This window comes from Blautia pseudococcoides (assembly GCF_001689125.2).
GTDB classification, from domain to species: Bacteria; Bacillota; Clostridia; order Lachnospirales; family Lachnospiraceae; genus Blautia; species Blautia pseudococcoides.
In genome coordinates this window covers 3,488,175-3,597,500 of record NZ_CP015405.2, presented here as the reverse complement: position 1 = coordinate 3,597,500, position 109,326 = coordinate 3,488,175, and the positions used below count along the sequence as shown (strand labels likewise).

Annotated in this window: 88 protein-coding genes, 10 tRNA genes, 1 rRNA gene and 2 pseudogenes (2 of these 101 running past the window's edge); 71 read left to right on the top strand and 30 right to left on the bottom strand. The window is 47.6% G+C overall.

Translation table 11 applies throughout. The features are described 5' to 3' along the window. From A4V09_RS17010 to A4V09_RS16900, 23 genes are all read left to right on the top strand, one after another. A 23S ribosomal RNA gene (locus A4V09_RS17010) occupies positions 1-2,313 on the top strand; it begins 571 nt to the left of the window's first position. 88 nt (positions 2,314-2,401) lie between these two features. After that, positions 2,402-2,474, top strand: a tRNA-Asn gene (locus tag A4V09_RS17005). Positions 2,475-2,480: 6 nt separating this feature from the next. After that, positions 2,481-2,552, top strand: a tRNA-Glu gene (locus tag A4V09_RS17000). A 36-nt stretch (positions 2,553-2,588) separates the two neighbouring features. Next, a tRNA-Thr gene (locus A4V09_RS16995) sits at positions 2,589-2,661 on the top strand. 4 nt (positions 2,662-2,665) lie between these two features. Further along, positions 2,666-2,739, top strand: a tRNA-Ile gene (locus A4V09_RS16990). Positions 2,740-2,773: 34 nt separating this feature from the next. After that, a tRNA-Asp gene (locus A4V09_RS16985) sits at positions 2,774-2,847 on the top strand. Between the two features lie 4 nt (positions 2,848-2,851). Next, positions 2,852-2,937 (top strand) — tRNA-Leu (locus A4V09_RS16980). 190 nt (positions 2,938-3,127) lie between these two features. Continuing rightward, a complete protein-coding gene (locus A4V09_RS16975) occupies positions 3,128-3,826 on the top strand; it encodes a response regulator transcription factor (RefSeq protein ID WP_065543388.1) in 699 nt (232 codons plus the stop codon). Further along, positions 3,801-6,071, top strand: a complete 2,271-nt coding sequence (locus A4V09_RS16970; protein ID WP_065543387.1) for a sensor histidine kinase — start codon at positions 3,801-3,803, stop codon at positions 6,069-6,071. The genes A4V09_RS16975 and A4V09_RS16970 overlap by 26 nt, the downstream gene beginning before the upstream one ends. Before the next feature lie 634 nt (positions 6,072-6,705). Then, positions 6,706-7,653, top strand: a complete 948-nt coding sequence (locus A4V09_RS16965; RefSeq protein ID WP_065543386.1) for an L-lactate dehydrogenase — start codon at positions 6,706-6,708, stop codon at positions 7,651-7,653. A gap of 87 nt (positions 7,654-7,740) precedes the next feature. Further along, positions 7,741-8,541 carry a CoB--CoM heterodisulfide reductase iron-sulfur subunit B family protein gene (locus A4V09_RS16960; protein ID WP_065543385.1) on the top strand — a complete coding sequence of 267 codons (801 nt, stop codon included), beginning with the start codon at positions 7,741-7,743 and terminating at the stop codon, positions 8,539-8,541. Continuing rightward, positions 8,538-8,927 (top strand): 4Fe-4S dicluster domain-containing protein, encoded by a 390-nt coding sequence (locus A4V09_RS16955; protein ID WP_065543384.1) that lies wholly within the window; start codon positions 8,538-8,540, stop codon positions 8,925-8,927. Before A4V09_RS16960 ends, A4V09_RS16955 begins: the two co-directional genes overlap by 4 nt. A 6-nt stretch (positions 8,928-8,933) precedes the next feature. Next, the gene (locus A4V09_RS16950; protein ID WP_065543383.1) at positions 8,934-10,922 is read left to right on the top strand and encodes a CoB--CoM heterodisulfide reductase iron-sulfur subunit A family protein; all 1,989 of its coding nucleotides are present in this window, start codon (positions 8,934-8,936) and stop codon (positions 10,920-10,922) included. Next, positions 10,913-11,356 carry a hydrogenase iron-sulfur subunit gene (locus A4V09_RS16945; RefSeq protein ID WP_065543382.1) on the top strand — a complete coding sequence of 148 codons (444 nt, stop codon included), beginning with the start codon at positions 10,913-10,915 and terminating at the stop codon, positions 11,354-11,356. Before A4V09_RS16950 ends, A4V09_RS16945 begins: the two co-directional genes overlap by 10 nt. Next, the gene (locus tag A4V09_RS16940) at positions 11,344-12,318 is read left to right on the top strand and encodes a 4Fe-4S dicluster domain-containing protein (protein WP_065543381.1); all 975 of its coding nucleotides are present in this window, start codon (positions 11,344-11,346) and stop codon (positions 12,316-12,318) included. Before A4V09_RS16945 ends, A4V09_RS16940 begins: the two co-directional genes overlap by 13 nt. Positions 12,319-12,321: 3 nt before the next feature. Then, positions 12,322-13,362 carry a 4Fe-4S dicluster domain-containing protein gene (locus A4V09_RS16935; protein WP_065543380.1) on the top strand — a complete coding sequence of 347 codons (1,041 nt, stop codon included), beginning with the start codon at positions 12,322-12,324 and terminating at the stop codon, positions 13,360-13,362. Next, positions 13,362-14,216, top strand: coding sequence for an FAD/NAD(P)-binding protein (locus A4V09_RS16930; RefSeq protein WP_065543379.1), 855 nt, complete (start codon positions 13,362-13,364; stop codon positions 14,214-14,216). Before A4V09_RS16935 ends, A4V09_RS16930 begins: the two co-directional genes overlap by 1 nt. Before the next feature lie 176 nt (positions 14,217-14,392). Further along, complete coding sequence (locus tag A4V09_RS16925; RefSeq protein ID WP_065544839.1) at positions 14,393-15,067, top strand: 4Fe-4S dicluster domain-containing protein; 675 nt, start codon at positions 14,393-14,395, stop codon at positions 15,065-15,067. An 11-nt stretch (positions 15,068-15,078) separates the two neighbouring features. Then, complete coding sequence (locus tag A4V09_RS16920) at positions 15,079-16,680, top strand: FAD-dependent oxidoreductase (protein ID WP_065543378.1); 1,602 nt, start codon at positions 15,079-15,081, stop codon at positions 16,678-16,680. 166 nt (positions 16,681-16,846) lie between these two features. Then, positions 16,847-17,689, top strand: a complete 843-nt coding sequence (locus A4V09_RS16915) for a fumarate hydratase (protein WP_065543377.1) — start codon at positions 16,847-16,849, stop codon at positions 17,687-17,689. Beyond that, positions 17,690-18,250 (top strand): Fe-S-containing hydro-lyase, encoded by a 561-nt coding sequence (locus A4V09_RS16910; RefSeq protein ID WP_065543376.1) that lies wholly within the window; start codon positions 17,690-17,692, stop codon positions 18,248-18,250. 168 nt (positions 18,251-18,418) lie between these two features. Next, positions 18,419-18,733 (top strand): hypothetical protein, encoded by a 315-nt coding sequence (locus tag A4V09_RS16905; RefSeq protein ID WP_065543375.1) that lies wholly within the window; start codon positions 18,419-18,421, stop codon positions 18,731-18,733. A 250-nt stretch (positions 18,734-18,983) separates the two neighbouring features. Next, entirely contained in the window at positions 18,984-20,273 is a 1,290-nt protein-coding gene (locus A4V09_RS16900; RefSeq protein ID WP_065543374.1) for a M23 family metallopeptidase, read from the top strand. A gap of 83 nt (positions 20,274-20,356) precedes the next feature. On the opposite strand, the gene A4V09_RS26865 is transcribed toward A4V09_RS16900, so the two are convergent. Continuing rightward, positions 20,357-20,650 (bottom strand): TraX family protein, encoded by a 294-nt coding sequence (locus A4V09_RS26865; protein WP_288868300.1) that lies wholly within the window; start codon positions 20,648-20,650, stop codon positions 20,357-20,359. 482 nt (positions 20,651-21,132) lie between these two features. Between A4V09_RS26865 and A4V09_RS16890 the strand changes: the two genes are divergently transcribed. The 4 genes and pseudogenes from A4V09_RS16890 to A4V09_RS26520 all read left to right on the top strand — a co-directional run. Next, entirely contained in the window at positions 21,133-22,074 is a 942-nt protein-coding gene (locus A4V09_RS16890; RefSeq protein ID WP_065543372.1) for a nucleoside hydrolase, read from the top strand. Beyond that, positions 22,055-22,918 carry an AraC family transcriptional regulator gene (locus tag A4V09_RS16885; RefSeq protein ID WP_065543371.1) on the top strand — a complete coding sequence of 288 codons (864 nt, stop codon included), beginning with the start codon at positions 22,055-22,057 and terminating at the stop codon, positions 22,916-22,918. The genes A4V09_RS16890 and A4V09_RS16885 overlap by 20 nt, the downstream gene beginning before the upstream one ends. Positions 22,919-23,078: 160 nt before the next feature. After that, positions 23,079-24,191 carry a uroporphyrinogen decarboxylase/cobalamine-independent methonine synthase family protein gene (locus tag A4V09_RS16880; RefSeq protein ID WP_065543370.1) on the top strand — a complete coding sequence of 371 codons (1,113 nt, stop codon included), beginning with the start codon at positions 23,079-23,081 and terminating at the stop codon, positions 24,189-24,191. Positions 24,192-24,375: 184 nt separating this feature from the next. After that, positions 24,376-25,272 (top strand): annotated as a pseudogene (locus A4V09_RS26520) (RpnC/YadD family protein); the annotation flags it as partial. A 100-nt stretch (positions 25,273-25,372) separates the two neighbouring features. Here the strand turns inward: A4V09_RS26520 and A4V09_RS16870 are convergent. Further along, complete coding sequence (locus A4V09_RS16870; RefSeq protein ID WP_065543367.1) at positions 25,373-26,887, bottom strand: response regulator; 1,515 nt, start codon at positions 26,885-26,887, stop codon at positions 25,373-25,375. A gap of 204 nt (positions 26,888-27,091) precedes the next feature. Here A4V09_RS16870 and A4V09_RS16865 point away from each other — a divergent pair, with 204 nt between their 5' ends. From A4V09_RS16865 to A4V09_RS16835, 7 genes are all read left to right on the top strand, one after another. Further along, on the top strand, positions 27,092-28,033 hold the full coding sequence (locus A4V09_RS16865) for an ABC transporter permease (protein ID WP_065543366.1): 942 nt from the start codon (positions 27,092-27,094) through the stop codon (positions 28,031-28,033). A gap of 27 nt (positions 28,034-28,060) precedes the next feature. Beyond that, on the top strand, positions 28,061-28,966 hold the full coding sequence (locus tag A4V09_RS16860) for a carbohydrate ABC transporter permease (protein WP_084043639.1): 906 nt from the start codon (positions 28,061-28,063) through the stop codon (positions 28,964-28,966). A 46-nt stretch (positions 28,967-29,012) separates the two neighbouring features. Next, on the top strand, positions 29,013-30,677 hold the full coding sequence (locus A4V09_RS16855) for a type 2 periplasmic-binding domain-containing protein (RefSeq protein WP_065543365.1): 1,665 nt from the start codon (positions 29,013-29,015) through the stop codon (positions 30,675-30,677). Positions 30,678-30,815: 138 nt separating this feature from the next. Further along, a complete protein-coding gene (locus A4V09_RS16850; RefSeq protein ID WP_065543364.1) occupies positions 30,816-33,533 on the top strand; it encodes a hypothetical protein in 2,718 nt (905 codons plus the stop codon). A gap of 25 nt (positions 33,534-33,558) precedes the next feature. Beyond that, the gene (locus A4V09_RS16845; protein ID WP_089280663.1) at positions 33,559-34,902 is read left to right on the top strand and encodes an alpha-L-fucosidase; all 1,344 of its coding nucleotides are present in this window, start codon (positions 33,559-33,561) and stop codon (positions 34,900-34,902) included. Between the two features lie 20 nt (positions 34,903-34,922). Further along, entirely contained in the window at positions 34,923-36,947 is a 2,025-nt protein-coding gene (locus tag A4V09_RS16840) for a beta-galactosidase (RefSeq protein WP_065543363.1), read from the top strand. Then, entirely contained in the window at positions 36,944-39,244 is a 2,301-nt protein-coding gene (locus tag A4V09_RS16835) for a glycoside hydrolase family 31 protein (RefSeq protein WP_065543362.1), read from the top strand. Before A4V09_RS16840 ends, A4V09_RS16835 begins: the two co-directional genes overlap by 4 nt. A 3-nt stretch (positions 39,245-39,247) precedes the next feature. Here A4V09_RS16835 and A4V09_RS16830 read toward each other — a convergent pair whose 3' ends face one another. Beyond that, positions 39,248-41,068, bottom strand: coding sequence for a sensor histidine kinase (locus A4V09_RS16830; RefSeq protein ID WP_065543361.1), 1,821 nt, complete (start codon positions 41,066-41,068; stop codon positions 39,248-39,250). Between the two features lie 259 nt (positions 41,069-41,327). Between A4V09_RS16830 and A4V09_RS16825 the strand changes: the two genes are divergently transcribed. The 10 genes and pseudogenes from A4V09_RS16825 to A4V09_RS16780 all read left to right on the top strand — a co-directional run bounded on the left by A4V09_RS16825 (position 41,328) and on the right by A4V09_RS16780 (position 54,989). After that, positions 41,328-43,079, top strand: coding sequence for an extracellular solute-binding protein (locus tag A4V09_RS16825; RefSeq protein ID WP_065543360.1), 1,752 nt, complete (start codon positions 41,328-41,330; stop codon positions 43,077-43,079). 11 nt (positions 43,080-43,090) lie between these two features. Further along, the gene (locus A4V09_RS16820; RefSeq protein WP_065543359.1) at positions 43,091-44,233 is read left to right on the top strand and encodes a uroporphyrinogen decarboxylase family protein; all 1,143 of its coding nucleotides are present in this window, start codon (positions 43,091-43,093) and stop codon (positions 44,231-44,233) included. Further along, the gene (locus A4V09_RS16815) at positions 44,230-45,276 is read left to right on the top strand and encodes a uroporphyrinogen decarboxylase family protein (protein ID WP_065543358.1); all 1,047 of its coding nucleotides are present in this window, start codon (positions 44,230-44,232) and stop codon (positions 45,274-45,276) included. Before A4V09_RS16820 ends, A4V09_RS16815 begins: the two co-directional genes overlap by 4 nt. 22 nt (positions 45,277-45,298) lie before the next feature. Next, positions 45,299-46,705, top strand: coding sequence for an L-fucose/L-arabinose isomerase family protein (locus A4V09_RS16810; RefSeq protein WP_065543357.1), 1,407 nt, complete (start codon positions 45,299-45,301; stop codon positions 46,703-46,705). 14 nt (positions 46,706-46,719) lie between these two features. Then, on the top strand, positions 46,720-47,550 hold the full coding sequence (locus A4V09_RS16805) for a transketolase (protein ID WP_065543356.1): 831 nt from the start codon (positions 46,720-46,722) through the stop codon (positions 47,548-47,550). Then, entirely contained in the window at positions 47,543-48,475 is a 933-nt protein-coding gene (locus A4V09_RS16800; protein WP_065543355.1) for a transketolase family protein, read from the top strand. The genes A4V09_RS16805 and A4V09_RS16800 overlap by 8 nt, the downstream gene beginning before the upstream one ends. After that, positions 48,472-49,972: pseudogene (locus A4V09_RS16795) on the top strand (FGGY-family carbohydrate kinase). Before A4V09_RS16800 ends, A4V09_RS16795 begins: the two are co-directional and overlap by 4 nt. Positions 49,973-50,079: 107 nt before the next feature. Continuing rightward, positions 50,080-52,749 carry a family 78 glycoside hydrolase catalytic domain gene (locus A4V09_RS16790; RefSeq protein ID WP_065543354.1) on the top strand — a complete coding sequence of 890 codons (2,670 nt, stop codon included), beginning with the start codon at positions 50,080-50,082 and terminating at the stop codon, positions 52,747-52,749. A 136-nt stretch (positions 52,750-52,885) separates the two neighbouring features. Next, positions 52,886-53,968 carry a zinc-dependent alcohol dehydrogenase family protein gene (locus tag A4V09_RS16785; protein ID WP_198168550.1) on the top strand — a complete coding sequence of 361 codons (1,083 nt, stop codon included), beginning with the start codon at positions 52,886-52,888 and terminating at the stop codon, positions 53,966-53,968. A 7-nt stretch (positions 53,969-53,975) separates the two neighbouring features. Further along, a complete protein-coding gene (locus A4V09_RS16780) occupies positions 53,976-54,989 on the top strand; it encodes an aldo/keto reductase (protein WP_065543353.1) in 1,014 nt (337 codons plus the stop codon). 135 nt (positions 54,990-55,124) lie between these two features. Here A4V09_RS16780 and A4V09_RS16775 read toward each other — a convergent pair whose 3' ends face one another. Next, positions 55,125-56,870, bottom strand: coding sequence for an ABC-ATPase domain-containing protein (locus tag A4V09_RS16775; RefSeq protein ID WP_065543352.1), 1,746 nt, complete (start codon positions 56,868-56,870; stop codon positions 55,125-55,127). Positions 56,871-57,056: 186 nt separating this feature from the next. Here A4V09_RS16775 and A4V09_RS16770 point away from each other — a divergent pair. Further along, positions 57,057-57,130: transfer RNA gene (locus A4V09_RS16770), tRNA-Arg, on the top strand. 85 nt (positions 57,131-57,215) lie between these two features. Here A4V09_RS16770 and A4V09_RS16765 read toward each other — a convergent pair. The 11 genes from A4V09_RS16765 to A4V09_RS16725 form a co-directional block, all read right to left on the bottom strand. Continuing rightward, positions 57,216-58,190 (bottom strand): tyrosine-type recombinase/integrase, encoded by a 975-nt coding sequence (locus tag A4V09_RS16765; RefSeq protein WP_065543351.1) that lies wholly within the window; start codon positions 58,188-58,190, stop codon positions 57,216-57,218. 79 nt (positions 58,191-58,269) lie between these two features. After that, the gene (locus tag A4V09_RS16760; RefSeq protein WP_065543350.1) at positions 58,270-58,497 is read right to left on the bottom strand and encodes a hypothetical protein; all 228 of its coding nucleotides are present in this window, start codon (positions 58,495-58,497) and stop codon (positions 58,270-58,272) included. Next, positions 58,498-60,105, bottom strand: a complete 1,608-nt coding sequence (locus A4V09_RS16755) for a hypothetical protein (RefSeq protein ID WP_065543349.1) — start codon at positions 60,103-60,105, stop codon at positions 58,498-58,500. Positions 60,106-60,269: 164 nt separating this feature from the next. After that, the gene (locus tag A4V09_RS16750) at positions 60,270-60,974 is read right to left on the bottom strand and encodes a zonular occludens toxin domain-containing protein (RefSeq protein ID WP_065543348.1); all 705 of its coding nucleotides are present in this window, start codon (positions 60,972-60,974) and stop codon (positions 60,270-60,272) included. 77 nt (positions 60,975-61,051) lie between these two features. Further along, a complete protein-coding gene (locus A4V09_RS16745) occupies positions 61,052-61,273 on the bottom strand; it encodes a hypothetical protein (protein WP_065543347.1) in 222 nt (73 codons plus the stop codon). Between the two features lie 4 nt (positions 61,274-61,277). Next, entirely contained in the window at positions 61,278-62,852 is a 1,575-nt protein-coding gene (locus A4V09_RS24585; RefSeq protein WP_065543346.1) for a hypothetical protein, read from the bottom strand. 153 nt (positions 62,853-63,005) lie between these two features. Beyond that, positions 63,006-63,170 (bottom strand): major coat protein, encoded by a 165-nt coding sequence (locus A4V09_RS24580; RefSeq protein ID WP_157123517.1) that lies wholly within the window; start codon positions 63,168-63,170, stop codon positions 63,006-63,008. Between the two features lie 17 nt (positions 63,171-63,187). Further along, positions 63,188-63,364, bottom strand: a complete 177-nt coding sequence (locus tag A4V09_RS24575; RefSeq protein WP_157123516.1) for a hypothetical protein — start codon at positions 63,362-63,364, stop codon at positions 63,188-63,190. Positions 63,365-63,377: 13 nt separating this feature from the next. Continuing rightward, the gene (locus tag A4V09_RS16735) at positions 63,378-63,923 is read right to left on the bottom strand and encodes a hypothetical protein (protein WP_065543345.1); all 546 of its coding nucleotides are present in this window, start codon (positions 63,921-63,923) and stop codon (positions 63,378-63,380) included. Positions 63,924-63,932: 9 nt separating this feature from the next. After that, entirely contained in the window at positions 63,933-64,268 is a 336-nt protein-coding gene (locus A4V09_RS16730) for a hypothetical protein (protein ID WP_065543344.1), read from the bottom strand. A 583-nt stretch (positions 64,269-64,851) separates the two neighbouring features. After that, positions 64,852-65,151: a hypothetical protein gene (locus A4V09_RS16725; RefSeq protein WP_157123515.1), complete on the bottom strand. Its 300-nt coding sequence runs from the start codon at positions 65,149-65,151 to the stop codon at positions 64,852-64,854. A gap of 183 nt (positions 65,152-65,334) precedes the next feature. Here A4V09_RS16725 and A4V09_RS16720 point away from each other — a divergent pair, with 183 nt between their 5' ends. Both A4V09_RS16720 and A4V09_RS16715 read left to right on the top strand, forming a co-directional pair. After that, positions 65,335-65,691, top strand: coding sequence for a helix-turn-helix domain-containing protein (locus A4V09_RS16720; protein ID WP_065543342.1), 357 nt, complete (start codon positions 65,335-65,337; stop codon positions 65,689-65,691). 49 nt (positions 65,692-65,740) lie between these two features. Beyond that, positions 65,741-66,028: a hypothetical protein gene (locus A4V09_RS16715; protein ID WP_065543341.1), complete on the top strand. Its 288-nt coding sequence runs from the start codon at positions 65,741-65,743 to the stop codon at positions 66,026-66,028. A 140-nt stretch (positions 66,029-66,168) separates the two neighbouring features. On the opposite strand, the gene A4V09_RS16710 is transcribed toward A4V09_RS16715, so the two are convergent. Beyond that, on the bottom strand, positions 66,169-67,659 hold the full coding sequence (locus A4V09_RS16710) for a GntR family transcriptional regulator (RefSeq protein WP_065543340.1): 1,491 nt from the start codon (positions 67,657-67,659) through the stop codon (positions 66,169-66,171). A gap of 148 nt (positions 67,660-67,807) precedes the next feature. Here A4V09_RS16710 and A4V09_RS16705 point away from each other — a divergent pair, with 148 nt between their 5' ends. The 5 genes from A4V09_RS16705 (at position 67,808) to A4V09_RS16685 (ending at position 76,254) form a co-directional block, all read left to right on the top strand. After that, on the top strand, positions 67,808-70,066 hold the full coding sequence (locus A4V09_RS16705) for a bifunctional diguanylate cyclase/phosphodiesterase (protein ID WP_065543339.1): 2,259 nt from the start codon (positions 67,808-67,810) through the stop codon (positions 70,064-70,066). 80 nt (positions 70,067-70,146) lie between these two features. Next, positions 70,147-70,341, top strand: coding sequence for a MerR family transcriptional regulator (locus A4V09_RS26860; protein WP_084043636.1), 195 nt, complete (start codon positions 70,147-70,149; stop codon positions 70,339-70,341). A 257-nt stretch (positions 70,342-70,598) separates the two neighbouring features. After that, the gene (locus A4V09_RS16695; RefSeq protein ID WP_065543338.1) at positions 70,599-75,086 is read left to right on the top strand and encodes a diguanylate cyclase domain-containing protein; all 4,488 of its coding nucleotides are present in this window, start codon (positions 70,599-70,601) and stop codon (positions 75,084-75,086) included. A gap of 359 nt (positions 75,087-75,445) precedes the next feature. Next, positions 75,446-75,874, top strand: coding sequence for a hypothetical protein (locus A4V09_RS16690; RefSeq protein WP_065544835.1), 429 nt, complete (start codon positions 75,446-75,448; stop codon positions 75,872-75,874). Between the two features lie 20 nt (positions 75,875-75,894). After that, positions 75,895-76,254 (top strand): YccF domain-containing protein, encoded by a 360-nt coding sequence (locus A4V09_RS16685; protein ID WP_065543337.1) that lies wholly within the window; start codon positions 75,895-75,897, stop codon positions 76,252-76,254. Between the two features lie 107 nt (positions 76,255-76,361). Here the strand turns inward: A4V09_RS16685 and A4V09_RS16680 are convergent, their stop codons facing one another. Both A4V09_RS16680 and uxuA read right to left on the bottom strand, forming a co-directional pair. Beyond that, positions 76,362-77,972 carry a mannitol dehydrogenase family protein gene (locus A4V09_RS16680; RefSeq protein WP_065543336.1) on the bottom strand — a complete coding sequence of 537 codons (1,611 nt, stop codon included), beginning with the start codon at positions 77,970-77,972 and terminating at the stop codon, positions 76,362-76,364. A 2-nt stretch (positions 77,973-77,974) separates the two neighbouring features. After that, positions 77,975-79,042, bottom strand: a complete 1,068-nt coding sequence (uxuA, locus tag A4V09_RS16675) for a mannonate dehydratase (protein WP_018595261.1) — start codon at positions 79,040-79,042, stop codon at positions 77,975-77,977. Between the two features lie 158 nt (positions 79,043-79,200). Here uxuA and A4V09_RS16670 point away from each other — a divergent pair, with 158 nt between their 5' ends. The 3 genes from A4V09_RS16670 to A4V09_RS16660 all read left to right on the top strand — a co-directional run bounded on the left by A4V09_RS16670 (position 79,201) and on the right by A4V09_RS16660 (position 81,742). Further along, positions 79,201-80,070: a helix-turn-helix domain-containing protein gene (locus A4V09_RS16670; protein WP_065543335.1), complete on the top strand. Its 870-nt coding sequence runs from the start codon at positions 79,201-79,203 to the stop codon at positions 80,068-80,070. Positions 80,071-80,191: 121 nt separating this feature from the next. Next, complete coding sequence (locus A4V09_RS16665; protein ID WP_065543334.1) at positions 80,192-80,638, top strand: MarR family winged helix-turn-helix transcriptional regulator; 447 nt, start codon at positions 80,192-80,194, stop codon at positions 80,636-80,638. Between the two features lie 30 nt (positions 80,639-80,668). Beyond that, a complete protein-coding gene (locus tag A4V09_RS16660) occupies positions 80,669-81,742 on the top strand; it encodes an FUSC family protein (protein ID WP_065543333.1) in 1,074 nt (357 codons plus the stop codon). Positions 81,743-81,765: 23 nt separating this feature from the next. Here the strand turns inward: A4V09_RS16660 and A4V09_RS16655 are convergent, their stop codons facing one another. Then, positions 81,766-82,641, bottom strand: a complete 876-nt coding sequence (locus A4V09_RS16655; RefSeq protein WP_065543332.1) for a LysR substrate-binding domain-containing protein — start codon at positions 82,639-82,641, stop codon at positions 81,766-81,768. Positions 82,642-82,772: 131 nt separating this feature from the next. Between A4V09_RS16655 and A4V09_RS16650 the strand changes: the two genes are divergently transcribed. Next, positions 82,773-83,801 carry a YeiH family protein gene (locus A4V09_RS16650; protein WP_065543331.1) on the top strand — a complete coding sequence of 343 codons (1,029 nt, stop codon included), beginning with the start codon at positions 82,773-82,775 and terminating at the stop codon, positions 83,799-83,801. Between the two features lie 71 nt (positions 83,802-83,872). Here the strand turns inward: A4V09_RS16650 and A4V09_RS16645 are convergent, their stop codons facing one another. Continuing rightward, entirely contained in the window at positions 83,873-84,061 is a 189-nt protein-coding gene (locus A4V09_RS16645; protein ID WP_065543330.1) for a (2Fe-2S)-binding protein, read from the bottom strand. A gap of 1 nt (position 84,062) precedes the next feature. Further along, positions 84,063-84,575, bottom strand: coding sequence for a ferritin (locus tag A4V09_RS16640; RefSeq protein WP_065543329.1), 513 nt, complete (start codon positions 84,573-84,575; stop codon positions 84,063-84,065). A gap of 371 nt (positions 84,576-84,946) precedes the next feature. Here A4V09_RS16640 and A4V09_RS16635 point away from each other — a divergent pair, with 371 nt between their 5' ends. The 4 genes from A4V09_RS16635 (at position 84,947) to A4V09_RS16620 (ending at position 88,070) form a co-directional block, all read left to right on the top strand. After that, entirely contained in the window at positions 84,947-86,023 is a 1,077-nt protein-coding gene (locus tag A4V09_RS16635; protein WP_065544834.1) for a helix-turn-helix domain-containing protein, read from the top strand. Positions 86,024-86,098: 75 nt separating this feature from the next. Next, positions 86,099-87,046 (top strand): carbohydrate kinase family protein, encoded by a 948-nt coding sequence (locus A4V09_RS16630; protein ID WP_065543328.1) that lies wholly within the window; start codon positions 86,099-86,101, stop codon positions 87,044-87,046. A 73-nt stretch (positions 87,047-87,119) separates the two neighbouring features. Beyond that, entirely contained in the window at positions 87,120-87,848 is a 729-nt protein-coding gene (locus A4V09_RS16625; protein ID WP_065543327.1) for a DUF975 family protein, read from the top strand. 3 nt (positions 87,849-87,851) lie between these two features. After that, positions 87,852-88,070 carry a hypothetical protein gene (locus tag A4V09_RS16620; RefSeq protein WP_065543326.1) on the top strand — a complete coding sequence of 73 codons (219 nt, stop codon included), beginning with the start codon at positions 87,852-87,854 and terminating at the stop codon, positions 88,068-88,070. On the opposite strand, the gene A4V09_RS16615 is transcribed toward A4V09_RS16620, so the two are convergent. After that, on the bottom strand, positions 88,055-88,633 hold the full coding sequence (locus tag A4V09_RS16615) for a TetR-like C-terminal domain-containing protein (protein ID WP_065543325.1): 579 nt from the start codon (positions 88,631-88,633) through the stop codon (positions 88,055-88,057). The genes A4V09_RS16620 and A4V09_RS16615 overlap by 16 nt on opposite strands. Before the next feature lie 1,090 nt (positions 88,634-89,723). Here A4V09_RS16615 and A4V09_RS16610 point away from each other — a divergent pair. Continuing rightward, positions 89,724-92,942, top strand: a complete 3,219-nt coding sequence (locus tag A4V09_RS16610) for a YhgE/Pip family protein (protein WP_065543324.1) — start codon at positions 89,724-89,726, stop codon at positions 92,940-92,942. A gap of 79 nt (positions 92,943-93,021) precedes the next feature. Here A4V09_RS16610 and A4V09_RS16605 read toward each other — a convergent pair whose 3' ends face one another. Beyond that, positions 93,022-93,405, bottom strand: coding sequence for a metal-dependent transcriptional regulator (locus A4V09_RS16605; protein WP_465220352.1), 384 nt, complete (start codon positions 93,403-93,405; stop codon positions 93,022-93,024). A 257-nt stretch (positions 93,406-93,662) separates the two neighbouring features. Here A4V09_RS16605 and A4V09_RS16600 point away from each other — a divergent pair. From A4V09_RS16600 to A4V09_RS16590, 3 genes are all read left to right on the top strand, one after another. Beyond that, a tRNA-Gly gene (locus tag A4V09_RS16600) sits at positions 93,663-93,733 on the top strand. Positions 93,734-93,738: 5 nt separating this feature from the next. After that, a tRNA-Gly gene (locus A4V09_RS16595) sits at positions 93,739-93,811 on the top strand. A 153-nt stretch (positions 93,812-93,964) separates the two neighbouring features. Beyond that, positions 93,965-94,453, top strand: a complete 489-nt coding sequence (locus A4V09_RS16590) for a DUF2798 domain-containing protein (RefSeq protein ID WP_065543323.1) — start codon at positions 93,965-93,967, stop codon at positions 94,451-94,453. Positions 94,454-94,521: 68 nt separating this feature from the next. On the opposite strand, the gene A4V09_RS16585 is transcribed toward A4V09_RS16590, so the two are convergent. Continuing rightward, positions 94,522-95,208, bottom strand: coding sequence for a site-2 protease family protein (locus tag A4V09_RS16585; protein ID WP_065543322.1), 687 nt, complete (start codon positions 95,206-95,208; stop codon positions 94,522-94,524). 65 nt (positions 95,209-95,273) lie between these two features. Further along, positions 95,274-96,209 carry an agmatinase gene (locus A4V09_RS16580; protein ID WP_065543321.1) on the bottom strand — a complete coding sequence of 312 codons (936 nt, stop codon included), beginning with the start codon at positions 96,207-96,209 and terminating at the stop codon, positions 95,274-95,276. Between the two features lie 271 nt (positions 96,210-96,480). On the opposite strand from A4V09_RS16580, the gene A4V09_RS16575 reads away from it, so the two are divergent. The 4 genes from A4V09_RS16575 (at position 96,481) to glyA (ending at position 99,516) form a co-directional block, all read left to right on the top strand. Next, entirely contained in the window at positions 96,481-96,912 is a 432-nt protein-coding gene (locus A4V09_RS16575; RefSeq protein WP_065543320.1) for an Lrp/AsnC family transcriptional regulator, read from the top strand. Between the two features lie 146 nt (positions 96,913-97,058). Beyond that, the gene (locus tag A4V09_RS16570) at positions 97,059-97,952 is read left to right on the top strand and encodes a fumarylacetoacetate hydrolase family protein (protein ID WP_065543319.1); all 894 of its coding nucleotides are present in this window, start codon (positions 97,059-97,061) and stop codon (positions 97,950-97,952) included. Between the two features lie 129 nt (positions 97,953-98,081). Then, positions 98,082-98,154 (top strand) — tRNA-Phe (locus tag A4V09_RS16565). Positions 98,155-98,277: 123 nt separating this feature from the next. Next, entirely contained in the window at positions 98,278-99,516 is a 1,239-nt protein-coding gene (gene glyA / locus A4V09_RS16560; RefSeq protein ID WP_065543318.1) for a serine hydroxymethyltransferase, read from the top strand. A 71-nt stretch (positions 99,517-99,587) separates the two neighbouring features. On the opposite strand, the gene A4V09_RS16555 is transcribed toward glyA, so the two are convergent. From A4V09_RS16555 to A4V09_RS16540, 4 genes are all read right to left on the bottom strand, one after another. Then, positions 99,588-100,577, bottom strand: coding sequence for a uroporphyrinogen decarboxylase family protein (locus tag A4V09_RS16555; RefSeq protein WP_065543317.1), 990 nt, complete (start codon positions 100,575-100,577; stop codon positions 99,588-99,590). A gap of 84 nt (positions 100,578-100,661) precedes the next feature. Further along, positions 100,662-102,083, bottom strand: a complete 1,422-nt coding sequence (locus A4V09_RS16550; protein ID WP_065543316.1) for an MFS transporter — start codon at positions 102,081-102,083, stop codon at positions 100,662-100,664. Between the two features lie 325 nt (positions 102,084-102,408). Continuing rightward, on the bottom strand, positions 102,409-103,785 hold the full coding sequence (locus A4V09_RS16545) for a YfcC family protein (protein WP_065543315.1): 1,377 nt from the start codon (positions 103,783-103,785) through the stop codon (positions 102,409-102,411). A 139-nt stretch (positions 103,786-103,924) separates the two neighbouring features. Then, the gene (locus A4V09_RS16540) at positions 103,925-105,628 is read right to left on the bottom strand and encodes a family 43 glycosylhydrolase (protein ID WP_065543314.1); all 1,704 of its coding nucleotides are present in this window, start codon (positions 105,626-105,628) and stop codon (positions 103,925-103,927) included. A gap of 275 nt (positions 105,629-105,903) precedes the next feature. Between A4V09_RS16540 and A4V09_RS16535 the strand changes: the two genes are divergently transcribed. Both A4V09_RS16535 and A4V09_RS16530 read left to right on the top strand, forming a co-directional pair. Next, positions 105,904-106,200 (top strand): lipocalin-like domain-containing protein, encoded by a 297-nt coding sequence (locus A4V09_RS16535; protein WP_157123514.1) that lies wholly within the window; start codon positions 105,904-105,906, stop codon positions 106,198-106,200. Then, positions 106,201-107,718: an alpha-N-arabinofuranosidase gene (locus tag A4V09_RS16530; protein WP_065543312.1), complete on the top strand. Its 1,518-nt coding sequence runs from the start codon at positions 106,201-106,203 to the stop codon at positions 107,716-107,718. Between the two features lie 103 nt (positions 107,719-107,821). Here A4V09_RS16530 and A4V09_RS16525 read toward each other — a convergent pair whose 3' ends face one another. Continuing rightward, positions 107,822-108,742, bottom strand: coding sequence for an ArsR/SmtB family transcription factor (locus A4V09_RS16525; RefSeq protein WP_065543311.1), 921 nt, complete (start codon positions 108,740-108,742; stop codon positions 107,822-107,824). Positions 108,743-109,205: 463 nt separating this feature from the next. Here A4V09_RS16525 and A4V09_RS16520 point away from each other — a divergent pair, with 463 nt between their 5' ends. Then, positions 109,206-109,326, top strand: the 5' portion of a protein-coding gene (locus tag A4V09_RS16520; RefSeq protein WP_065543310.1) for an ABC transporter substrate-binding protein. 1,292 nt of this gene lie beyond the right edge of the window; only the first 121 of its 1,413 coding nucleotides appear in the window; the start codon lies at positions 109,206-109,208; the stop codon falls past the right edge of the window.

Here is a 109,326-nt window from a genome sequence, read left to right as displayed (position 1 = left end):
CTCTTTATATGAGGGACCGCGTACTTTTTGTAGAACGGTCCGGCGAGTTGTGCATACTGGCAAGGTTAAGCGTCCAAGACGCGGAGCCGTAGGGAAACCAAGTCTGAACAGGGCCAGAGTCAGTATGTGCAGACCCGAAACCGGGTGATCTATCCATGTCCAGGTTGAAGCTGCCGTAAGAGGTAGTGGAGGACCGAACGCACATCCGTTGAAAAGGGTGGCGATGAGGTGTGGATAGGGGAGAAATTCCAATCGAACCCGGAGATAGCTGGTTCTCCTCGAAATAGCTTTAGGGCTAGCCTCGGTATAGATTCATGGAGGTAGAGCACTGAATTTCCTAGGGGGCGTCAAAGCCTACCGAAGAATATCAAACTCCGAATGCCATCGAACCGATTACCGGGAGTCAGACTATACGAGATAAGTTGGATAGTCAAAAGGGAAAGAGCCCAGACCTCCAGCTAAGGTCCCAAAGTACGTGTTAAGTGGAAAAGGATGTGGGATCTCAAAGACAACCAGGATGTTGGCTCAGAAGCAGCCACACATTCAAAGAGTGCGTAATAGCTCACTGGTCGAGAGGTCCTGCGCCGAAAATGTCCGGGGCTGAAACACGACACCGAAGCTGAGGAATCACATAGTGATTGGTAGAGGAGCATTGCATGCGGGATGAAGCAGTACCGTAAGGAGCTGTGGACTGCATGGAAGAGAGAATGCCGGAATGAGTAGCGAGAACAAGGTGGGAATCCTTGTGGCCGAATATCTAAGGTTTCCAGGGTAAAGCTGATCTGCCCTGGGTAAGTCGGGGCCTAAGGCGAGGGCGAGAGCCGTAGCCGATGGACAACAGGTTGAGATTCCTGTACTGCGATATAACAGAACTGTGGGGACACGTGTGGAGAGCACATCCCGGGAATGGAATCCCGGGGCAAGCGAGGTAGGAGTCACATAGGAAAATCCGTGTGGCGATCCGAAGACGTGACGCGGACCGAACTAAAGTAGGGAAGTGTGTGAGCCATGCGTCAAGAAAAGCCGCTATTGTTTATACCGTACCCGTACCGTAAACCGACACAGGTGGATGAGGAGAGAATCCTAAGGCCGACGGAAGAAGCATTGCCAAGGAACTCGGCAAAATGACCCCGTAACTTCGGGAGAAGGGGTGCCAGGGAGACCTGGCCGCAGAGAATAGGCTCAAGCAACTGTTTAGCAAAAACACAGGTCTATGCGAAACCGAAAGGTGAGGTATATGGGCTGACGCCTGCCCGGTGCTGGAAGGTTAAGAGGAGATGTCAGGAGACGAAGCATTGAATTTAAGCCCCAGTAAACGGCGGCCGTAACTATAACGGTCCTAAGGTAGCGAAATTCCTTGTCGGGTAAGTTCCGACCCGCACGAAAGGCGTAATGATTTGAGCGCTGTCTCGGCAATGCATCCGGTGAAATTGAAGTACCAGTGAAGATGCTGGTTACCTGCGCCAGGACGGAAAGACCCCATGGAGCTTTACTCCAGTTTGGTACTGGGGTCCGGTATTGCATGTACAGGATAGGTGGGAGGCTGAGAAGGCATGACGCCAGTTGTGCCGGAGCCAATGTTGGGATACCACCCTTGCAGTATTGGGCTTCTAACCAGCCGCCGTGACCCGGCGGTGGGACAATGCCAGGCGGGGAGTTTGACTGGGGCGGTCGCCTCCGAAAGAGTATCGGAGGCGCCCAAAGGTTCCCTCAGAATGGTTGGAAACCATTCGCAGAGTGCAAAGGCAGAAGGGAGCTTGACTGCGACACCGACGGGTGGAGCAGGTACGAAAGTAGGGCTTAGTGATCCGGTGGTATTAAGTGGGAATGCCATCGCTCAACGGATAAAAGCTACCCTGGGGATAACAGGCTTATCACTCCCAAGAGTTCACATCGACGGAGTGGTTTGGCACCTCGATGTCGGCTCATCGCATCCTGGGGCTGTAGTAGGTCCCAAGGGTTGGGCTGTTCGCCCATTAAAGCGGTACGCGAGCTGGGTTCAGAACGTCGTGAGACAGTTCGGTCCCTATCCGGCGTGGGCGTAGGATATTTGAGAGGAGCTGTCCTTAGTACGAGAGGACCGGGATGGACGGGCCGCTGGTGTATCTGTTGCACTGCCAAGTGCATAGCAGAGTAGCCAAGCCTGGAAGGGATAAACGCTGAAGGCATCTAAGCGTGAAGCCCCCCTCAAGATGAGATATCCCATTCATAAAGAAGTAAGACCCCTTGAAGACGACGAGGTGGATAGGGCAGAGGTGGAAGTGCAGCAATGTATGGAGCTGACTGCTACTAATCGGTCGAGGGCTTGACCTAAGCACGAAAGTGCGAACGGCGGGTAAGAGAAAAGGTTTTTGTGTTTTGTATATGCGGTTTTGAAGGTACGGTGTATCAGTGTATCTATTCCTCCTTAGCTCAGTCGGTAGAGCATGCGGCTGTTAACCGCAGTGTCGTTGGTTCGAGTCCAACAGGGGGAGTTTTTTGGCTCCATGGTCAAGCGGTTAAGACACCGCCCTTTCACGGCGGTAACAGGGGTTCAAATCCCCTTGGAGTCATTCAACAAAGAATGAAACAATAAGTTAAACAGGTACGCCGATGTGGCTCAATTGGCAGAGCAGCTGATTTGTAATCAGCAGGTTATCGGTTCGAGTCCGATCATCGGCTTTATGGACCTTTAGCTCAGTTGGTTAGAGCAACCGGCTCATAACCGGTCGGTCCTGGGTTCGAGTCCCCGAAGGTCCATTTATTAGTTAAAGGTTACAATTTTATAGGTTTTGGCCCAGTGGCTCAGTTGGTTAGAGCGCCGCCCTGTCACGGCGGAGGTCGAGAGTTCGAGTCTCTTCTGGGTCGTTTTGCCGCAGTGGCGGAACTGGCAGACGCCCGGGACTTAAAATCCCGTGGGTAGTGATACCCGTACCGGTTCGATTCCGGTCTGCGGCATCGTATTAAGAGCGTAATTTACGCTCTTTTTTTCGTTATTAGCATAATCGAAAATAGAAGTAGGAGGAGTACCCAAGGTGCTTCTCCTATTTTGGTAGATAAAGAATTGTAAGAAATCCGTAAGGAATCTGTCAATTGTTTTGTAAGACAGAGAGGGTATTATAAATACAAGCTTTAAGGAGGAGGAAACATGAGCGAATGTATTCTAGTGGCAGATGATGACAGAGAGATCGTAAAGGCCATAGCTATTTTATTAGAAAGGGAAGGCTTTAAAGTTCTGCCAGCCTATGATGGACTGGAGGCATTGGACCTTCTTGCCCAGAACCAGATCCAGTTAATATTGATGGATGTCATGATGCCCCGCATGGATGGCTTATCCGCCATTATGAAAATACGAGAGAGAAAAAATATACCAATTATTGTACTGAGTGCTAAAAGTGAGGACACTGATAAGGTATTGGGACTTTCCATGGGAGCGGATGATTATGTGACTAAGCCATATAATTCACAGGAACTGGTTGCCAGAGTAAAAAGCCATCTCAGGCGTTATACCAGATTGGGTGATATCAATGCTGCGAGTGTCTCAAAGGAATTTAAGAGCGGCCGTCTTAGTTATCATGCGGAGGAACGGGTTCTGTATGCTGACGGGGAATTTGTGAGGCTGACTGCCACGGAGACAAAGATTGTGGATTTGTTCATGCGCAACCTGGGACGTGTATTTTCAGCGGAGGAGATTTACCGACGAGTCTGGGAGGAGGATGCTTTTGCCCCAGAGAATACAGTTATGGTGCATATCAGACGCATTCGCGAGAAAATGGAACTGAATCCAAAGGAGCCAGAATATTTAAAGGTGGTGTGGGGAATTGGATATAAAATCGAAAAAATGTAAAGTGATAGCAGCCTGGGCAGCGTTTTTCCTAAGTATTTGCCTGCTTGTGGAGAGTGGTGTGGCCGCCCTGAATTTGCTGATCGGAGATGGTCCCCGTGGAGTGAGTCCTAAAGACGCGTTTGCATCGGATTATGAGGACACAAAGGAATTTCGCAGATTTGTGACAGATTACCTGGATGCCTTTCTTTCCATGGCAACAGGCGGCCCGGTGAATTGGTATGGAAGGTATGGGGCGTATTCTAATGACACTTCATGGAATATTGGAGATATTGAGAATACAGTCACTGCTGCAGCCGAGGAAATTGCTGAACAGAGCTGGGACTACAGCGGGGATTACAGCGAGGATGACTGGGAGTATGCCGTATCTCCGAAACAAGTGCATGCGTCTATAAAAAATGATAAAAATCTGCTCTATGATATCCGGTATGACGGTAAGTCGGTGTATACCAATGATGATGAAGGCGTTTTGAAGAACGGAGAGAAAAAACTGCCTTCTGATTATAACTTTTATCTGTCCTTTGCAGATGGAAAAGCATCTGTATTTAAAGACCAAAAAGCTGTGGATGTGTATGGGGATAATCTATACCGGGATGACAGCAAGTGGCAGATCCCTGGGTACAAGAACTATACGGTAGATGATAAAACGAAGAAGGCCGAAGTACGCATGGCAGTCAGAAAAACACCGGTAAACTATGTGCAGGGAAACTATTCCGGCGGCTCGGGCAGTTATTATGGAACAAGCAGCCTTTATGATACGGTCAGAAATCTGAAACATGCCAAAAACGCCTATATAGCCCAAATTGTAAAAGTTATCGTTGGTCTCATACTGCTGGGGATTTACCTGGTTTTGAGAAAGTATAAAAAAGATGGTGACAGGGCCATAGCGGTTTGTACAGGCAAGGTCTGGATGGAATGTAAAGCCGGGCTGGTCATTCTGGTGATTGCAGGGGGCATTGCAGGGCTTAATAACTATATAGATATTTATTATGGATGGGGCTATTATGAGTATGCGGCAGAAGTTTTATATCCGATGATGTGTTCCCTGTTTGCAAATCCTATTTTGGTGCTGGTGTTTTTCTGGACCTTGTATCTGTTTGTGAATGATTACAGATACAACAATAAGAAACCAAGGAAATCGCTGGTCAAAGATATACAAAAACTTCTTCAGACCAGAAATATGGAATATCCTTTTCAAAAAAAAATGGTCCGTAAATTTTCCCCGGTGATGATAACCGGAATTATCTTATCCGTCATTGCAGCTCTTGCTTGTTTTATGATAGGGTATTACCTGTATGATGATGGCGGGAGTTTTGGAGTTGTATTGCTGCTTGTGGCTTTGGTAGTCCTTGTCATTGTACTTCTGGTGGGGATGATGAAACAGTATGCGTCCCATAACCAGGTGTTTGCAAGTGAGATTGGCCGGTTGGTTGATCAGATAACAAAAGTTCACGATGGCAACATGACAGACAAACTGAAAGTGCCGGAAGATTCTGACCTGTATGACGCTGTGCAGCAGTTAAATGACATTCAGAGCGGTATGGATACGGCACTGTCGGAAAGAATGAAAAGTGAGCGCATGAAGGTTGAGCTGGTGTCCAATGTATCGCATGATATTAAGACGCCCCTGACCTCCATTATCAGCTACGTGGATCTTATGAAGCAGGAAGAAAATCTTCCGGAGGATGTTAAGGATTATATACGCATTCTGGACATTAAGTCCCAGCGGCTGAAATCTATGGTGCAGGATGTTTTTGAAATCAGTAAAGCGGCATCCAGGCAGCTTCCTGTAGATCTGGAGGACCTGGATCTGGGCAAACTGCTCCGTCAGACCCTGGCTGACATGGAAGAACAGATTGAAGAGAGCTCCGTGACAGTCAAGGCACAGATCCCTGCGGATGCGGTGATGATCCATGCGGATGGCAGCCGTCTGTACCGAGTGTTCCAGAACCTGCTGCAGAATGCCCTGAAGTATTCACTGACCGGTTCCCGTGTGTTCATTACACTGAAAACAGACAGCAAAACAGCTAAAACCACTGTTAAAAATATCTCCCAGGACGAGATTCCTTCTGAGATTGACTTTACAGAACGTTTTGTCCGCGGAGACGAGAGCCGTACCGACGGCGGAAGCGGGTTGGGACTTTCCATTGCCAGAAGTTTTACGGAGGCATGCGGAGGTGTTTTCGGAATAGAAGTGGATGCGGATCTGTTTGTGGTCACGGTGGAATTTCCTATTCTTCAGGATTAGTACAATGAAAATGGATCACGGTTTTATTGTGGGAATTATAGAAGGGTTATTTAACTAACACGTTTGATATAATATAAAGGGTTGCTCTGTGGGTTCATAAATGTATGAGCCAACTGGGGCAATCCTTATTTTTTATATGCGCTGTACTTGAAAGCACACCTTCAGAATGCGTGTAAAATAAAGAAAAAAAGTTTGTGTTTTTTGTATACATACATAAAATAAGACATAAAAGTCCCGAAAAAAAGCCATTAAATAATGGATAAAAAAGGTCTAAAAACAAATTGCACGCAGAAAAATACATAAAAATCAAGAAGTTTCCCTATTTGTATGGCACGCGGCAGGCCAGAAATTGTTTGAAAAATAATTTCACAAATTAACGTGGTAGACAAGACAAAAAAATACAAAAAATCGTTAAAAAGTTGTTGTTAATTTCTTATCAATATGATATTCTAAATCAGTAGCACGAAATCAAATTCAACACCAAACCCCTAGAATCTGGGGCAATTGAGTAAAGATTCTTTAACGGAATCCTATATTCAGTAAGACGGAATTTGTAATTTCATATTTTTTTGAACTTTATTTGTTAAAAAAAAGACAATAACAACAGCCCATATGGAAGGGGAAAGGAGCAAGCATGAGTAGTAAAATTACTGTCATCGGAGCCGGAAGCGTTGGCTCAACGATTGCTTACACATTATCAAACGGGGATATCGCATCAGAGATTGTATTGATTGATATCAACAAGGAAAAAGTTGCAGGGGAAGTAATGGATATTGCGCAGGGAACCTGTTTCCGCGATCCCATTAATATTGTTGCAGGCGAATACGGGGATGCTAAGGATTCCGATATCGTAATTATCACATCAGGAATTGCCCGCAAACCGGGTCAGACAAGAATTGAGCTGACACAGACCAATGTAAATATTTTAAAGAGCATCACACCGGAAATCGTAAAAGCTGCACCGAATGCTCTATACATCATCGTAAGCAATCCTGTTGACATTATGACTTATGTGTTTACAAAGATTTCAGGACTGCCGGAGAATCAGATTATCGGTTCCGGAACAATTCTGGATACTGCGCGTCTCCGCTGCGGACTCTCTGAACACTTTAAAGTTGCTCAGAAGAATATCCACGCTTATGTATTTGGTGAGCACGGTGACACTTCCTTCATTCCCTGGACAGGCGCATATATATCAGGTGTAAGCCTTGATGAGTATTACGAGCTGGCTAAGAACCTTGGCAAGGATGTAGAAGAGCTTGACAAGGAAGAAATGCTGACTTATGTTCAGAAGTCCGGCGGCAAGGTAATTGCAAACAAAGGAGCTACCTTCTACGCAGTATCTGCAGCAGTATGTAAGCTGTGCGGAATCCTGCTGGCATCTTCTGACTCCATCGCAACCGTTTCCTCTATGATGCACGGTGAATACGGCATTGAGGATGTCTGCGTGAGCACACTGACTTTGGTTGGGCCCAATGGTATCCAGGGTAAAGTGCCGATGCGCATGAATAAAGAAGAGATTGCAAAACTTCAGGCAAGTGCCAACGCACTGAAAGAAGTTATCAAACAGATAGAACTGTAGAAACAGGAAAACTGTTCAGTATCCTCTGGCCCGCCAAGCAGCAGCTATGAGGGTACTGTTCCGTTTCCGGGATTATTAGGAGGAACTATGAAGTACAGTTATTATCCGGGGTGTACCCTGAAGACAAAAGCAGTGGAACTGGATGCTTATGCCAGAGCTTCTGCAAGGGCACTGGGATTTGAACTGGAAGAAATTGAAAACTGGCAGTGCTGCGGCGGCGTTTATCCGCTGGGTACTGATGAGATCGCCACAAAACTTTCTTCCGTCCGTGCTCTCAACGAGGCCAAAGAAAAAGGCCAGGATCTGGTAACACTCTGTTCTGCCTGTCATCATGTGATCAAACGTGTCAACCATGATATGAAGAATGTAGATGACATCCGCACCAGAGCCAATAATTATATGCAGCTTGAGGAACCCTATGCAGGTGAGACGACAGTGATCCATTTTCTGGAGGTACTCCGTGACCGCATAGGTTTCGACACGTTAAAGGAGAAAGTAACCGCTCCGCTTACCGGGAAAAAGATAGGGGCTTATTACGGATGTCTGCTCCTTCGTCCTAGCAGGCTTCTGGAATTTGATGATCCGGAGAATCCTGCCATCATTGAGGATTTCATCCGGGCCATTGGAGCAGAACCGGTGATCTATCCATACAGAAATGAGTGCTGCGGCGGATACATATCCCTGAAAGAAAAAGAGATGTCAAAAACCATGTCTGACAAGATCATGGAAAGCGCATCCGGTTTTGGAGCAGATATGCTGATCACCGCCTGTCCATTATGCCGGTATAACTTGAATAAGAGCACAAACAGCAGCAAACTTCCTGTATTTTATTTTACAGAGCTCCTGGCAGAAGCTCTGGGTGTGAAAGAGGAGGTGGCAAAAGCATGAATACTCCAAAGAAACAGGCTGAAATGATAAAGGAGATCAGCGGCGTCAATCCGCTGAAATGTATGAAATGCGGCAAGTGTTCTGCGTCTTGTCCATCCTACAATGAAATGGATATCAAACCTCATCAGTTTGTATCTTACGTGCAGAATGAAGACATTGAGTCTCTGGTAAATGCAAAATCCCTCTGGAAATGCCTTTCCTGTTTTGCGTGTGTGGAGCGCTGCCCAAGGGACGTGAAGCCTGGTAAACTTATTGACGCGGCAAGACAGCTGGTTGTCCGTGAAAAGGGCGGGGATTATCTGACGGCTGACGAGATCCCTGAGCTTTTGGACCCGGAACTTCCCCAGCAGCTTTTAGTCAGTGCAAGCAGAAGATACAGGAGGTGAGGTTAAGTGCAGAGAATAGGTGTATTCGTCTGTCATTGCGGCAGCAACATTGCCGCCACGGTAGATGTTAAAAAAGTAGTGGAAATGGCTAAAATGGAGCCGGGAGTTGTCCATGCGGAAGACTATCAGTATATGTGTTCCGAGGCGGGACAGTCCAAGATCGCAGAGGCCATAAAAAATGAGAAGCTTACAGGACTTGTAGTATGTTCCTGTTCACCGCGTATGCATGAGACCACTTTCCGGAAAGCAGCGGAGAGAGCCGGCCTGAATCCATACATGGTGGAGGTTGCCAATATCCGTGAACATTGTTCCTGGATCCATAAAGACATGGGGGAGGCCACCAAGAAGGCGGTCATCCTTGCGAGAGCGGCAATCGCCAAAGTAAACTTAAATGCATCCCTGAAGCCGGGAGAGAGCCTTGTGACCAAACGTGCACTGGTGATCGGCGGGGGTATTGCAGGTATCCAGACGGCGCTGGATATTGCAGAGGCCGGATATGAAGTGGATATTGTGGAGAAGACCCCAAGTATCGGAGGAAGGATGTCACAGCTTGACAAGACATTCCCCACCCTTGACTGTTCCGCATGTATCCTGACACCAAAGATGGTGGAAGCATCTGCCCATGAGAAGATCAACATTTATACATACAGTGAAGTGGAAAAGGTTTCAGGTTTTGTGGGTGATTTTGCTGTGGTTATCCGCAAGAAAGCCAGAAGCGTAGATATGGATAAGTGTACAGGCTGCGGTGTCTGCCAGGAGAAATGTCCTTCCAAGAAAAATTCAAATGAATTTAACAGAGGGCTTAACACAAGAAGCGCCATCTACACACCATTTGCCCAGGCTATCCCCAATGTTCCGGTGATCGACCGGGAGAACTGTATCAAGTTCAAAACAGGAAAATGTGGTGTCTGTGCCAAGGTATGCCAGGCAGGTGCCATTGATTATGAGCAGAAGGATGAGATTGTTACAGAGAAGTACGGTGCCATTGTAGTTGCCACCGGTTTTGATACCATCAAACTGGACAATTACGATGAGTATGCATACAACCAGAGCAAGGACGTTATCACATCCCTGGAGCTGGAGCGTATCATGAACGCAGCAGGACCGACCAAAGGCCATCTGGAGCGTATGTCTGACGGAAAAGCCCCCAAGAATATGGTGTTCATCCAATGTGTGGGCAGCCGCTGCGCAGACAAGCGGGGAAAGAGCTACTGTTCTAAGATCTGCTGTATGTATACAGCAAAACATGCCATGCTGATCCGCGACAAGTATCCGGATGTGAACGTGTCTGTATTTTATATTGATGTCCGAACCCCGGGTAAAAACTTTGATGAGTTCTACAGAAGAGCCGTGGAGGAATACGGTGTGAACTACATCAAAGGCCAGGTGGGTAAAGTCGCTCCCCAGCCAAACGGACAGTTACTCGTACAGGGCGTTGACCTCATTGATAACAAGCAGATCCTCATGGAAGCAGATATGGTGGTCCTGGCTACAGCCATTGAGCCGGATCCGTCTGTAAGGAAAATTGCGACTATGCTCACAGCCAGCATTGACACCAATAACTTCCTGACAGAAGCTCATCCCAAGCTCCGTCCGGTGGAATCCCCCACGGCAGGTATTTTCCTGTCAGGCGTATGCCAGGGACCAAAGGATATTCCGGAGACCGTTTCACAGGCAGGTGCTGCAGCGGTGAAAGCTATTGGACTCCTTGCAAAAGATAAACTGATGACCAACCCATGTACAGCCAAATCCGATGAACTTCTCTGCAACGGATGTTCCACCTGTGCAAATGTGTGTCCTTACGGTGCCATCACCTATGAGGAGAAAGAGGTGAATGACCACGGTATCCGCGAGACACGCCGCATTGCAGTCGTGAACAATGCACTGTGTCAGGGATGCGGAGCCTGCACAGTTGCCTGCCCATCAGGAGCCATGGACTTACAGGGATTCTCCAACAGACAGATCATAGCGGAGGTGGATGCAATATGTCGATAGAAGCAAAAGAAGAATTCAGACCTAAAATTGTGGCATTCTGCTGTAACTGGTGCAGTTATGCAGGCGCGGACCTGGCCGGCAGCAGCCGTCTGGCCTACCCTGCAGATGTTAAGATCATCCGCGTGCCATGTTCCTGCCGTGTAAATCCCATGTTTATTCTGCGGGCATTTGAGAAAGGTGCAGACGGGGTGATCCTCTGCGGATGTCATCCGGGAGACTGTCACTACAGTACAGGAAACTACTATGCCAGAAGGCGTATGACACTTTTATTCTCCATGCTGGATTATATCGGTGTGGAAAACGGACGTACCCGTGTGGAATGGGTGTCCGCAGCGGAGGGTGTAAAATTCTCCACCACCATGAACGAGTTTGTGGAAAAAGTCCGCTCTCTGGGCAGGAATGTAAGATTGGAGGATTTGAGATGCAGGAGCTGATAAACCGTGCAAAAGAGCTGTTAGCGGACGGTACCGTGGCCCGTGTCCTCGGCTGGAAAGCGGGAGACCTGCCTTATGATCCGGAACCGGCTTATTTTGAAAAAGAAGAAGACCTGGAGAATTTCGTGTACAACGGATTCTGCGGAGCCAATTTAAGCAAATATATGATAGAGGCCTCCAAACTGGAGGGTAAAACTTTAGTCTGCCTGAAACCCTGTGACACGTACAGCTTTAACCAGCTTATCAAGGAGCATAGGGTAGACAGGGAAAAAGCCTATATTATGGGCGTTGGCTGCAAAGGCAAGCTGGATATTGAAAAGATCAGGAGCATGGGGATCAAGGGGATCGAAAGTATTTCCGGGGCCAAGATCACAGACGAAGCAGACATACTTACGATCCGGACCCTCTACGGAGAGAAAACATGTTCCTATGCAGATGCCATGCTGGAGAGATGCCATGTGTGCAAAGGCAAAGAGCATAAGATTTATGATGAATTGATCGGAGAATCCAAAGAGACAAAGGACGCAGAGCGTTTTGACGGTGTTGCCGCCATTGAGGCTATGAGCCCGGAGGAGAAATTCGCTTTTTTCCAGAAAGAGTTAAGCAAATGTATACGCTGCAATGCCTGCAGAAACGTATGTCCTGCATGCAGCTGCAGAAAATGTGTATTTGACAGCAACAAGTTTGACAGCTCCCAGAAGGCCAATGTGGATTCCTTTGAGGAGAAGATGTTCCATATCATCCGCGCGTTCCATGTGGCAGGACGCTGCACAGACTGCGGAGAATGCAGCCGTGTATGTCCTCAGGGAATTCCGCTCCATCTGTTTAACCGGAAATTTATCAAGGATATTGATGAATTCTACGGAGAATATCAGGCCGGCGAAGATACAGATTCTAAAGGGCCGCTGACAAACTTTACATTTGATGACGTAGAGCCAGACATTGTGGCAGAAAGGGGATAATGTATGTATAAGACAGCAAAAGAAAATCTGGCGGCATTATTCCAGTTGATTGCCGGTGCCCAGGAATTATATGTCCCGGTAAAGGTGAGCGGACAGGTGAACTTCAGGGCATGGAGTGAGGACGGGGAGGTGGATTTGGATACGCTGAAAACAGTGAAATCCCCCAAAGACGCATTTTTTCCTCAGAGTGAGGACCTGTATACCTGCAAAAAAGACGGAAAAAAACTGGCCATTGAACCGGAAGCACTGAAAGAGCAGGATTTCGTGGTATTTGGAATGAAAGCCTGTGACGTGAAGGGTGTGGAGGTTTTAGATAAGGTATTTTTAGCTGACCCGGTGGACTCATTTTATGCGGCAAGACGTGAGCATGGCACCATCGTAGCTATGGCGTGTCATGAGCCGGAGGAAACCTGCTTCTGCAAGGTGTTTGGTGTGGACTGCGCGGAGCCTGTGGCGGATGTGGCTGTATGGATGGCGGGAGATGCGCTTTACTGGAAACCTTTTACAGAGAAGGGGGAAGCCCTCACGAAATCTGTGGAGAACCTTCTGACAGAGGCCGATGCTGATGCGGAAAAGAAAGTGGAGGAAGAGAAAGCTTCCATCCGCGCCATTGTGGAAAAACTCCCCTATTCCAATCTTTCCCTGGAAGGATGGAACGGGGATGCATTAAATGAAAAATTCAATTCCGAACTCTGGGAAGAACTGTACAAGCCTTGTCTGGCGTGCGGTACCTGTACCTTTGTATGTCCAACCTGCCAGTGCTATGACATCAAGGATTATGATACAGGACATGGGATCAAGAGATACCGCTGCTGGGATTCCTGCATGTACTCGGATTTCACCATGATGGCTCACGGAAACAACCGAACAAGCCAGATGCAGCGTTTCCGCCAGAGATTTATGCATAAACTGGTATATTTCCCGGCAAACAATGACGGGATGTATTCCTGTGTAGGCTGCGGCAGATGTGTGGAAAAATGCCCGGCTTCCTTAAATATTGTGAAAGTTATCAAATCCTTTCAGAAACAGGGAGGTGACAAATAATGAGCGAATGTACCTGTCATAAAAATTATACGCTGGATACCCTGATCCCTCAGGTGGGAGTCATCACAGATATCCGCCAGGAGACACCGGATGTAAAGACCTTCCGGGTGAATGCGCCGGAGGGCGGAAAGCTTTTTGAGCATATGCCCGGACAGTGTGCCATGGTGTGTGCACCGGGCATCAGTGAAGGTATGTTTTCCATTACTTCCTCACCCACAAATAAAGAATTTCAGGAATTCAGCATCAAGAAATGCGGTATCCTCACAGATTATCTTCACAGCCTCCAGGTTGGCGACGAGATTACGGTGAGAGGTCCTTACGGTAACTATTTCCCGGTAGAGACCGGGTTAAAAGGCCAGAACCTGCTGTTTATCGCAGGCGGTATCGGTCTTGCACCTCTTCGCTCTGTTATCAACTATGTGCTGGATAACAGAGAGAACTACGGAACCGTGGATATTCTCTATGGTTCCCGTTCTGCGGACGATCTGGTCCAGTTAAAAGAGATCCGGGAGGTCTGGATGAAGACAGAGGGTGTGAACGTATATCTGACCATTGACCGGGAACAGGAAGGCTGGGACGGCCATGTGGGATTTGTACCCAACTACTTAAAAGAGGTGGGATTCACCACAGACAAGACAGCCCTTGTCTGCGGACCGCCCATCATGATCAAGTTCGTGCTGGCAGCCCTCCAGGAAATGGGATTCTCTAAAGAGCAGGTCTACACAACTCTGGAACTCCGTATGAAATGCGGTGTAGGCAAATGCGGCCGCTGCAACATCGGCTCCAAATACGTGTGCAAAGACGGTCCGGTATTCCGCTGCGACGAGATTGACGAATTACCTAACGAGTATTGACAGGCAATGGGCAGTGTACCAAGAAGAACAGACAATCTGTGTTGTGCTTGCACATAAGCGGACCGGTTTGGTCTTTTTGGCATAGGGCGAACGCCCTCAACTGAGATAAAGCAAAGCGGAATCGAAGTTGACACTGCGGGGTAAAGATGAAGTTGATGAAAGGATTGGTACCTATTATGGAAAAGATGGTTAATGTATTTTTCTTCGGTAAGAAATACAGTGTGCCTGCGGATCTGACGATCATGACAGCCATGGAATATGCCGGATATACCCTGAAAAGAGGGTGCGGCTGCCGTCATGGCTTCTGCGGAGCATGTGCTACAATATACAGGATCAAAGGAAAAAATGAGCTGAAGACATGTCTTGCCTGTCAGACACAGGTGGAGGAGGGCATGTATGTGGCAAGTATTCCTTTCTTCCCTACAGACAAGAGAACTTATGATATAGAGGAAATTAAGCCGACTCAGCAGATCATGATGGAGCTGTATCCGGAAATCTACAGCTGTATCGGATGTAATGCCTGTACAAAAGCCTGTACACAGGATTTGAACGTTATGCAGTATATCGCTTATGCGCAGAGAGGAGAATTTGAGAAGTGCGCAGAGGAATCCTTTGACTGTGTAAGCTGCGGCTGCTGTTCCGTCAGATGTCCTGCCGGGATTTCTCACCCTATGGTAGGCCTTCTTGCAAGACGTCTCACAGGAAAATATATTGCACCTGAGACAAAACATCTGGAAAACCGTGTGGAGGAGATCCACCAGGGTGCTTATGATGAGCTGATTGAGCAGGTTATGCAGAAGCCGATCACGGAAATGCAGGAACTTTACAATACCAGAGAGATTGAGAAATAAGGAGGATAGCCATGTTTACACCAGAAATGCTTGCGTCCATTAAAAAGGTGGAAGCTACCAGAGACGAGCGTATGGGCATGGAACCCAGACGTATGACTGCTGATGAAAAGGATGCCCTCTTAAAGGCTTATCATCCGGACTACAAAAAGGACGGTTTTACTGAGATCAAAATCGGTCCCAACAAGGGGCAGAAAGCGCCCACCGAGCTGGGACATTTACTCCACTCCAACAGCCGTCTGTTAAAGGTGGATATAGATTTGGACAAGGTGGATTATGACGTGGACGTGCTGGTGATCGGCGGCGGCGGAGCAGGTTCTTCTGCAGCCATCGAAGCCCATGAAGCAGGCGCTGATGTTATGATCGTCACAAAACTGCGCATCGGGGATGCCAACACCATGATGGCAGAAGGGGGGATCCAGGCAGCAGATAAGGAAAATGACTCCCCGGTCCAGCACTATCTGGACGCTTTCGGCGGCGGACATTTTGCAGCCAGGCCGGAACTGCTGAAAAGGCTGGTCATGGAGGCTCCGGACGCGATCCAGTGGCTGAACAAACTGGGCGTTATGTTTGACAAGGATGCAGAGGGAAATATGGTCACCACCCACGGCGGCGGAACTTCCAGAAAGAGAATGCATGCCTGCAAGGACTACTCCGGTGCGGAGATCATGCGTACTCTGCGGGATGAGGTTTTAAACCGTCAGATCCCTGTTGTAGAGTTTACTTCCGCAGTGGAACTGATCAAGGATGACAAGGGACAGGTTGCAGGTGCTGTTCTCCAGAATATGGAGACCGATGACTACCTGGTGGCAAAAGCAAAGACAGTCATCATTGCCACAGGGGGTGCAGGACGTCTTCATTACCAGGACTTCCCAACTTCCAACCACTACGGCGCAACCGCGGACGGACTGGTTCTAGGATACCGCGCAGGCGCTCCGCTCTTATACCAGGATACTATTCAGTATCACCCGACAGGTGTTGCCTACCCGGCACAGATTTTCGGTGCCCTGGTCACAGAGAAGGTTCGTTCTCTGGGAGCTATGCTGGTAAACATTGAAGGTGAAGCTTTCATGCATCCTCTGGAGACACGTGACGTGGCAGCGGCTTGCATTATCCGTGAGTGCAGCGACAGGGGAAAAGGTGTGGCAACGCCTCTCGGCAGCGGTGTATGGCTGGATACTCCCATGATCGAAAGGATCGGCGGAGAGGGGACCATTGAAAAACGTATCCCTGCCATGCTTCGTATGTACATGAACTATGACATTGATATGAGAAAACAGCCGATTCTTGTATATCCTACACTCCATTATCAGAACGGTGGTCTGGAAATCGGCGGGGACGGCTATACAAAAGCCATTGACAATCTCCTGGTAGCAGGTGAGGCTGTTGGTGGGATCCACGGAAGAAACCGTCTTATGGGCAACTCTCTTCTGGATATCATTGTATTTGGCCGCAATGCGGGCAAGGCTGCGGCAGCCAAAGCAAAAGAGACAGAAATGGGTTCCATGACACTGGAACATATTGAACAATATGCAGAGGAACTGAAAAAAGCAGGCATAGCTTCCGATGACGTATCTCCGTTACTGCTTCCCAAGTATGCCCGTCATGAGAGATAAACAGCAGCCGTTCAAATTCCATTATCCTGCTGGATATGGAGTGTATACTCCAGAGCGGGAAATGTGGATCTGCACAGCAGCTATGGTTGATAAAGATTTGGTGTTCTGTACAGCAGTATTGCCGTACAGGATGCCTGTCTGAAGAAAGACAGGAGAGTGAACGTATATGCGAGAGATAATGGCAAGCCAGATCACAGATGTCATTGAGAACCTTTGTATCCAGGCTAATGAGCATCTGCCTGAGGATGTAAAATGTGCGATCAAAAACTGCAGAGCTTGCGAAGACTGGGAGATCGCACAGGGTGTGCTGGATAATATTATAGAAAATTTTGAAATTGCGGATGAGCAGAATGTGCCCATCTGCCAGGACACAGGTATGGCCTGTGTATTCCTGGAAATCGGACAGGACGTGCATATTACCGGCGGCAATCTGAGTGAGGCTGTGAACGAGGGCGTGCGCCGCGGATATGACAAGGGATATCTGAGAAAATCCGTAGTCAAAGACCCGGTCCGCAGAGGTAATACCGGAGACAATACTCCGGCTATGATCTATACGGAAATTGTTCCCGGAGAGCAGATCAAGATCACAGTGGGACCCAAAGGCTTTGGAAGTGAAAATATGAGTGCGATCCGCATGTTTAAGCCTTCCGCAGGACTGCAGGGGATCAAGGCGTTTATCCTGGAGACCGTTGAGACCGCAGGACCCAACCCATGTCCGCCAATGGTAGTGGGTGTGGGAATTGGAGGTACCTTTGACAAGGCAGCCCTTCTTGCAAAAAAGGCACTGATGCGTCCCATTGACTCAAGCAATGAAGACCCGTACTATGCAGAACTGGAAGTGGAAATGCTGGATAAGATCAACAAGCTTGGCATAGGACCTCAGGGATTCGGCGGAAAGACCACAGCCATCGGGCTGAACATTGAAACCATGCCCACACATATTGCAGGTATGCCCTGTGCCATCAATATCAACTGCCACGTGACCCGCCACAAAACGGAGGTGATTTAAATGGAAAAACATATTACACTGCCCCTCACGGAGGAGCTGGCAAAAACACTCCATGCAGGAGATACCGTATATGTGACCGGAACCATTTATACCTCCCGTGATGCAGGGCACAAGCGCATGTGTGAAGCGCTGGCAAAAGGGGAAGAGCTTCCCTTTGATCCCACAGATGCCACGATTTATTATGTAGGACCCACACCTGCAAAACCGGGCCAGGTCATCGGTTCCGCCGGGCCAACTACCAGCGGACGAATGGATGCCTATGCCCCGGCCATGATGTCAGTGGGAGCCAGAGGCATGATCGGAAAAGGTGCCCGCCTTCCGGAAGTCATTGATGCCATGAAAAAATACAGCGGTGTTTATTTCGGAGCCATCGGCGGAGCAGGCGCACTGCTTGCCAAATGCATCAAGAAGGCAGAGCTGATCGCATATGAAGACTTGGGCGCAGAAGCTTTGAGAAAATTATATGTGGAGGATATGCCCCTGTTCGTCATCATCGACAGCGAGGGAAAAAACCTGTACGAAGAGGGAAGAGCCGCATATTTGGCACAGCATAAAGAGTAAAAGAATCACAGGCTCCGGATTTTGAGACGGAGCCGTTAAAATATGACAGCAATGGGGATCTGATCTATTGGAATAAACAGTATGGCCGGATTCCGATGACAGACCGCTTCAGGAATTACAGAAGCGGTCTTTGATCACATATTAAAAGAGGGAATGGAGAAAAATATAATGACAAACTTATTAGAAGCACTTATGATACTCTGCTTCGGCTTATCATGGCCGATCTCAATCCACAAATCCTGGATTTCCAGAACAGCGAAAGGAAAGAGCCTGTTCTTTGAATTCTTTATCTGGATCGGTTATGTATTCGGTATTGCACGTAAAGTGATTCTGTGGATGGAAGCTGGGGCAGCAGGTACCTCACTTGACTGGCTGTTTTATTTGGGATGGTTCTTCTACATACTGAATATTGTGGAGATTTCCATTGATATGGCACTTTACTTTAGAAATGTAAGACTGGATAAGGCAGGAGAAAAAGCCTGAGATCACTATAGAAAAAGCCTCCATCAAATCTTTGAGATCGAAATGTTTCATAGACATTACCTCCATTCCTATGTAGAATGAAGGCCAACGGCACCCTGCAACACGATTGTTATGATTGCCTGACATCTTTTCGGAGAAAGCAGTTTACAGAACGGCAGCCGGTGAGCAGTGACGGCATTGATTGGCAGCCTGAGTTCTAAGATTTTATCTGGTTACATAAACTGATACAGAATGTGACCGGGGGCCGGACATGAACAGACAGAGATGGAAAAAATATGGTTTTATGGCAGAGGTTATTGTGCTGACTCTGACTGCAGTGCTTTGTTGGAAAGATGTTTCGCAAGGCGCTTTTGCCGCAGGGAGGGGTACAGAGCCGGCAGAAAAAAAGTTTATGTCAGAAAGTGCAGCGGATTCTGTGGATGGCGGAGCAAACTCTAATACGGACAGCGGAGGAAGTTCGGGCACAGGAAATGCGGAGGATTCCGGAACGGGCAGCGGAGGGAGTGCAGGCAAAGGAAGTACAGAGGATTCCGGCACAGGCAGTGCGGAGAAGGACTACATAAAGTGGGTGGACTTCCATGTGACAAGTGAGGCCATGCGGCAGGCCTGTGCCTACGATGTGGATACATATGGGCAGGAAGGCCATCTTAACTGGGTTGATCTTCTGGCTTATCTGGGAGCCAGGTACGGCGGCGATTTCAAGCAGTATAAGGCAAAGGACATGGATGAGATTGCCGAAAGGCTTCAGAAAGGGGAGACTACAGTGGAAAAACTGTCCGCTGAGGTCAAATCCTTTGACTACTACCGGGAAGCCTACGGCGCAGTTTTAGATGGGCTGGTTGGAGAGTACCAGACAGAGGCAAAAGATGAGGGGCAGGGCGCACAGGATCAGGAGAGCCAGGGAGAAGTAAGCTGGACAAAAAAGTACGGCCTGAAGGGATTCAGCCCGATAGCAAAAAGTTTTCCCTATAACGATTATGATGATTTCGGAGTGGCGAGAAGCTATGGCTACAGGCGGGAACATCTGGGACACGATATGATGGGGCAGACGGGTACTCCTATTGTGGCGGTGGAATCCGGCTATGTGTCAGCCATGGGATGGAACCAGTATGGGGGATGGCGTCTGGGGATCAGCAGTTTTGACGGCAGACGGTACTATTATTATGCGCATCTGCGTCAGAATTTTCCCTACTGCAAATCCCTGGAAGTGGGCAGTATTGTGCAGGCCGGGGATGTGATCGGATACATGGGCCGCACCGGATACAGCGCCAAAGAAAATGTGAACAACATTGATACAACCCATCTTCATTTTGGGCTGCAGCTTATCTTTGATGAATCCCAGAGGGAGGGGAATCACGAAATCTGGGTAGATGTATATGAACTGGTAAAATTTTTGTATAAGAACCAATCAGAGGTGGTAAGAGATGATGCCACAAAAGAATGGTCAAGAGCATATCAGATAAAGGACCCTGAGGCTTCAGCGTATTTGGAGTCAGCCCAGGGAAAACAGACAGCGGGCATTGATCCCTCAAACAAGTAAGATGTATTTTTCAGTCATAAAAGAAATGATTTTAGAAAAAAAGGCCGTATCAAAAGGAACAGTGACAATTTGCTGCCCTTTTGCTACGGTCTTTTGATCATGCAAGGATTCTGGCCAGAACCACAAGCACATATACGTGCAGGGGAGTTTTTTTCCATATAAAGCCCTACAATAAACAAAGTGGCAAACATGCCATTAATTACCATGGCACCGTTAGGATGAGGCAGATAAGAGTTGATCAGGTCATTGCCTACTGACATGAGAACCGAGGCAATATACAGCCGTTTGAGATAAGCTTTCCGGTCATGGATATGGGAAAATCCCTCTGCCATTGCAAACAGAAACAGTGGTGCGGAAATCCGTCCAGGCAGAGTGATGCAATTACATTCATTTATTCCTCCGTATTTAATGTATTTCAGTTACAGATTATAAGCAATGAAAGGGGAGTTATCCATCGTTTAACCTTACATTTTTCCGCCAAATATTATAAGTTTGTAATATAGTTCAAATTTACCCAAATCACTGACAAGAGAAAGAACAGATACTTTGGTACAATAAAAGGAAAACAGAAGACAGACAGCATGGCTGTCTCGGGAATTTCATGCGAAGGCGCAAAAAGCTGCCTTACAGAGTATTAGCTGTGAATGGTAGTAACAGTTCAGACAACGCATCCAGCCATTAAAAATCGCTTGGCGATGGACTGGATGCCAGCCGGCACTATCTGTACATACGGTCAGCGCAGTAAATGCGCAGACCTGTCTGAACTGTTACAAATGGGAACAAAAGGATTGACATTTGTCTGAAAAAATAGTAGACATAAGGTAACCGGCTGTAAGTATATAAAGGATGAGGATAAAATATGAGGTATACAGATTATGTTTTTCAGGTGCCGGAGGAGAAAATTGTACGGTTGATCACAGATACAGATGCAAAAAATGAAGCGGATGATGGCTTTGCCGTGGTACAGGCACTTCTCAGCCCCAAAATTGAAAATGTTGGTTTAGTGGCTGCCCATTATGGCACAGACAGAGATAGGGACAGTATGGAGAAAAGCTACAGCGAATTGAAAATTTTGGTAAGGAAGATGGGATTTGACGGGCAGGTACCCCTGTATCACGGCGCCCCCTGCGGCCTGCCCGATGCGGGGACTTTTATAGAAAGTGAAGGAGCAAGGCTGCTTGTGGAGGAGGCCATGAAGGGGGATGACAGGCCTTTATTTGCCGTTTTTTTGGGGCCGCTAACAGATATAGCCAGCGCTTATCTGATGGAACCACGTATTGCCAAAAGGCTGACTGTTATCTGGATCGGAGGAGGGCTTTATCCCGGCGGTGGTGAGGAATTCAATCTGGGCAATGACATTCATGCGGCTAATGTGGTGTTTGGATCTGATATGGAGGTGTGGCAGGTGCCTAAGAACGTCTATGAGATGATGCCGGTAACCCTGGCAGAGCTTGAACTGCGGGTAAGGCCCTGCGGGGAGATCGGTGAATATCTCTGCGACCAGCTCATGGAACATGCTATGACAGAGCAGCCCAGGAAGAGTGCGTTCAGGACAGGGGAATCCTGGGTGCTGGGAGATTCACCGGCAATAGGACTGATCCTTTATGAAGACAGATTTTCTTTTGAGTGGAAACAGGCTCCCGCAGTGGGGGCGGACATGAACTATATACATACGGGCAGATTCCGTCCTATAAGAGTTTACAATAAAATAGATTCCCGGTTGATACTGGAGGATTTCTATGCCAAGCTGGCTTTATTTGCACAAAAGCGGAGGGAAGCAGATGGAGTATGTAAAAGATGAAATGGTATTTGAACGGGAATTTCCCTATCGGATGTTTTTATCAAATTCCCGGCAGATGTATCTGCATTCTCATGACCTTTTAGAGATCAATTATGTAAAAGAGGGAAGCGGCTATTATCTGATAGAAGAGAAAGAATATGAGATACACCCGGGGGATATTTTTATAATCAATGATCAGGAACGCCATATGGCAGTGCATGACGGCAGCCTGGTGCTGGAAGTCATAGTGTTTGGCCCATCTCTTTTGTGGGAGCAGAGGAGGGGATACCAGTTTCTGGAGCCTTTTTTCAACAGAAGCACATCCTTTACCAACTGTATCAGAAAAGATACTCAGGGGTATGAGTGTCTGATGGAGGCATTTTCCCATATCCGTCTGGAGTACAGGGATAAAAAAGCAGGTTGGGAACTGTTTGTAAAATCCTGGACGCAGCTTTTTATGGCGGAGTTATACCGAATTTATCTGGAAATACAGAGTGAGGAGGAGCAGACGGCAAGCCGGCATCAGATTTTTACACGGCTTCAGCCTGTGGTGGACTATATTCACGAACATTATCTGGAGCAAATTGAACTGGATGATCTGGTGAAAGTGGCGATGATGAACAAGAGTTATCTTTGTTCCTGTTTCAAGAATGTGCTCCACATTCGGATGTTTGAATACATTGACCAGCTGCGCATAGACAGGGCCTGTATGCTGCTGTCCACTACCAGCCATACCATCACGGAGATCGCCATGATGAGTGGTTTCAATAGTGTATCATATTTTAACAGGGTATTTAAAAGGGGACGGGATATGTCTCCCGGGGAATACCGCAGAGCAGTGACCAGCAGGGAGAGCGGAAAGTGACATTCTGATAAATCCCAATATAGTTCAAAGATTGCCGGATATCAGACAAGCGTGCAGGATATGCCCATGATATGATAAATTCATAGCAATGGAGCACCTGAAGACAGAACAGGATAATAAACGGCAATTTATTAAAAATGGATAATGGGAGGAAGTTGGAATGCGGTATAAAAAAGACTGGGAAGCTACAAAACAGAGATTTGAGGATTATTGGAAAGGAGAAAATACAGGAAGGCCGCTCATGCGCGTTACAGGCGTGAAGCCCGGTTATTATCCCTTCCAGATACCGGAAGAAATCAAGTCTAAAAGTCTGGAAGAAAAATATATGGAACCGGAAAGCGTGGTAAGGCGTTATCGTTATTATTGCGAAACCCATGAGTTTCTGGGAGAGAGTTTTCCAAATTTGAACGCGGATTTTGGTCCCGGTTCTCTTGCGGCATACCTTGGAAGTGAAATCGAGTTCCAGGACAGAACAGTATGGTTTCATCCCTGCGTGGAAGAGTGGGAGGATTATCCGGAATTGAAATTTGACCCGGAGAATAAATGGTTCAAAAAACATATTTGGCTTTTTGAAGAGTGTAAAAAGTTGATCGGAGATGATTTTCCTATTGCCATTCCGGATTTAATGGAAAATGTGGATGTGCTGGCATCCCTGAGAGGTTCCATGGATCTGCTTTATGATATGATCGAGGAAGATAATGATATTGTAAAGAGAGTGCAGCAGGTAACAGACTGCTATCAGCAGTATTATGATGCATTCTATAAATATGCACAATATGAGGGTGGAAGCGCGTACACGGTATTCCAGATTTTCGGAAGCGGAAAGACCCAGAAGCTGCAGTGTGATTTTTCAGCACTTCTGTCACCGGATTATTTCCGTACCTATGTGCTGGATTCTCTGAAACAGGCGACAAAGAGCCTGGATCATGTACTGTACCACTTAGATGGTCCGGAATCTATCAAACACATGGATGCCTTGATGGAAGTAGAGGGAATTGATGCCCTTCAATGGACCAGCGGTGACCATGGACCGGACGGAACTATGGAAGAATGGGATGTGATATATGACAAGGCCAGGGCAGCAGGAAAACAACTCTGGGTAAAAGTGTACACCGGGGACCTGAAAGACTGGATCCGCAATACAGACCGCATTGTTAAAAGATACGGCTCCAAAGGTCTGTATCTGTTCTTCAACGATATGCCGCTGGAATGGGCAGAGGAACTGATGGACTATGCGGAAAAGAACTGGTGTGATGTAAAAGGAAGTTTTTAACCCCAATATTCAAATTCAAAAACCATTGTTTCTTATGGAAACAGTGGTTTTTTGAACTCTTCTGTGGTATACTGAATACACTTATGATTTATCTGTTCATAAGTTCTGCATTTCAGCCGAAAGGCTGTCAAATGGGGAATTCCCCCGTTATTTCCATATTTAAAACAAAATAAGGGTCATTTTTCAGGAAAATGAGATTTCACTATACAATGCACTGCATGAGGCCCCCTTCCGGCGGGAACAAAGATCCGGAAGATCAGAGTGGATGATGTACTCTATATGAACTTTTGCAATGATATATCTTTTGGCATTGAGGATAAGGTGATGGTGTTTGGAGAGCACCAGTCAACGATCAATGAAAACATGCCGTTGAGGGAACTACTGTATATGGGCCGCGCATTAGAACAGATCGTCCCGGTGCGTGACCGTTACAGGAAAAGGATAGTAAGGATTCCGGCTCCTGAGTTCTATACCTTATAGTGCAGCACTTGCTGCTGCATAAGTTACGGGATGCCCTTTTGGGTATACCTTTTACAATGGGAAGGAACCCTGGGCAAAGGAGAAGACACTGCACCTGTCTGATGCATATGCAAAAAAGGATGAATCCCCCATGCTGGATCTCTGTGTGAAGGTTATCAATATAAACCCGGAAGAAGGTCATGAAATCCTTGACAGGTGCGGAATACTGAGAGAGTACAGTGAATTTGTGGAAATCCTAAGGAAACATCAGCAGACTGGCAGCTCTTATGCATACAAAAATGCCATAGAGGAATGTATGAAGACGGGAATACTGGCTGATTATCTGAAAAAGAAAGGCAGTGAGGTGGTAAATATGCTGATAGCAGAGTATGATTATGATCTGGATGTGGAAGTACAGCGTGAAGAAGCCTATGCAGCGGGAAGCCAGGAAGGAAGCCAGGAAGGAAGACAGGAGGGAAGGCAAGAAGGACAGCAGGAGAAATTGAAGGAATTGATAAAAAGGAAATTGAAAAAGGGAAAATCCATAGATGTCATTGCGGAAGAGCTGGAGGAAAGCCGGGAGGTGATCGCCGGAATCATTAAAACGTTACAGGATACCTGATTTCGGAAACAAAAAAGAATACATAATTTAAAAAGGGATAGTTAGCGGCTATCCTCTGTGGCCAGCACCATAGAGGGTAGCTTTTTATATACCCGGCGTTTTATAAATTTTTCAACTTCATCTCTCTGCGGTAAGCATTGGGGGCTGCGCCGTATTTTCTTTTGAACTGGCGGTTAAAATACGTCTGGCTGGAAAAACCGGCCCGGTCCACAATTTCCTTGAGTTTCATGTCTGTATGTTCTACCAGATCTGCCGCGTATTTCAGGCGTTCTTCATTTACATAATCATTGAAATAATATCCGGTCTGCTGGCGGAAGATATTTCCAAGGTAAGAGGGATGCATGTTCAGCCTGGCAGCCAGAGTTTTCAGGGAAATATCTTTGTCTGAGAACTCATGTACCGCAGCGATCACCGCGTCCACGCATGGGTATGTGGCTGACTGGTCCCTGTGCTTTCTATCCACAATTTCGTAACAGGTACAGATAAATGTTTGCAGATATTGAAAAACACAGGATTCATCAGAAAAGTCACATACAATATTTTTTAAAAGTTCAATGATCTCCGGTTCAGGCTGCATCTCAGCGGAGGTCTGAAATACACCCCAGTTTAAGGTTCCAAGTACAAATGCCGAACGCCGTGAAAAGGGAATCGTGGAAAACAGACTCTTCAACTGTTCCATGTAGATATCCTTTGGCACAGTGTCATAATCACGCTCAATAATGCTGACAGAAACCATAGACAGATCCATATCTTTAGAGATGATACGGTGCATGGGACTGTACTGGAGAAAAAGGTATTTGGCTGCATTCCGGTAACTGATACTGACTTCCTCATAATTATCAACGGTATTCCCGGTTGAGATAAAAAACGGAAAGTCCAGAATGATCCGCGCATTGTCTGTCTGGGACAAAAGACTGTCGATGGAGTGTGGTTGATTGGGGCTGCTGACAATACAGACCAGCCGTATGGGCGTCTCAAAATAAAAATGGCTGATATAACTGCCTACGAAAAGAGAGAGAAGGTAATCAAATAGCCCGGCCATTTTTTCTTTGCCTTGCGGATAGGAGGCGGAAACAGTAAAGATAATGACCGTATAATTATCAAGGTTGAGGTTAATGCCAAGCATCTGCGCACGGGTGATAAACTCATCTTCACTTAAAATGCCTTTTACCCAGTTCTCAATAAAAAGGCTTCTGAAGGTCAGCATGGTGGAGCCGTAGGTTCCTGACAACTCAGCCCGCTCCTGGATGTGTCCTACAATATTACTGATGGATTCCCGCAGTTCGTCGGGGTCCAGAGGCTTCAGCAGATAATTTTCCGCTCCGTGGCGCATGGCGGAACGCACATACTCAAAATTATCATAGGCGGAAAGTACCAGAATAGAAATGAGAGGATTGATTTTGCGAACCTGTTCGATCAGCTCGATCCCGGTCATCTGCGGCATGGATATGTCTGTGATCAGCAGATCCGCAGAGTGGTGTTCCAGATAGGTAAGGGCATCACAGGGATTGGTAGTACAGCAGCAGAGTTCAAAGTTAAAACCCGACCAGTCAATGGCGGTTCTCATACCGTCCAGCACAAAAGATTCATCGTCTACGATCACAGCCTGATACATAGGTAGGCCCTCCTTGATTCATTATAAGTCTAATGGTATCGGATAAATTTCACAAAGTCAAGAATGCCAAAAAGAATTATATGAAATTAGTTCAAAAATGTTGAATCTCTACTATATAAAACCCATGGGGTGGACGATATACTCTTATTAAAAGAAAAGGAAACCGGAAGGAACCGGAATAAAGGAAACAGGAGGGAATGGATTATGGTGGCAAAGCGGGGAAAAGGATACGCTGCCCGGAAAACTTTGAAAAAACAGCTTTGGGAATACAGGTGGATTTATGTGCTGGGAATCCCGGGGCTGATCGTTATGTTTTTAATGTTTTATATGCCCATGCGTGGGCTTTTGATGGCATTTCAGGATTACAATCCTCACGTTGGCATTCTTGGGAGCCAGTGGGTGGGGTTGAAGCATTTTAAGACATTGTTTGCAGATCCGAAATTTTACAATATGTTAAAGAATACGCTGGTCATCAGCGGACTGAGTCTGCTGACTTTCCCGGTCCCTATCTTTCTGGCAATGATCATGAATGAGGTCAGAAATAAGACCTTTAAGAAATTTGTGCAGACCTCTGTATATCTGCCTCACTTTCTTTCCTGGGCAATTGTAGCCAGCCTTACATTTTTCCTGTTATCCACAGAACAGGGATTTTTGAATAAACTGGCAGAGATGAGAGGTAATGAGGCCACCGCATATCTGTTCAGTACCAAATGGATTTATCTGATCATTGTTGTTCAGTCTCTGTGGAAAAGCATTGGATGGAATTCCATTGTATATCTGGCCGCGATCTCGGGGATTGACCAGAGCCTGTATGAAGCAGCCAAAATGGATGGAGCCAACAAATTCCAGTGTATGATGAAGATAACACTTCCAAGTATTATGCCCACCGTTATGGTTATGCTGATTCTTCGTATGGGAACCATCATCTCTGTAGATTTTGAGCAGGTATTCCTAATGAACAACCCAATGGTCAAATCTCATCTGGAAGTATTCGAGGTATACATATTTAACAACAGTATTGCAACAGGCAGCACCCAGTATTCCTATACAACTGCCATTGGTCTCTTCAAATCTGTTGTCAATACTGCACTGGTCATATTGACAAACTGGATCACCAACCGTAAGGGTTATGAAGGGGTTATGTAATGGAGGGAAGGAAAGGAGTTTACAGAGATGTCGGACGTGGTAAAAATTAAGAAAAAAAATGACCTGGGTATGAGGGCAAAAGAGAATGTATATCAGGCTATATTGTGGGTGTTCCTCCTGGCTATTGCTGCCAGCATGATACTTCCCTTTGTATATGTGGTGGTGCTTTCCTTTACAGACTCCTCCGTTTATGTAGCAGGTGAGTTCGCGCTCTGGCCGAAAAAATGGTCTATGGCAGCATATGAACTGATCGTTACAGGGACAGGATTTTTGAATTCGCTGAAATCCACACTGATTATCACAGCAGTGGGTACGCCTCTGAGTGTATTCTTAAATGCAGGTGTGGCATATATGCTCTCCAAACCCATTCCGGGGAAAAAATTTATCAATACCTATGTCATGTTCACAATGCTTTTTGCAGCGGGTATGGTACCAAACTTCATGAATATGAAGTCCCTGCATCTGATTGACAGCTATTGGGCCTGCATCCTTCCCGCGGCCTGCGGGGCGTGGTCCATTATGGTTATGCGTTCATTCTTCCAGTCATTGCCCATAGAACTGGAGGAGGCAGCTAAAATAGACGGCTGCGGACAGCTTAGGATTTTTGGTACGATTGTAATTCCCCTGTCCAAGCCCATGCTGGCAACCATGACATTGTTCGCTTTTGTGGGTTACTGGAATACCTATTTTAACTCCATCATGTATATAACATCCACAGCAAAATCCAGTCTGCAGGTGTATGTACAGAAAGTAGTTCTCTCATCCAATATTTCAGACGTGATTGACGTCCAGTCCAGTGTTGCCAATGCTGTGCCGCAGGAAGTTATGCGAATGGCGGCAGTAGTTGTTGTAGTTTTGCCCGTACTGGTCATATACCCGTTTCTGCAAAAATATTTTCAGTCAGGTATGATGGTGGGAGCAGTAAAAGGCTGAGTATAAAGAAAAAAATAATATTATATCATTACAGGAGGTTTTCAAAATGAAAAAGAAGTTTAAAAAACATGCAGCCCTCACAATGGCAGCAGCCATGGCAGTATCCTGCCTGGCAGGTTGCGGCGGCTCCGATGATGCGGATGCGGCGGCAAAAAAAGGAACGGAGATAAAGAAAGAGGAAAAGGGATCTTCCAAGGACAGCAACGGCAGAATGACTATCTCCGTAATGGGAATTGACTGGGGATATGGACCGGCCCAGGACAATGAGATGGAAAAATACTGGGAAGATCTCTTTGAGGTGAATCTGGATATCCAGTGGATCAACTGGGAGGATTACGATCAGAAGGTAAACACTATGATCGCTGCGGGAAGTATTCCGGATGTAGTGCAGATCAGCAAGGAGGGAAATGGTTCTTATTACTATCCGATCTTCACCCAGGCTATTGATGCAGGCGTTTTCCTTGATATGACACCCTATCTTTTTGACAATGGAAACGGGATCGCAGAGACCAACGCGGTTATGAAAAACTGGAGTGGGGATATGTGGGATCAGGCAAAATATAATGAAGGTATTTATATCATGCCCCGGTCCAATACGGAAAAAGGCCAGTATTCCGGCATTGAAGTCCGCAGGGATCTGATGAAAAAATATGGGTTTGAAGAAGAACCCACTACGATGGAAGAGCTGAAAACATGGCTCATCGACCTGTCCAATGCGGCTACAGAGGGAGAAGGCAAAAAAATCTATGCCCTGGAATACTTTGGGGACAACTTCATGGATACCCATCTGAAAGCTTTTGCAACTGCATTTACGGGACAGACAGACTGGGCTATAGATGAGAATGGAGAGTACCAGTACATGCAGTTCAATGAGAAATATATTGATTTTCTGAACTGGGTAAAAGACCTTTATGACGCGGGCGTCATTGACCCTGAATTTGCATTGAATAACAGCGATACTTCCAAGTGGAAAGCCGGAAATTCCATTGCCTATCTGGCAACCTGGTATAACTGGAACCAGTCCGCAGACCTGGTAAGCGATAAAAACTTTGATGAGAGCGCGCCGGAGGGATGTGAAGCATGGTGCCTGAAGCCGGTGAAAGGACCGGAGGCGTATGCGGTAAGTCCAAACTATACAGACATTGATTCCTGTATCGCCATAAGCGCAGACTGTTCTGAGGAAAAACTGGAAAAGATCATGGATATGTTCAATGCAACAGAAGAAAAATATCCGGGATATAATGATGTGATGAAATATGGTATCCAGGATGTACATTATACTCTTCTGGATGACGGAACAAAGGATACTACAGACGAAAAATATAAAAAGGCCAGACAAGATGGATATGTAGGTGCGTGGAACCAGATTTTCCTGAAAACAGACGTGGACCAGATAACAGACAAATTTATGAAGGACGGTGCAAAGAGGGCTTCTGATGAGAGTATTCAGAGAGCAAAAGAACTGAAGGAATTTGTCACCAATGACCTGCAGGCCACAGGAATGAAAAATGAGATCCAGAACCTGCAGTCAGAGACATACAACAATCAGTGGAATGTGCTGACAGATGATGTGAATACCATGTGTACACAGTATGTCATGGGGCAGATCGGTGAGACAGAGTGGGAAACTTTTGTGAAAGGTATCGTTGACTCTGCCGACTACAAGGCAATACAGAAAGAGTTCAAAGACTCCGCTAAGGGCAGAAAATAAGAAGATTCATGACAATAGAAAGTTCGCAAGGCGTGCTTTCTATTGTTTAACTGCGGCAGCAGAGAAAAGCCTCTTCAGTACAAAAATATATCAGGTATTTGGTACTGAGGGGGCTGTTTTTACAGAATGGGAGGAATAATGGAACAGATTACAATAATCAAAAATGAGACTTGCAGCGTCAGAATAGAACTGGGAATCCAGAGGATCACAGAAGCACTCCAACATGCAGGATATGCGGTGGCAGAGGAGAAAATGCCTGAAAATTTTGAGGATTACCGGAATATACCCGGTAAAAAGCTTTATGCAGGGGTCCAGAAGCAGGATAGATTTCTTCAATGGCTGGAGGAAAATGAGATTCTGGTCTTTCATACAAAGGAGCCGGAGGAGGAAGGATTTTACATAGAGTCCTGCCCTGCACGGCTTACGGTCATCAGCGGAGGAAGTGAGACGGGAGCCATGTACGGCTGTATGGAACTGAAGGAGAGAGTGGAACGGATGGGGGAGATGCCGGCAGAGATCACCTTTGGAGATGCGCCGGTATTCAAACTGCGCGGTCCGGCCGTTGGCCTTCAGAAGACAAAAGTGGAGGCTCCCCGCCTGACCTATGAATATCCCATCACACCGGGGCGTTTTCCCTGGTTTTATGACAGGGAAATGTGGACGAAATTCATGGATATGCTGCTGGATATGCGGTGTAATGTCCTCTATATCTGGAGCGGACATCCGTTTTCCTCTCTTGTAAAGGTGCCGGACTATCCGGAGGCATTGGAAGTGACAGAGGAGGAATTTCAGCAGAACAGAGAGCTTTTCGGCTGGCTCACAAAGGAATGTGACAGAAGAGGGATCTGGGTGGTACTGAAGTTTTACAATATCCACATTCCGCTTCCGTTTGCCCGTGCTCACGGGTTGGAACTGCTTCAGACCAACATCAGTCCCCTGGTGGCGGATTACACAAGACAATCCATCCGGGAGTTCATCAAATCCTTTCCTCATATCGGCCTTATGGTCTGCCTGGGAGAAGCGCTTAGGGGCACACAGAATAAGACGGACTGGTTTATCGACACCATTATCCCGGGCGTAAAAGACGGGGTAAGAGAAGCGGGGCTTGCGGAGGAACCGCCCATTATCCTGAGAGGTCATGATTGTGACCCTATTGGGGCCATGGAGGAGGCCAAGAAAAAATATACCAATCTGTACACCATGTGGAAATATAACGGGGAAAGCCTTACCACCTATTATCCGAAAGGGAACTGGCAGAAGATCCATCAGTCCCTTTCCGGTCTCGGAACCACCCATATTATGAATATTCATATTCTGGCGGATTTAGAGCCATTCCAGTTCAATGCACCTCTCTATATCCAGAAATGCGTACAGGCAGGGCAGAACCGCTATGGCTGCAACGGACTTCATCTTTACCCGCTGTTTTACTGGGACTGGCCGTACACACCGGATAAAGTTTCACCTCGCCTTTTGCAGATGGACCGTGATCATATCTGGTTTGCCGCATGGTTCAGGTATGCATGGAATCCGGACAGGGAGGAGAACACGGAGAGGGAACACTGGGAAAATGTTTTTGCACGGCATTACAAGATCTCACGGGAAATGGCAATAAAACTTCTGGCAGCACAGGAAAATGCCGCCCAGTGTGCGCCAAAGCTTCTGGGCCGTGTGGGCATTACGGAGGGAAACCGCCAGACACTCAGCCTGGGCATGAGCATGAGCCAGTTTACCAATGTGACAAGATTCCGGCCCAACCGGGAACTATGGGGATCTGTGGCAAGAAAAGGGGAGCAGCCGGATGACTATATGATAAAAGAGTTAAACAAAGAACCGCATCTTGGTGAAACGCCTTATGACTGTGTGGAAGAGGTCATGGCCCATGCAGAGAAAGCGCTTGATCTGTGCGAGGAGGTGGTAACGGCCCAAGGGGAGGACCGGGAGGATCTTAACCGCCTTTATACAGATGCCCGGGCTGTCTACAGCATGACCATTTCCTACTGCAAAAAGATCGAGGCGGCTATGGAAATCCTGCGTTATAAGTATACTATGGATGAAAAATGCAGGGGAGATATAAAGCTTCTTGAAAAAGCAGAACAGAAAATGGCAGAGTCCCTGGAGGAGTACAAAAAGCTGGCGGCACTGACGGAAGAGACCTATTTCTATGCCAACAGTATGCAGACGCCCCAGAGAAAAATCCCGTTTCCAAATGGAGAGACCTACGGACACTGGACAGCCTGCCTGCCGGAATACCGGAAGGAATTGGAACATTTCAGAGCACATCTGGCGGAGCTGCGGCAGGGGATCCTGCCCACAGACCATGCCAGGGAAGTCACTGCCGAACCTCTGAAACCAGCGCCTTATACGCTTTTGGGATCCGGAAGCTGTGAGAATTATGGGTTAAAAAAGGGAGAGAGCGTATTTTCTGACTGTTCCTGCAAGATCATCAATCTGGCGCCGGAGCTTGCCAATCTTACAGGTGTGCGCATGGGACTGGGAGCAGCCATTGAGGAGGGCGTTACGGTGAAGCTTGCACTGCCCCAGGATTCTTATGTGCTGGCAGGGTATATGAACGCAAAGGGCGTGGAGTGGCTGCAGCTTCCGGACCTGGAGACCAACACCCATGCAGATGACAGGGGAGGCCTGACTGTGGTCTATGCAAATGCCATAAAGGCGGAGGCGTGCCCACCGATCAATATACATGCCTACCGCTATGAGAAGGGAACCCATGACATTTATTTTGGTACAGGGGCTTTTTTGATAGCCGGCGTGGTAGCTGCAGATACAGTGATGAAGCCGAGAAATGCAAATTTGGCCGGAGAGGGACTGGAAACCCTGGACTGGCTATATGAGGAATAGAAAACGCAAAAGGAGAGAATTTTAAGTGGCAGATAAATTACCAAGAGAGATGACGGGAGCAGAACTGAAATCCATGCTGAAAAGCAGCATCAACCTGAAAAGCCTGGGAGGTGTCAAATGCCCGGAGCTGAAGCTTGCGCCGGAGGATCTGCAGTGGTGGAGAGATGCCAAGGTGGGCATGTTTGTGCATTGGGGTCTGTATTCCATTCTGGGAAGAGGAGAATGGGCGCGCTTTAATGAGCAGATACCAAAAGAAGAGTATGAGGCACTGGCGGATGCGTTCATTCCCAGGGATTTTTCCATGACCGAGTGGACAGATTTGGCAAAGGATTTCGGCGCGAAATATATGGTGATGGTTACCAGGCACCACGATGGGTTTGCCCTTTGGGACAGTCCTGCAAGTTATGAAGGGTTTACTTCCTATGAGAGAGGGGCAAAAAGAGACTTTGTAAAAGAGTATACAGAGGCGGCAAGGGCGGCAGGCCTGAAGGTGGGGCTTTATTATTCCCCTATGGACTGGAGGTTCCCCGGATATTTTGACCCGGAAGGACTGCCAGAGAATGCACAGCTTATGAAAGAACAGTGCTACGGGCAGGTGGAAGAACTGTGCAGCAAATATGGCCCTGTGGACATTATGTGGTACGACGGAGGCTGGCTGGCTCATAAGGGAAGTGACACTTCCAGCGCCTGGTTCTGGGAGCCGGTAAAACTCAACAAACTGGTGCGCAGATATAATCCCAAAACACTGTTAAATCCCCGTTCCGGTTATGAAGGTGATTTTTACTGCGATGAGGGGTCTCATGAGATCACCGGAAAGATCCTGCCCGTGCCCTGGGAAAAAAATATGTGCGTATGCAGCGGCTGTTCCTGGGGCTGGATGGCAGATGATCCGGTTTCCAGTTTTGAAAGGCTGATAAAAATGCTGGTGGATGTTATCTGCCGTGACGGCAACTGGCTTTTGAATGTAGGGCCTGACAGAAACGGAAAGCTTTCTGATGAAGTGAAAAACCGTATGCGGGAGATCGGCGCATGGCTTGCAAAGTTCGGGGAGGCCGTCTATGGAACCAGAGGCGGGCCTATTGAGCCGCTGGACGGGGTTTACGGCACTACATCAAAAGGGAATAAAATATATCTTCATGTACTGGATACCGCAGCGTGCAGCAAAAGCCGGATCATGTTCGAGGGGTATAAAATTGAGAAGGCGGCCCTGTTCCACGGGGAGAAGGTGCCTTTTGAGCAGAAGGAGAAGGCATTTTTTCTGGATTTAAGCAGCGTAAAAAATCCGGAGACAGACACCATTGTCGTGCTGACCCTGGATAGAGAAGTGGAGAGAAAAGAAAATTCGGAGATACATTTCACCGGAAAATAAAGAGAGCAGGAGGAAGAATCATGCAGTATGGAGTGGCATATTACCCGGAGCATAAGAGCGACGGGGAACTGGACCATGATATGGAGCTTTTGACAGCATCCGGCATCAATACAGTGCGCATGGGAGAGTTTGCCTGGTGCAGAATGGAGCCGGAGGAAGGCAAATATGATTTTGAGTGGCTGGAGGAGTCGGTGGAGCGTCTCGGAAAAGCAGGGATCCGCAGTATCATCTGCACGCCTACCGCCTGCCCTCCGGCATGGCTGGTTCACCGGCATCCGGAGATGCTGTATGTGGATAACAGAGGAAAAAAACGGCCTTTTGGCGGCCGCCGTTTCTACTGTTACAATAATCCGGTGTACCGGGAGTACTCTGCAAAGATCACAGAGGAGATAGCAAAGCGTTTTGGGAAAAGTCCGTACGTTTCAGGATTCCAGATTGACAATGAGCCGGCTCAGGAGGCTTCCGGCAGGTGCCATTGTCCGGTGTGCCGGAAAAAGTTCTCCAGGTGGATGGAAAATAAATTTAAGACGATCCGTGAATATAACAGGCGCAGCGGCAATATCTTCTGGGGACAGGATTATGAGGATTTTGACCAGATAAAGCCGCCGGTAAATACAATAGAGGTCAGCGCTTGGCAGGATATGCCGGTATACTTTGAAAATCCCACTTTAAGGCTTGAATTTGAGCGCTTCAGCAGCCGGTCCCAGATTGAATACCAGAATATCCAGGCAGATATCCTGCACAGATATACAGACTATCCGGTAACAACCAACGGAACCGGACTTGCCACCAACAGTATTGACTATTATGAGAGCACGAAAAATCTGGACTGCTACGGATTTGACTATTATCCGGGCCTAAGGGACGCGGCGGTAGATTCGTTCCCTTATGCATTTGCCAGGGGAGTAAAGGCGGGGAAGCCCTTCTGGGTTATGGAATTTATGTCGGGCGGCGGCCATCGGTTCGGAGGTTCCGGGCGTGTTCAGCCCAATCCGGGAGCACTGAAACAGGCGGTCATCCAGTCTTTTGCCCACGGAGCCGACATGATGCTGCATTTTCAGTTCAGAACATTTCCGTTTGGAGCGGAACAGCTCAATTACGCCATTGTGGATATGGATGGTGTTCCAAGACGCAGATATTATGAAATGCAGGACACAGCAAAATTACTTACACAGCTTGCCCCTGTGGAGAGAGCGGAATTTTCCAACCAGGCTGCGGTCTGTGTGGATTATGATTCCCACTGGGCACTGCGCATTAAGCCGGTCAATGATCCGGACTTTCAATATCTGGACTACGCGGGAAGGATGTACCGGATCTTGGCGGAGCGGGGATATAATTCGGATGTTATCAGCTATGACGCTGATTTTTCCAAGTATAAACTGTTGGTGCTCCCAGCAGCGTTTATCACGTCCGGGGCGTTTCAGATGAAGCTGCGCAGATATGTGGAAAATGGAGGCATTTTGCTTGCCACATTCCTGACATCTGTAAAAAACAAAGACAATGTGGGATATACGGAAACACTTCCGGCAGGCCTCACAGATGTGTTTGGTGTGTCTGTGGAGGAGGTGGAACCAATCTTTGCGGGCAACCAAAATCAGGTACATCTGACCTTAAAGGATACGGAGACGGACAGCGGGGACGGTATGTGGTGTGACCTGCTCGGGGGAACGGCGGAGGCTCTGGGAACCTATACCAGTGACTACAAAAAGGGCGCTATGATCGTCAGCAAAAATTCCTTTGGAAAAGGAAAAGCCTGTTATCTGGGGACCGATCTGGGTGAGAGGGCTATGGGTGAACTTTTGGCAGGCCTGTGCAGGGAAGCAGGAATGGCCCCCAGTCCGGTGAGGGCAGAAAAGAATGTGGAAGTGGTGCACAGGGTGCTGGACGGCCATGACTATTATTATATCTTTAATTTTACAGCCGGGGATACTGTGGTAAAGACAGAGGTTCCCGTATACGATTATCTGAAAGGGTGTGTGTATGAAAATGACATACCAATGGAGAGAAACGGATTTGTACTGGTAAAAAGGTGGAGGCAGAGATGATTAAAAAGACAGGATTTATTACCCGTGTGGTGTGTACTCCCGATGGGCTGGTGAGAGAACCGGGAATGACCATAACAGAACCTGGGACCTATGACACGGTTGTGTGCACCCCGGGAATGGAAAAAGAAGCTGTTATTTTTGAAAACCATAAGACACAGTTTCTTGTACAGACAGAATATGAATTTACTCCACGGGAGATCTGCAGGTTCATGATCGAGGGCGGAAAAGCCAGGATCGTCACAAAAAAGACCATTGACGGAGAGCGCTCCTTTGTGGAGAATGCAGCCACAGTGAAGACTGGGGATTCCTATTCCTGTACGCTTAAATTTAAGATAAGCGGGGAGGAAGCCATCTACGGACTGGGACAGCATGAGAAAGGGACTTACAACTACAGAAACACGAAAGAGTACCTCTATCAGAATAACATGCAGATCCCCATGCCGGTGTTTCTGTCCTCCGCCGGATATGCGGTTGTTTTTGACGCGGACTGTCTGATGACTTACGAGGAAGCCCAAAATGAGATCCGTCTGGACTTCGATGCTGCGGATCAGATTAATTATTATGTGATCGCCGGGGAAGGCTTTGACAGACTGGTTGAGGGGATCCGCTGCCTGACAGGGAAAGCTGTCATGCTCCCGCGCTGGGCATTTGGGTACATACAGTCAAAAGAGCGGTATGTATCCCAGGAAGATATTCTGGATACCTGGAAGGAATTTAAAGACAGGCAAATTCCCCTGTCCTGCCTGGTGCTTGACTGGAAATCCTGGGAGGATGGCAAATGGGGAAACAAGATCATGGATAAAAACCGTTTTCCGGATCTTTCATCCATGACGGAGCGGCTCCACGGAGATGACACGGCATTCATGGTATCTATATGGCCGAATATGAACCGGGGATGCGAAAATAACCGGGAAATGCTGGAGGCCGGAAAGCTTTTAGCAAACCTTTCCACCTATGATGCCTTTGACCCGGAAGCCAGGGATCTGTACTGGCGCCAGTGTGAACAGGAATTGTTTTCAGGGGGGACGGATGCCTGGTGGTGTGACTCCACAGAACCCTTCACACCGGATTGGAATGGGCTGGAGAAAAGAGAGGATGAGCAGCGGTATGAGCTGGCAAAAAGTGAGCTGACAAAATATTTCGATGCAAGGAGGGCAAATAACTTTGCACTGGCTCACGCCAAAGGTATTTATGAACATCAGACGGCAGCGTGCAGGGAGAAAAGAGTAGTAAACCTGACCCGTTCCGGTTCCCTTTCCATTCAAAAATACGGAACGGTTCTCTGGTCAGGGGATATTATGGCCACCTGGGATGTTTTCCGCAGGCAGATCGCCGAAGGGCTTTCCATGTGTATGTCAGGCATCCCTTACTGGACACTGGATATCGGCGCCTTTTTTGCTGGCTCCACCCAGGGATTCCGCCGCTTCAGCAATGTGCGTGAGGGGGAGGCTCCCTGGTTCTGGCAGGGGCTTTTTGAAAAAGGTGTACAGGATCTGGGATACAGGGAATTATATACCAGATGGCTGCAGATGGGAACCTTCCTTCCTGTCATGCGCTCCCACGGAACAGATACACCGAGGGAGCCATGGAATTTGGGGGAGCCCGGGGAGAAATATTATGACACCATAGTATCCTACATCCGTTTCCGGTATAAGATGCTTCCCTATTCCTATTCCCTGGCCCATATGGTTGAAGAAGATTCCTATACCATGTTCCGAAGCCTGATGTTTGACTTTGCCTGTGATCCGCAGGTAAAGAATATGGCGGGAGAGTTTATGTACGGCCCTGCCTATCTGGTCTGCCCCGTGACAAAAGCCATGGAATACGGTCCTGAAAATGAGAAGCTGAAGGGTCCGCAGAGCTGGGAAGTATATCTCCCGGCGGGTGCACAGTGGTATCACCAGAAGAAAAAGGAATTATATGCAGGAGGCAGGACTTATGAGGTGGAAGCCCCTGTGACCTGGCAGCCTGTTTTTATCCGGGCTGGCTCCATAATTCCCGTGGACAGCAAATGCGGCAAAAAAGGCATTGCCGACACCATTGAGGTTTACGAGGGTGCAGATGGCCGTTTCTTATATTATATGGATAACGGTATGGACTACCGGTACCGGGAAGGTCAGTATGCAGCCATTTCCATGCAGTACGATGATGAGACAAAGACCTTATTTCTGGACAAAGTGCAGGGCAGCTATAACTATCCAGGGACTTTTGGCATCCGCTTTTACAGGAAGGACGGCACGCTGAAAAAGGGAAGGTTGGATTACCGCGGAAAAACGGCCTCCTACATGTTTGGCTGAGACTTACGCCTGGGGGATTCCAAGGGTTTCAGGAAGCATGGGAGGGATCCGGAAAGTTACCCGGAATCCATGGTTTCCAAAACCTCTGGAGACATGCAGGCCGGAATCCTTGCCAAATACCAGCATCAGCCGTGTATTTACATTGGAAAGTGCAAAACCGTTATCCTCGTTACGGTTTAGGACAGGCTGGGAAAGTTTTTCCTCCAGTGCAGCCAGGTCTTCTGAGGATATGGAATAACCGTCATCGTCAATGTAGAATTCCAGCCAGTTTTCCCCATTCTGTTTCACCGGCTGCACAGAAACGGTAAGAAAATTGTCATCCCGGTCCGGGACAAGGCCGTGTACAAAATAATTCTCTATAAGGGGCTGCAGGGTGTTTTTGGGGATGCCGTAAATTTTCAGGGAACCTCCAATGATGAATTCGTAGTCAAAGTTACCATAGCGGTACATATACAGGTTGATCAGATTTTCACAGAGATTCAGTTCCTCGCCGATGGAGACATAGAGGTTGCGTCTTGTCTGGTTCCGGTACATTTTTGAGAGAAGCAGCAGCATCTGGGAGGCATCACTGTACTGACCCTTCATGATCTGAACCCGGATCTGTTCCAGGGTGTTATACAGGAAATGGGGGTTGATACTGGTCTGCATGGCATACAGCTCTGCCTTTTTCTGGGATATTTCATAGAGGTATGCTTTTTCCACGTTTCGCTGGAGCTCATCGCACATGCCGTTGAAGCTGCTGATGATCTGTGTGAATTCATCATTGCTTTTCGGTACGGGCAGCCGGTAATCCAGATTGTTTTGGCCTACAAGTCCCATACCGGCCTGGATGGTCTTGATCTTCCGGTCTGAAGTACGCAGGGTGACCACGTAGAGAAGAATGGATGAAAGGCAGATAAAAAGGGCCAGGGATGCCAGGATTATCTGGGAAAAGCTGTTTTCTACCGGGGAAGCAGGAACCTGATAGCCGGTATAATATTCATAACGGCTGCTGCCTGTCCAGGCATGGTAATAAGGCTCCCCATGCAGCATCCGGCGGACCGCAGAGGTCTGCTGGGTATTGCCCTCAACAGAGGTAACGTCAGGAAGGATCAGATCTTCCGGGGAGGTGTATTCACCTGCGGAGTTATAGATAATATGATCCTCCTTGTCCGTAATGGTGAAGACTCCGGCTTCGTTCATATGGGAGTCTGCTATGGCATTGGAAAACTCTGATACCCCATACAGAAGGATCATCTGTCCAAAGGGGATCAGCTCGTCTCCGGAGTAGTCAAAAACTGTTCCTGTAAGGCCGTACACATGATCCCCCGGTTTTTCATATTCTGAGCTGAGGGAATCAATCTGGGCGTCAGAAAGGACACGGAGCTGGTAAGGTTCCATCTTATAAGTGTTCTGACTGAGCTTCAAGGGAGTGATGGTGTCGTAAGCGGGGCTGTACTGGTAAAGCCGCCCTGTTCTGGTCAGCAGAAGAATGCCGCGCAGATTCTGGTCATACCGGCAGATTTCCCCCAGCATCTGCACAATGGAATAGTTTGTGGAGGAATCAGGGGAAAAGTCTTCCCTGTAAAGCCTGCAGAGTGTCTGGTATCTGGATGCGCTGGAAAATACAGGGGCCAGGGTGTTGGCCATGGAATTCTGCCGGGCAGTCAGGATAGCGGAGAGATTGCTGATCACAATATCATAATCTTTGAGAAAATCATTTTTTTCCTGCTCTTTAATAAGGCGGCTGCTTAAAAGAAAAAGGGAAACGGTAACCGTACATACAGTGATAATACAAATCAGCAGCATTTTAGAATAATATCCGGATGCCAGTTTCTTGATCATGGGAATCTCCTTGTATATGGGAATGCATAATGTTATCTGTTATAATGAAGACAGTAAAATGACGGTTTAAGATGCCTATATTATAGCAGTGGATATTGAAAAATGCAATTACAGCAACGATAGGTATCGACGATGCAGATACAAGGTTACAGTTCCGGCAGGTCTGCGCATTCACTGCGCTGACCGTACGGAGGCATGTAACGGTTAGCTGTCTGAATTGTTACGATACCAAAGGGTGCGGATATGGGAGGAAGAGGAAATGGCTGGATCAGATAAGGACAGAAGGAAACAGGCTGAAACAGGATGGAAAAGAAGGTTGTTTCTGGCTGGGACGGCAGTTCTGGCTCTGACAGGATGCGGAGCCGGAGGCAAAAGTGCTTTGGCTGAGGAAAACGGGGCAAATGATGTAGTGCTGACGGCTTTTGTCCAACAGGCAGTTACGGCAGAGGCAGGGATCTGGGAAGGATGGGCTGCCAGGAAGCTTTATGAGGATACGAATATCAAAATAGAATTTTATCCCACCGGGACCGGAGTGGAGCAGAAGCTGAAGCAGTATATGGCATCCGGTAATCTTCCGGATATTATTGGCTTTAAAGATTTGGACCAGGCACAGATAGCCATGGACGCCGGGCTGCTGCTGCCGCTTGATATGTATGAGAAGCTTCTTCCATCCATATTCCGGACAGAATACTATGAGAAGGCAGTGTCTTATTCCAGAGAGTACAACAGCGGCGGAACAGGACAATTATATATTATGCCCACTTCCATAGGCCCTGTTTCAGATAATGCTTACAACTGGATGCCCATGCTGCAGTGGGACACTTACAAGAAAGCAGGAATGCCTGAGGTGGAAACACTGGAGGATTATCTGGATGTTGTGGAGAAAATGGTGGAGATCAAACCATACACCCAAAACGGGGAGAAGGTACACGGTTTTTCTCTTTTTACCGACTGGGATAAATATTCGGTTTTGGAGATTGCAGCTCTTTCTTATTTTTATGGGATTGATACAGAGTATATTTCACCGCTTATGGAGACGAATGTTCTGACAAAGACCACCAGCTCCATCCTGGATAAGGACAGCTTTTATAAACGGGCACTTCATTTTTATTATGAAGCCAACCAGAGAGGCCTTCTTGACCCGGACTCCATGACCCAGAGCTACAGTAATCTGGAGAAAAAGTTCAGTCAGGGACGGATCATGTTTTCTTGGTTTTCCTGGCTGACAGGAACCTACAACGACGTCCCTTCCGGGCATGTGAATAACAAATACATTCCGGATGGCTATGTGAATATACCGGCAGACGATATGAAGATTTATGAAGCCCCGGATCAGAGTATCGGAAGAAACTGGTACTTTGCGGTCAGTAATAAATGCAGGAATCCAGAGAAGGCATGTGAATTTCTGAACTGGTTCTATGATCCTCAGGTGGAAAAATATCTGTATAACGGGCCGGAGGGATGCCTGTGGAATTACGATAAGGAAAAAACTCCAAAAGTGACAGAGGAGGGCTGGAAGATCATCAATAATAAGTCGGAGGATAGGATGCCGTTTGAGAACGGCGGCTCCTTTGCAGACGGGATTGAACCCTTCAATGCCCTTGGCCTGCAGGCATCCACAGTTATGGAGGACGGATACACCATCAGTTACCGATACTGGCCGGACAGCAGGAAAAATAATGAGACACTGGTTCAGAGAGAAGTCAATGAATTTTTAGGTACCGATACCATCAGTGCGTATCTGGAGAAGAATGATATGATAGCAAAATCCACCATGGCAGTTAATATGATCCCCACTGCATCGGATGAGATGAAGACAAAAGTTTCAGCGATCGGTGAGATCGTCCGGGATCTTTCATGGAAAATGGTCTATGCACAGGATGAACAGGAGTTTGCAGAACTTTGGGAGTCCATGAGGGCACAGGCAGGACAGCTCGGTATGGAGCAGGTTGAAACATATTACAGGGATGCCTGGGAAGCTGCGGTTAAAAAGGTGGAGGATTATGAATAGGGAGAAATATTTTGAAACAAATAAAATTTGACACAACGCTGAGAGATTCCCAGGGGACGCAGACAGTGCCCATAGACCCGGCAGACTTTGACCTGGAAGCATATGGGGAATATGAAGCCGCTATGCTTGAAAAAAACAAGGATTTTTGGAAAAAACAGCAGGGTCTGCTGGTGTACAGGAGAGTACGGGCAGACGGCGTTTTTTATGATAAATGCAGGGATCACAGAGAATCTCTGGCATTGCAGCTTGGGGCGCTGAAAAAAAGCATGGACTATAAAGCGGATATCGCTAATTTCCTGGAACCATGGTATGGAATTGGTTATATTGCCTCGTGTTTTGGGAGCAGTTACCAATGGCTGCCCCAGCAGGCGCCCAGTGTAAAGGCAAAATTCTCTTCTTCCCGGGAAATCCTGGATGCGGACTTTGTCCCCATAGCGCAGACGCCGGAAGGGCGCAGGAACCTGGAGATGATTGAGTATTTCATGGACAAGACAAAGGGAAAGGTTCCAGTGTCCTTTAGTGATATCCAGTCCCCCCTTAATATGCTCACGTATCTGCTTCCGGTGACGGAATTGTTCATGGAAGTCTTTGAGGACCCGGATGGACTTAAAAATGCTGCGGCACTGTGTACGGATCTTCTGATCGATTTTCTGCGGGAACAGAAAACAATCATCGGCAGTGCCCTTGCAAGCCCGGGACATGGATTTGCCAGCAGCAGGGCTTTTGCGGGTGTGGGACTCAGCGATGATACCTCTATCATGATAAGCGGGGAGGATTACCGGGAACTTTTTCAGGGATCAGATGAGAGGATCGGGAATATCCTGGGCGGCATGGCATATCATTCCTGCGGCGTGTGGGAGAAAAAAATCCCCATGGTGAAGGAGTTTGGGAATATCCTCTGCGCAGACGGGGCATTTACCATTGAGACAGATCCCAGTCCAAATGATCCGAGGGTGTTTGGTGAGGCGTTTGCGCACAGCGGAATCATTCTCAATGCCAGGGCAGTGGGAGATGAGGAAAACAGCTTCCGGGCTTTTGAACAGCTTTGGAGGCCGGGGCAGCGGTTGATCTGTGTGACATACTGCAAAACACCAGAGGAACAGGAAAGGCTGTACAGGCGTCTGCATGAGTTGGAGGAAAAGACAGGACTATGAGATATGATATAACCTTTCATCCAAGCTGGTGGCATAAGAATGCCGGCGTGGATTTTACACAGGAATTTTTCGATGACCCCAGGTACCGGATGGAATGTGATGTGCGCATGAGAAAAACATTGTACGAACATTTCGGAGATCACGGGATTGGAGAAAAGGAGCCAAAGAGACGTCCGCTTCTGGGCACAGACCTGCTGGCAGCAGGGTATCTGCATTCTGAGATACTGGGCTGCCGGATACGCTTCCAGGCAGATGATTCTCCGCAGGTGGAATGTCTGAATCTGGATGAGGATACCATAGGGGAGGTGAAAGTGCCCAATCTGGATGAAAGCCCGGTATGGGCCGGAATACAGAAACAGACCGATTACCTGAAAGAAAGATTCGGCTATGTGGAGACATATGTGAACCTCATGGGAATCCAGAACATAGCCATGGACCTTATGGGGCAGGAGGTGCTTCTCTCCTATTATACAGCCCCGGAGGAGGTGGAAGCTCTTTTGGAAAAGATAACGGAGCTCTCATTGGAAGTGGGAAAACGTTTTTACAGTCTTTCCGGTGATATTTCAGGCGGAGTTACCGCCATTGTCCGCAGGACGGTGCCGGATGTATATCTGACTTCAAACTGTTCCGTTGAGATGGTGTCCAATGATATATATGAAAAATTTCTCCTGAAGCACGACAGGAGGCTGGCAGATGCCTTCGGACATTTTGGCATCCATCACTGTGGGAAAAGTATGGAACATGTGGTGGATGGGTATTCAAAAATAAAGGGCCTTGTGTTTGCCGAGGTGGGGGCCTTCTCTGATATAAAGGCGGTGCGGGGAAAGCTGCCGGGTGTGTTTTTGAATGCCAGATACAGCCCGGTCCGTCTGATGAGCGCCTCAGAAACCCAGATCACGGAGGAGGTGCAGGCCCTTGCAGGGGATGGGCAGGAAAACGGCAGAAAGGTGTCCGTGTCCTGTGTGGGCATTGACAGCCAGGTCTCCGATACACAGATACGGTATTTTCTCCGGGCGTGCAAGGAGATAAAAGGAATAGAGTAAAGAGATAAGTGAGGATATAAAAATGAAACGGATAAAACTGGGCTTTGCCCCAACCAGAAGAAGTATTTTCAGCGCCCCGGATGCCCTGAAGTATGCCGCTCTTACAAAAGCCCGCCTTTTGGAACTGGGCATAGAGGTGGTAGATATTGAGGATATAAATGAGGAAGGTCTCCTCTACGATGACGGGGATGTTTGGGAGATAGCAGAAAAGTTTCTAAAAGCAGGGGTGGACGGCCTCTTCCTTCCGCACTGTAATTTCGGCACAGAGTATGTGTGCGCAAGGCTTGCAAAGACACTCCGGATACCTGTTCTTCTGTGGGGGCCGAGAGATGAGCGGCCGGATGAGAACGGAATCCGATTAAGAGACAGCCAGTGCGGGCTTTTTGCAACGGGAAAGGTATTCAGAAGATTTGGGATTCCTTTTACATACCTGACAAACTGCAGGCTGTCAGACCCGGAATTTGCCAATGGCATTTCCAATTTCCTGGCTGTGTGTAACGTGGTGAAGGCATTTAGAAGCATCAGGATCTTACAGATCGGGCCGCGTCCCTTTGATTTCTGGTCAACCATGTGCAACGAGGGTGAGCTGCTGGAAAAATTCAACATCCAGCTTTCCCCAGTGCCCATTCCCGAGCTGACCGCAGAGATGAAGAGGGTAAAAGAGGAAGGTACTGAAGCGGCAGAGGTGGCTGCCTGGTGCAAAGAAAATATGTATATAAAGATCAGGGAAAATGAGCTGGAAAATGTGGCGGCCCTGAAAGTGGCCATGAAAAACCTTGCAAAAAAATACGGATGCAGTGCCATTGCCATTCAGTGCTGGAACGCTTTGCAGGGTGAGATCGGCATTATGCCCTGCGCCGCCAATTCCCTGCTTAATGAGGAAGGGATCCCTGTTGTATGTGAGACGGATATTCATGGTGCCATTACGGCGGTTATGGCGGAGGCTGCCGGCATGGATGAGGCACGTACCTTTTTCGCGGACTGGACTGTACGCCATCCTGACAATGAGAATGGAGAGCTGCTTCAGCACTGCGGCCCATGGCCTGTTTCCGTGGCAAAAGAGAAACCGGTTATCGGATATCCTCTTGCTTTTGAACATCCGGGGGCAGTGGAGGCGGAGGCAAAGCATGGTGAGATGACCCTGTGCCGTTTCGACGGTGATAACGGGGAATATGCTCTGCTTCTTGGCAGCGCCAGGGGTGTGGAAGGGCCTTACACGAAGGGGACCTATGTGTGGGTGGAAGTGGAGAACTTAAAACGGCTGGAAAATAAACTGGTCTGCGGCCCTTACATCCATCACTGTGTGGGTATCCATAAGAACGTGGTCCCTATTTTGTATGAAGCATGTAAATATATAGGCGTGACACCGGATTTATATGACCCAGTGGAGGATGAAGTCAGGGAAGCGGTTTATAACCCGGTAAAATAAAGGAGCAAAGGCAGATGGATGATTTAAAAGCAAAGGCATATGCCATGCGAAGGGATGTCCTGGACATGGTTTACCGCGCCAAAACAGGCCATATCGGCGGTGATTTCAGTGTGATGGAGATACTGACAGCGCTGTATTTCAAAGAGATGAATATAAGCCCGCAGAATCAGGATGACCCGGACAGGGATTATTTTGTTATGAGTAAGGGTCATTCGGTGGAGGCTTATTATGCAGTTCTGGCTGCAAAGGGTTTTTTTCCGGCAGAGGAAGTGAAAGAACAGTTTTCTGTATTTGGCTCAAAATATATTGGGCATCCCAACAATAAGCTGCCCGGCATTGAGATGAATTCCGGTTCCCTGGGGCATGGGCTTCCGGTCTGTGTGGGCATTGCAAAGGCATGCAAAATGGATAAGCGGCCAAGCCGTGTTTATACGGTAATGGGGGACGGTGAACTGGCGGAGGGATCTGTATGGGAGGGGATTATGGCGGCCTCCCAGTATGGCCTTGACAACCTTCTGGCAGTTGTGGACAGAAACCGCCTGCAGATATCCGGATGCACGGAGGACATCATGCATCATGACGATTTAGCCGCCCGGTTTGCAGCCTTTGGCTGGGAGGTGCTGACCGCGGATGGGAATGATGCGGATGCACTCTTAAAGGCATTTGGGAAAGCAAGGAAGGTGAAGGGAAGGCCTGCAGTTGTCATGGCGGATACTATAAAGGGCTGCGGGGTCTCCTTTATGGAAAATGCGGCAGGATGGCATCACAAAGTGCCCACAGCCCAGCAGTATGACCAGGCTGTGAGAGAATTAAAAGAAAAAGAGGAGGCAGCCCGCAATGAATAAAATACCAAACAGGCAGGCTATCTGCCAAGTACTGAATGAGCACGCGGATACCGATAAAGATATTGTGGTGCTCTGTAGTGATTCCAGAGGCAGCGCTTCCCTGGCTCCTTTTGCGGAGGCCCATCCGGAACAGTTTGTGGAGGTGGGGATAGCGGAACAGAATCTGGTGAGTATTTCCGCGGGAATGGCCAAGGCAGGCAAGAAGCCTTTTGCAGCATCCCCGGCCTGTTTTTTAAGCACCAGAAGTTACGAGCAGGCAAAAGTGGATGTGGCCTACTCCAATACAAATGTAAAATTGATCGGTATCAGCGGAGGCATCAGCTATGGGGCACTGGGCATGAGCCATCATTCCGCCCAGGATTTTGCAGCTATGTGCGCAATTCCCAATATGCGTGTTTATGTGCCCAGTGACCGGCACCAGACCAAAAAGCTCATAGAGAACCTTTTAAAGGATGAGAAACCGGCTTACATCCGTGTGGGGAGAAATCCGGTGGAGGATATCTATACAGAGGAAAATGTACCGTTTGTTATGGACAGGGCAACTATTCTTCGGGACGGTACAGACGTGGCAGTCATCGCCTGCGGAGAGATGGTGCGCCCTGCCATGGAGGCGGCAGAGATACTGCAAGAGAAGGGGATCTTTGCCTCAGTCCTTGATATGTACTGTCTGAAACCGCTGGATGAGGAAGCGGTGATCCGGGCGGCATCCCATGCAAAAGCAGTGATCACCGTGGAGGAACATGCGCCATACGGCGGTCTTGGCTCCATGGTCAGCATGATAATAGGTGCAGACTGTCCGAAGAGAACAGCCTGTATGGCGCTTCCGGATGCCCCTGTGATCACGGGAACATCAAAGGAAGTATTTGATCATTATGGTCTGAACAAAGAAGGGATCGCCAAAAAGGCAGTGGAGTTATTGGGATGAAGCAAACATATTGTATCGGAATAGACCAGAGTACCCAGGGCACCAAGGCCATGCTGTTTGACAGCCGGGGAGATCTGCTTCTGCGCACGGATAAATGCCACGCGCAGCTTATAGATGAAAAAGGGTGGGTGGAACATGATCCGGAGGAAATCTACCAAAATACCCTGAAGGCTGTAAAGGATCTGTTGGAACAAAGCAGGATAGACAGGGGGAAGATTGCCTGTGTGGGCATCAGCAGCCAGAGGGAGACAGCGCTTGCCTGGAACCGTCACACAGGAAAACCTGTATATAACGCAATTGTTTGGCAGTGCGCCAGAGGAGAAGGCATCTGCAGGAGACTGGAAAAAAGCGGCGTCTCAGAAGAGGTCAGGAAACGGACCGGGCTGCTTTTGTCCCCTTATTTTTCCGCAGCCAAGCTGGCCTGGATCCTGGAACAAGTTCCCGGTACCAGGCCGGAGGCCCAACAGGGAAATATCTGCTGCGGCACAGTGGATTCCTGGCTTGTATACCGCCTGACCAAAGGAAAAGAATTCAGGACAGATTACTCCAACGCATCCAGAACACAGCTTTTTAATATTACCACCCTTGCGTGGGATGAAGAACTTCTGGCTTATTTCGGGATACCAAAGGCATGTATGGCGCAGGTCACAGATTCCGACGGTTTCTTCGGAGAGACAGACTTTGAAGGACTTTTACCCTATGCAGTGCCTATACACGGTGTTCTTGGAGATTCCCACGGAGCATTGTTCGGACAGGGGTGTCTGCGGCGGGGGATGATGAAAACCACCTACGGCACCGGATCTTCTATTATGATGAATATCGGGGAAAAGCCCGTATTTTCGGATTTGGGAGTTGTGACCTCCCTTGCCTGGAAGACAGAGGGGGGAGGTCCGGTATGTACTGGAAGGAAATATCAATTATACCGGTGCCGTAGTCACCTGGATGAAGGACAGGCTTGGCCTGCTGACCGCCCCGGGGGAGTCGGAAACCCTGGCCCGTGAGGCCAATCCGGCAGATAAGACATATCTTGTGCCTGCATTTACCGGACTTGGGGCGCCCTACTTTAGAAGCGGCGTGTCGGCTGCCTTCTGCGGCATGAGCCGTACAACAGGAAAGGCCGAGCTGGTCAAGGCAGGGCTTGAAAGTATTGCATATCAGATCGCAGATGTGGTGTCTCTTATGAAAAAGGCGGGGGAGGTTCCCCGTATAGAACTGCGTGTTGACGGCGGGCCCACCAACAATAAATGGCTGATGCAGTTTCAAAGTGATATTCTGGGAAGCACCGTTTATGTGCCGGATGCCGAGGAACTGTCCGGAATCGGGGCGGCTTATGCTGCGGGACTGGGGTGCGGGATCTACAAAAAAGAGATGCTTTTTGAAGGGAAACACGGCACGTTTTATACACCTGTGATGTCAGGGGCAGAGCGGGAAAGAAAATACAGAGGATGGCAGGATGCCCTGTCTATGCTTCTGAAAAGTAATACAGAGGATGGATGACACTTGGAGGGCAGCCGGGCACGTCGCTGTGGTCCTGCATGGGTTTTTGTCCGAGACTGTGAATGGACGGGACATTACTGTATATTCAGGATAGAAAAGGAGTCAGAATGCTGAAAGTAAAAAAGATACATATGGATTATCAGGTCAATCCGGTGGGCGTGGAGGCTATGCCGCAGTTTGGATGGGAGCTGGAAAGTGACAGGAGAAATGTGGTGCAGACAAGCTACAGACTGCAGATCGCAGCGGACCGGGCATTTTCGGAACTTATATATGACAGCGGGCAAATACAGGACCGTGAATCAGCGCATATTTTTGTTAAGGATACAGAGATCATGCCAGCATCTAAATATTTTGTCCGTGTCCGGGTATGGACAGCAGAAGAGGAGACAGGATGGAGTGAAACGGCCTGGTTTGTCACCTCCCTTTTGGAGGAGGGCCTTAAGGCTCCGTTTGTCTCCGGGGAGACGGATGATTCCTATAAAGAGGAGTCAAAAGGCACATATGTAAGGGGAACTTTCCGGGTAAAGGGAAAAGTAAGGGAAGCCTACGCATTTACCACTGCCCTTGGTCTTTATAACTTTTATCTGAACGGGGAGAAGGTGGGGGAAGACGAGATGACACCGGGCTGGACCTCCTACCGCAGACATCTGCTGTATCAGACCTATGATGTGGCTTCTGCTCTGAAAGAAGGCATAAATGTGGCAGGGGCCATGCTGGGCGCCGGATGGTATAAGGGAATTATGGGTCTTACACGTGCCAGAAACAACTATGGCAGTAAAACCGGATTTGCCATGCAGATATATATCCGGTATGAGGACGGAAGTACAGAGACAGTGTGCACCGGCCCATCCTGGAAGGGTTGTGATGCTCCGGTTGTGTTTGCGGATATTTACAACGGCGAAATTTATGATGCGGCGAAAGAAATCCCGGGCTGGGCCGTGGATGCAGCCCCACAGGGAGAATGGAGAGATGTGGTACTGGTACCCTTTGATACAGGGGTTCTCCGGGCACAGAGCGGTTCCAGGGTCCGGGTAATGGATGAACTGCCTGCAAAGCGGATCTTCAGAACGCCGAAAGGGGAACTGGTCATTGATTTCGGCCAGAACCTGGCAGGACGCATCCGGGTGACTGCATACGGAAAACCGGGAGATGTGATCGAGCTGCACTGTTTTGAGGTGCTGGATCATGAAGGGAACGTATATCTGGATAATCTGCGGCATGCAAAGGCTTCCATGAAATATACATTTGCCAGAGAGGGAACCGTCACTTATCATCCTCATTTTACTTATATGGGCTTTCAGTATGCAAAGATCGTCTCCTGGCCCGGAGAGGCAGAGAAAGAAAATTTTACGGCCTGTACCCTGCATTCAGAGATGGAGAGGACAGGAAACATAACCTGTTCCCATCCGCTTTTAAATCAGCTTCACCACAATTACCTGTGGGGGCTGAAGGGGAATTTTCTGGATGTGCCCACAGACTGTCCCCAGAGAGACGAGCGCCTGGGATGGACAGGGGATGCACAGATTTTCTGCCGTACCGCCTGCTATCTTATGAATACATACACCTTTTATAAAAAGTGGCTCAGAGATGTGGAGGCGGACCAGACACCGGAAGGGGGCGTGCCCCATGTAGTGCCAAACATAGAAGAGGGCCGTACGGACGGAAACTGGCTTCTGAGGCAGGGCCCTCATTCCGCGGCAGCCTGGGCGGACGTGGCAGTGATCAATCCCTGGACTTTGTATCTCATGTATGGGGATAAGGCCATTTTAGAGAGGCAGTACAGCAGCATGAAAGCATGGATCGATTTCATGAGGTGTCATTCGGAAGATCATATCTGGAATTATAAACTGCAGTTTGGGGATTGGGTTGCCCTGGACGCGGAGGAGGGGAGCTATTTCGGCGCCACGCCCAATGACCTGACTTGTACGGCATATTATGCGTATTCCACCGGACTTTTTGCAAAGATGGCAAGAGCCCTTGGGAAAGAGGAGACAGCCCGGGAATATGAAAAGCTGTACAGCCATATTGTGGAAAAATTCCAGAGAACATTTTTTAAGGATGACGGAACCATGACTGCCCAGACACAGACAGCCCATATTGTTGCCTTGTATTTCAAACTGGTACCGCAGGCATATGTGAAGAAGACTGTGGCGGGACTGAAACGGCTCCTGGATAAGGAAAACGGGCATCTGGTCACCGGTTTTGTGGGTACACCGTATTTCTGTCATGCCCTCAGTCAGAACGGGTGTGTAAAAGAGGCTTATGATCTGCTTCTGAAGGAGGATTTCCCCTCCTGGCTGTATCAGGTGAAAATGGGTGCCACTACGGTCTGGGAACACTGGGACGGCATTAAGCCCGATGGTTCCATGTGGAGCCCCGGCATGAATTCCTTTAACCATTATGCTTACGGCGCCATCGGAGAATGGATGTACCGGGTCATGGCCGGTATTGAGGCTGATGAAGCCTGCACAGGGTTCAAACATGCTGTTTTTTATCCGCGCATAGGCGGCGGCCTGCAGTTCGTGGACGGTACTTATCATTCCATCTATGGGGAGGAGGGTGTGCGCTGGGAAAGGGAGGATGACAAGGTCATACTTACAGTCAGGATCCCTGCCAATACCACCGCCAGCGTGCGCTTGGACGAGGCAGAAGAGGTTCTTGAGGCGGACAGCCTTTCCTTTGTACAGAAAAGTGGCTATATGGAGGCAGAAGCCGGGTCAGGCACTTACCGTATCCTTTTCCGGAGAGGAGAACATCACGGATTTGGTAATCTGTAAAATATACGAAAACACGACATGATAGATTTCAAGGTGTCGCAGATATCTCTAATAACCTGCAGGCAGAATGGTATAATAAGGACAAATAAAAAACAGCAGAAAACGCTGGAATTGAAGGATTGGGAGGATAACGATTATGGCAGTGAAAATGCTTCCGAAAAAAATGGCAGGTGCGATACTTCCGGGGAACAGCTCAGTGGAAATGAAAGAGTTTGATGTGCCGAAACCGGGCCATGGACAGGTGCTGATCCAGACAAAGGCAACTACAATCTGCGGCAGTGACATCCGCTGCATTTACAGGGAACACGTGGGAAAAGGACCTGAGGGATATATTCCCGGCATGGTGGCAGGCCATGAGCCCTGCGGTGTGATCGTGGAGGAAGGCGAAGGCCTCCGCAGATTCAAAAAAGGCGACAGAGTGATCGTGTATCACATTTCAGGGTGCGGAGTGTGCAATGACTGCCGCAGAGGATATTATATCTCCTGTAAAAGCAGATTCCGCCAGGCATACGGCTGGCAGAGAAACGGCGGCATGGCTCCGTACATACTGGCAGAGGAGAAAGACCTGATCGCACTTCCGGATGAACTTACATACAAGGACGGTGCACAGGTAGCCTGCGGATTCGGTACGGTTTATGAGGCCATTGAAAAGATCGGTATCAGCGGAAATGATGCGGTTTTGGTCACAGGACTGGGACCTGTAGGACTGGCTGCCCTTATGCTTGCCAAAGCGCTGGGGGCAAATAAATTGATCGGTGTGGAAATGAATGAGTACCGCATTGGCCTGGCTGAAAAACTGGGACTTGTGGACCATGTATTTAAACCGGGTGATAATACTCTGGATGAAATTCTGGAAGTGACCGGAGGCCGCGGCGTGGAGCGGGCCATTGATGCCAGCGCCAATGATGCAGGCCGTCAGCTTGCAATCCGTGCCACAAGAGAGTGGGGCAAAATTGCATTTGTGGGAGAGGGCGGAACCTGTACCTTCAATCCCAGCCCGGATATTATTCACGGACAGAAGACCATTTACGGTTCCTGGGTGACAAGTCTGTGGAGGATGGAAGAACTGGTGGAGCGTCTGGTGCGCTGGAACATCCATCCGGAGGACCTGATCACAGATGAATTTTCCATTGAGAGAGCCGGGGAGGCTTATAAGCTGATGGCAGGCGGACAGTGCGGCAAGGTTGCGGTTATTTTCGGCGACCAGGATGAAAGGTAGGTTTATTATGGCAAAAGGAGTAGACCCGGCAAAAGTACCCTACAAAACTTTATATACAGGGGCCAGAATGCCTGCTATGGGTATCGGCACCTTTGGTTCTGATAAGTATTCCCCGGAGCAGGTGTCAAGCGCCGTATATGGTGCCGTGGAAAACGGATACCGTCTCATAGACTGCGCTTCCGTCTACCAGAATGAGAAGGAGATCGGTGCTGTCCTGGGGCACCTCTTTGAGGATCAGGTTGTAAAGAGAGAAGAGTTGTTTATCACCGGAAAGGTGTGGAATGATATGCACGGGGATGGAGAGGTCATAGCGTCCTGTAAGCAGAGCCTTACGGATCTGGGCCTTTCCTATCTGGATCTGTACTTTGTACACTGGCCGTTTCCGAATTACCATGCACCGGGCTGTGACGGCAATTCCAGGAACCCGGATTCCAGACCTTTTTCCACGGAGGAGTTCATGGGTGTGTGGAGACAGTGCGAGCAGCTTTTGGAGGAGGGGCTTGTGCGCCACATCGGCATGTCTAATATGACCATACCGAAGCTGGAAGCAGTGCTTACCCTCTGTAAGATCCAGCCTGCTGCCATTGAGATGGAGCTTCATCCGGGCTTTCAGCAGCCGGAATTGTTTGATTACGTGCAAAAACACAATATTGTGCCCATCGGCTATTGTCCCATTGGCTCCCCTTCACGCCCGGAGCGTGACAGGACCTCTGAGGACGTTGCAGATACCCAGATGCCCGAGATCCTGGAGATCGCAGAAGCACACCGGATACATCCGGCGGTGGTGTGCCTGAAATGGGCTGTGCAGCGGGGACAGGTGCCAATCCCCTTCTCTGTGAAGGAACCCCAGTACATCAGCAATCTGAAATGCATCACTGAGGACCCGCTCACAGATGAGGAGATGGAGAAGATCCGTCTTGCCGACAAGAACTGCCGCCTGGTAAAAGGCCAGGTATTTCTCTGGGCCGGTGCAAAAGGCTGGGAAGATCTGTGGGATGTGGATGGGATAATTGCAAAATAGAAGTATAGAAACGAGCACAGAGAAATGCGGAGGAGATTCTCTGTGCTCGTTCTTTTCATGACAACAGGTGCTTTGCAAAGAGACTTACTGCTGCCTGTTTTGCTGCCTATGCCGCACAAGGCTTATTTCGTAGTTTTACTGTCTTCTGAAACGATTAAAGCAGGCGTATATCTCCTGAGGCCTGGGCATAGCCAGTCCGCACGGGGTGTAGGAAGTCCCGCAGACAGAGGAGAGGCCTTTGGTCTCAAGCTGGTGCAGGAGCAGCCTGACGATCTGGTCCAGGGTTTTTCTTCCGTCGATCAGGTTTTCACACGCGTAGCGAAGGATGGCCGCAAGGGCAGCCGTCTGTTCAAAGTCGGTGAGCTGTTCCACATACCGCAGGTCCACGGATTCTTTGCCGATGGAGAAGGTATAGCGGTCATGGGTCTTGGTTTTTAAACTCCGTTCCTCCCTGCCGCCGTGTCCGTTGTCTTTGGGTCCGCGTCCCCGATGGCGGGGGGAGGAGTCACGAAAATCCGGTGTGGTCATGATCCTGCGGCTTTCAGGCAGGACAAAGGCAGGCGTGTCTGCAGGGGGCAGCGGAAAGTCTTTACAGAGCTTCTTCACGGATTGTGTTATGTCCACGGGACGGTAGCAGTCCATCTGGATAATGGTGTCCGCAATGTGGAAGAAGGCGCCGCTGCTTCCTGCCACTAAGATGGTGGAGATACCCGCTTTGGAATACAAATCCCCTGCGCGCTCCAAAAACGGAGTGATAGGCTCTTTGTGCCGGCTGATCACATGCTGCATGAAGGTATCACGCACCATGAAGTTGGTGGCAGAGGTATCTTCATCGATGAAAAACAGATGGGAGCCTGCCTCCATGCTCTCCACAATAGCGGCTGCCTGGGATGTGCTTCCGCTGGCGTCCGGAGTGGAGAAACAGTGGGTATCCTTCTTGTTGGGGAGGTCATTGATGAACATGGAGATGTCCACGTCTTTTACAAAACGTCCGTCCTCAGAGCGCAGTTTCACTGCTGTGTCATCTGCAATGACATATTCCCTTCCGTCCCCGGCAATGTGGTTGTACACACCGGATTCCAGTGCGTTCAGCAGAGTGGATTTCCCGTGATAGCCGCCTCCCACGATCAGGGTAATACCCACGGGGATGCCCATTCCGGTGATCTTCCCTTTGTGGGGAAGAGCAAGCTCTGTGCGCATGGATCCGGGGGAGGAGAAGGGGACGCAGCTCTTTAGCGGCTTGTCCGATACGCCGCTCTGTCTTGGAAGGATGGCACCATCCGCCACGAAGGCGGCCAGATCCCGCTTTTTCAGTTCTTCTCTTATAAATTGCTGGTCTTCTGCCAAAAAGAACACATTCTCCATGGCTTTTGCATTCAGGTTTTTATACAGGAAGGATTTCCGTACGCATACCGGGAGAAATTCAAACAGGATTTTTTCCAGCTCCGGTGCATTGATGGTCCTGCCGTTTGCAGGGAAACCGACGGTGAAGCGGGCGGTCAAATCCGTATCCGTAATTTCGCAGGCAGTGCGGTCCAGGATTTCCTGCCCGCAGCGGCTGACAGAGATCAGTCCGCTTTTGCCGGAACCCTTGGCCTTGAAGCTGAATTGATACACCTGCTGTTCAAACTGTCTGTTCAGATGGTCCTGAAGGGCGATCCGGGTATGCTTTTCCTTATAATAATGGGCAGGAAAACCGGCTGTGCTGAGTGGAATCCTGATACTTAGGCTGGAGGGTGCCGCAAAGGGGTCGCCCTGTACATGGTCAATGGATAATGTATAGTCACCGAAAGCGTAGACGCCCCGTAAATCTTTATAGGCGGGATAACTCCTCCGGTGGATGGAGGCCAGCATGGTCTTCAGATCTGATGATGATTTCATAGTATTGTAACTCCTTTATAAATAGGTAAATTTCGCTTACCTTTTACTATAAACAATTCATGGAAAAATGGCAAGCGTGGAGGATAAAAAAAAAATTAAAAACCTATTGACATTTTTCGCACCATAAGATATAATAAATTTCGTTGCTAAGGCAATAACAAATAAATATCTATCCAATGATTGGATGTGCGCGTAGCTCAGCTGGATAGAGCGTCTGGCTACGGACCAGAAGGTCGGGAGTTCGAATCTTCTCGCGCACGTCAAAAGCCCTGTTTGCAAGGATGCAGACAGGGCTTTGTTTTGTTTTCCGGAAAATGACACTCTGGTCATATCCTGGTATTTTAGCTATGATACACTATAATAAGTCTTGAAAAATATTTTGTCCAGGCGATAAACGTCAGACCCCATACGATTATATGTATTCGCCAGATGCAAATAATTCTGTGTTGTATCATAACTGGTATGTCCAAGATATATCCTCAAAGATTCCAAATCCCCGCCGCCAAGGATGAACGATGTTGCAAAGGTATGCCTTAATAAATGCGGTTTTAACCTTGTAATCTCTGTCTTTTTGCGGATGCGGGCAAACAAACACTTGATCGTATTTTCCGTCACTGGAACATGAGCACCGTCGACAGAGCAAAACATATAATCATGATCCGTATACGGACGATAGATTGTAGCATATTGATGTAAATGCTTTTTTAAACCAGTAGCCAGAGGGACTATTCGATCTTTGTTACCTTTACCATCGAAGATTAGAATGTGATTTTGCTGAAAATTGATGTTATGAACACGAAGATTACATACGTCTCCAGAGCGTAAACCCTCATCCAGCATCAAATGTACCATACAGTAGTTTCTTAATCCGGTACAGGTTTTTAAGTTAAACAAAGTGTCAATTTCCTTTACTTCATCCGCAAAAAGAGGGAGTACCAATTTCGTTTCTCTCTTTATGAGTTTGAATTTTTTCATCAGATTATTTTCCATATAATCGTTGTCATAGAGAAAATTGAAAAAAGTCCTCAGGTCAATGGAATACGTTCGGATTGAGGTATTTGTTATGGGCTTATGCTCCGTAGGTTTATAAGGATGACTTGACAGTTTATCCCTCTTGCGGAGCATGATTACATAGCCCTTTAAATCCATCAAAGTGACATCTGATAATTTGATATCACATATTTCGCAATGATAAGTTTCTTTCATATAATCAAAAAAGTAAGAGAGAGTATTTTTATAATTTTTGACGGTCTTTGCGTTGCAATACGTCTCCCGGTCAAATATAAATAGATCAAAAGCTTGTTGTAAATTTATATCCATAATATCACCTCATTTGTATCTCAATCATTCTTCCGGCCGGAGCCGATCGGGTTCTGCAGCACACACGATTTGAGTTACATTATTCATCTTCATATAACCCAGCCATATAGGTAAGATAGTCATCATAATCACTATGTTCAAAGATATAATCCCCAGCTTCCAGATAATGCTGGTTCTGTAACCATTCCATTGCCCGATCAATTAATCGCTGAAAGTTGACGTCGGCATATACCTTTTTAATATTTTCATCCTGTTTTTTAAGGGTTGCCATTCGACAGCATTCTTTCAAATATTTTTCAATATCCATCTAATCGCCCCCTTGTAAAAGCAGGTCATCCATGCTATCATAACCATAGACAGCACCAGTTGCATTATCAACAATTGTTACATCAAGACTAGAGTAGTCATTTCTAAGTCCAGACAGTTCCTGACCAGATAGCTGTCTGGATTTTTTTTGTTTATATCTCATAGCCTGTTTTACATCATTATCATTTAAGGTTAATACAGCTTCCATGGCATCTCTTGCCGGACTATCCTCGTTGATTCCCTTGTTGTAAAAAGATAACATGACCGCTTTGTTGATTAACTGCCGCTTCATGACATCAGCAGAGAGATTACGATTATATTGCCTTATAAATGGTAATTGCACCTTCGGGACCAGGGCATCCACCATCTTGGTGTTACGGAGCGCACGCCAAAAACCACAATCAGGCCGCCTGGACTTGTTACTATCACCCGTAGTCTCTACCAACCGGAGGATATTACTGGTAAGGTAATTTGCAATCATATAATGGTTGTCCAAGTAATCATAGATACGCTGGCAGCACCCCTTATCACTATTATCCTTAAATGGTATTAAGGGATAATTTTTAGACGCTTTTCGCATAGTCTGGAACTCAACGTTGACAATCAGATTGATTTTTGGGGTAAGCATATTAGCAAACCGCCTAATATCATCCGTCACATGTAACTGACTCTCATTGTCCAGGACAATTTGCTTTGCCCTACGGCACAAAGATTCATCTTGTCCATATTCCGCATAATATTTTATTCGAGCTATATCCAAATGGCCCCAGGAGCCACGCTTAAAGCACTCCTCATAGCAATAAAAATCGTAACGGTTAATAAGTCCGTGAAATAGCCAGACTTTGAAGAAAAACGGCTTATATCCCATTTCTACAACTTCCTTACTCTTTAAGTAGATCCTGACAAAGCATTTCTGCCCGCGCTTACCAAGGGCCACATAATCAATCAGGTAATCTTCAGAACCGACTTTTTCCGTATTGAAATGAGCACCCTTATACCGATCAACGCGCATCTTGTAAAAATTCTCAATACTAAAGAACTTTTCTGGATTTGCCAAGTAATTCGAGTGCCAACAATAATCAGCACGATTTTCCTGGACAAAATCTATATCCAAATGAAAAAAATCTGCAATACCTTTTACATAGGCAAGTGATCGCTCAAATGCATTATGAACTCCATACATCCAGAGCATATACGATCGTATCTGTACAATAATCTCACTGGTAACGGATGCCCCCTCTTGACTACGGGGGACCCGGGGAGCAATAAAAATATTAAATTCTTCCGGCTTTTCCAGACAGATGTTATAAAATCCGCTGAATGTTATCGGAACCAGATTTAAATTGCCCAAATCCTTTATGTATATCGGCACCACGTTTCCGTATACTTCAAACAATTCTTTTCGCTTTAATTCAAAATAATGCCGAAGCCGGATAACTTGATCATCACGGGTTTCTTCCGTAAAATCATTATTAAATTTCACGGAATAGTAAAAAGTATCAATCTGATGCAGGAACTTACTTTTTTTATAATCGAACCAGTAATTTGAATCTTGTTCAGACATTTCAGCCATTATCTGGCAAGTTTTAAAGTCTCTCTTATCAACCAAATTTTCACCTCATTTTCCATTTTGTATCTCAAAACAGTCCTTTTTCAGTTTTTGGCCGAAAGGCCATTTGGCCAAACGGGTTTTCCCCCTGTTTTCCTGTCAACCACGCGGGTTTCATTGTGTAATTCATATGTATTTTCAGACCACGTAGTACAAGCTCGTGGTCAGGCTTTCTCCGGCACTTCTGGGCTGGTTGCGCCAAGATGCCCGTCCGCCTTCGGCGGGGCCCCCGTGCCCCCTTCCTCAGTCGGGCGGGCGTCCTGGCGGTCGAACAGCACATAGGTGTCGTACAACCTGTAATAGAGCTTTTTTGCGCGGAAAAATTCACTGCCGACTTTTTCCTTCATTGGGTACCAGACTTTAACAGAAACGAAGAGATTGCCAAAGGCAAGCATGGAGATGATCTTTCCCTTTAGGCCAAAATTACTAACTTTACGATGTATGTACTCGTACTCGATCAGACTCCGGACCTGTCTGTCTATCATCCGGTCAAACTGGGCAATGAGTATTATCCGGTATCCAAGATGACGATGCAGCGTAAAAAATTGTAACCAGTCGTTCCGTCCACGCTGGCACCAGTCCCGGGCATTAAACATAAGCTGGCATTCGTCCAGGACAAGCAAAATACTGTCTTCCCGGATCTTGCCCGTTTCTTTTACATAATCTTGAGCAAAACGCATGAGATAATCAGGTGTGATCTCATTATTGCGTAAAAAAGTATAGCGCTTATTGTTACGTGTCTTGATCCGGTCAAGGTTTATATCAAAATTCCCGATTGCAGGTCTGCCCGCCCTGATCCACCAATATAAATTACTGGCAACATGCAAAGATTTTCCAGAACCGGGAGTTCCCGAGTAGAAGATTATCATATGATTACCCCTTTCTGTATCTCATTTTTTCTGCAGATACCCTGGCTGCAGCGTAAATTTTGTATCACATTATGGTGTTAGGATATAGCCCTTATCCACCGGAGCAGGATGCTATAAAGATAGAACACTCCTACAGACACCAGCCAGGCTTCACCAATACTGATAAAAGTCGAAATAGGAATAAAATAATTTAGTGCAGTCAAAAAAGGCAGGTTTTCCATAGCATCGATAAACGCTACAAACGGACTTCTGGGTAACAAAGATAAAACAGCATCCAAAAATTTTGTGACAATCTCCATAAGATCACCCCTTAATTAAATTTCTTGTGACAAGGATAAGAGAAACAATAAAACCTAATGTTTCAATAATCCTTAAAATTTGTACCACAGATTCAAAATCTGACATATCAAGTTCCCATTTTTCGTCAATATGTACCGGGCCATAATCAAGCTTAAATGGAAATTTGAAGACCGGAGCTTCGGCCTTAGCGGACAAAACCTTAAAAGCCTTGATTAGATCAAAAGGGATACAAAAAGGAAATATTTCTGTTAAATCTGCTGTATAATCACCGATTTCACCATCGCCGCCAGGATCAGGATTCGGGTCAGGATCAGGATTCGGGTCAGGATCAGGATTCGGGTCAGGATCAGGATTCGGGTCAGGATCAGGATTCGGGTCAGGATTCGGGTCAGGATTCGGATTAGGATCAGGATTCGGATCAGGATTCGGGTCAGGATCAGGATCCGGGTCAGGGTCAGGATTCGGATCAGGATTTGGATTCAAGTCAGGGTTAGTCAACGTATTAATAAAAGTGTCAAATAATGTCCTGATTTCCTCTTCTTTATTCGTATCTTCCCCCGCATCCCCGCCAGTATCTTTTTCACTGATTTCTTGCACTTTCTTAAGCAATTCGTCCATTTCATCCTGATTCGGCAACCGAATTTCGCCATAAAACGGATCATCCGGTTTTTCTTTTTCAGGATTGTCCCCTATCCAGTCCATTATATCAGTAGATAATGGCATGGAATTTGGATTTACCTTACCGGGATATTTAATAGATGAAGCACCACTATCAATATAATTCATAGCATCTTCTACACTAGAAAAAGATATAGCACCAGTAAAAACTACCCAATCAGGATTTAAACTAATTCCCTGTCCTGCAACAACATATGCTTTACCAAACGCAATTTCTACAAAAGTATCAGAAACAGGACAACCAATAATATCTTGAGAAGTTTGGGAAACCATAGGATACCTTACAGTTGGAGTTTTAGTCAAAATAGGAGCATAGTTACCAGGAATTCCATTTTGATTATATACAGTTACACAAGGATATTCATTTATCTTACTTTTTATAAGTTCCATAGTCTGCGCTGATAATTCAATATTTTCAGGTTTAATAGTGCCTTCTTCCCTTTTTTTAATAAAATCCCCCACCATACCCGTGATGATACTCCCAACTACAGTGCCAGTGATCTTTAAGACTTTACCGTGCTGTTTAACCCATTCCTTAAACTGCTTCCAGTTAGAGGGCTTTTCATTCGGATCATCTTGATTCGGGTCAAAGTCATCGGGACTTTGATTCGGAAACTGTATGATTTGTGCATTATTCCAGCTATCTTCCATAGCATCCTCAAGCCCTGAAATGTCAAAGGCAGAACTTCCATCTGTCATAGTCTTATAAGTTGTCCATCCCACCCCGCAGGCCGCCGCTATCATAAGTATGACAGCAAGATCATCCACAATAGCTATAGCCTGCACTTCCTCCGCATGTTTATATGCATAGTAGATGGATGACAGGAGAGTAATACAGCAAAGCAGGATGCATATTATCCTTTTCCTGTACTTCCAGATTCTTGATTTTCTTTTCTTCACATCACACCTTCCTTTCTTGTATCTCAACAGCATTCCCGATCGGGACGCATCCAGCTCCGCAGCACAACTGATTTGAGATACATTTTCATAAAAAAAGTTAAAAAATTAGAGGGGGAAGCTTCCCCCTCCACCGGGATTTTGCATCCCAATCTGTCAAGCTTTGTTTGTGACTTTCTTAAATACACTAATACCTTTTGTAATCAGGAAAACACCACCAATAAGAGGTAAGGCAATCGGCAGGGTGCTTGTCACAAGACTGGTAAGGGATGTGCCGATCTCTGTCATTTGGGTCGTTAATGCGGTTGTAATAGCTTCCATAATTTCTCCTTTCCGGGTTATACCCTTTTAAATATTTTCATTATCCCGGAAATGCAAAGCCCCAATAACAGGCAGATGAAGCCTAAGACAAAGCCAACAGGGATAAATGAAATCATAAGTTTTGCGATCTCCCCTAACGGGAGGACTTCTGCGGCAGAGGATAAAACCTCTGCTGTATGTACTACTTTTTCCATAGGTCTTACCTCCTTAATGCTTAATATAGTTACTGCATATAAGAGCCAGGATTCCGCCGAATATAAGAGCTACACAGCCCATAATAGGAATCTGGATATTCTGCATATTCTGCTGATAGATCTCTACCTTCTCGAGATGCTTATTCACATCCTTAACAGCCAAAAGCAGAGCTTGTATATCCTCTGTATAGTCGGCTGTAACCGCTGGTTCAACGGCAGGGTTATTTTCAACAGCTTTTTCTGGATTATCTGTAACAGGAGTTTCTTTTTCCGGGTCTTCCTGTTGTACACTTTCATCAATAGCACCACTTTCTTCTGACTGCAATTGCTGATAGACAGGGACACATAACATATCTTCTACTAAGACAGGTTCAACCAGTTTCCCGTCGATCAATTCCAGCTTTTCATGTATCAGCGTAAAAACATCTGTATATGGCGTTTCCGCCAGGGCAGATTGTATATCAGTGAGCGATCCCTGAATACTAATCAAATCCTGATGAAGGGAATCAAATTGCGGTAAATAGTCAGTAGTCTCAATCGTTTCTACCTGTTCCTGCATATATACCACCTATTTCTTTTCAAGCATACCAAAGGTTGCATCACAAAGATAATGCAACGTATCAACAACCAGGACGGGTTTGCCATCACTACCAACCTTCATGATAAACTCTGCATCATAAATTGCCGGAGCAGATACAACCTGACTTCTTTTGTCAAAATCAACAGTACATTTGGCGGGCTGATAACCAACTCCTCCTACCTGATCATAATGAGATTTTAACAGTTCACCTTTTTCACCAAAAAAAAGATACTTAAATGTACAGCCCTTTACGATCTCTCCGGTATCCTTAGCCTTCATATCGTATTCCCCAGCGTACAGTAACAAAATTCTTTGTGTGTTCATTTTTTCTCCTCTCTGCTGTCCTACATATAAGCAAGACAGTCAAAACATAATAATTTGTTATCTATATAAACCGCCAGCCTATAAACAGGCGGATTACATGTTATACCAGACATAATAAAAAAACAAAGCAACAGCCGTAAATAAAAGAGCAAAAAAGCGGACGTTTGATAAAGCAGACAGCTTGTCAAACAGGATGTACATGTTATAAACACTGATATACATAAAATCCCCCTTTTAATTGTTTGCCTCAACCACTACTACGTCACCCAGTGCACTGCATGATGGCCCCGACCGCTCACCCGGCGCCCCACCGCCCCATGGGACCCGGCGCCCGGGTGCCCAAGGGACGCTGGTTTAAGCGCGCTGCGCGCAGACGCCCAAGGAAAAAGGGGGGAGCGCCGTAAGGTTACGGCGGATAAGGGTTGCTTTTTGCAGGGTTAAGGCTTTTAGGGACTGCCAGGGCGGTGTTGGTGCCCCGGCCACACAATGGTTACTAAATCTATGTAAAGCACGGGTGCACGTGCGTTACACCTTTGTATCTCGCCCGAAGAGCTGCAGGCAGATATCCGGATGTCAAAATGAGTTACATTTCATCACTATCTATCAGACCGGATACCTGGTCTGCCAGACCTGCCAACGAACGACGTACCCATACAAGACGGTTATCTATCGCCTGAAGGCTTTGCAGAATATCACGCTTGCGGGCTATCTCGTCATCCAAAATGGCTATATGACGTTCACGGTCTTTTTCGGTTTTCATGGCATACAAGACCATATTCTCAAATTTTTCATTAAAACCTTTTCCATCCATAGATTGAATATAAGCTAAAACTTCATCTGTCATGCGGACGGATTTGGCATTACTTTTGGGAGATTTCAACATTTCCTCCTTTTACACTGGGAAAATGATTGGTATAGAAGCCAAAAATTTTCCTACCCATTTACCTATTAAAATGCTATAATGAAACTTATATTAACCGTGAGAAAGTGTCACTTTCTACACTTTTATTATATCACATACGTGAGAAAAGTCAACAATAATTTCACGTTTATGAGAGGTGATTTTATGTCCATTGGAATGAGGTTATTGGCATGGAGAAAAGAACAAGGCTTAAAAACAACTGATTTAAGGGATTCAACAGGCATTTCTCTAGGTGCTTTATCAAATTATGAAAATGATAGAAGAGAAATAAGCAGTAATTTCCTCCTCAAATTACAGGAAATTTACAATGCTGATATTTACTATATTCTCACGGGAGTGAGAATGGAAAGGGGGATACTTACTCAAAACGAACAGGAAATGCTTGAAAATTTTAAAGTTCTACCAGAGCGTGAACAGATAAAGCTTATAGGGATTGTAGAAGAGAAGGCCCAGGCTTACAAAGTAAAATCGGAAAAGTCATCAGCTTCACGAACTGGATAAAAAAAATAGAAAATAATGGTAAATATTGTAAATTATGGAGTGCTGTGTCATGAACAAAAGGAAAAGTGATTTTGATAAGATACTGGACAGAAGAGTTGAACAAGCAAGACTTGAAAGAGCCAGAAAAGAAGCACGAGATATACATAATTATAATCAATGGAAACAAAGGCATGACAGATTATTGGATAAGGAACTGAAAAAATTAGAGAGAAAAAGAAGATTTCCACCAATATTAAAAATTGGATTTGTAATAGTAATACTGCTAGTTATATATAATGAAATTATAAAATGGTATCCGGAAGCCCAAATATGGGTACAAAATCTCATACATATATAAAGGTGTCATTCACAAGAGAAAGTGTCAGATTAACGGTGTTCAATCAAAGCTGCCTACGGACCAGAAGGTCGGGAGTTCGAATCTTCTCGCGCACGTCAAAACCCTTGTAGAATGAAAATTTTACAAGGGTTTCTTTTTGTTCAGACATATAAATGGATAAAAGACATATCCGGTGCCGCAATCTTATCTGCCTGCGGAAGGCCGCAGCCTGCCATAAAGTCACGGACAAATACCAGGATGTGGCAGTAGCACGCACTGAGCTGTCCGGCAAAGGCTGCCCGGTCCTTTCTGCACAGATATCTATAAGCCTTAAGACCCATCTGATTAATGATATTGGACATTGGGCTGCCTTCGGGATAGAAAGAAAAATAGTATCCCCAGTGCAGCGTTTTCCGCACCTCCTTCAGAATGGTCTGAAAGGGATACAGAGGCATCCGTTCCGTGATACAGTCCATAATGATGTCAAGGGGAATGGCTTTTGGCTCATGGAACTTTTTCTCCATTGACTTCAATGTCTCTTCTGTTATCAGATCAAAGGTGAGTCTGACGGCAGGGGGAACAGCCAGGGCCATGAATTGAAGACCGCTTAAATACAGAAGCGTGTCATTTTTGTATGTCTTGTCCTTCATACAGGTAAAGGTGGCCTGGTCATTAAAAAGGGTGACCTGTGTTCCCTTAACATTGTAGGTCTTGCAAAAGCCCAGCCTGTTCAGATTGGAGAGTGCTTTGCGCACGGTTGCTATAGAGACCTGATACTGTCCGGCCAAAGACTCCTCTGAGGGAAGAAACTCCCTGTCTCTATAAATCCCCAGTCCTATTTTGTCAATGATATCCCGGGTGATCTGCATATGATAATGGTCTCTGCCAAGGTCAGCATTCCAGGCGTATATATTTTTATGGGATTTGGGGATCCACGGATATTCCAGTGCAAGCCTGTCCAGATACTTTTCGATCATACCTTTGGTGAAACGGTAAAGGGCAGTAAAATAACGCAGGGCATCCCCGGCATTTTCCGGTTTCAGAAGTCCGGTGTGCCAGAACGTGTTTTGCATGATGGTATTATCTGCAGGCTCGGTCAGGGAATCTCTGTGTTCCCAGAAGAAGGGGATCTGGGCATAGAGTTCAAGACTGATATATAAGTCCCGGAACAACAGGCTGCCGGAAGAGGAAAGAATTTCATGCAGAAAGGTGGAGTAAGTCTGCCATTTGTTTCTGTGGGCTTTTTTCTCCTGCGCCAGGACCCAGAGGCAGTGCTGCATTTTTTCCTCACCGCAGACCATAGCCGAGAAGGAGAAAAGAGGTGGCATCAGCAGTGCCATGGTTTCGTAAACAGACAGAATGGAGGATCTGTGCGTCAGGATAGTCCGTATGGAAGGCTCCGGGGATGGACCTGCCTGGGGTATTGGGGACTGCTGGTATATTACAAGGGTGGGTCTGCGCTGGGCTGTCCGGATGTAACCCTCACGTGCCAGTGTTTTCAGAACATCCCTGGCTGTGCGCATTCCCACATGATATATTTCACAGAGCTGACTCATGGAAGGCAGGGTGCTTCCGTATGGGAGAAGCCCTGTTTCAATCTGTTTTTTCAGGCTTTGATATAAAAAGTCAAATAATTTGTTTTTCTGTTCCATAGTACCGTCTCCTTTGCGCTGGTAGTATGTGTTTTATTATAATACTATATGTAAATGTACACAAATATAAGATTGCACAGAGAAAGAACCCCATTGTAGAATATTTTAAAAAGAGAAAAGAAACCGTATTACAGCAGGAGTGTGGAACATGAGACGAAGAGCAGGAAGGGGCTCTGCATATCAGGGGCCTTTTTTAATAAGCGGGGCCCAGGTGGGCATCATCTCTATAGTTATCCTGGTTACACTGATGATATCTGCCTGGAATGTCATTGACCTTCAAAAGGTATTGGCCCGCAGTACAGAAGAATATCTGAATGATGTGACCATGTATATGGCGGAGGAGATAGGCAATACCATGAAACATAAATCCCGGGACCTGAAAATGGCGGCGGATTTTATTGCAGATGAAGATAAGGCCGGACTTGAAACCATACTGGAACAGAAAGCCAAAATAATGGAATTTGATTTTCTGGGGGTTATTGACAGACAGGGAGGTATGGTGCATACACCACTGCCAAAGACCATTGACGCGGCGGAGCCGGAGGAAATAGGAAAACTGGATTGTGTCAGGGATTCTTTTGAGGGAAGGGAGGGGACCAGTTATCTTGGCGGCCAGGAGATCATATATTCCGTGCCGGTTTATAGGGACAGTACGGTGGAGTATGTCATGGTGGGCACTCGGAGCAGGGAAAAAATGCAGGCTATGATCGCGTCCAAGAGCTTTGACGGTGAAAGTCTGAGCTGCATCATTGACAGCAGCGGGAAGGTGATTCTATCCCCCACAGATTTAAAGCCGTTTCTTCAGCTGGAAGATATCTTCAAGAAAAGTGAAGACCGGGAAGTCGTGTCTGAGCTGGAAGAGATGCTGAAGGATATGCAGAAAGGTGCGGGTGGAATACTGAAATTCACTTCTGTGCATCAGGAGGAGCTGTTTCTGTCTTATGATGCCTTGGGAGTAAACGACTGGGTTCTTTTGACCATCATACCTGCGGATTTGATCTCAGGCAGTCTGGCAGGGAATATATGGAGATTCTTTTTGATCCTGGGATTTGTAATGGCAGTGTTTTTTGTCCTCCTTGTGAAAGTATACCGCTTTTTCAACACAGGGAGAAGGGAGCTGGAGCGTTTCGCCTTTCAGGACAATGTCACCGGAGGAATGAACCAGGCTGCCTTTTGCCTGAAATATAAGGAGTCAGCGCTGAGAATGGAGCCTTCTGCCTTTTGTATTGTCATGATGAATGTAAAAGGTTTTAAAATGATCAACGAGAGGTTCGGTATTGAGGGCGGCAATGAAATGCTGTGTTATATCCATCAGGTACTGCAGCGCCATATCAAGCCATCTAAAAATGAATTTGCGGCCAGAGCAGAATCAGACAGTTTTTTTCTGTGTCTTCGGGAGGCGGAACCGGAACGTATACAGACAAGGCTGAAGGCTATGATTGCGGAAATCAATTCTTTTTCCGGCACCGGGGCACCCCATTACCCGGTATCTTTCCGGCAGGGAGCCTGTATCATTGAAAATCCGGGTGAGGAGATCACGATTTTACAGGACCACGCGCGCCTTGCAGAACAGAGCAGTGAGAAAAAAGCAGGGGAGGATTGTGGGTTTTACGATGAGGGATCTGCGGAGCGGCTGAAATGGGAGGAGGAGATGAACGAAATGTTTGAGGATTCTCTTTCCGGCCATGACTTCCAGGTGTTTCTGCAGCCGAAGGTCAGTCCAAAGTCAGGGGAAACAAAAGGGGCGGAGGCACTGGTGCGGTGGCATCATCCCCAGAAAGGTGTGATTTATCCATCAGATTTTATTCCCCTGTTTGAGCGGAATGGAAACATATGCAGGCTGGATGTATATGTATTTGAAAAAGTATGTGCTCTTTTGGAAAAATGGGAGGATATGGGCAAAAAGCTGATCCCTATATCTGTCAATCTGTCGAGACAGCATTTCAGCCAGCCGGAATTTCTGGAGGAATTATCCGTGATCGCAGGCCGTTATGGCGTCAGAACAGACATGCTGGAATTTGAGCTGACAGAATCCATATTTTTAGAGGAGAATCAAATAGACATAGTAAAAGAAAGCATCCGTCAGATGCATAAGCTGGGATTTCGGTGTTCCCTGGATGATTTTGGCTCCGGGTTCTCCTCCCTGGGTCTTTTAAAAGAGTTTGATGTGGATGCGCTGAAGCTTGACCGGATTTTTTTTCAGGATATGCACAGTGAGAAGGCGAGAGATGTGATCGCCTGTCTGATGGAGCTGGCGAAAAAGCTGGATGTGAAAACCGTGGCGGAAGGGATCGAGGAGCAGGAACAGGTAGAGTACCTGCGTATGGCGGACTGTGATATGATACAAGGGTATATATATTCCAGACCGGTTCCGGCTGATGTGTTTGAGGAAAGGTTTTTGCGTTGATCAGGCTTTATGGGGGTGGGAGAATATGGTATAGTCATTTCATGGAGTACAGCGGATCAAGGGGCAAGGGAGGATAACATATCGGACTTTTTTCACCTGCATACAAGGGAAAGAACGGGTACCGCTATTACACATACCAGCAGAGTGCCGAACTGGAAAGCATACGGGCACTCCGGGAACTGAATATGTCCATTGGGGAGATCAAAGAGTATCTGAACCGCCCCACAGCCCCCAGATTCATATTCCTCTCGGAGAAAAAAAATAGGGGAGATTGAGGATACCATCCAGAATCTGGAGAGCCTGAAGAAGGTTCTGAAGAAAAAACAGGAGACGATCCTGACCCTTCCAAAGCCTTAGCCTGCCAGTTTGGCAGGCTTTTTTTCATGCAAGTTCCCTGCAGTCCATGCCGGATAATGGAAAAATATTACAAAATCGGATAGAAAAGTTTAAAATCCGCCTCGGTTGTAATACAATGATAGTAAAGAATGGAGAACTTTAAATAAGCAAGAAGAACGAAGGAGGCCGATTGAGCATGACGGAAAAAGAAAACAGCTCTACCGGGAAGGGAAAAATCGGCGGAGGCGTATTTAACTGTCGGTATGATGAACATTTTACTTTGATTGATGCGGATGATTATCTGTTCGCATTTTTAGGGTATACACGGGAAGAATTTGCAGAACGGTTTCACAACCATGTTCTGGATGCCGTCCATGAGGGCGACCGGGAAATGATCCTGGTGGAGATCAGCAGACAATTGAAAAACGGCAATGTCTTTATGTATGAAAACCGGCTGGTCAAGAAAGGCGGAACGATCTGCTGGGTATGGATCAGCGCGGAGTTTAAGGAGGATAAGAAAGACGGAAACTGGTTCCACTGCATTTTTCATGATACCAGCTCTGAGAAGGAGGCGCAGCGGCAGCTTGCCATCAGCGAGCAGAGATATGAGATCGTGCTGTCCCAGATGCAGGATATTATTTTCGAGCTGGACTGTGTTACTTATGAGATATATTATTCTCCTAATTTTGAGAAGAAATTTGGTTATCGGATTCCCGCGGAGGGGTTCCCGGATTCTATGTTCGCCACAGACATTGTATATGAGGCGGATAAAGCCAGGCTGAGAGGGGGATTCCAGGCCATTTTGAGGGGAAATGACAAAATGGAATGCGAGTATCGTCTGAAGGGAAAGGACAGTTCCTACCTCTGGGTGGATGTCCACGCCACAGCGCTCCGGGATATGGACGGAAAACTTTTGAAGATCCTGGGTATTATCTCAGACATTGACCAGAGGAAAAAGGAAATTATAAGGGCCCAGAAGGCGGCCACTTTAGACCCCCTTACCGGTCTGCTGAACCGCAGGGAGTGTGTGGCAAGAGTAGAGCAATACATCCGGCAGGGACAAAATCCTGCTGCAATGCTGCTGATCGACGTGGATAATTTTAAGAGTATCAATGATACTTATGGACACCTGTTTGGAGACCGGGTATTATCTGAAACAGCAGGAAGCCTCCGCGCCATTTTCAGGCGGGAGGATATTGTTGCCCGAATCGGCGGCGATGAATTTGTGGTGTTCATGACAAATCTTCAAAAGAGTGATTTCATTGCCGGGAAGGTGGAGGCGATCCGGAAAATCTTTGACCATTATACCACAGGGGAGACCACCTGCAGTATTGGCTGCAGCATTGGAGTGAGCCTGTTTCCGGGACACGGCACGGACTTTATGTCCCTGTTCGCAAAGGCGGATGCTGCCATGTACCAGGCAAAGAAAAATGGCAAAGGGCGGTACTGCATCTATGGGCAGAGAGGGGGAAAACGCCAGGGACAGGCAGAGGATGAGAGAGTGCAGGCTGTCCGCCAGGAGATTGGCCGGGATGGGGAGAACTCTCTGGAAAGAGAGCTGGCTCATAAGGAGATGGTCTACCGGACAGCCCTGAAAAAATCCCATATCAATGTGTGGGAGTATGATATAAGATCCCGCACACTGACCCTGACTGAGGGGGCGCAGGAAAACCATGGATTCGGGCAGATGGATAACGCGCCGGAAACACTGCTGGAACAGGGCTATATACACCCCAGAAGCTGCCAGGACCTGCTTGATCTGTACGGCAGGCTGGAACAGGGGCAGAGTCATGTGCAGGCAGACATCCTCACCCGTTCCGCAGATGGGAGCTACTGGTGGTGGGAACAGGTAAGCTACACTATGCTCTATGATGAGAAAGGGGCACCCTACTGCGCAGTTGCCGTCGGTGAGGATATCACAAAACAAAAAAAGGCGGAGATGATCTACCAGCAGGAGCTGCAGCTCAGGCTCACCTATGACGGAGGTGTGATGGCCAGTTTCCGCTGTAATCTTGACCGGAACTGCGTAGAGTATGTGGAGGGAAAGGTTCAGAAGGAATACCCGCCGGGAATGACATATGAGGAGCTGATGGAGCTTCACAATGAGAGTATGGCCAATGAGGAGGATATGCTGCGGCTGCAGAAGCTGATGAACCGGGAAGCCCTGTGTAAAGCGTATAAGGAAGGAAATACGGCCATCAACTTTGAGTACCGCAGGAAAAACAGAAGCGGCAGTCTGTTATGGGTCAATGCCGTGGCACGTCTGGTACGTGATGTCCAGAATGGAGATTTGTATGTCTACGGAACCCTGGAAAATATCAACGAAAAAAAGAACCTGGAACTGGCGCTGAAAGTCCGCGCACAGTATGATATGCAGACGGGAGTTTACAATAAGGATACTGCGATCCAGATGATAGGGGACGCGCTGCTGAAAAACCACAGCAAAGGACAGTCCTATGCGCTGCTGGTGTTCAATGTGGACTATTTTACAAGACTGGTTCAGGAGATCGGTTATGTTGCCGCGGATGACGTGCTGAAAGAAATTGGCAACCAGATTAAGATGAGGTTTATAGAGGATGCCATTATCGGCAGGTTTTATGGGGATGAATTTGTAGTTTTTGTGTACAACGATCCGAAATCGGAATTTGTGCGCCAATGCGCAGAAGAGGTGATCAGGACGATTGCCCTGCCTTATCTGTTTCCCAATCTCAGTCAGTCGGTCAATGTATCCTGCGGGATCATTTTTGAGAGCCGGCCGGATACTATTTTCCAGGGGTTATTCCAGAAGGCAAAAGCAGCACTGGAGACCGGCATCTCCATGGGAAGAAGCGGTGTCTTTGTCTACAGCAGACAATTGAAAAAATACAAGCTGGAAGCCCCAAAGGAACAGGTGGAAGCGGAGCGGTTGTCCTGCACCGGGGTTGACAGTGAGGGGGAAAAGGTTCTGCTGCAGAGTATGATCGCTCTCACCGGGGCAGCCGATTTCAGACAGTCATTGGAGATGGTGCTGGAAACCCTGGCTGCATACTATGGCGGGGACAGGACATATGTATTTTCATGTGACCCGGAAAACGGCTGCATACAGGAAGTTTATGAGTGGAAAAAAGAGGGGATGCCATCTCTTTTTAAGGAGAGCAGCCTATACCTCCAGCCCGGGAATCCAAATGTGCGGGAATGGGCGGAATTAAGGCAGCTTCAATGTGTAAGCGATGTGGAAGCGTGGAAAGAGAAACGCCGTACACTTTATAAGACTTTAAAGGACCTGGATATTCCATCCTGTTTTGTGACAGAGCTGGAGGAGGGAAAAAGGCTTGTGGGCTGTATGGGCGTTGATAATCCCACAAAAAATACAGAGCACAAGGCCATTCTCACCATCATGCGCTACTTTATGGCCAATGAACTGACAAAGCGCGGCCTCCAGGATAAACAGGAATTCCTGCTTCATCATGACGAACTGACAGGTGTGCTGAACCGGAACAGTTATAAGGAGTATTGTTCCAGCCTGCAGGAGGAGGGGCTCATCTCTCTGGGTGTGATTTCCATAGATATCAACGGTCTGAAGGATATTAACAGAGTTTACGGAAATGCCTACGGGGATAATGTAGTACAGTTTACCGCAGGTATCATGCAGGATGAATTTCCGGCCGCAAGGATTTACCGCTTTACAGGGGATGAATTTCTGCTGATCAGTGAGAATATTTCCCGGGATTCATTTACAAAACGTCTGAAAAGAATGCGTGAGAGGATGCGGGATGTGACCAGTGCTTCGGTGGGCAGCGCCTGGACGGATACGGATATCAGTCTGGATTTTCTGATAGCCAGCGCAGAAGAACGGAGAATGATAGCCAAGCAGGAGTACTATAATGAACATCCCTTTCTGGAAGTACATAAAAGTGCAGGAGTGCTGAAGAATCTGCTGAAAGATTTGGCGGCCGGAAGATTTACCGTATATCTCCAGCCTAAGATTGATACTTGTAATAATACCCTGTTCGGCGCTGAGGCGCTGGTGCGGTATCAGGACCCGGACAAGGGGATCGTGCCCCCGGGAAAGTTTATTCCGTTCTTGGAAGCAACGGGGCTGATCCATTATATAGATTTTTTTGTGTTTGAGGAAGTATGTAAAATCTTAAAAGAGTGGGAGCGCAGAGGGGTGGAGCTGATTCCGGTCTCCCTTAATTTTTCCAGGGCTACGCTCCTGGAAGAACAGCTTATTGATAAGATGGAGGAAATTATCTTCCGCTATGGCGTGGATAAGCGGTATGTGGAGATAGAGATCACAGAGAGTATGGGAGAGGTGGAACGCAGCACCGTGGCCCAGATCGGAAAACAGATCTGTCAGGCAGGCTATCATATCGCACTCGACGATTTCGGCGCGAAATACAGCAATCTCTCTTTCCTGTCAGCGATCCGGTTCAACCATCTGAAGCTGGACAAGGGATTGGTGAATAATCTGCTCACAAATGAGAACGCGCGGATCATTGTGAAAAACATTCTGGTCCTCTGCCAGGAACTGCAGATGGATGTGGTTGCCGAGGGAGTGGAAAACAGAGAGCAGCTTGAGATACTGAAGGATTTGGAGTGCTTTTATATTCAGGGGTATTATTTCAACAAGCCGCTTCCGAGGACGGAGTTTGACAAGCAGTATCAGAAGTCAGGAAGTCCGGATGGGGAGAAGCAGTGCTGATGATATAAGGAGAGGTTTCAGAAGCTTTTAAGGGGGACAGCCACCGCAAACAGGACAAATAAAGCGCTGTTTTGGGTGAACTGTCCCGCAGCTTTCATATTTTGTATCAATATATTGACAACTTTCCCACTCTGTGCTATATTCTATACAAGCAATCGAAAGGGAGTAGCTGAACGTTCAGAGATGAACGGGTTTGAAATCGTCAACCGATACCGAGAGGTGTCCGTATCAAATGAGATAGCAAGACTTTTATTGTGGCGGATGTCATAATAGAGGTCTTTTTTAGTTCCATCTATTGCCAGACACCTTCCAGATATCCGCCGCAGAAAAGCCGGCTGAAAAAATGGAGGAAAAGAAAGATGAGAGACATAGTGAGAAGAAGAGAAATTGAGGAAGCAGCAGCGGCAGGTGAGAAAGCCCTGTATTGTCTGGAGAGTGCCAGAGAGAGGCTTCAGGGAGCAAAGAACTGGGGGATTTTCGATATGCTGGGCGGCGGTCTTTTTACAGACTGGGTAAAACACTCAAAAATGTCAGATGCCACAGGTTATATGGAGGAAGCAAAGAGACAGCTTCTTGTGTTCCAGAGAGAGTTAAGAGATGTTCAGGTTCCCTTAGATCTGCGAATGGATATCAGCTCATTCCTCACGTTTGCCGACTTCTTTTTTGACGGACTTGTGTCAGACTATCTGGTGCAGAGAAAGATCAATGATGCCAGGGAGCAGGTGGATGACGCGATCATGCGGGTGCAGGTGATCCTTGAAGAATTAAGAGACTTGTTAAATGAATAGGATAGATAGGAGGTAAAGATATGGGATGTCTAGGTAATGTGCTTTGGTTTGTATTCGGCGGCTGTATCAGCGGATTGAGCTGGTGCCTGGCAGGGCTTTTATGGTGTATCACAATTGTTGGGATCCCTGTAGGGATGCAGTGTTTTAAATTCGCGGCTCTTGCCTTCTTTCCTTTTGGAAAAGAAGTGCAGTACGGCGGTGGGGCAGGATCTCTGCTTCTGAATGTCATTTGGATGATCGTTACGGGGATCCCCCTGGCTCTGGAGTCCCTGGTCATTGGTTTTTTGCTCTGTATTACCATTGTGGGAATTCCCTTTGGCATGCAGCATTTCAAAATAGCGAAACTGGCCCTGATGCCCTTTGGAGCAGATGTATACTAAAGGATAAAAATACAGGCGGCGCCATATGGTTTGAACCATATGGCGCCGCCTTTTGAGGGGCCGCAGGAGCGGAGGAGCCGTGCGGCCCCAGAGGGTATGACGGGAGATCAAACATATTTTTCCAGTGTGCTGCGGACAGCGCCAGTACCGGCTGTCATATGTGTGAAATAGCCGCATACAGTGTCAGCCATGCCGGCCTCATAGAGGTTCACGCCGAAGATTTTTTCGTTTTCCAGAACCGGTTTCAGCAGTTTTTCTGCGTCAACAGGCTCGCCCAGTTTTACGTCTGCAACGTATGGGAGGACAGTGTCAAGAAGCGGGTCCGGGCTTAATTCAAAGGGATTGCCGTTGTCATCCACACCCATCAGGTAGCGGAGCCATCCTGCGAATACAAGAGGGATCAGCTTTAAGTCGGATACGTTAAGCTTCGGGGATGCCTGATAAGCCTTGATGGTTTCACCGAAGCGGATCGCCAGCTTCTGAGAAGTATCGGTAGCGATACGCTGAGGGGTATCCGGCATGAAGGGATTGGGGATACGAACGCTTAATACTGTGTCAATGAACTCTTTGGGGTCCAGAATACCGGGGTTGATAACAACCGGCAGACCTTCCACATAGCCAATGCCTTCCACCAGCTTTTTCAGGGTCTCGTCCTTCATCTCTTTGGAGATCAGGTCATAGCCCAGGATGCAGCCGAATACGGCAAGTGCGGTGTGGAGGGGATTTAAACAGGTGCAGACCTTCATTTTTTCCACTTTATCCACAGTTTCACGGGTGGTGAAGATCAGACCGCCTTTTTCCAGTTCAGGTCTTCCGTTGGGGAAGGCGTCCTCGATGACCAGGTACTGGCATTCCTCAGCATTTACGAAGGGAGCCACGTATGTGTTTTTGGAGGTTACAACCGGCTCTAATTCTTCCACGCCGTCCCTTTTCAGGATTTCTTCCACAGACGGGTCCGGTCTTGGGGTGATTTTGTCGATCATGGACCAGGGGAAGGAAACCTTTGCCGGGTTTTCGATATAATCCACAAAAGATTTATCTGTCAGGCCTGTCTCAGACCATTTTTTTGCAAATGCATAAACTGCGTCGTGGAGCTTGCTGCCGTTGTGGGAGCAGTTGTCCATGCTCACCATGGCGATCGGTTTTTCACCTGCCTGGAATCTGGTGAACAGAAGGCTTACCACTTTGCCGATGTAGCTTTCCGGTTTTTCCGGGCCTTTTTCCATATCTGCCACAACAGAGGGGAGCATTTCACCCTTGCCGTTTACAAGGCTGTAGCCTTTTTCTGTGATGGTGAAGCTGGCCATCTGCAGAGAATCTTTTTTGAAGATTTCACGCAGGCGGTTAAAGTCCGCATCATTTTCAGAGTCAACGGTGAGGGACTCCACTACACTGCCCACAACCGTTTTTTCCACAGAACCGTTTGCTTTCAAGGTGACCAGGATGCTGTAGCCGTCATGGGGACGGTTCATTTTTTCCACGATTTCATAGTCAAATCCCTCTGCAACGACCAGACCCCGGTCCAGAACACCTTTGTTTAAAAGGTCCTGCACTACGTTTGCCTGGAAGGCACGGAAGATGTTGCCTGCGCCGAAGTGGACCCAGAACGGATTTTCTCTGGTTTTCTCAGTCACGGCTGCTCTGTCAAATCCCGGAAGGGAGTAGCCTTTGCTTTCCCACTGTTCTTTATTTTTTAAACCCTGCTCATTTACCTGCATGACTATCTTGCTCCTTTCACGATTGCTTCCCAAAGACCATTTAAGTATGTTGCGCCAAGTGCCCTGTCGTAGAGGCCATATCCCGGCATTGCCACTTCATCCCAGATCATGCGGCCGTGGTCAGGGCGGACAGGTCCTTCAAACCCGATATCATAGAGAGCCTTCATGATTTCGTACATATCAAAGGTTCCGTCTGTGGAGAGGTGGGCGGCTTCCTCAAAATCGGTAGGTGAGTTGAATTTCAGGTTGCGCACATGAGCAAAATGGATTCTGCCTTTTAAGGAACGGATCATATCCGGCAGGTCATTTTCCAGGTTGGTGCCATAGGAACCGGAGCAGAAGGTAACGCCGTTGTGCGGGTCATCCACCATTGCCATCATGCGGAGGATGTTGGCCTTATTGATGATGATACGCGGAAGGCCGAATACGCTCCATGCAGGATCATCCGGATGGATCGCCATGTTGATGTCGTATTTGTTGCAGACAGGCATGATGCGTTCCAGGAAGTATTTCAGGTTTTCAAATAATTTTTCGTCGTCAATGTCTTTGTACATGTCGAACAGCTCTTTGATCTTAGCCATACGTTCCGGCTCCCAGCCCGGCATGATCGTGCCGTTGGTATCGCCTGCGATGGATTCAAACATGTTTTCCGGGTCAAGGGCGTCAACCGCTTCCTGTGTGTATGCAAGAACTGTGGAGCCGTCCGGTCTCACACGTGCCAGCTCTGTTCTGGTCCAGTCAAATACAGGCATGAAGTTGTAGCATACCAGATGAATGTCTTCTTTTCCCAGGTTTTCCAGAGTCTCGATATAGTTGTCAATGTACATGTCTCTTTCCGGGGAGCCGGTCTTGATGGCGTCATGGATGTTTACGCTCTCGATACCGGAAATGTGAAGTCCTGATGCAGCAACCTCTTCTTTCAGGGCAGCGATGCGCTCTCTGCTCCAGACCTCACCTGGCTGTGTATCGTAAAGGGTAGTGATAACCCCTGTTACACCGGGAATCTGGCGAATCTGTTTCAGAGTGACTGTGTCAAATTTAGAACCATACCATCTTAATGTCATTTCCATAGTTTTTCGTATCCTTTCTCTTTTCCGCTTGGGATTCATTTACTTGTTATCTATTATTATAGCCACTCCGGGAAAAAATCCAATTGACTGATTTGTTGTTTACATTGCAAAAGTTGCGGTTTCGTGGTAGTCTGTAAAAAAGGACGGAGGTGAAAGCTTTGAAAAAAAATCTACAGACCGCGTTCAGTACCAGACAGTATATGCTTTCCCAGGATTTTGAAATTTATTATTACAGTGACTTTTATTTATCTCAGGTAAAAAACCATGCGCACAGCTATTATGAGTTCTATTTTTTCCTGGAGGGCAATGTGACCATGATAATAGAAGAGAAAGAATATCCCATGAGGCCCGGGGACGTTGTGCTGATACCGCCCAGGGCGCAGCACCATGCGGTTATCAGGAACCAGGAGAATCCATACAGGCGGTTTGTGTTCTGGATCACAGAGGAATACTGTAACAGCCTGATGGAGATCTCTTCGGATTATGCCTATCTCATGCAGCATGTGAAGGTGACAAAGAATTATATCTTCCACACAGATGTGGTGATCTTTAATACCATTCAGTCTAAGGTTTTTGGACTTATTGATGAAATGCGTTCCAAACGGTTCGGAAGGGAGGCTAAGATTTCCCTGTGCGTCAATGACCTGATCCTCCACCTGAACAGAATCGTGCACGAACAGAATTATCCGAAAAGTGTGAGAGAGGAACTGAACCTGTATCAGGGGCTGGCTGATTATATAGAAGAAAACCTGGACGGTGATCTGTCACTGGAAAATCTGGCAAAACAGTTTTTTGTGAGTAAATATCATATTGCGCATATTTTTAAAGACAGTACGGGCTTGTCCATTCACCAGTATATCACAAAAAAACGTCTGGCAGCCTGCAGGGACGCCATACTGGGGGATGTGGGGATCAGTCAGGTATATCCCATGTTTGGGTTTGGTGATTATTCCAGTTTTTACCGCGCTTTCAAGAAAGAGTATGGAATATCACCGAAAGAGTTTAAGGATATGCAGGTGACGTTGTAAAAAGCATGTGAAAGTAGTTGACAAAATGAACTAATTGGCGTAGTATGTCTTAATGGTTGATAAAGTAAACTAAACAGGGCCGTACCGGGCAAATTGTGAACGCATATATGGGAGAAAAGCAATGGAATATGATTGGATAGAAATGATGGAGAGTATGCAGGATATCAGGCTTTTCTGCAGTCTGCATGTTAGAAGGGCAAAAAAGGGCGGTATTTCCTCTGCCCAGGAACTGGATCTGCTCTCCCGCGTGGCACTTTCACAGGAGAGGCTCACGTCCCACATGCTATGCGCGGGTATGGGGATCAGCAAGCCCGTGGTCAGCCGTCTGGTGGAGAGTCTGTGCAGAAAAGAATTTTTGGGGAAAGAGGCCTGCGCGGAAGACCATCGCAGTTATTTTCTGTATATTACGGACAAAGGGCAGGAGGAGCTGGAGCGCACGTACCGGTATTATCTGGAACCTCTGTATTCCATGAGGCGCAAAGCCGGGGAGGAGACGTTTGGCCGGCTTATGGAGCTGATACGTGTGGCAAATCATCATGCAGGGGAAACACAACAGATACAGCAGTAATAAAAAATAGTTATTCAGGGAGTGGATCATTTGAGTATTTATCAGGAATTGCAGTTAAATCAGGCCGGTTCCAAGGCGCTGATCAAGAACAGTAAGGACAACAGTGAGAGGGGAAGGCATCTTCTCATCTATATTTTTAAAGTGTTTCTGACACTTGCTTTTTGTATGGTATTTGTCACGGCTTATACAGGGATCTTCGGGGAGAGCAACAGCGTGGCCGGTGTGGTGGTGCTGCTTACCGTGATGGTTTTCAGGTCAGCGGATCTGGGGATCAAGGCATCCCATGGAAATGGGGTTATCGTTGTTTTATTTACCATTCTGGCAGTGGGGCCTAAGCTGACTAACATGGTGTCACCGGGGTGGGGATTTTTTCTGGATTTTGTCTTTTTACTTCTGATCCTTACACTGGGGTGCCATAACATCATCATGTCCAATCACGCCACCTGGGTTCTGGGCTATCTTCTCCTTCAGGGAAACCATGTGTCAGGCAGGGAATACTTTATGCGCGTCCTTGCGCTGGCTCTGGGAGCGCTGCTGACTGTCCTGGTTTTTTACAGAAACCACAGGGGTATCCGGTATAAGAGGGGACTGGGGGATTTACTGCGGGAGTTTGCATTTTCATCGGCCAGGACCAAGTGGCAGCTGCGCATGGCCCTCGGCATATCGTCAGGCATGTTTTTGGCACAGCTTCTTCATCTGCCCAGGGTCATGTGGGCAGGATTTGCCATGATGTCCATTATCCAGCCGTTTCGCAGGGATTTGCTCAACCGGTTTAAATACCGTTTCCCGGGAAATTTGATTGGCTGTGTTCTGTTTTTCGGTCTCTGTGCTGTGATCCCGGAGAGCTTTTACGGTTGTATCGGAATGCTGGGCGGCATTGGCGTGGGATTTTCCGCTACCTATCTGTGGCAGACCGTGTTTAACTCCTTCGGAGCCCTTACCATGGCTATGGGAATGTTCGGCATGGCAGGTTCCATGGCGCTGAGGCTTGTAAACAACCTGTTCGGCGTTGTATATGGCCTGGTGTTTGACTTTTTGTTTGAGAAGGTCTGCTTCGGCATAGAGCGGATCACCGGGGGAATGGAATCAGCAGATGCGGCGTAGGCATGTTTTGGATCCAGGCAGCGTCATTTCAGGAGGGAATAGAGTTCAGCGTATTCTTCCCTGAAAATGGTATCTTTGCGGAAGACAAAATTAAGTCCATGGAGCAGGTGAAATTCCTGTAATTTGATCTCTTTTAATTTCCGGCTGCGGAGCTCGTGTTCCGCGGCCTTTTTGTATAGAAAGGTAATGCCGCATCCGGCGGCGGTCAGCCGTTTGATGGCGCCGATGCTGCCGTATTCCACTACGCGGGAAAAGTCGGCAAGCTTCAGATTCTGCTGGGCAAGGATGGACTCCAGGATATCTCTGGTGCCTGAGCCTTTTTCACGGGTGATCAGCGTATAGGAAAGCAGGTCTTCCAGGACACAGGGGCATTGGGGCAGGGGAAAGCCGGGGGAACATACAGCAATATACGGTTCTCTGCTGTAGGGGAGAAAATCATATTCCTCCTTGGGGAAGGAGCCTTCCACAACGGCAAAGTCAATTTCGCCCGTGTCAATCTGGCGCAGCAGTTCCCTTGTATTTTGGACGGTGATCTTCATACGGCAGTCCGGGTCCTCCTTCAGGATATTTTTTATTTTACCCGGGAGTATGTATTCAGCTACTGTGAGGGTTGCGCCAAAGTGGTATTCCCTTTTGGGCTGCTGTACATCGAAAAGCCTGCGGCGGAGATGGGCCTCATCATTTTTCATGGTCTGGGCAGAAGCGTGGAGAAGCTTACCGGCTTCTGTCAAATATAATTTCCGGCCCTGCACAGTAAACAGGCGTGTATTGTAGAACTGCTCCAGAAAATGTATTTGCTGTGAGACAGCCGGCTGTGTCAGCCCCAGCTTCTGGGCAGCGCGTGTATAATTCAATTCTTCACATACGGTTAAAAAAGTTTCCATGCGGAAATCCTGCATATTCTTATCCTCCTGTATAGGATATATTATAAAATATATTTATGGAAAAATAAATATAAATAATTTTTCTTTATTGTAAATCCATGGTAAGATATACCAGGAAAAGCAAATAAGAAAAGGGGAAAAGCACTATGGATTTTTTGAAAAAGAACTGGAAAGGTCTTTTGCTCTGTCTTGCCATCGCACTGCCCAGCTGGTTTTTGGGAAAAGCGCTGCCGGTGATCGGCGGACCGGTTTTTGCCATTCTTCTGGGTATGGCGGTCACACTTCTTCTAAAGGATAGATCTGGCGTACAGCAGGGCATCACATTTACTTCTAAAAAGGTTCTGCAGTATGCAGTGATCCTTCTGGGATTCGGTCTGAACCTATCCGTTATCCTGCAGACAGGAAAGCAGTCCCTTCCCATTATTGTAGCAACGATCACTACATCACTGGTGATGGCTTATGTACTGCACCGGATTATGCGGATCCCGGGTAAAATATCTACTTTGGTGGGGGTCGGTTCCTCCATCTGCGGCGGCTCTGCCATTGCGGCTACGGCACCGGTCATTGATGCAGATGACGAGGAGGTGGCTCAGGCTATCTCTGTTATCTTTCTGTTCAACATTCTGGCCGCAATTTTGTTTCCGGCTTTTGGAGCTTTGATCGGATTTGATACTCACAGCGGGGAGGCTTTCGGAATTTTTGCGGGGACGGCTGTCAATGATACGTCCTCTGTAACCGCTGCTGCCTCCACTTGGGATTCACTTTATCATCTGGGGTCAGCCACTCTTGACAAGGCCGTGACCGTGAAACTGACCAGGACACTGGCGATCATTCCCATTACCCTGGTACTGGCATTTGTTAGGGCAAAGAATGCCAAGGAGGAGGGGAATAAGGTTGAGTTCAAGAAGATTTTCCCCTTCTTTATCCTGTACTTTGTGGGGGCTTCTATTATTACAACCGCTGGGGTGAGCCTTGGAGTCCCGGCGGGGATTTTTAGTCCTCTGAAGACCCTGAGCAAGTTTTTCATTGTCATGGCAATGGGGGCGATCGGGCTGAATACCAATGTGGTGAAGCTTATAAAGACAGGCGGGAAGCCAATTTTTATGGGGGCCTGCTGCTGGGCCGGGATTACGGGCATGAGCCTGGTCATGCAGAAAATGCTTGGAATCTGGTAGGAATAAAAAATGCCTGCGGGGTGATCACGACACAGTGTATTGTGACCCCGCAGGCATTTTTGCGTCAAAATTCATGACGCGTGTTTTTTTAACTGCTTTTTAGCGTATTTTTTCACTTTGCATTCACAGTGGCCGCAGCCTTTTCCGGCTTTGGTCCTTTTCCGCACTTCTTTAAAAGAGGAGGCCCCGTCTTTTATGGCTTCCTTGATATCCTTCTTTGTGACCTTGAAACAGGGACACAGATATTTTTCCCCGCTCATATCAGAGTACCAGGGAAGGGGCAGCGTATACTCTGGCCGCCAGTTCGGAATCCAGCATATAGAGGCTTTTGGAGTCGTGTCCGAAGAGCTCAAATTTGCGGATCAAATCCTCTGCGTTCTTCTCCTCTTCCCCCTGTTCTTTTACAAACCAGTCCAAAAACTGCATGGTACGGAAATCCTTTACAGTGTACGCAGCGTCGTAGATGTTATGGATCAGGCTGGTCACATAGCGCTCGTGTTCCAGGCTTGCATGGAGGGGCTGGTCAAAGGCGTCAAAGACCTTGTCCGGCTTGTCTATGGATTCCAGCGATATTTGTTCACTGTTATTCTGCAGATACTGGATGAAGAGCATGGCATGGTCACGTTCCTCCTGGGCCTGTACGTTGTACCAGTTGGCAAAACCGTCAAGTCCCTGGTCTTTATAATAATTGGCAAAATCCAGATATAGATAGGCGGAGTAGAATTCTTTGTTGATCTGCGTGTTCAGCAGTTCAGATACTTTTTTGTCTAACATAGTAAAAACCTCCTTAAATTGGACTATTTTATGCAGGTATCCTGCAATTTAGATTATAGCACGCCCGGCCGGTTTCAACAATGGTAAAATTATGACCGGCATTTTAACACCGGCAGTTTGGGAGTTTTGCCGGGTACGGGACGGCAGGCTGTGGCTCGTAGGGCGGGCATAAGAAGGAAAGGGATGCCGGGAAGAGGGCGGTTTGTAATTTGACTTATGGTTAAAGTTATTGACCGAAAATTAAAAAGGATTCAATAGTGCAGGGAATGTACATCTGTTATAATGAACATAGCAAAAAACTTTGCCTTGGAAATAAAAAGCAGAGCGGGGGCTGGCTCCGGCTGTCCGTCTTGAATATGGAGGACAATATTATGAAGATCAATGAGATTATCAGAACGAGAAGAAAAGAATTGAAGCTGACCCAGGAACAGGCAGCAGAGTATCTGGGGATATCAGCACCGGCTGTCAACAAATGGGAAAAGGGAGTGAGCTATCCTGATATTACGCTGCTTCCGCCCCTTGCAAGGCTTTTGAAGGTGGATTTAAATACACTGCTGTCTTTTAAGGAGGAGCTGACCGACGAGGAGATCAATCATTTTTGCAGCCGTATTTTTGCAGTGCTGAAAGAGAGCGGGTATAAGCCGGGACATGAATTGGCGGTGCAGAAGATCAAGGAGTATCCCAACAGTTATAAGCTGATTTACAATCTCGCCGGGTTTCTGAAAGGTGCCCTTCTTATGTTTCCTACGGCGGAAGAGGATAAGGCGGGGTATGAGGAGGAGATAAGGGGATTATTTGAGAGAGTTGCCAGGGACAAAAAAGCCGATTGGGGAATCAGAGGCAGCGCCCTGAATATGCTGGTAGGTGATTACATTCAGATGGAGGAATACCACAGGGCAGCGGAACTGCTGGAGGAGATCCCTGACCTGGGCGTGGATAAAAGGCCCATGCTTATCCTCCTTTACAGAAAACAGGGCAAAACAGAGGAGGCAGTGAAGCTGACCCAGAAGAAGCTTCTCCAGGCAGCAGGAGATGTACAGAATTGCCTGATCGTCCTTATGGAAATCTGTAAGGAGCAGGGATGCGATGAGGGCGTGGAATATTATAGGAGAAAATGCAGAGATGCGGTGGAACTGCTGGATCTGTGGGAATACGGAAAGTATGTGGCGGATTATTCGGCTGCGGTGGCTGAAAAGGATGCGGTCAGAACCTTGGAACTGCTGGAGAGAATGCTGGAATCTATGGGGAAACCATGGAATCCGGGGGAAAGCAGATTGTATGATAAGCTGGCGGAACAGAGCGCAGATAACGGACAGCAGAAGGAAATATTTGAGCGAATGCGTAACGGGTTATTAATGGAGATAGAAAAAGGGGAAGCGTTTGACTTTTTAAGGGACCGGCAGGAGTTTAAGGATTTATTTGCAAAGTTCCGGGAGGGCGGCAGATAGACCTTGACAGAGCCGGGGCCGCCCGTGGCTGACAGAGTAGTCAAGGGGATAAAGGGGAAGCAAAGGAGTGAGAAGATGGATGGAAAAATTTTAATTGTGGGTGCAGCCATATTGGATGTGCTGGCAGAGCCGGCAGATGAGGGCGTTTTTCAGACCGGCTCAAGTCCGGCGGAAGCCATCACCATGAGGACAGGCGGGGACGCTCTGAATGAAGCCTCTGTTCTGGCAAAGCTGGGAGAGGAGGTCCGGCTTCTTACTGTGCTTGGTGAGGACCCGGCTGCGGAGATTATCAGAGGCCATTGCCGGAAATGGGGGATAGGACTTGATTTTGCCAGGACGGAACCCGGTGTGGATACAGGCATCAATGTGGTGCTGGTGAAGGAAAACGGGGAGCGGTGTTTTCTGACGAATCCACATGGAACTCTGCGCATACTTTCCGGGGAACATCTGGAGGGGGATTTTCTTCGGAATGTGAAAATACTTAGTTTTGCCAGTATCTTTGTCTTTCCCAGGCTTGGCAGCAAAGATATGGCCCGGTTGTTTTCCAGGGCCAAAGCACAGGGGATACTGGTCTGCGCGGATATGACCAAGAGAAAAAACGGGGAGACAGCCGAAGAGATACGGGAGGCACTGTCCTTTGTGGATTTTCTTTTCCCTAATTATGAGGAGGCAGTGCTGGTTACCGGGAAGAGAGAGCTGCATGAAATTGCGGATGTATTTTTGGACTGTGGTGTGGGCAATGTGGTGATTAAATGCGGGGATAAGGGGTGCTTTGTGAAGAACAGGGAATTGTTTTTTGAAAGCCCGGCGGTTCCCGGAGTCCGGTGTGTGGATACAACAGGGGCGGGTGACTGTTTTGCAGCAGGGTTTGTGTATGCACTGGCGAGGGAAATGGATTTGCATACGGCAGCAGCATATGCAAATGCCTGCGGCGCGCTGGCAGTGGAGAAAATGGGGGCAACGGAAGGGGTAAGGAGTATTACCCAGGTAGAAAATACAGTAAAGAAGTATCATTTTCCATGAAAGTATGGTAATATGGAACAGTGAAAAAAGTATCCGGTATTTTCACTGATTCCGGAGAATGGGGGATGATAATATGTGGAACAGAATGGAACTTAAAATGAACGGAAAAGCCAATTTCCTGAGAAATTACGGGCCTGCAGTATTGGTGTCCTTGATAGCTTCTTTGGTGGCGGCTAAGTACGGGCGTAATTATGACAGTGATGGAGCATCTGGTTCGTTTTTGGAATTTTCAGGGCTTCATTTAAGTTTTGACTGGGACCATTTATTTTTTAACTGGGGAGGAAATGCGTTCAGCTCAGGTGCTGTTTCACTGGCTGTGATTCTTCTCGATGTTTTTATATTCCAGATGCTGTTGGTGGGAGCCTGTAGATTTTATGTGGAAAACAGGGATTATAAGGCGCCTGTTTCTAAACTGCTGTTTGGTTTTCAAAGCGGTTTTTATGGAAATTCCGTGCTGGTCATGTTCATGAAGAATCTGTTTGTTGCTCTGTGGACACTGCTTTTGGTGATTCCGGGGATCGTGATGAGTTATGCCTACCGTATGGTTCCGTATATACTGGCGGAGCAGCCGGATATTGATTACAGGGAAGCACTGCGAATCAGTAAAGAGATGATGTATGGACAGAAGTGGGAAGCTTTTTTCCTGGATCTTTCTTTTATTGGATGGTTGTTCGTGGGTGCGGTTACATGCGGGATCGCTGGGATTTTCTATGTGAAGCCTTATGTGGACGCTACTAATGTAGAACTTTATGTGACGCTTAGGGAAGATTGGTTTGCCAAGAGTGCAAGGGAAAGTTATTAGAGTGTGACGCACAGATTGCGGAAGGCAGTCAGCGGATATATGCCGGCAGGCTGGTTCGGTAAAGGTGTGGGAGCTGTTTTTGGAAAGCCTGGGATGCCGGGTTCTATATGGATGTATCATGCAGATCGTGTAGTGCATGAGGCATCTGATAGGACCCGGTATCCCAGGCTTTTTGCTGACGGTAAAGGACCAAAGTTTAGAATTGCTTACGGTTTGGGGTAGATGTCTTTTAATGCGTTCATGATGAGGCGGAAGGTCAGATCAGCCATATGCTGGGGGGATTCCCCGGTGTCTGAGTCCAGCCAGGTTTTGATTAGGCCGATACATCCTGTCAGACAGAAGGAATAGGAGTATTTCAGGCTGTCCATGTTTTCCGGGAAGGTGGCTTTTAGGACCTTCAGGCTGTGCTCGGATATAATGCTCTCTATGCGGCTGACAAAGGACATGTCGCCGTTGGGGCCTAAAAGGGCACTGCAGATGTCTTTGTTTTCCCAGAGGATTAGGAAGATGTCCTCTATAAAGGGGAAGCTGGCCTCGTTGAAGGGGCTGACAGGGTGTTCCTGGATGATCTTCAGGATTTCTTCCTGGAGTTCGTTCTCTATGGTTTCCAGCAGGTTGTAGATGTCAGTGTAGTGGAGATAGAAGGTGGAACGGTTGATGTCTACCTCTTCTACCAGTTCTTTTACGGTGATCTCTTTGATGCTTTTGTGCTGCATGAGTTTGGAGAGGCCGGCGCGGAGGTGGGATTTGGTTTTGCGGACACGGCGGTCGGGTTTTTTGGGCATGGGGGGCTCCTTTCGTGTATAGGGGGGACGGTGAAGTCGCAGCGGCAGGGCCGGGAGGGCAGGGTGTCAGGTGAGGGAAGCGTTCCGCTGCCAGGGAGCTAACCTGCTCCCATTCGCTAACTTCGTCAGCAGCGGCTTCCTCAGTAAGCGACTGGGGCAGGTGGATCTCCCTGGCGCTCCACTAAAACATCCCTCACCTGACACCCTGCCCTCCCGGCCCTGCCGCTGCGACTTCACCTGGTTGTATAGTGCGGGTGTGAGTGGGTGAAGCTTGTGGGGTGTATAGTGTGGGTGTGAGCAGGTGAAGCTTGTGGGTTGTATAGTGTGGGTGTGAGCAGGTGAAGCTTGTGGGTTGTATAGTGTGGGTGTGAGCAGGTGAAGCTTGTGGGATCACATGGTTGTATGTTGCGTGGGTGAGCGGGTGAAGTTTGTGGGATTACGTGGTTGTATAGTGTGGGTGTGAGCGGGTGAAGCTTGTGGGATCACATGGTTGTATGTTGCGTGGGTGAGCGGGTGAATTTTGTGGGATCACATGGTTGTATGTTGCGTGGGTGAGCGGGTGAAGTTTGTGGGATTACGTGGTTGTATGGTGCGGGGTGAGTGGGTGAAGCTTGTAGGATTACATGGTTGTATAGTGCGGGTGAGCGGGGTGTGGCCTGAGGGTGTGTGGTTACATGGTGTGGGGAAATGTTAAAAAAGTATAAAATGCTACATATGGGGGTGGGTGTGTCTAGTAATGGATAGGGTGAGGGGAGATTGATGGTTGTGGGGGTGGGGTGATTTTAGTATAATACAGGTTGCTTTAGAAATCAACACGGTATCTATTAATGGAAGTGGAGTATGTTATAAGTCACGGTCATGGGATGTTGTTCTGTGAGACGGGGCGAAGAGAAATTCTGAGTTAGCAGGCGCTAGGGATGATTCGCTGTATTTTGCTGGCTGAGAGGCGGAAATACCTGAAAGGGCAAAACTGTGTATGGCAGAGCTTGCTGTTGAGAATGGAGTGAACAGTAACATGCTAAAATGAGGATGGGGCATAGAATGGTAGAGGGCGTGTTGGAAATCATGGTGATAGAAAGGGGAATGTGATTTGCTGAGAAAGGAATGGAAGGGACTGGTCCACAATAAGCTGCTTTTGGTGGTGGTTGTGGCGATTATTTTGATTCCTACAATTTATACGACGCTTTTTTTGGGGTCTATGTGGGATCCTTATGGAAATCTGGATAAGCTGCCGGTGGCGGTGGTGAATGAGGACAGAGCAGTTTCCTATAATGACAGGGAATTGAATGTGGGGAAGGAGCTGACAGAGAAACTCAGGGATGAGGAGTCGCTTTGTTTCAATTTTGTGGATGCAGAGACGGCAAAGAGAGGACTGAGGAATGGGACGTATTATATGATGATCACGATCCCTGAGGATTTTTCTGCCAATGCTGCTACGGTGATGGATGAAAAACCTGAGAAGATGGAGCTTGCTTATCAGACGAATCCGGGAACGAATTATATTGCGTCTAAAATGAGTGAGACGGCTATGGAGAAGGTGAAAAACAGTGTGGCGGAGGAAGTGACCAAGACTTATACGCAGGCTGTGTTTGACCAGATCGCTGAGGCCGGGGATGGAATGCAGGAGGCAGCTGACGGGTCCGGAGATTTGAAAGAGGGCATGGATAAGGTCTCTGAGGGGAACCGGACCATAACGGATAATCTTGAGACTTTGGCGGACAGCTCGCTTACGTTCCGGGAGGGGAGCGATACGCTGCGTGTGGGCCTGAAAACCTATGTGGACGGCGTCAGCACAGTAAACAGCGGAGCCGGACAGCTGGATTCGGGAGCAGCCGAACTGAAGGATGGTGTGACGGCGGCAAAGTCAGGGGTAAGCGAACTTTCTGACGGGACCGGCGCCCTGGTTTCCGGGGCCTGGGAGCTGAAAGACGGCACCGGGGCACTGCATAAAGGACTTTCGGAACTGGATGGAAAGGTGCCTGTATTGAAAGAGGGTGTGGATCAGCTTGTTCAGGGCACAGGTGCACTGGCGGACGGAGCGGTACAGCTTGAAGCAGGAGGTACATCACTGAAAGTGGGGGTATCGAATGCAGATGCAGCTATGGCAGAGCTATGCAGAGGGCTGGAAGTCCTCAGGCAGAGTACGGATACACTGCCGGATGCGGCAGAACAGATTCATGTGGGGGCAGAGGCTCTTGCCCAGGGGACAAAAGACCTGGAAACCGGAAGCGGAAATCTGAAAGCCGGAATCGGACAGGTGAAAGCCGGTATGGAGGCAGTCAATGGTGAAGGCGGAGCCAATTCGGAACAACTGGCAGATGGGGTTTTAGCGCTGAATCAGGGACTGGAACAGCTTTATGCCATGTTGACAGCAGGCGGAAGCGGAACACCGGCCTCCGGGGAGGCGGCGACGGTTCAGACGGATGTGGATGTCTCAGAGGCAAAGCAGGCTTTGGATGTCCTCTATGGGCTGGCAGATGAACTGCAGGGAAAAGCCGGGGAGCTGGAAACTTCTGCGGATGGAATTGGCAGTGTCAATGCCGTATCTTCGGATGGGCTGGCGGCAGCTCTTGAGGCTGCGGTGGCTTCGGGAGATATAGAACTGGTTGCCCAGGCGGCCAATCAGGCTGTTGCGGCAGCGCAGGAAAATGAGAATGCAGTAAATGAAAGCAACAGCCGGCTGGAAAATGTGGCAGCTCTGTTAAGGGAAAGCGGCACAGCTTTGAGAGGAACAGGGGAAGCTGTTTCAGCATCCGCGGATGGGGCTTTGAATGCGCTTGACAGGGTGAAAGGACAGACCGTGACTACTGTGGAAACCAGCCAGGCATCCGATGCGGATACGCAGGCCATGGAACAGGTGGTAACTGCGGTTGGAAAACTGCGGGACAGCAGCCAGACCCTTGCTGACAAAACAGCTGCTTATACAGGCGGCGTGAAGGCGGTAACGGGGAATATGGCAGCACTGGAGAACGGGGCCTTGGCGCTGTATGAGGGCGCAGGCCAGGCAAAGGCAGGCGCAGAGCAGCTGGAGGCAGGAACGGCTGAGCTGGATCAGAAGTCTCCGCTTCTGAAGGCCGGAATCGGGCAGGCGGCAGCGGGAGGCGAACAGTTCAGAACAGAGGCTATGCAGCCGCTTTTGTACGGGAGTGACAGTCTTCTGAAGGGAATTACCAGCGTGAGTACAGGGGCAGGCCAGGTGAATGATGGTGCCGGGACACTGCAGGGAAAGGTACCTGAACTGGAAGCCGGGATCAGTCAATTAGATCAGGGAGCCGGCAGCCTGGACCAGGGAGCCGGGACTTTGGCGGACGGAGCAGCACGGCTGGATGACGGAGCTAAGGAACTTCTCCAGGGAAGCGGTCAGCTTTTCGACGGAGCTGCAGAGCTGAAAGACGGAACTGGTTCCTTGGTTTCCGGGACCAGGGAACTAACGGCAAATAACAGCACATTGCTGGATGGAGCCTCCCAGTTAAGTCAGGGGGCCGGAGCGATCCAGGAAGGGGCCGGAAAACTAAGGGACGGCAGTGCAGAGCTGGGGGACGGTATCAGCCAGGCGGCCGATGGTTCCCGGACACTCAGCAGCAGTCTTCAGGACGGAGCAAAGCAGGTAAAAGATACAAAGTCCACGGATGATACCGTGGAAATGTTTGCTGCTCCGGTTGAGACCAGCGAGACTATGATAACCACAGTGGAGAATAACGGGCACGCAATGGCGCCCTATATGATGAGCGTAGGACTCTGGGTGGGATGCATTGCGTTCAGTTTGATGTACCCGCTGACAAAATATAAAGGTAAGCTAAAATCAGGATTTTCCTGGTGGCTCAGCAAGGCCTCAGTACTTTACACCATAGCTGTTTTGCAGGCGGTTGCCATGATACTGCTTCTTCATGTATTTGACGGATTCAATCCGGCAGAGATGGGCAGAACGATTGGTTTTGCGTGTCTGGCCAGTGTGGCATTTATGTCAGTGATGTATTTCTTTACCAATTTCATCGGCAAGGTAGGAAGCTTTCTGATGCTGGTATTTATGGTGGTTCAGCTTGCGGGTTCTGTGGGAACCTATCCTCTTGAGATTTCAGGTTCTTTTGTCCCCTATCTTCATGAGTGGGTGCCGTTCACATATTCGGTGGAGGCATTCAGAAGTACGATTTCAGGAGGGGAAAGTATACGGGGCCCAGTGGTGTTTATGATCATTCTGTGTGCGGTATTTACGTTACTGACCCTGATAGAGTTCCAGCTTAGGGCCGGGAAGATCAAGGCCGGAAAACACATTCTGGCAGACTGGCTGGAGGAAAAAGGTTTGGCCTAACTAAAAAAATCACGGGAAACCGCAGAGCATTCAGCGGGATTCCGTGATTTTTTATGGGTGTTCCTCTGTGTAAAAGCGTTTACTCCTTATTGGTTCCGTGGGTGTGCTTTTTAATGGCCTCAAAGCTCTCAGCACTTATCACATGCTCCATACGGCAGGCATCCTCAGCAGCTATTTTGGGATCAACACCCAGGCGCATCAGCCATCCGGAAAGGAGCTGGTGGCGTTCATATATTTTTTCTGCTATTTTCCGGCCTTCCGGTGTGAGTGTGATAAAGCCTTCAGAGTCAACCTCGATATAGCCGTTGATTCTGAGATTTTTCATAGCAACACTTACACTGGGTTTTGAGAATTCCAGTTCGTTGGCAATGTCTATGGAGCGCACATGGGATTTTCTTTTTCCGATAACGAGAATAGTTTCCAAATAGTTTTCTGCGGATTCTTGTATTTTCAAAATCAACATCCTTCCTTTTCATTAAGATAGGACAGCGGTATTGTCCGTTTTTTGCGGCTGAAAAAGTTATGATCTCATATACCTGCGGATACGTGGCAGGGGGCATTTTTTTTCCGTTCAGCACACATGGATGATTACAGCATAACATAGATTCTAAAGAAGTTCAAATTTCCTTTGAAAAAAATTGTGAAAAATGTCTTGACAATTGGAACAATTTATTATATTATAAATAACGTCTTAAGGACAAATACACAACAGAATAACCTGCGGGTGTAGTTCAGTGGTAGAACACCAGCCTTCCAAGCTGGATATGTGGGTTCGATTCCCATCACCCGCTCTTATGCGCGAGTGGCTCAGTTGGTGGAGCGCGACCTTGCCAAGGTCGAGGCCGCGGGTTCGAGTCCCGTCTCGCGCTTTTCTTATTTCATGAAGAAATAGGATGATAGTGAAAATTAAATAACGGTATTAGATGAAAATGGTAGTGAGATTGTATGACATAATCGCAGCGAAAGTTACGGGTCATCGGTCTTGGTGCCTTTTTTTGTTGCCGGAATAAGGAGGATTTATTATGCCGAAAACAAAATTTCAGGACATTATCTTTACGCTCATCATGGTGGTCGTGATGGTTTACGCTCTTGTGGTGTACAACATAGCATTGGACAGAGGCGGACTTACCAATGAGGTGTTTGTCATGGCGTTTGGGGAACTGGTTGTTATGGGGATCGCAGGATTTCTGCTGGAGATGTTCATAGCGGGACCGCTGGCAAAAAAACTGGCTTTTCGCATTGTGACGCCGGGAGAGGACCGGATGACCGCGGTGATCCTTGCCGTATCAGCTATGACTGTGTGTATCATGTGCCCTCTTATGAGCCTTATAGCCACCCTTCTTTTTAAAGGAGTGGATTCCCAGGTAATAGCCAAATGGATCCAGACAACGGTTATGAATTTTCCTATGGCATTTTGCTGGCAGATATTTTTTGCGGGACCCTTTGTAAGATGGATCTTCGGACATTTGTTTCCGGAAAAGAAAGAGTGTACCGGGAATGTGACCGTGTAAAATACAGAAGTGTGGGAAAAAACGGGATAAGAGCGGGGAGCCAAATAAACCGGACCCCCCGTTTGCCGTTATATGGATACACCTGTGTTGGGCATATACGGATTGAGATTCAGAAGCAGTTTTACAATTCCCCAGAGAGAGTTGAGAATATGGGTATTGGCTGTGCCAAGAGGCCTGCTTAAAGCACCGCTTGCCAGCAGAATGACCAAAATCCAGGTTCGGTAGGGGCGTATGCGCTGATAAAAGGCGGAAACGCCCGGCCACAGTTCGGCCAGGACATTGGAGCCGTCCAGAGGCGGTATGGGAATCAGGTTAAATACCCCAAGGCCAATGTTCATAACTGCCGAATAGGAAAAGAGCCGGAGAAATACGGAAACGGATGCGGAGGCAGCACTGCCATATTTTCCGAGAAGGCCGTAAAGGAGCAGGGAAAGGAAGGCCAGTATGAAATTCATGAAAGGCCCCGCCAGGGAAACCATAATGATACCGGATTTGCGGTTCTTGTAATAGCGGGTATTGATCCTCACAGGTTTTGCCCAGCCCATTTTGAAAAAGATCAGGCACAGGGTGCCAAAGGGATCCAGATGTTTCAGTGGGTTCAGGGTAAGACGGCCATCCATACGGGGAGTCGGATCACCCAGACGGTCTGAAACCCAGCCATGTGCAAATTCATGCCCCATAATGGCAAGCAGCACAACGGGCGCAATATATAGAATGTCTCTGAGCTGCTGAAGATAATAACTGGAATGAAGCATAAGCATTTCCTCCAATCTGGAATGTAATGTGTTCGTTTTGAACCATTATAATCAATGGAGGAAGATTACGCCAGTGTTTTTTTCGTCATCTGCCCCATAATGTGCAGCATGGTCAGCGCTGCCAGCCGGCATCCTGTAGTGGCCGGGGTGTCATAAGAGGGTGCGGTTTCTACCATATCGAAGCCTATGACGTCTGTTTTGGCACAAATTCCGGACAGCAGTTCACAGGTCTCGTCATAAAGAAGGCCTCCGGGGGAAGGGGCTGCTGTGGCAGGCATGAGGGATAAGTCATATGCGTCAATATCAAAGGTGATAAAGGTTTTTCCTGAAGGAATCTGTTCCAGGACTTTTTCTGTGCCAAGACGATGGAACTCCTTTGCAGTGATCACAGTATTTGCGCTTCTGGCGTCTGCCCAGTCCCGGCGGGAGCTGCTGCCCAGACCTCGCATGCCGATTTGAACGATATTGCCAATATGGGACATTTCACTCATTCTGCGGACAGGGCTGCCGTTCCCGTATTTCTGAGGTCCCCTTGACATGGCAAAATCCAGATGGGCATCAAACTGGACAATATGGATAGTTTCCCCCAGTTCCTCCAGCGCCCTTGCCACAGGGATCGAGATGGAATGATCACCACCTATAATGGCAGGGGCTGCACCGCGTTTCAGTATTCTGCGCACACTTTCTTCTATAGAAGAGAAGCAGTATTCCCGGTCACCGTGGAGCATATCCGCATCACCGCAGTCAGCCACTCTGATGGGGGCAGCCAGGAGATAGGCATTCTCCTCAGGGTCATAGAATCCTGTTTCGCCCCTTGCATAGGCAGTGGAGATATTGCGGATCGCCCTGGGTGCCAGCCGCTGGCCTCCGTACCAGGCAGCTCCCTGGTCATAGGGGACACCGAGAACGGCGATATCAGCATCCAGAGTGTCAAGGTCAGTACAGATTGGATATTTGGCAAAGGAACAGATTCCTGTGATCGGTAAATTGATGTTTTCCATGATGAATACCTCCTGAGAGTGGTTTTTTGTTACTGTCTATATTCTAACAGCCATAAACCGAAAAGAACATGGAGGGAAAAAGGTATATGGAGTGTATGACTTTTATAATGAAAGAAATATTCCATATTTTCTTAAAATATTAAAACAGCCGCTTTGTCATAGGGAAAATAGATGGACAAGGTCCAGGGAAAGATTTATAATGGACAAAGTGAATTGGCAGTAACCGTTCAGATACCGGATTGCTGCAATCGGCAGGAGGCGGCAGAGACGTATGGACAGTACAGACAAAAAGATCCTGAATATTCTTCAGGGAAATGCCAGAATCTCCATGAAGGAGCTGGGAACTCTGGTGGGGCTCACTTCCCCGGCGGTGACGGAGAGAGTGCGGCGCCTGGAGGAAGAGGGGATCATTGAAGGATACAGGACCATCATCAAGAGAGGGAAGATACAGAAAGGCATGGCAGCGTTTATCAACATGGAGATACCCAGCAGCAGTTGGCAGAAATTGGCCAGATACTGCCAGGATTCCCCTTATGTCCTCGAACTGTATCACACCATTGGCGTTTACGGAGCCACCATGAAGGTGTTTGTGCCGGATACGGGGCAGTTTGAGGGACTTCTGGGAGAACTTGGCAAATTTGGCAATACTGTGTCATCTGTCATCCTTTCATCAAAATTCTCTAAGAAAGAATTGCCGGAATAAGTAATAATTTTTATGCAAATAACATAAAATTTTATGAGATTTTAGTGGAAAACACCGGAAAATTGTGATACTATTATTTATAGTGTAATTTTGCGTTGTAACGTACTGAAATCTTTAACAGGTGTTTTGCATGAGGAGGAGAAAACATGAAGTTACTTACATATAAACTTCAGGGTGACAATAAGGAGCGCCTGGGGATGATGTGTTCTTTTGCGTTTCATCGTTTTATTCCCATAGAAGATTTGGGGCTTCACTTCAGGGATATGAATGATCTGATTGAAAATATGACCAGGGAGCAGAGAGGGATTCTGGAGCATGCCTGTGAAAAGCCGAATAAAAGGCTTTTGTGTTATGAAGATGTTGTCCGGTGTGCACCCATTCCCCACCCAAAGCAGGATATCATATGCCTGGGCATGAATTTCATGGACCATGCGGTGGAATCAACCCGTTTTAAAAAAGAAGAGTTTAACCAGGACCGTCCTTACGCGGTGTATTTTTCAAAGCGGGTGAACGAGGCAACACCTGACGGCGGTACCATTCCTTCTTATCCGGGACTGGTGGACAGCCTGGATTATGAGGCGGAGCTGGCTGTCATAATCGGCAAAGAGGCAAAGAATGTAAAGAAGGAAGATGCATTTGACTATGTATTCGGTTATACCGTCATAAATGATGTAAGCGCCAGAAATGTACAGACCCGGCATAAACAGTGGTATTTTGGCAAGAGTTTGGATGGATTTACGCCCATGGGACCGTTTATTGTCACAGAGGATGATATTCCGAGGCCCCCTAAGCTGGCGATCAAAAGCAGAGTCAATGAGGTGCTGCGGCAGAACAGCAGTACAGATATGTTTATCTTTGATATCCCTCATGTGATCGCGGAACTGTCCGCCGGGATGACGTTGAAGCCAGGCACCATTATATCCATGGGAACACCTGCCGGTGTGGGAATGGGTATGATACCTCCAAGATTCCTGAATCCCGGGGATGTGGTGGAATGCGGTATTGAAGGCATTGGATGCATCAGGAACCCCATAGTGTGATCGTATTAATTTGCTATTTTACCAGATTAATGTAAAAAAATGAAAAAAACTATTGAAATATAAAAGGGAATATGATAATATTGCAGTGTTGTTTGAGAAACGGTGTAATAGTATCGTATTCCCATTTATGCCCAGATAGCTCAGTTGGTAGAGCAGAGGACTGAAAATCCTCGTGTCGCTGGTTCGATTCCGGCTCTGGGCATTTTTTTACACGGCGAATGTCTTTCGGTGGAAAACAAATATCTTCATAAGAAAGATAAGGCCGGTAAAGTATCCGCACAGCGGACTCTAAGGTTAATTATAAGAAAGGTGAGGATTGGAAAACATGTATTCATTAGAAGAGATTCAGGCAACAGATCCGGAAATAGCAAAGTGTATTAACGATGAGGTAGAGCGTCAGAACTCCCACATCGAGCTGATCGCATCAGAAAACTGGGTGAGCAAAGCGGTTATGGCTGCTATGGGAAGCCCGCTGACAAACAAATATGCGGAGGGATATCCGGGAAAACGCTACTACGGCGGCTGCGAATGCGTGGATGAGGTGGAGCGTCTCGCTGTGGAACGTGCAAAAGAACTGTTTGATTGTGAATATGTGAATGTACAGCCCCATTCCGGCGCACAGGCCAATATGGCAGTATTCTTTGCCATGCTGAAACCCGGCGACACGGTAATGGGTATGAATCTGGCCCACGGCGGACACCTTTCACACGGAAGCCCGGCAAACTTCTCCGGCGCATATTTCAACATTGTGCCTTACGGAGTAAATGATCAGGGTGTTATTGATTACGAGGAAGTACGCAAAATTGCACTGGAGTCCAAACCCAAGCTGATCGTAGCCGGTGCCAGCGCTTACTGCAGGGTTATTGACTTTAAAAAATTCAGGGAGATTGCCGATGAGGCAGGTGCTTACCTGATGGTAGATATTGCTCATATTGCCGGTCTGGTTGCTGCGGGCGTACATCCAAGTCCCATTCCGTACGCACATGTGACAACTACCACTACACATAAGACCCTGAGAGGCCCAAGAGGCGGTATGATCATGTGCAGTGCTGAGATCGCCAAGAAATTCAACTTTAACAAGGCTGTGTTCCCGGGAATCCAGGGCGGTCCGCTGATGCATGTGGTGGCTGCAAAAGCAGTCTGCTTAAAAGAGGCGCTGCAGCCTGAGTATAAAGAGTATCAGCAGAACATTGTAAAAAACGCCAAAGCGCTGTGTGACGGTCTTCTGAAACGCGGTATCAACATAGTATCCGGTACCACGGAGAACCACTTGATGCTGGTCGATTTAAGAGGTACGGGCGTTACCGGAAAAGCCATGGAGAACCTGCTGGATGAGGCAAACATCACCTGTAATAAAAATGCGATCCCCAATGACCCGGAATCCCCGTTTGTAACAAGCGGTGTGCGTCTGGGAACCGCAGCAGTGACATCCAGAGGGATGAACACAGAAGATATGGATAAGATTGCGGAGGCCATTGCTATCATGGTGAAAGAGCCTGAGAAGAAAGAGCAGGCAAAGGCGATCGTGAAGGAACTGACAGACAAATATCCGTTGAATGCGTAATTGATATAGAAAATAACTGCCGGGCAGGGAGGGGTTCCCTGTCCGGCAGTTATTTATGCCCTCTTTGCGGTTTAGCTGAATACTTCTCTGCTGTACTTCTCAATCTCCTCTGAGATCACATCGTAAACGCCGTCATATGTGCTTGTGGGAAGGCCGATGGACGCGTTGGGAATATAATAGTGCTTTCCGTTTTCATCGCAGGCCCTTTTAACTTCCCTGGCAATGACCTCTCTGGACCAGCCTTCAAAATCCACTTTTGCACTGTCAATGCCGCCCATGAAGGAAATCTGCCCGCCGTATTTTTGGATCAGCTCAGGCACATGATTGGTGGTCATGACACCCTGCCAGATATCTACACCCATGTCGATCATGTATGGCACGAAGGTGGCGGCATAGGAGTCAGAGTGATGAACGATCAGATCTACACCGTGTGATTTGTAATAGCCGTATATCTTTTTATAGCCGGGCAGGTAAAATTCTTCAAACATCTCAGGAGACATGAAGGTGGAGGTCTGGCTGCCCCAGTCATCGTGATGGAACAAACCGTCAGGCTTTAGATGGGTACAGATTTCCTCCGCCAGCCTAAGTTCAAATTCAGTGAGGTAGTCGATCAGTTCATGCATGGCTTCCGGCTCTTCATAGAGATTGATCAGAGTGGACTGGATCTCACCCAGGTGATGGCACTGCTCGAAGAGTCCGGGTGCTACAAATGCCATTGCATAATATTCGTTCCGGTCGGTCTCCTCCGCTTGTTTGATGAACGGCTCCCATTCTGCGTCGGTGAATTTGACACTGGGTGCATGCACGTAGTCTTTCCAGTGGGTGATGTCCTTGATCACCACTTTTTCCGGGGTGTGGACCGGAAATGCCCCCGGAGTGCCTGCCGGCCAGGAACGGGTGATCCCCCAGCCGTTTACCACATTCATTTCCCCGTATTTGGGATTGGGATTGTGAAGGCCCAGCGGGTTCTGGATGAGTTTGAAGGCCTCGTACTGGTTTACAAAACGGTCCGGCTCTCCGCCGGTTATAGTTTCCATTAAATTCTGTCTTTTGGTTAACATAAGTTTCCTCCTTTTTGTTTGCTTGTGTTATAGGCCCCGGCCTATAACAGGAAAGTATTGCTGCGGCCGCTGAAGCGCTCACCTTTATTGTCTGCGTTTTTCCAGTTCTGCGGAATATTGTTCCATCTTGGTCCTGGTAAGACGGAAGCCAAAGATCATGATCAGGGCACCAAGGCCCACTGCGATGGCGGGTATGACAGTGAATCCCATACTGATGCCTCTTTCAAGCTGGGGTGAGGTGATCCCTTGTTCTACAGTTTCCAGATTAAAGCCTGCAAATGCCAGACATGCGCTGATCAAAATACCGCGGCTGACCACGCCGATCTTCAGCGGGATATTGCTGAGTCCCATAATAAGTCCGGTAGCGTTCGTGCCGGTTTTGTATTCGCTGTAGATGGCACAGTCTGCATACAGGGCAGGCCCGCAGGCGTTGGTCATGGTACAGCAAAACTGTGCCAGGCTCACCATGAAAATGACCATCCAGGCATTCTGATAAAATAAAAAGCCCAGCACCAGTACAACCGTCATTGCCAGATAGGCATAGATCACGGTATTCCTGGCGGAGAATTTCTTGGCTGCTGCCTTTGACAAGTACGAGGCGATAACACCCAGAAGGCTGGAGATCAGAATAAAAGTGGCGGTGAGGCCGGGCCTGCGTGCCACATAGGTAAAATAATAGACAGCAATTCCGCTTGCCACAAAGCTGTATACATATTTGGCAAGGTCCGCTACGGTAAGGCCCAGAAGGTAAGGATTGGTGGTCAGGCATTTGATCAGCCCGTTTCCTTTTGACTGGTTCCCCTTTGCTTTCCGCTCCATCTGTTCCTTCTGCATTCTGGCACGTGCCTGGGCGCCGGTTTCCTCATAGCCTTCAAACATTTTAAAGTGGGCGAAATAACCTGCGGCCATCAGAGCGGCAAAGACAAAGGCTGTAGCGCCATAGGAGTTCTTTTCTCCTACCAGGCCGGCAAAAAGAGAAACCGCTGCAGGGCCTACATAGGAGTAGAAGACCCGTCCCAGTGACTGCCAGATGGCTCTTGATGAGGACAGTGCCATGCGGTCCTCCGGTGTTTTGGATGCCATGTTGATCATGGAAATGTTGGCGACAAACGGAATATTCCAGGCAAGATGGCTTGTTATGGTAGCGACGATGATCAGGATGGCCGCCGCTGTGCCGCTCCCCACACGGATAAACTGGAAGGCGTACAGAAAGGGCACAAGCCATGGAATGATCACCAGCCAGGAGCGGTAGCGCCCCCATTTCATAGGCTTGACTGTGTCCAGTATAACTCCGTAGATCCAGGATAACGCGGCATCCACCACACTTGCGATGGTTGTGATCATAGTTACGACCGGCAGCGTGAACTCGGCAATGTTTGTAAGAAAATATGTAAAATAATAAGTTTCAATATTGGTCATAAAAGAAAAACCAAAATCCCCCACGCCAAAAAATCTTTTTAGTGACTTGCTGATCCCATTACGTTTTTTGCTTTCCCTATCCCCCATATAGTCTCCTTTCTGCTGCCCGGGTCTGTGGGCATTGATCCAGTGTCTGCAATGATATCTATTCTGACTTTTGGGTTCACCTCCTATCTTATATATGCATATAAATACATTGCAATTGCTATATGTGGATTATATCACCTGTGAAAAATATCGTCAATATAATTCGTGGATATTTTGGGAATTGGGAATGCAAATGGAGGGGGGAGGAGCATTTTTTCAGATTTACAGAGAAAAGATGGGAATGAAAAACGCCATTCTGTCAAGCGGGAAAGATGCGTGACAGAATGGCGAACCGAATTTTGTTGTGTTGTGGGCTATTTGAGCCTTAATATCCTATGACTGCACCGGCAGCCAGAAGGAAGATACAGGCGCCCCATGCCAACAGCATAAAAGGCATGATAAATTTTATCCATTTGTTAAAAGGAACACGTCCATAAGACAGAAATGCAATAAGTGCGCCCATGGTAGGATAACATAAGTTGCTGAGGCCGTCTCCGAATTGGAATGCCAGGATAGTAAGCTGTTTGCTGAGGCCGGTAATCTCTGCAACCGGCATTAGTACCGGCATAGTGACCAGCGCCTGACTGCTTCCTGAGGGGATAAAGAAATTCAGAATGGTCTGAACTGCCAGCATTCCGATACTGGTAAGGCTTTCAGGAAGTCCCTTCAGCACACCGGACAGACCGTGTATTATGGTATCCAGAATCAATCCCTGCTGCATGACAACAGAAATCGCTCTTGCCATTCCGATAGCCATTGCCGCAATAAACACGGATTTTGCCCCATCTAAAAGTTCGTCTGCAATCTTTCCGCTCTTGTATCCTGCAATGATGCCGCATATGATACCGCATATGATATAGACGGCTGACATCTCGGGCATCCCCCATCCCCATTTAAGGCAGCCAATAACGATAAGAAGGATAGCAGCCAGAAATACCACGACCACCAACTTCCGGCGTCCGGTAAACGCAGCCTCTTCCTGGTCTCCTGCAAGGTCAGAATAGTCATGCCCGGCCATAAGCCCTTTTGATGGGTCTTTCCGTACCTTTTCAGCATAGCGGATAACGTAGAGTATACTGATGATGCCAAGTACAACCAGAGCTGCCATACGATAGGAAAAGCCGGAGAATAATTCCAACCCGCCGATAATCTGGGCGTTTCCAACAGTATAATAGTTTGCCGGGCCTGCTGACCATCCTACGATATCTGCAATGAATACGACGGATATCCCTGTTATTACATCGTATCCAAGTGCAAGGCATATGGGAATACAGACGGCAGCAAAAGGAATGGTGCCTTCCAGCATTGCAGGAAATCCTCCAATGAAAAGAAAGAAGATCATGATGCCGATCAGTACCAATTTACTGTGCTTTTCTCCGAGTTTTTTGGAAAGTGTCATAACTGCGGCTTTTAAAGCCCCTGTGCTGTTCACAAGACCGATTGCGGCACCGATTGTAAAAATCATGGTGATCAAAGCAGCTCCATCCTGGATCCCTTGGGGAATGGATTGAAATAATCCCATAAAACCTACGGGAGAAGACTCCACGTACTGAAAGCTGTCCGCATCCACAACCTGTTTTCCATCTACTTCCACTCTGTTGTACTGTCCCGCAGGAACCAGCCATGTGCAGATTACCATTAATACCAAAATGACAAACAGAATGACAAATGCATGTGGAAATTCATGTTTTTTTTTGTTCATTTGCGTTTCCTCCTTCTTCCTTGAGACACTTTAGTATAATACAGGAGTATAGCGGAAATTTGTCGAATTTTTGTTGAAAGTTGATTTCCCAGGGAGCAGCCGGCGCTGTAAGGCTGAACTCTTTCTTTGATTTAAAATGCTATTTTACAGTTATTTTGGCATGGACAATTAAATCTTCATCTTTGCGCACGATCCTCTGGGACGGTACTGAGAAGTTAGGCATTCCATCCTCATCCCAGAATATTTTTCCCACAGAAGCGTTGCGCCCCGCGTCGTAAAGGGGCTGGTAATCCGCCTCCGCCAGGTATCGTTCCTCCTGGCGTCCGTGGTAAATGATCAGGTCTTCCGTATCATCATCTGATTTGGTAAAGCTGTTATGCCCAAGTCCGAACTGTCCCGTTGCACGGCTGCTCTGGAACACAGGGTAGGGCAGCTTTTTCCAGGAGGCTGCGTCCAGAAGGTCTGCTGTTTCCTCTGCATAGAGAAGTCCCACACAGTACAGGGCGTCCGTGCCGCTGCCTGAGAAGGTCAGGAATATCTTATCCCCGTGTTTGATAACGCCTGGGCCTTCATCCACTGGGAAGCCATGGAGTTCCCAGGCGTATTCCGGGTGGGAGAGGCGGACTGCCGGGGTGCAGAGGGTCCAGGGATTGGAGAGCCGGGCAATGAAAATGTCGGACGTATTATTTGTTTTCTGGGCCCACAGAAAATAATGCTTTCCTTTATGCTCAAAATGTGTATGGTCCAGGGAAAAATCTGTAAATGCAATATCATCCTTGACTTCAGTGACAACAGGGCCTTTTAACTCCCAGGTTCCGCAAAGAGGATCACGGTCCCTGCACTCCAGGCAGTGAGGACGGATGCGCCAGGAGGATTCATCGGAGATGGTGGTGGTGTAGTAAATGTACCAGTTTCCCTCAATATAGTGGATCTCGGGCGCCCAGATATGGGGACTCAAAGTGCCGCCGGCTATGGGAGTGCGTTCATAAACCACTTTTTCCTCATAGGCGCCGGAACCGTCCGCCAGCCCGCCAAGGGTGGCGGAGCGGCGCAGTATGATGTAGAGATACTGGTATTTTCCTTCCAGGTTGTGTTCCATATCTGTGTAAGAGGCTGTGAAATAATACATGCCGTCTGTGTGCTTATAAATGAAAGGATCAGCTCGGTGATAAATAAAAGGATTAGGGTACACGGTTTCCTGCAGCCTACCCGCAACAAATACAGATGTGTGGCTGCCTGCAGCGTCTTCCGGTGCTTGCACATTCCAGTTCACAGCCCGTTCTTCCTGCATACCGTTGGTATATTCTACGGTGATTTTCTCAGGCAGGGATGGGGAACTGCCAGGCTTTACACATACATTGATATCTTCCACGGCATGAAGCAGTACAGGTTCGGGTTTGCCGTATACGGCCTGGAGTTCCTTCAGTACAGACAGGGGGATTTCCAGGCTTCCGTCAGGAAGAGGCGCATTTTTTATTTGGTAAGAAGCAGAAATCTCCCGGCCTGAACCAGTATAAGAGGCCCCTGTGTAATGAATAAAATCCTCTGTTCTTACAAGGTGCCGGCGGTCTGCGTCTTCTGCATCCCCGGCGGTTACAAGATAGCCGTGGTTCTCCAGCAGGTATAAGGCTGGGGAGATGATCCGTCCGGAGCCGAAATCGGGGAACCAGACACCATTGCCTCCATTTAACTGATACCAGTCTGACTTGTTGTAGCTGTATTCCAGATGCAGGCTGTCAGATTCCGGTGTGTTCCAATCCATTGTATAGGGGCGCAGCCAGGCGGTCTGCTGGCCTTCCCGGCACAGGCAGTCAGCGGTTGGAAGTATGTTCATTTGTTTCATATTTCAAAACTCCTCTCACGGCGGAAGCTTTTCTCCCGGTACTTTTTATGTATTGTAGCATATAGTAAAATAATTTACAAGAGAACAACATTAAGGTGGATCATACAAGTTTATTCTATAAAAAAATCAATAAAAACATAATAAAAGACTTGCAAATGCGCGTATATTACAATATAATTTTGATAAAGATATAATATTTTAGAAATTTGTAAAAAGGAGGGGATATTATTTGAAACGAAGACAGACAGTACGGGTATTCCGTCTGGGCGCCGGATGTGGTTTTTAATGAGAAGATGGAACAATATGTGATGTATTTTTGTACCAGCTCCACCTACAAGAAATCTTCGATCTGTTTTGCCACAGCAGATGAACCGGAAGGCGGAACATTGGGCCGTTTTTCCCTGGAAAAAGGAACTCCATATGTGACGGTTGAACTGAATGGTCGGAATTATGAAGGGGTGATGATCGAGATGAAAGAAGAGGCCGGAAACCGGACCATGTGTTTCACGGCGGCGGGAGACAACAACGAAACGATCTGGGGTGTACATTATTTTAAGCAGGAGGACAAATAAATGGCAAAGTTGTATGTAAATGAGAAAAAAGTACAGGGACATATCAATCCGGAGATTTACGGGCATTTCTCTGAACATCTGGGAAGATGTATCTATGAAGGACTTTATGTGGGAGAAGATTCGCCCATTCCCAATGTGAAAGGTATGAGAACGGATGTGGTGGAAGCGCTGAAAGAGATGAAAGTACCTGTGCTCCGCTGGCCGGGCGGCTGTTTTGCCGATGAATATCACTGGAAAGACGGAATCGGACCAAAAGAAAATAGAAAAAAAATGATCAACACCCACTGGGGAGGCGTAGTGGAAGACAACAGCTTCGGAACTCATGAGTTCTTTGAACTGTGCAGTCAGCTTGGCTGCAAGACCTATGTCAACGGCAATGTAGGCAGTGGGACGGTACAGGAAATGAGCGAGTGGGTGGAGTATATTACCTTTGACGGTGTTTCTCCCATGGCGGATCTGAGAAAAGAAAACGGGCATGAGAAACCGTGGAAAATTGACTATTTTGGTGTGGGTAATGAAAACTGGGGATGCGGTGGAAATATGACACCGGAGTATTATGGGAACCTGTACCGCAGATATCAGACCTATGTTCGCAGCTATAATAATGAAAATCCTATTCAGAAAGTATGCTGTGGAGCCAATGTAGCAGACTATTTCTGGACAGAAGGCGTATTAAACACCTGTTTTGCCCAGCCACAGCCTGGAAATCATAAGGATAAGGGCTTTATGGATATGCTGTCCCTTCATTACTATGTTCATCCCGAAGGCTGGGAAATCAAAGGAAGCGCCACGGACTTTGACGAGAAAATATGGTACAAGAGTCTGAATAAAGCGCTATATATGGAAGAGCTGATCAACCGCCACGGGGCAATTATGGACAAATATGACCCGGAGAAGAGGATTGGAATGGCAGTGGACGAGTGGGGCTGCTGGTTCAATGTTGAACCGGGCACCAATCCCGGATTCCTCTACCAGCAGAATACCATGCGGGATGCCCTGGTAGCAGGCCTGACTCTGGATATTTTTAATAAACACTGTGACAGGGTAAAAATGGCATGTCTGGCCCAGATTGTAAACGTGCTCCAGTCCGTGATCCTTACAGAAGGAGAAAAAATGCTCCTGACACCAACGTACCACGTATTCCACATGTACCGCACGCACCAGGACGCAGAATTGGTAGAGAGCTACATCGCAGACAACAAAACGGCTGAAGGTTCAGACGGAGAGTACGAAGTACCAAAACTTCACGAGTCTGTATCCATGGACAAAGACGGAATCCTGACTCTGACCCTGAACAACCTGTCAGTTACAGACAGTGAAAAAGTAGAAACCACATTCGCTGAACTCAACCCAACAGATGTTACAGCGGCCATCCTGACTCAGGATATGAATGCCCACAACACGTTCGAGAATCCTGATCATGTAAAAGAAGAGCCTTTTCACAAATTCACAGTAACAGAGAAAGGACTTTCCTTTACCATTCCGCCCTGCAGCATTGTTTCCTTTAGAATAAAGTAGTTATAACTTAAATTATAAAGAACCGTTCTGCCAGCTTTATTATAAAAAGCTGGCAGAACGGTTCCTTTTTTCTTATCTGCTGATCACAGCGGACATTCAGATTTTATCCTTCTATGGCGCTATACGAAATCTGTACATCAATATCCTGACTGTAATTTCCAAAATTTTTGCCGAAGATAGTCAGTCCACCCACATGCTTTGCATCTTTTTCTACTGCCAGCTTCAGCCGCAGCAGGCTTTGAGACGTGAGGTTGAAGCTGCGGATTCCCACATCAGAAATCTGTTTTCCATCTATGAAGGTTCCTTTGTCATTGATGACCAGGAACTTCAGCAGACCATATTGATTCAGGCTGGACAGCCACCAGGTAGGTGTGAAGGTGCCTGGAACATCTCCGAAATCTCCGGGAGATATCCAGGAACCGATCTTGACGTCATTCAGATAGAAAGAAATATCGGAGGGCCAGTTGGGATTAAAGCTGGGGGCTTCCGAGCAGATTTCCATAGAGATGGCAATTTGGTCAATTTTCTGTGCCGGCGGGATGAAATTGGGAATCATATACTCAACATATCCCTGCGTGAACCAGAGAATATCCGCCTCATAATGGTCCGGATGAGCGAAATAACGGACATCATCCATCTCCCCTATCATATTGGTGGCAGAGGCCAGGCCGCAGGTGGGAGTTACCTGGAAATCGGAGTAATGGCCCACTTTGACGGAAGCATTAAAGATGTTGGCATTTTCTGTCTGCGGTTCAAAGTCGATCAATATTTTATCCAGGAGCACCGAGCATTTTTTCTGGTTCCCATGGGATGCGGTTTCGTTTACGACAGAGATCAGACCTGCTTCTTCCAGCTTCCGGATATGGCTGGTGAGGGCACCGTTGGTGATTTTCAGGTGTTGAGCAAGCTCGTTCATGTTCATGCCATCGCTTTTAAGCAGAATCTTGATGATTTCAACTCTTATTTCAGAGCCAAGGGCTTTGAAAATATTCAGTCCTTCTTCTAGTGATTTAATGTGCAGCATTTGCGTTCCTCCAGTCTTGTGCGTAAAAATAAATAGATGTATCGACGACCATACAAGTTAAAAGAAAAAGGCCCTCTTTTTTACGGCTTTAAATTTTAGAATTATATAAAGTATTATATCCTTTAAATTAAAAAAGTCAATATAATATGAAACAACTAAGGGCTTTTCTAAAATGAATCTCGTATTTTGCGGAGATATTGTTTAGCAAAAGATAAAACATAAAGGGGGTATTAAAAAAAAATGTAAACTAATTTTGGCTTTACATAAATAAATATTGACAAAAATATAAAGGATATTATACAATGTGAACATAAACCGGTATAAAAACACAGAAAAATGTGCAATATGTACACTCGCGAGTGCATTAGTGGTACAAAATAGGAATGGATTTTTGTTTACTATGTTTATTTTTGGAAAATAAAAAGTAATTCAAATGTTTGCAAAAGATTTAGGAGGTTAAGGTATGAAGAAGAAATTAGTCAGTGCATTATTGGTTACAACTATGGCAGTAAGTCTCCTGGCCGGATGCGGAGGAGATAAGGCAAGTTCTGCGGGGACAGACGGCGCAGGCGCAGAGGATACAC

What these genes read in the sequence shown, in the direction of transcription:
- A4V09_RS16530 (WP_065543312.1), top strand. Translation starts at nt 106,201, where the DNA reads ATGGCAAAGTTGTATGTAAATGAGAAAAAAGTACAGGGACATATCAAT.
- A4V09_RS16725 (WP_157123515.1), bottom strand. Translation starts at nt 65,151, where the DNA reads ATGTTGAAATCTCCCAAAAGTAATGCCAAATCCGTCCGCATGACAGAT.
- A4V09_RS16665 (WP_065543334.1), top strand. Translation starts at nt 80,192, where the DNA reads ATGGAATATGATTGGATAGAAATGATGGAGAGTATGCAGGATATCAGG.
- A4V09_RS16735 (WP_065543345.1), bottom strand. Translation starts at nt 63,923, where the DNA reads ATGCAGGAACAGGTAGAAACGATTGAGACTACTGACTATTTACCGCAA.
- A4V09_RS16590 (WP_065543323.1), top strand. Translation starts at nt 93,965, where the DNA reads ATGCCGAAAACAAAATTTCAGGACATTATCTTTACGCTCATCATGGTG.
- A4V09_RS16935 (WP_065543380.1), top strand. Translation starts at nt 12,322, where the DNA reads ATGTATAAGACAGCAAAAGAAAATCTGGCGGCATTATTCCAGTTGATT.
- A4V09_RS16810 (WP_065543357.1), top strand. Translation starts at nt 45,299, where the DNA reads ATGAAACGGATAAAACTGGGCTTTGCCCCAACCAGAAGAAGTATTTTC.
- A4V09_RS16775 (WP_065543352.1), bottom strand. Translation starts at nt 56,870, where the DNA reads ATGAAATCATCATCAGATCTGAAGACCATGCTGGCCTCCATCCACCGG.
- A4V09_RS16925 (WP_065544839.1), top strand. Translation starts at nt 14,393, where the DNA reads ATGGAAAAGATGGTTAATGTATTTTTCTTCGGTAAGAAATACAGTGTG.
- A4V09_RS16835 (WP_065543362.1), top strand. Translation starts at nt 36,944, where the DNA reads ATGATTAAAAAGACAGGATTTATTACCCGTGTGGTGTGTACTCCCGAT.
- A4V09_RS16910 (WP_065543376.1), top strand. Translation starts at nt 17,690, where the DNA reads ATGGAAAAACATATTACACTGCCCCTCACGGAGGAGCTGGCAAAAACA.
- A4V09_RS16605 (WP_465220352.1), bottom strand. Translation starts at nt 93,405, where the DNA reads ATGTTGATTTTGAAAATACAAGAATCCGCAGAAAACTATTTGGAAACT.
- A4V09_RS16615 (WP_065543325.1), bottom strand. Translation starts at nt 88,633, where the DNA reads ATGCCCAAAAAACCCGACCGCCGTGTCCGCAAAACCAAATCCCACCTC.
- A4V09_RS16805 (WP_065543356.1), top strand. Translation starts at nt 46,720, where the DNA reads ATGGATGATTTAAAAGCAAAGGCATATGCCATGCGAAGGGATGTCCTG.
- A4V09_RS16860 (WP_084043639.1), top strand. Translation starts at nt 28,061, where the DNA reads ATGTCGGACGTGGTAAAAATTAAGAAAAAAAATGACCTGGGTATGAGG.
- A4V09_RS16885 (WP_065543371.1), top strand. Translation starts at nt 22,055, where the DNA reads ATGGAGTATGTAAAAGATGAAATGGTATTTGAACGGGAATTTCCCTAT.
- A4V09_RS16760 (WP_065543350.1), bottom strand. Translation starts at nt 58,497, where the DNA reads ATGGATATTGAAAAATATTTGAAAGAATGCTGTCGAATGGCAACCCTT.
- A4V09_RS16880 (WP_065543370.1), top strand. Translation starts at nt 23,079, where the DNA reads ATGCGGTATAAAAAAGACTGGGAAGCTACAAAACAGAGATTTGAGGAT.
- A4V09_RS16575 (WP_065543320.1), top strand. Translation starts at nt 96,481, where the DNA reads ATGGACAGTACAGACAAAAAGATCCTGAATATTCTTCAGGGAAATGCC.
- A4V09_RS16830 (WP_065543361.1), bottom strand. Translation starts at nt 41,068, where the DNA reads ATGATCAAGAAACTGGCATCCGGATATTATTCTAAAATGCTGCTGATT.
- A4V09_RS16750 (WP_065543348.1), bottom strand. Translation starts at nt 60,974, where the DNA reads ATGATAATCTTCTACTCGGGAACTCCCGGTTCTGGAAAATCTTTGCAT.
- A4V09_RS16790 (WP_065543354.1), top strand. Translation starts at nt 50,080, where the DNA reads ATGCTGAAAGTAAAAAAGATACATATGGATTATCAGGTCAATCCGGTG.
- A4V09_RS16745 (WP_065543347.1), bottom strand. Translation starts at nt 61,273, where the DNA reads ATGGAGATTGTCACAAAATTTTTGGATGCTGTTTTATCTTTGTTACCC.
- A4V09_RS16720 (WP_065543342.1), top strand. Translation starts at nt 65,335, where the DNA reads ATGTCCATTGGAATGAGGTTATTGGCATGGAGAAAAGAACAAGGCTTA.
- A4V09_RS16870 (WP_065543367.1), bottom strand. Translation starts at nt 26,887, where the DNA reads ATGTATCAGGCTGTGATCGTAGACGATGAATCTTTTGTGCTGGACGGT.
- A4V09_RS16955 (WP_065543384.1), top strand. Translation starts at nt 8,538, where the DNA reads ATGAATACTCCAAAGAAACAGGCTGAAATGATAAAGGAGATCAGCGGC.
- A4V09_RS16785 (WP_198168550.1), top strand. Translation starts at nt 52,886, where the DNA reads ATGGCAGTGAAAATGCTTCCGAAAAAAATGGCAGGTGCGATACTTCCG.
- A4V09_RS16685 (WP_065543337.1), top strand. Translation starts at nt 75,895, where the DNA reads ATGGGATGTCTAGGTAATGTGCTTTGGTTTGTATTCGGCGGCTGTATC.
- A4V09_RS16630 (WP_065543328.1), top strand. Translation starts at nt 86,099, where the DNA reads ATGGATGGAAAAATTTTAATTGTGGGTGCAGCCATATTGGATGTGCTG.
- A4V09_RS16525 (WP_065543311.1), bottom strand. Translation starts at nt 108,742, where the DNA reads ATGCTGCACATTAAATCACTAGAAGAAGGACTGAATATTTTCAAAGCC.
- A4V09_RS16635 (WP_065544834.1), top strand. Translation starts at nt 84,947, where the DNA reads ATGAAGATCAATGAGATTATCAGAACGAGAAGAAAAGAATTGAAGCTG.
- A4V09_RS16940 (WP_065543381.1), top strand. Translation starts at nt 11,344, where the DNA reads ATGCAGGAGCTGATAAACCGTGCAAAAGAGCTGTTAGCGGACGGTACC.
- uxuA (WP_018595261.1), bottom strand. Translation starts at nt 79,042, where the DNA reads ATGGAAATGACATTAAGATGGTATGGTTCTAAATTTGACACAGTCACT.
- A4V09_RS16815 (WP_065543358.1), top strand. Translation starts at nt 44,230, where the DNA reads ATGAGATATGATATAACCTTTCATCCAAGCTGGTGGCATAAGAATGCC.
- glyA (WP_065543318.1), top strand. Translation starts at nt 98,278, where the DNA reads ATGTATTCATTAGAAGAGATTCAGGCAACAGATCCGGAAATAGCAAAG.
- A4V09_RS16975 (WP_065543388.1), top strand. Translation starts at nt 3,128, where the DNA reads ATGAGCGAATGTATTCTAGTGGCAGATGATGACAGAGAGATCGTAAAG.
- A4V09_RS16855 (WP_065543365.1), top strand. Translation starts at nt 29,013, where the DNA reads ATGAAAAAGAAGTTTAAAAAACATGCAGCCCTCACAATGGCAGCAGCC.
- A4V09_RS16555 (WP_065543317.1), bottom strand. Translation starts at nt 100,577, where the DNA reads ATGTTAACCAAAAGACAGAATTTAATGGAAACTATAACCGGCGGAGAG.
- A4V09_RS16960 (WP_065543385.1), top strand. Translation starts at nt 7,741, where the DNA reads ATGAAGTACAGTTATTATCCGGGGTGTACCCTGAAGACAAAAGCAGTG.
- A4V09_RS16900 (WP_065543374.1), top strand. Translation starts at nt 18,984, where the DNA reads ATGAACAGACAGAGATGGAAAAAATATGGTTTTATGGCAGAGGTTATT.
- A4V09_RS16800 (WP_065543355.1), top strand. Translation starts at nt 47,543, where the DNA reads ATGAATAAAATACCAAACAGGCAGGCTATCTGCCAAGTACTGAATGAG.
- A4V09_RS16965 (WP_065543386.1), top strand. Translation starts at nt 6,706, where the DNA reads ATGAGTAGTAAAATTACTGTCATCGGAGCCGGAAGCGTTGGCTCAACG.
- A4V09_RS16915 (WP_065543377.1), top strand. Translation starts at nt 16,847, where the DNA reads ATGCGAGAGATAATGGCAAGCCAGATCACAGATGTCATTGAGAACCTT.
- A4V09_RS16680 (WP_065543336.1), bottom strand. Translation starts at nt 77,972, where the DNA reads ATGCAGGTAAATGAGCAGGGTTTAAAAAATAAAGAACAGTGGGAAAGC.
- A4V09_RS24575 (WP_157123516.1), bottom strand. Translation starts at nt 63,364, where the DNA reads ATGGAAAAAGTAGTACATACAGCAGAGGTTTTATCCTCTGCCGCAGAA.
- A4V09_RS16710 (WP_065543340.1), bottom strand. Translation starts at nt 67,659, where the DNA reads ATGGAACAGAAAAACAAATTATTTGACTTTTTATATCAAAGCCTGAAA.
- A4V09_RS16690 (WP_065544835.1), top strand. Translation starts at nt 75,446, where the DNA reads ATGAGAGACATAGTGAGAAGAAGAGAAATTGAGGAAGCAGCAGCGGCA.
- A4V09_RS16705 (WP_065543339.1), top strand. Translation starts at nt 67,808, where the DNA reads ATGAGACGAAGAGCAGGAAGGGGCTCTGCATATCAGGGGCCTTTTTTA.
- A4V09_RS16640 (WP_065543329.1), bottom strand. Translation starts at nt 84,575, where the DNA reads ATGTTAGACAAAAAAGTATCTGAACTGCTGAACACGCAGATCAACAAA.
- A4V09_RS16585 (WP_065543322.1), bottom strand. Translation starts at nt 95,208, where the DNA reads ATGCTTCATTCCAGTTATTATCTTCAGCAGCTCAGAGACATTCTATAT.
- A4V09_RS16765 (WP_065543351.1), bottom strand. Translation starts at nt 58,190, where the DNA reads ATGGATATAAATTTACAACAAGCTTTTGATCTATTTATATTTGACCGG.
- A4V09_RS16930 (WP_065543379.1), top strand. Translation starts at nt 13,362, where the DNA reads ATGAGCGAATGTACCTGTCATAAAAATTATACGCTGGATACCCTGATC.
- A4V09_RS16945 (WP_065543382.1), top strand. Translation starts at nt 10,913, where the DNA reads ATGTCGATAGAAGCAAAAGAAGAATTCAGACCTAAAATTGTGGCATTC.
- A4V09_RS16840 (WP_065543363.1), top strand. Translation starts at nt 34,923, where the DNA reads ATGCAGTATGGAGTGGCATATTACCCGGAGCATAAGAGCGACGGGGAA.
- A4V09_RS16865 (WP_065543366.1), top strand. Translation starts at nt 27,092, where the DNA reads ATGGTGGCAAAGCGGGGAAAAGGATACGCTGCCCGGAAAACTTTGAAA.
- A4V09_RS16695 (WP_065543338.1), top strand. Translation starts at nt 70,599, where the DNA reads ATGACGGAAAAAGAAAACAGCTCTACCGGGAAGGGAAAAATCGGCGGA.
- A4V09_RS16625 (WP_065543327.1), top strand. Translation starts at nt 87,120, where the DNA reads ATGTGGAACAGAATGGAACTTAAAATGAACGGAAAAGCCAATTTCCTG.
- A4V09_RS16920 (WP_065543378.1), top strand. Translation starts at nt 15,079, where the DNA reads ATGTTTACACCAGAAATGCTTGCGTCCATTAAAAAGGTGGAAGCTACC.
- A4V09_RS16580 (WP_065543321.1), bottom strand. Translation starts at nt 96,209, where the DNA reads ATGGAAAACATCAATTTACCGATCACAGGAATCTGTTCCTTTGCCAAA.
- A4V09_RS16570 (WP_065543319.1), top strand. Translation starts at nt 97,059, where the DNA reads ATGAAGTTACTTACATATAAACTTCAGGGTGACAATAAGGAGCGCCTG.
- A4V09_RS16655 (WP_065543332.1), bottom strand. Translation starts at nt 82,641, where the DNA reads ATGCAGGATTTCCGCATGGAAACTTTTTTAACCGTATGTGAAGAATTG.
- A4V09_RS16645 (WP_065543330.1), bottom strand. Translation starts at nt 84,061, where the DNA reads ATGAGCGGGGAAAAATATCTGTGTCCCTGTTTCAAGGTCACAAAGAAG.
- A4V09_RS16890 (WP_065543372.1), top strand. Translation starts at nt 21,133, where the DNA reads ATGAGGTATACAGATTATGTTTTTCAGGTGCCGGAGGAGAAAATTGTA.
- A4V09_RS16905 (WP_065543375.1), top strand. Translation starts at nt 18,419, where the DNA reads ATGACAAACTTATTAGAAGCACTTATGATACTCTGCTTCGGCTTATCA.
- A4V09_RS16540 (WP_065543314.1), bottom strand. Translation starts at nt 105,628, where the DNA reads ATGAAACAAATGAACATACTTCCAACCGCTGACTGCCTGTGCCGGGAA.
- A4V09_RS16780 (WP_065543353.1), top strand. Translation starts at nt 53,976, where the DNA reads ATGGCAAAAGGAGTAGACCCGGCAAAAGTACCCTACAAAACTTTATAT.
- A4V09_RS16650 (WP_065543331.1), top strand. Translation starts at nt 82,773, where the DNA reads ATGGATTTTTTGAAAAAGAACTGGAAAGGTCTTTTGCTCTGTCTTGCC.
- A4V09_RS16850 (WP_065543364.1), top strand. Translation starts at nt 30,816, where the DNA reads ATGGAACAGATTACAATAATCAAAAATGAGACTTGCAGCGTCAGAATA.
- A4V09_RS24580 (WP_157123517.1), bottom strand. Translation starts at nt 63,170, where the DNA reads ATGGAAGCTATTACAACCGCATTAACGACCCAAATGACAGAGATCGGC.
- A4V09_RS16550 (WP_065543316.1), bottom strand. Translation starts at nt 102,083, where the DNA reads ATGGGGGATAGGGAAAGCAAAAAACGTAATGGGATCAGCAAGTCACTA.
- A4V09_RS16545 (WP_065543315.1), bottom strand. Translation starts at nt 103,785, where the DNA reads ATGAACAAAAAAAAACATGAATTTCCACATGCATTTGTCATTCTGTTT.
- A4V09_RS16715 (WP_065543341.1), top strand. Translation starts at nt 65,741, where the DNA reads ATGAACAAAAGGAAAAGTGATTTTGATAAGATACTGGACAGAAGAGTT.
- A4V09_RS16825 (WP_065543360.1), top strand. Translation starts at nt 41,328, where the DNA reads ATGGCTGGATCAGATAAGGACAGAAGGAAACAGGCTGAAACAGGATGG.
- A4V09_RS16730 (WP_065543344.1), bottom strand. Translation starts at nt 64,268, where the DNA reads ATGAACACACAAAGAATTTTGTTACTGTACGCTGGGGAATACGATATG.